This window comes from Enterococcus sp. DIV0724b (genome assembly GCF_050531475.1).
Lineage (GTDB): Bacteria > Bacillota > Bacilli > Lactobacillales > Enterococcaceae > Enterococcus_L > Enterococcus_L haemoperoxidus.
This window is the reverse complement of sequence record NZ_CP172890.1, coordinates 2,998,909-3,114,251: the sequence shown is the minus strand read 5'-3', so window position 1 is coordinate 3,114,251 and position 115,343 is coordinate 2,998,909. Positions and strand designations below refer to the sequence as shown.

Sequence of the window (115,343 nt, the reverse complement as noted above, 5' to 3'; positions counted from 1 at the left end):
GTCACTAGTCCTGCTGATAACGTAATCGATGGAAAAAGTGGGTTGTTGATTCCAGGTCTGATCAATACGCATACACATGCAGGGATGATCCCGTTTCGTTCTTTAGGAGATGATGTTCCAGATCGACTGCGTCGCTTTTTATTTCCTTTAGAGCAACATATGACAAAAGAGTTGGTAAGAGCCAGTACTGATTATGCGATTGCAGAGATGTTATTGAGTGGTGTGACGGCGTTTTGTGATATGTACTATTTTGAAGATGAGGTAGCTAAAAGTTGTAAAGAAATGGGAATCCGAGCATTAGTTGGCGAAACTATTATTGATATGCCAACTTGTGATAGTTCTAAACCGTCTGGTGGCTATGAATATTGCGAAACATTTTTAGAAAAATGGCAGAACGATTCGTTAGTAACACCGATCATTGCACCACATGCGCCTAATACAAATGATCTAGAAACGCTAAAGAAAATCGTGGCGCTTAGCGAAAAATACAATGCCCCGATTACGATGCACGTATCTGAAATGACTTATGAAGTGGAAGAGTTTCAAAAAAAATATAACCAAACACCAATAGAATTTTTACAAACATTAGGGTACTTTGAACGTGACTTTATTTTAGCTCATTGCATTTTAACAACCGAAAATGATTTAGACATCATTGCGTCCTCAAAAGGAAAAGCTCGCGTCGCTCATTGCATTGGTGCGAATACCAAATCAGCAAAAGGGGTAGCATCTGTCAAACAAATGCTCGAAAAAAATATCGTGGTAGGTTTAGGAACAGATGGACCAAGTAGTGGGAATACTCTAGACTTATTTAGTCAAATGCGTCTGTTTGCTAATTTTCATAAAACCCATAATCAGGATCGCGCTCTTTTTCCTGCAAAAGAGATTGTCCGTCTCGCAACAATAGGTGGTGCAGAAACGTTAGGTCTAGCAGATCAGGTTGGCTCGATTGAAATCGGAAAAAAAGCAGATTTAACTTTAATCGAAACGGAGTCTGTTAATATGTTCCCCATTTTCGATCCGTACTCAGCCATTGTCTACTCAGCTAACGCCAGTAACGTAGATTCGGTTTGGGTCAATGGTCGCCAATTAATTAGTGAGAAAAAAATGATTGAACAAGGGTTGGAAAAAATCAAAGAAACGCTGTATCGTGAAATGGAAAACTTCGTTATAGAAGCAAAAAAATTATAATAAAAAACAAGCAGGAATAAAACCTATTACGTTTTATTCCTGCTTGTTTTTATTTTGATACGTAAGTTTCAATCGGTTTTTGATAGTTCTCCCAATCGTTTTTCCCTTCATTGAAATACTTCGCTAAGAGAAAGCCGATATAAGGTCCGGTTGTCAGCCCAGAAGACCCTAAACCACTAGCCACAACGGCTGTGGGATTATCAGGTAAATAATTGAAAAAAGGAGCAAAATCGGATGTATAGGCGCGTGTCCCGACACGATAATTCGCAGGATTGGTTTCGAAAAAAGCCGCCTCATTCAGAAAAGGAACTGTTTTTTGTTGTAGTAAAGAAAACGCCTCTTTCGTTGGTGTTAAATCAAAGCCACCATCATTTTCATGTGTTGCACCGACTAAGATTTGTCCATCTTCAAACGGAATCAAATCACTTTCGCCATCTAACATCGCGACTGGCCAACTGCCGCTGTTTTTGAAGGATGTTTCAAAAGCTAATAGCTGCCCTTTTTGTGCTCTAATATCCGTGGAATATCCAAGCGGATTTAACAATGAAGGCAATCCTGGTCCAGCACATAGTGCAATTGCATCATATTGTTCTGTTTCGTTAGGTGTCTGAACAAGCCAATGTTCCTGTGTTCGACTAAGTTTGGCTGTGTCAGTCTTTATGGTGATCATTTTGGTTAGCGCACGTTGTCTTAATGTTTCCAAGTAGCTAGCACCGTCTAATTTTCCACCGCCTGTGATAAATAAGGCTGGCTGTGCTTTTAATAAAGGTAGTTTTTCTGTGACTTGCTCTGCTGACAATAAGTGAATGTCTCCGATTTCAGGTGCATCCTGTTTTCTTTCTTTTGCTAGTTGCATAAGTGATCCAAGTTCACCGTCTTTTCGAAGAATCAGGGTACCGGTTTGCTGATAAACAGTATGTGGTAGAGAAAAGTCCTGTACTAATTTCGGATAAAATGCAGCCCCGTCTTTAGCTAGTTGATACCATTTTTTATTGCGGCGTTTTGAAAGCCAAGGGGAGATGATGCCAGCACTAGCTTTAGTAGCTTGTCCAACAGGATTGTCATACACGGTTACGCTATATTTTGTTAAATCAATGTAGTTGGCTAAGGTCAAACCAATGATTCCGCCGCCTATGATCGCTAATTTTTTCATGAGTAACTCCTTTTATATCTTTATGAAATCAAGTAATTCATTTTCACATAAGTTTGTAGAGGATGCAAGGAATTTTGAAGGCTAATGCGCTGGATATTATGTCTATAAAAATAAAATTCGGTAAAAGAATAACTTGAAAATAATGAGAAAACGCTAATTTTTTATGGTATGATAATGAGTGTTATATTTTTTTAAATAAATGTCGATCATATAGGAGGTTACTAAATGAGAAATACAAGATTAGGGTATTTACTAGCTGCGACAAGCTGCATCATTTTGCTTGGCGGATGTGGTTCTGGTAAAGAAAAGACTGGCGAAATGAGTCAAAAATCAACAAACAACGGACAAACATTTTCAGTTGTTGCAAAACAAGAAATTCCATCGATCGATGCATCTGTCACAAATGATGTTGTCGGTTGGGGTGTACTGAAAAATACAGGTGAAGGATTGTTCCGTGCAGATAAAAAAGGGAAATTGATTCCAGCAGGTGCTGTGGAAATGCCAAAAGTCAGTGAAGATGGGTTGACTTATACGTTTAAATTACGCGAAGATGCCGTTTGGTCAAATGGCGATCCTGTTATTGCAAAAGATTATGTATATGGATGGCAACGGACAGTCGAGCCAAAGACTGCTTCAGAAGTGGCTTACCTATTTGAATCAATCAAAAATTATCAAGCAATCATGGATGGGAAGACACCAGCAGAAGAATTAGCCGTAAAAGCATTGAGTGATCATGAATTAGAAGTGACGCTTGAATCACCTGTACCCTATATGGAATCCTTATTGTCATTACCACCATTTTTCCCACAAAATGAAAAAATCATCAACGAAAGCGGCGAAAAATATGCCAGTTCAAGTGAGCATATGGTTTATAATGGACCGTTTGTTTTAAGTGACTTTGAAGGGGCAGGGACTGATACAAAATGGGCGTATGTAAAAAATGATACCTATTGGGATCAAGCCAATGTGACGATGGAAAAAATCAATTTTGATGTAGTAAAAGAAGATGCGACGGCATTAAATCTATTTCAAGATGGGCAAACTGATGACATCGTTGTGACGGGTGAGTTGGCACAACAAATGGTAGATGATCAAGCATTTTTCTCGCAAGATATGTCAAATGCGACATATGTAGAATATAATCAAACAAAAAAAGAATTCCAAAATGAAAATCTCAGAAAAGCAATTTCCTACGCGTTAGATCGTCAAACTCTAGTAGATCAAGTCTTAGGAGATGGATCAATTGCAGCAACAGGTTTAGTACCGAAAAATATGTCATTCAACCCTGAAACGGAAGCTGATTTTGTAAAAAATTCAGGTAATCATTTGAAATATAATCCAGAAAAAGCCAAAGAATATTGGGGTAAAGCAAAAACTGAATTAGGAATCGACACTTTAAAAATCAATTTGCTTTCATCCGATGCTGATTCTGCAAAAAAAGTGGTAGAATACATGCAAGGAGCAATTCAAGGAACCTTGACAGGCGTGACAGTCGAAGTCTCATCAGTCCCCCTTTCTGTTCGTTTAGAACGTGGGAATAAAGGTGATTTTGATATGATTCTAGTTGGTTGGGGTGCAGAATACAACGATCCAAGCGTGTTCTTGGAATTATTTGCATCAGATAATATCAATAACAGCGGTAAATATACCAACAAAGAATTTGATAAATACTTGAAAGCTTCTGCTACAACAAATGCAGGTGATCCAAAAGCTCGTTGGAATGATTTGATTGAAGCGGAAAATATTTTAATGGATACGATGGGTGTTTGCCCAGTGTATCAAAAAGCAGAAGCGCATTTACGTAATCCAAAGGTCAAAGGGATAGTGCCGTCTGGCCCAGAATATGATTATAAATGGACATCCATTGAAAAGTAAGTGAACATAGAAAAGGTGGAGATTAAATGATTCATCGCTATATAGAAGTAACAGGCTCAGCATTTGAACGTGGGGTCAAAATCGGCGAAGTGCTAAAAATGCAGATCGAAACAAACTTATCTAGTCAAAAATTATTTTATAAAGATTCAACTGAAATCATTACCAAATGGTTGGAAAAAGCGCAGGTATATCTTGACTATACAGAAAAATTTGCACCAGATGTGGCTGCTGAAATGCGGGGTGTTGCGAAAGGAAGCGGTGTGGATTTTCAAGAAATTTTGTATTTGTATACTGTTTATGAACGATCATTTTTTGACGAATTGATCAGTGACAAATGTACCTCATTTGCAGCGAAAGGAAATGCTACTTTTGACGGGTCCGTGATATGTGGTCAAACGAATGATGAACGTCTTGATGAATACCGTTCTGAGGTCGATTGTGTTGTACATCATCACGATAGTGAATCTGATTTTGAATCATTGATTTATAGTCATCCAGGTATTCCCGCTTATATGGGCATGAATAATTATGGCTTAGCTGTGATGTGGACGTATATCGATAATGGTCAGCGCAAAGAGGGCGTTCCTACAGCTGGAATTATTAGAGAGCTACTTAATAAAAAAAGCTTAAAAGAAGCACGCGAGTATCTTTACAGTGTTCCTCATGCAGTGCCAAATCAGTTTAGTTTATCTCATACAACTGAAGGAATCGCAAGTTTTGAATGTTTTCCAAATAAGATTTATGAGCATGAGCCAGCAGATGTGATGATCCATGCGAATCATAATAGTATTGCGTTAGAGGAACCAGAAGAAGGTGGTTCTAAAACATCTCATTCTCGTTTTGAAGCGATGGAAGCGATCGTTAGTGAAAATTATGGTATTATCGATGCGGAGCTAGGGAAACAGTTTTTAGCAAATCATCGTAATTTTCCAAAAAGCGTCTGTAATCATCCATCACCAGAACACCCACTATCAAAATCATTGGCATCGATGGTCTTTGATTTAGGCAAAGGTGAGATGCATTTAGCTTTTGGGAATGCTTGTGAGCAGCCGTTTTATACGTATCGATTCAAGCAAAGGTTTGGATAAATAAAAAACATACTAAGATTAGAGGGTAAACTTAGTATGTTTTTTTAGTCTTCTTCTTCCTAAAATTCATTTGAAATCGTGTTGTATGGCCCGGTCCTTTTTTGACACCATCATACAAAGTAAGAATTTTTCAAGATAGTCAATTGAATCAATCAGATTGAAATCTCTCCATATTTTACAAGACGAATTAATTTCAATCTTACAAGAATGGGTTCATACTGATTATTAAAGAGGGGATGGGAGGAAGAATATATGAATGAAAACAAACAAATGAAAGCAGTCGGTTTTTTTGAAGGTTTACCAATTAAAAATGAAGCAAGTTTTATGGACGAGTACAAAACGATTCCACTACCAGGTCCTCAAGATATTCTTGTGAAAGTCAAAGCTGTTTCCGTAAATCCCGTCGATACGAAATTAAGACAAGTGCCAAAAAAACAAACACAATTAACGGTCTTGGGATTTGATGGTGTTGGAGAAGTCGTCTCTGTAGGTGAAAATGTTAGTAAATTTAGTACTGGTGATCGTGTTTTTTATGCAGGAACAACAAAACGTGCGGGCAGTAATCAAGAATTTCAACTAGTCAACGAAGGAATTGCCGCCTTAGCTCCTAAAAATTTAAGTGATGAAGAAGCGGCGGCCTTGCCATTAACATCATTGACAGCATACGAGTTATTGTTTGATAAATTCGGACTGATTCCAAAAGAGAATGCGAATCAAGGGAAAACGATTTTAGTGATCAATGGAGCAGGTGGTGTTGGATCGATTTTAAATCAGCTTGCTCATTGGGCCGGGCTAACGGTGTACGCTACAGCGAGTCCCGCAAATTTTGACTGGTTAAAAAAACTTGGTGTAGATTACCCAATCGATTATCATCAAGATCTCAAACAAAGCTTAGAAAAATTAGGGATTCACACAGTCGATTATGCGGCGGTTTTATTCAATATCCTTCCATATTTTAACGATATCTCTGAACTGATCGCCCCTTTTGGACATATTGGAACGATCGTTGGTTTAGATGGGAATTTAGATATCAGTCAACTGAAAAATAGGTCTGTCAGCTTTGACTGGGAGTATATGTTTGCTAAAACAGATTTTAATGATCAAATTGAAACACAAGGAGCAGCACTATCCTTGATCGCTCAACTTGCAGAAGCTGGAAAGCTAGTAGCAACGGTGGGTAAGGCTTATACCGATGGAATTAATGCAGCGAATTTGAAAAAAGCGACAGAAGATGTTGAATCAGGTCATATGAGAGGGAAAGTCATAGTAAGTGGACTATTTAATGGACAGCCGGAATAAGCAGCTGATCATGTTATATAGAGTGAAAAGTGATTTGTTTAGGTAGCTATTTTACGGTGAGTAGCTTGCTTGTGATTCCTAAATGCCACACTAGTGCTTCAAATTCAACTCGGTAATGAAAAAGGCAAGAGCCAACAAAAGTATTTGTACACTTTTGTTGGCTCTTGCCTTTTTTGATTATGAAACGTTTATTTTTCTTGTCTTACTTTTTTTAGCACAAACTGATAATTTACGAATCCGATAAGACCAAGACCAAGGAATAACCAAATATAGTTGGAATGTTCGCCAGTAACAGGAAGTCTCTTTTTAGCCGAAGCATTAAAATTAGTATTTGTTTTTGGTGAGTGGCTGTTTTGAGACGCATTGGCTACTTGCTCTGTTGAATTTTTTGTTTCGGAAGAATCCGTTGATGTAGTAGGGTCTGTTTTATCATCTTTAGTATAAACATAAGTTACAATCTGATCTTCTTGGGTAAATGTACCTGTAGTGTCGCCTTTGACTTCTTTCAAAGTGTACCCTTTGAATGTAAGTTGTTGTGTTGTGAAAGTTTCTCCAACTTCACCAGTTTGCTCCAAAGCTGGTTCATGAAGTGGTTTATTATCTGTATCCACATAATGAACAGTCACTTTGCCTAATAATTCAATGATTGGTTTGTATTGTTTATACACAAACGTCACTGTTTGTTCTTGATCAGAAAAACTGCCGGTGGCATTAGCAGGTATTTCAGTTAGCTCATAATTAGGAATGAGTGGAGCTGGGATCTCAAACGTTTGACCAACTAAGCCTGAGCGTGTTTCACTAGGCAGTAATAATTTCCCGTCAGTATCCTGATATTGAATCGTTACAGGTTTACCATCATCAAGAACGTTGAATTGATGTAAATAAGTTCCTGATGATATCGCATAAAAAGTAAAGCCAGGTGGTTGAGCGTAAGAGCCTGCTGGATTGTTTAAACGAGCATTGTATTCAAAGCTGGAAAGGTTTGCAAATTCATCTTCTGTGACGCCAGAAATCTTGATCCCTTCATCAGTGATTTGTAAACGATTTGCAGGTAATTGTGTACCGTTAAAATCAAGATAAGTATTGCTGGCAGAATTTGATGTGGTGAATGGTGGAACATGGCCATCAAAATTTGTCAGTCTGTTTGGCATCATAGAAAAGGGTATGAATAAAGTTTGTTGTTCAAAATCATAATCTAATGTAGAACGACCAATTGTAGTTGGTAGATCATTTCGACCTGTATTTTGTCCGAATGCTGCTAGATCGTTAAGAGCAGGAAACTCGTTGATTACCGTGAAATCTGTGATACCACAAAACTGAACCGAAAGTGACTTTAGATTAGGAAGTACTTTAAATGGAGCAATCGTCGTAATGTTCATATTGGAATCCATGTAAATCCGTGTTAATGATGTTAACTGAGCAATTTTAGGCAAGATATCGTCATCAATACTTGTAGAGCCTAAACTAAGATTTGTCAGTCCAGTATTGTTGCTTAAGTCAGGGAAGTTAGCACTAGTTAAACTCTTCGTTTGAAGCGTGACAAAGGTTAAAGAAGATAGTTGTTCTAACGGGCTAAAATCAGTTATATTATTCGTTGTATTCATATAAATAGAACTTAAATTTGTTGCATGTTCTAATCCAGAAAGCGTACTTATTTCAGCTGAATTAAGGGAAAGATTCGTTAGACGTTCCATGTCTGCTTGAGTCAATTCACTGTCGCTAGGTAACCCTAGAGTCGATAAAATCGCTTGTTTCAAAATTGGATCAGCAATCGTGATAGTATCAGCTTTAGGAGTAATAAAGGCAACGGCTGGTTCTTCAGTAGTTGTAGAATCTGACGTTGAAACTGTGGTATCGCTCTCAACTGAAGTCGTTGATACAGTTGGCTCTTCAAAAGCAGAATTTTCTGAAGTTGTAGAAGATTTTAGCGTTGTTTCTGTCGTTTCTAAGTCTTTTTTTGTTTGAGATGGAGTTGTTTGTTCATTTGCGGGTGTGCTATCTTCCGCAAAAACAAAAGACGATGTTAGAAATAACGGTACCAATAAAGCAAAAATCATGGCTGTCCGGATCGTCTTTCTCTTATGTATTAGTGTTCTGTGCCTGTTTTTCATATGTTTTTCCTCCATGGTTCATAATAGGTGTGTGTTGATAATAAAAGAATATTATCACAAATCATTTTATCATAAAAATATGAATAAAATTCATTAATTATTTAAAAAAGTATATAATTATGTTAGAAAAATCTTTTAATACTTATTTTCATGGGTTTTTGAAGTTTTTTATAATTAAATTTAAATTAAAAAATGTTCAGTTGTGGCTCGGATTAAAAAGATGACAAGATTTTGACGAGTAGCTTATAATAAAGTGAATTGATATGGAAAAGTGCACGGTCGGTGGAGTAGAACGTTATTGTTATACGCTCTCATTTAGTTTTTAGAATAAGGAGTACAAAAAATGACATTAAAACAAAAAATAATAGAGGAAAGTAAACGTTTAGGGATCGATAAAATCGGTTTTGCTTCAGCGGAACCTTTTTATGAATTAGAAGATTCGTTGAAAGAACAAAAAGAACTCGGGTTTAATTCAGGATTTGAGCATCAAGTGATCGAAGAACGGATCTATCCAGAAAAAACATTTGAAAATCCGAAAACAATTATTTCCATTGCCTTGGCTTATCCAACAAAAATTGAAGGGAAAGTACCGAGAGATGAAAAAAGAGGAATGTTCGCTCGGGCTTCTTGGGGAATTGATTATCACGATGTTTTGCGCGACCGATTAGGAAAGTTGATTGAGTTTATTCACTCGCAAGCCCAAAACTTAGAAGAAACGGAAAGTTGGCGTTTTGCCCCCCAAGTAGATACAGGAGAATTAGTGGATGTGGCGGTTGCTCAACGTGCTGGCTTAGGGTTTATTGGAAGAAATGGGTTGTTGATCACAGAAGAATTTGGTTCTTTTGTTTATTTAGGAGAAATTGTAACGAATATTGATTTTGAAGTAGATAAACCAGTCCCCTTTGGCTGTGGTGATTGTACGCGTTGTGTAACGGCATGTCCTACACAAGCACTGTTAGGCAACGGCAGTATGAACGCAAAAAAATGTTTATCTTATCAAACACAAACAAAAGAGATGATGCCAGAAGAATATCGGAAAAAAATGCATAATGTTATCTATGGCTGCGATATTTGTCAGCTGGTTTGTCCTTATAATAGAGGGAAAGACTTTCACTTTCATAAAGAAATGGAACCAGAAGTTGAAACTGTTTACCCTAAGTTAAAACCAATGTTAAGTATGTCGAATAAAGAATTTAAAACTCAGTTTGGACATCTATCAGGTTCTTGGCGAGGGAAAAAGCCACTCCAGAGAAATGCGTTGATTGCCCTAGCAAATTTAGGAGATCGAAGTGCATTGCCGGAAATTTTAGTTTGTGCAAAAGAAGATGTTCGACCTGTGATTAGGGGAACAGCGGCTTGGGCAATTGGAAAATTAGGGAACAAAGAAGCAGAAAAATGGCTCAATGTTTTAAATGAGTTGTTGGAGATAGAGCCAGAAGAAGAAGTACTAGTAGAAATAAAGAATGCAATTAAACAGCTAGAAAAGTAGGTTTTTAGTATATAGAAAAAGAGGCCGAGACAAACACTCATGAGGGTTACCGCCCTCACCAAACAGAATGAAAATAAAGTGATCGACCTACAGGCTATTTCCTGTCATACTAGAGATGACAGAAGTGGCTTGTAGGTCGATCGCTTATTGAGGTTCTTCTCCAAGTAACCTTGAGGGACAAACTAGATCATTCTACTTATTTGTACCAATCATTAGGTCATAGAACCTGCGTATAAAAATAAATTTGTTTCTATAAGTAGAATAGCCTCTTCTGTACTTTTTTTCAAGGAGGAATGTTGAAAATGGAAGATGTACTTCGTTCTTGTTGTGCTGGATTAGACATCCATCAAAAAGTAATTGTTGCGTGTATTATTCGTTCTGCTGAAGGAAAAAAACGCCCAGAAAAATTCTTTGGTAGTTTTGATACGACAACTCGTGGTCTTTTTGACTTATCTGATTGGTTGACTTCTTACGAAGTCACACACATAAGCATGGAAAGCACGGGTGTTTATTGGAAATGTGTCTGGCGAATTTTACAAAATCATTTTGATTTACAGTTGGCGAATCCTCGCCACATCAAAAATATTCCAGGAAAAAAAACGGATATGAAAGATGCGGAATGGATTGCTCGTCTCACTCGATTAGGAGTCGTTCCTACAAGTTTTGTTCCACCAGAACCTATTCAGGAATTGAGAGACTTAACACGTTATCGCAAGCACTTAGTAGAAGATTTGAATCGAGAAAAAAATCGGGGGCACATGGTCCTGCAGAATGCTGGAATCAAATTAACCTCAGTGATTAAAGATATCTATGGAAAATCTGGCAGAGCCTTACTCTATGCCTTAATTGAAAATAAACCAATCACAGAGTCACTCATTCTCGAGTGTGTGTACACTACCTTACGCAGAAAAGTGCCTCAATTGCTTGAATCCCTAGAAGGATTTATGACACCTCATTATCGTAAAATGTTAGCTCTTCATCTCACTCAAATTGAGTGCTTAGAAAAACAACTAGTAGAAGTCGAAGAAACAATCAACGACTATCTCGTTCCTTATGAAGAATACGTAGAACGTTTGGAGGAAATCCCAGGAATCAATCGAAGAACAGCGGCAGTTGTACTCGCAGAAGTGGGGATAGATATGTCTGTTTTCCCGACATCTGGACATTTGGCTTCATGGGCAGGAGCGAGTCCAGGAAACAATCAAAGTGCTGGAAAGAATCGAAGTAAACGGGTAGGAAAAGGAAATTCTTATCTAAAGAAGGTCTTAGCGCAAGGAGCACTAGCGGTTTCCCAAGGGAAACCCAATCGAATCCAAGCATTTTTCTTTCGGGTAAGAAGAAATGCTGGACATAAAAAATCGGTTGTTGCGACCGTTCATTTATTAATACGTATCATTTATCGGATGTTTTCCGATCAGTCCCGCTATAATGAACTTGGAGGAAGTTATTTACAAAATAGAAAGAACACTCTAACAAATAACTGTTGAAGCGTTCTAGACCAATTTTAGCTAACTACGGTTTCAGTAGGAGGTAGCTTTTTTTTGTTTTTTTACAGTATTAGTTTTCGTATAAAAAGCTTATTTCCGAAGGAGCTGCTTTTTTCTCGCCGTTTATTTGGATTTAGAGCGCGAAACAAAACTGTTTCTTAGTTTTGTTTCGCGCTCTTTTTGATAGTCAAAGAATAATATTAAGCTTTTGCAGCTTCTTTTGGTTCGCGGCCTAAAATAGCTTGTAAAACTGTTAACACACCATATGAAGCTAAAATAGTGTAAATCAAGCTTGAATAAGTTAAGATATCGAAATCCCACGTTTTGTAAATGACTAAAACAATTGCTAAAACAATACCTGCAAGAACGTTGAAGAATGCAAACGCCCATAGATTTCCATTTTCTTTACGTGAAAGATAGTAAATTGAAAACCATAAACTCAAGACACCCCAAGCAATGCAGACTAAAATAGCTGCCCAATAAATAATAAATGCTACCACGAAGTTTCACCTCACTTTTATACATTAGTATTCTATCACGTTCTCTTTTGTTTGTCATGAAAAGACAGTGAAAAACCTAACATTCTTAACAGCTTCTCACTTGTTTTTAGTCCGTATATTCGTGTTTATAAATAGTGTTTCAACGCTGAAGAATAATCTATTTTTTTTCATTTTATTTTCTCTCTACTCCTTATTTACGTTATAATACACTTAGTAGGAGATGAAATGATGCAAACAATTGATAAAGAGAAAGCTGTATCCATGATCGAGCAAGCTGAAAAGATCACATTCTTGACAGGTGCCGGTGTTTCCACTGCTTCTGGAGTGCCTGATTATCGCTCGTTGTCCGGAATTTATACTGGAATCGAACGACCTGAATATTTGCTAAGTCAAACATGTTTACTTGAAGAACCAAAGAAATTTTATTCATTTGTGCAAACAATGTATCATCCGAACGCCAAACCAAATACCATTCACAAAAAAATGGCAGAATTGGAAAAATCTAAAAACATATGGGTTATTTCACAAAATATAGACGGACTTCATAAGGCGGCAGGCACACAACATTTAGTTGATTTTCATGGAGATTTATATGATTGTTACTGCACAAGATGTGGACAAAAAGTTTCCGCAAAAACATATTTATTCTCTGATAGACATGATCAATGCGGTGGCCAGATTCGTCCTAATATCGTATTGTATGAAGAAGGTTTAAAAGAACAAGCAATTGCTACATCGATTGAGGCTGTTTCTAAAGCTGAATTGATCGTAATTGTAGGAACTAGTTTTCAAGTACATCCGTTTTGTGATTTGATCCATTATGCATCAGATACTTCGGAGATTTTAGTGATCAACGAATCCGCAGTTCAATTAAATAGAGAAGCTTATTTTTTAAAAGAAGATGCCGTAAAGGTTTTCGAAAATATAGTATAGAGGAGTTTTAACATGGAAGAAATAAAATCAGAACGACAAAAAATGATTGATGGCGAACTTTATTTTGCTGGTGATCCAGAGTTAGCAACCGCTCGCAAGTTTGCTAGGGAACAAATGAAGTTGATTAACAAAGAAGAAGACAGTCAAATTCGTCGTCAATTAGTGGAAGAAACATTTGGAACTACTGGTACTGGCAGTTACATTGAACCGTCGATCAGTTTTGATTATGGGTTTAATATCCATGTTGGTAAAAACTTTTATGCGAATTTTAACAGTATCTTTCTAGATATATGTCCGATTACGATTGGGGATAACTGTATGTTTGGACCAAATGTTCAATTGTATGCAGCAACGCATCCTTTGCATCCAGTCAAAAGAAATAGCGGATTGGAATACGGAAAGCCGATTACAATGGGGGATAACGTTTGGCTTGGAGGCGGCGTTGTAATCACTCCAGGTGTGACTTTAGGCGATAACGTTGTAGTAGCAGCCGGTTCAGTCGTAACAAAATCATTTCCAGATAATTGTGTGATCGGCGGCAATCCAGCGAAAATCCTCAAAGAAATCGAATTGGATGAAAAAAAACAATCTCCCTTAACCGTTCAACGAAGTAAAATCGATACGTTGGACAAAAAAATTGTCGCATTATTAGAAGAACGTATGGATGCAATAGAAGCAATCGTCACAATCAAAAAAACGGCTGATAAGCAAATCCTAGACGCATCAAGAGAGCAAGAAGTATTGGGAAAAATCGCTACTTATATTAAAAATGATGCGTATAGAGATGTGATCAAAGAAACGTATCAAGGAATTATGGATGCGTCAAAGAAGTTTCAGCAAAAGCAAATGGATTAAGAGGACAGGAGGAATCTGAATGGATGGCGTAAAAAGGCGAGAAGCGATTTTACTTGAATTAGAATCAGCAGAAAAGCCCATCAGTGCCAGTCGTTTTGCCCAAAAATTTAAAGTCAGCCGCCAAATCGTGGTTGGGGATGTTGCACTCTTAAGAGCAGCGGGATATGAAATTATCGCAACTGCTAGAGGCTATTTACTTGAATTTGAAAAGGATAAAGAGGGGATTATTCGAAAAATCGCTTGCCAACATATGCCGAATCAAACAGAAGATGAACTAATGACGATAGTATCATTAGGTGGGGAAATAATCGATGTAGTGGTGGAACATCCAATTTATGGTGAATTAACTGGAGGACTGCACATTCGTACTGAAAAAGAAGTGAAAGAGTTTGTTGTATCTTATAAAAAAAGCACTGCTTCACTATTGTCTGAGCTAACTGGAGGTATTCATTTGCATACGATACGTTGTGAAAATGAAGAAATATTTAGACAGATCAAAGAAGTTTTGGCACAAAAAGGTATTTTGTACAATGGTTAATAAAAAAATGAGAGAGTTGGAACTAAATATGAAAAAGTACGTTATGATTAGCTTGGGAATGTTGTTATTATTAGCGGGGTGCTCAAGTGGCGAAAACAATAGTAGTACAAGTAGTACCAGCAGTTCGGTTAGTCAAATGACAGAAAAAAGTACAAGTAATTTAGCTGTATCTGCAACAAGTGAGTCATCAAAAAATTCAAACTCTAAAGAATCGTCAACAACTGATATGAGCAACGAATACCCTTACGATGTGTCACTAGATGCGGTAAAAGCAGCAACGTTTTATAACAATGGGATGAATATTCCTCAGGAAATCGCATTGACAGTTGAGCAAGGGAGTCAGGGAACAGCCTCATTTACTATTAAAAGTCCAGATGGAGATTTTATGACGAGCTATGCAATTTCTTATCAACAAAATCCTACAAAAACAATCCGTATTTTTTCGGCTGATACACATGAAATACGGACAGTTAAGGTGAATACTGAATTAGTATTAGGAGATCGATTGTTTAGTGATCAAGATCGTGTGATGGCTGGCAATCTGTATGTTTTTGTGAATAAAAGTGGTGGCTTGTCGTTAGCAACGCCTAATTATGCTGGAAACGTTGATGAACAGGACTCAGATGTGATGTTAGAATATTTGCAAAACAAGTAATTTATTAACGATTCCATAAAAAAATCTCTACCAGAATGAATAATCTTTGCTGGTAGAGATTTTTATAATTAATTTTGATGGGATGTTTTATTGTTTAATTATTTTCAGCTTCAAACTTTTCAAACGCTGACTTGATTACTTCTTTCAACGCATTAGCGGAAGCATTCATCCGATCCATTTCAGAATCTGTCAACGGAATTTCAATAACTTGCTTGATACCTTGACGGTTGATTACGGCAGGTGCACCGATGTAGATATCATTTTGTCCATATTCACCATCTAGGTAAACAGAAAGCGGAAAGACAGAATCTTCATCATCTAAAATCGCTTTTGTGATTCTAGCCAAGGCTGCTGCGATACCGTAGAATGTCGCACCTTTTTTCTCAATGATTGAATACGCTGCATCTCTTACATTGAAAAACAGGTTAACCATTGCTTCTTCATCGACATCTGGATTATTCTTAACCCATTCATAAATTTGTAAGCCGGCAACATTGGCATGAGACCAGACAGGAAACTCAGTATCGCCATGTTCGCCTAAAATATACGCATGGACATTACGAGCATCTACATCAACTAATTCAGCGATTGCTTGACGGAAACGAGCTGAATCAAGTGAAGTTCCAGAGCCGATAACGCGTTCCTTTGGAAATCCTGAGAATTTCCATGTAGAATAAGTTAAAATATCAACTGGATTGGCCGCAACTAAGAAAATCCCGCTAAATCCAGAATCAACGATAGCGGTAACGATTTGTTTGTTGATCTTTAAGTTTTTATGAACTAAATCGATTCTTGTTTCACCAGGTTTTTGCGCAGCGCCTGCCGTTAACACGACAAGATCAGCATCATGACAATCGTCATAAGTAGCTGCATAAATCTTTTTAGGAGAAGTAAATGCTAAAGCATGAGATAAATCAGCGGCATCTCCTTCTGTTTTCTTTGTATCTATATCAATAATACCAACTTCTTGAGCAATATTTTGAGTGACTAAGGCAAAAGCATAACTAGATCCGACAGCGCCATCTCCAACTAAAATTACCTTTTGGTGGTCTTTGTTTCCAACTGCTGCAGTCATGTGTATCATTCCTTTCAGATAATTGTTTTATCACAATGATAATACCATCGTTTGTGAGGTTTGTCACGTTTTTTGTTTATATAAATTGATACAGTTTTCAGAGGTGTTTCATAAGAAAAATCTTTTATGTGCGATTATTCACTATTTCTGGTTTTTATGATTTTTTTCTTTTTTAATGGAATAAATGAAGCTTACGGCTTTTTTAAGAATTTAAATGAGTCGGAAATCGCTTGTTTTATGGTATAATTATAAAAAAACTGGGCAAGGGATACTCCTGCCCAGATATTTTGTGTTGGAGAATGAATAAAGGGTGGTAAAATAGCACCTCTTATTAAGGAGAATATAAATAGATGAAAATGATTGTCGGATTAGGTAATCCAGGAAGTAAATACCAAGAAACAAAACACAATATCGGTTTTATTACTGTGGATGAAATCGCTCACCGATACAATGCAACCTTTAATAAAAGCCAATTTGAAGCAGATATTGCTGAATTTTTTATAGGAACAGAAAAAATCATGTTGGTCAAGCCCCTTACATTTATGAATGAGTCCGGCCGTTCTGTTGGTCCTTTGATGACCTATTATGGTGTAGAAGATGAAGACTTGATCGTTATTTATGATGATTTAGATCTAGAAATCGGTAAGATCCGTTTACGTGGAAAAGGCAGTGCTGGAGGGCATAATGGCATAAAAAGTTTGATAGCACATTTAGGAACAAATGTGTTTCCGAGAATCAAGATTGGTATTGGTCGCCCGATTGGCAGTAACACGGTCGTTCATCATGTATTGACAGGTTTTCCTAAAGAAAAACATGAAGAGATTTTATTAGCAGTGAAAATTGCAGCAGATGCCGCAATCTATGCTTGTGAAGGACATACGTTTGTTGATACGATGAATCAATTTAATGGCAAATAAGCAAAATAGAAAGTATAGAAGGAGGAGCCTGTTTTGAATATCATTGAACGTATTGGCGCAAGTGAATTAGCAAGAGATTGGCAAAAGCAACTAACAGGAAATACTCGCCAATTGATCACAGGTTTAGCTGGCTCTGCTAAAACACTGGTCATGACTAGTGGCTACAAAGAAAAAAATAAAAAAATCGTCGTTGCTGTCCCAAATCTTTATTATGGCAATCAGCTAGTGGAAGATTTTCGGAATATTTTATCAGATGAAGAGGTTTATCTATTTCCTGTTGATGAAGTGTTGTCTGCAGAAATGGCCTTTTCTTCACCAGAAGCTAGAGCAGAAAGAGTAGCGGCACTTAATTTTCTTTTAACAGATCAAGCAGGGATCATCGTTGTCCCTGTGGCTGGTCTAAGAAAATATTTACCAAGTAAACAAACGTGGGAACAAGCCCAACTTTACTGGGAAATTGGTGGAGAAATCGATCTAGATACTGTAGCACAGCAACTAGTTTTGATGGGGTATGAGCGCCAATCATTAGTTGGCAAGCCCGGTGATTTTAGTATTCGAGGGAGTATCGTTGATGTCTATCCATTAAATTCTGAATATCCAGTCAGAGCAGAACTATTCGATATCGAAATCGATTCTCTACGTTATTTTGAAGCAGATACCCAACGTTCTGTAAGTGCAATTGAATCGGTGACACTTTCACCAATGACAGATCTTGTATTTTCAAATGAAGACCTCGCCTATGGAGAAAAACAGCTAACCAAAGCTTTAGAAAAAAGAGTAGCGATCGCTAAGGATACCGCCGAAAAAGACTTCCTTCAGGATTACTTTGGTCAATTGGCAACATCTTGGAGTCAAGGAATACCTACCGATACGGCTCACTATTACACAGATTTTTTATATGAAACAAAGACAACATTATTGGATTATATTTCTGAAGATAGTTTAGTTTTTGTAGATGATTATGCTCGGATTTTAGAAGCGGAACGCGAAATAATTCGTGAAGAAAATGAATGGCAAGTGCTTAAATTAGAAGAAATGCGTGTTTTTCCAGAGCAGACATTCGGCTTGGAGTTTCATGAGCAAGTACGGAAAATGACTTTTGCGACAACGTTCTTTTCCTTATTTCAAAAAGGAATGGGCAATTTACGTTTTCAAGCGGTTCATAATTTCCAGTATCGTTCGATGCAGCAGTTCTTTGGTCAAATGCCATTATTAAAAACAGAAATGGATCGCTGGCAAAAACAAGATCAGACCGTTGTTGTTTTTGTCCCAACGAAAGAACGCAGTCAAAAAGTCGAAGAGCTGTTTCGTGATTTTGATATTTCAAGTGTAACAGCATCTTCTGATAAATTAATAGAAGGAAAAATCCAAATTGTTGAAGGTTCTTTGCAATCAGGTTTTGAATTACCTGTAGAAAAAATCGTTGCTATCACGGAAAAAGAAATTTTTCATACAACAACGAAAAAAAGAGCACGTCGTCAAACTGTTTCTAACGCAGAACGATTAAAAAGCTATAGTGATTTAAAAAATGGAGACTATGTCGTACATGCTAATCACGGTATCGGTAAATATATTGGGATGCAAACGCTAGAAGTTGATGGCGTTCACCAAGATTACATCACGATTTTATATCAAAATGATGATAAGCTATTTATTCCAGTTACTCAGCTTAATCTGATTCAAAAATTCGTAGCTTCTGAAGCAAAATCACCAAAAGTCAACAAACTAGGCGGCAGTGAATGGAGCAAAACAAAGCGTAAAGTATCTTCTAAAATTGAAGACATTGCAGACGATTTGATCCAGCTTTATGCTTCAAGAGAATCTGAAAAAGGGTATGCTTTTCCACCAGATGATGCCTATCAAAAGGAATTTGAAGATGCCTTTCCTTATAGTGAAACAGACGATCAGTTGCGTAGTACAGCTGAAATCAAACACGATATGGAAAAAACACGACCAATGGATCGATTATTGGTCGGTGATGTGGGCTACGGCAAAACAGAAGTAGCATTGCGGGCTGCATTCAAGGCTATCAACAATAATAAACAAGTGGCTTTTTTAGTCCCGACAACGATTTTAGCCCAGCAACATTACGAGACTATGTTAGATCGTTTCGAAGGTTTTCCTGTAGAAGTAGGCTTGTTGAGCCGTTTTAGAACAAAAAAGCAACAAAGTGAAACTATCGAAAAAATCAAACATGGACAAGTAGATATTGTTGTAGGAACGCATCGTTTACTTTCGCAAGATGTGAATTTTAGCGACCTTGGATTGTTGGTGATCGATGAAGAGCAACGTTTTGGCGTAAAACACAAAGAGCGTTTGAAACAATTAAGAGCGCAAGTCGATGTTTTAACACTGACCGCAACACCGATTCCTAGAACACTGCATATGTCGATGCTAGGTGTTCGTGATCTTTCAGTTATTGAAACGCCGCCGGAAAATCGTTATCCTATCCAAACGTATGTTATGGAAAACAATCCTGGTGCGATCAGAGAAGCAATCGAAAGGGAAATGGCACGTGATGGACAAGTTTTCTATCTTTATAATCGAGTCGATACGATCGAACAAAAAGTTGAAGAAATCCAAGCGTTGGTGCCTGATGCTAGAATTGCATATGCGCATGGTCAGATGACAGAAGTTCAACTAGAAAATACCTTATTTGATTTTATTGAACGGCAATACGATGTTTTAGTTACGACAACGATCATTGAAACAGGCGTAGACATTCCCAATGCCAACACACTATTTGTAGAAAATGCCGATTATATGGGCTTATCTACGCTATATCAATTACGTGGCCGTGTTGGTCGAAGTAACCGTGTCGCATATGCCTATTTTATGTATGAACAACAGAAAATTTTAAATGAAGTCAGCGAAAAACGTTTAGAAGCAATCAAAGATTTCACTGAACTAGGTTCTGGATTTAAAATTGCGATGCGGGATTTATCGATTCGTGGGGCAGGGAATCTATTAGGCGCGCAACAACATGGCTTTATTGACTCTGTTGGTTTTGACATGTACTCACAAATGCTTTCAGAAGCAGTTGCTCGTAAACAAGGGAAGAGTGTCCAAGATCAAAAAACTTCTGTTGAAATTGACTTGGGCATTGATGCGTATCTACCAACAAGTTATATTTCAGATGAGCGCCAAAAAATTGAAATATATAAACGAATTCGTCAGTTAGAAAATATGGATATGTATGATGAACTTGAAGCAGATCTACTCGATCGTTTCGGTGAATATCCAGATGAAGTGGCTCATCTATTAACGACAGGTCAAATCAAAATGGATGGCGATCGTGCCTTGGTTGAAACGATCCGTAAGAGACAGCAGGAAATTACCTTTACTTTAAGTAAAATTGGGACAAAAACCTATAACGTAGAACAAATATTTGAGGCGCTATCTCAGACTCAGTTAAAAGCAGATCTTGCTGTAGATAACGAAAAGATGTCTGTTCGTTTAAAAGTGCCTAAAGATATGAAAGAAGCTGCTTGGCTGCAGGAAGTAGCACTGTTTACCACAGCGTTACGACAAGAAAAGTATAAGACAACGGCTGTTGAGTCAGAGTAAAAATTACTGGAAGCGATTCTTCCTATTTTCCAGTCTAGACTAAACGAGCCTGTTACGCTTTAAAATAGGAGGTCAATTAATGGCGCATAAAGAAATGCGGTCAATGATGCAAGGAGCAGCTATTTTAACTATTGCATCATTTATTGCCAAAGTATTGAGTGCAGTTTACCGAGTACCTTTTCAAAACTTAGTTGGTGATGAAGGGTTTTATGTCTATCAACAAGTTTACCCAATATATGGTATTGCGATGACCTTAGCGTTGTCGGGACTGCCGCAGTTTATTTCAAAAATTGTAGCAGAACAACCAGATATCAGTGGGCAGAAAAAAATTTTACAACAACTCTTTCCGTTTGTCTTTATGATTGCAGGTTTATGTTGGGCGTTTTTCTTCTTAGGAAGTCATGAAATTGCCTTTATGATGGGTGATTATCGATTAGCGTCTTTGATTCAAGTTGTTTCGTTTACGTTTTTATTGGTTCCTGTATTATCATTTTATCGTGGAAATTTTCAAGGACATTTAATGATGATTCCGAGTGCCGTTTCCCAAGTGATGGAACAACTTGTCCGGGTAGGGGTGATCTTGGTTGCAGCATACTCTTTTAGTCGATTCGGTTGGTCTGTTTATCAGACCGGAACGATCGCTATGGGCGGTGCTTTGTTTGGTGGTGTTGTTGCTGCTGGAATTCTTTGGTATTATGATCAAAAAATCCGTGTAGGTAGCTCAGCCTATCTTACGCAGTGGAAAGTTGAAAAGGGTTCAGGAAAATTATTTGGACGCTTATTAGTAGAAGGTGGAATTGTCTCTTTATACAGCGCATTTTTGATTTTCTTTCAATTGATCGATTCTTTTTTTGTTAAGAACTCTTTAGTAGCATCAGGTATTAGTGACTCAGCAGCAAAAATCGATAAAGGGGTCTATGACCGTGGGCAGCCTCTAGTTCAGTTAGGTTTAGTTGTTGCCTTAGCATTAAGCTCAAGTTTCCTACCTACATTGACAAAATATTTCACGAGCAAAGAAAAAGATCGATTCTTACAGGCAGCTAAAATCTTTTTACGGTTAACAACAGCAATTGCTGCCGCAGCCTCGATAGGTTTAACATTGTTATTGCCATATATAAACTTTGCATTATTTAAAGATTATAAAGGGAATGGTGTGCTAGGAGTATATGTTTGTTCGATTGCATTTATGGCAGTCATTCAAGCCTACCAAAGTATTTTACAAAGCCGGAATCAATTTTTCATCTCGCTATTTTCAGCTGGGATTGGTTTACTGGTCAAGCTTTTCTTAACAAGCTCTTTGACCTATACTTTTGGAACGCTTGGGGCAAGTGTTTCAACGATTGTTGGATTAGTAGTTACTTTATTTTTACTCATTCTCTTTTCGAAAAAGGAAATCAATCGCTATATTATAGAAAATCATTTCTTTAAAAAATTATCGATTAGTTTAGGAACAATGGGAATTGTGTTACTCTGTTACCAAGGGGTTATTGGGATAGTATTAGGAGCTGTCGAACATCGTGGGCAGGCTTTAATTATTGCAATAGTGGGTGTTTTAATTGGCGGCACAACGTTTATTTCTATTGTTATTAAAATACAGTTATTTACAATTCGGGAATGGCTGACATTACCGTTTGGAGCTAAAATATTAAGAATGAAGAGGTAAGATACATGCGTTTAGATAAATTTTTGAAAGTTTCGCGTATTATTAAAAGAAGACCTGTAGCCAAAGAAGTGGCGGATAAAGGCCGGATCCAAATCAATGGAATCTTGGCAAAATCTTCAAGTAACGTAAAAATTGGTGACCAAGTTAAGATCCAATTCGGCAATAAAATCTTAGAAATCGAAGTACTTGAACTTCGTGATTCGACGAAAAAAGAAGATGCAGAAAAGATGTATCAGGTTGTTTCAGAGAAAAGAGTCGAAAATAGTGATAATTTAGATTAGACAAGCTTCTTAGATGTTGGTATAATAAGACAGACAAACCAAAAAACGAGTGGAGCGGAAAACATGGGCAAAAAGAAAAAAGACATGGATAAAGTTGCTGCATTAGATAATGAGTATACAAAAGAACAGTATGCTGAATTTCAAAAACAGCAAAAGCAGTTGATTTTCAGGCGCCGACGTCTGGCTGTTGTTTTTCTCGTGGCGTTTGTGATTTTTATCGTTTCAGGTATCCAGCTGATGAAAGATTATCAGCAACTGAGCGCCTTCAAAACTCAGCAAGCTGAAGCAGTGGCTGAGTCGGCAGAAGCAGATAAGAAGTTAAGTCGTTTAGAACAAGATGTTGCTCTTTTAAGGGATGACGATTATGTGGCGAAGTTGGCCCGCAGCCGTTATTATGTCTCTAAAGAAGGCGAACAAATCTACAACATTCCTGAGTTAGGCGGAACGACTAGCTCCAGTAATGAACAAAAATCATCAGACAGTCAATCACAGTCTCATTCATCTGAAAAACAATCAGGCGAATAACTGCAGATATAATAGGGTAAATAATAGGAGGAACATTTTTTTTATGTCAATTGAAGTAGGAGCGAAGTTGCCAGGAAAAGTGTCTGGTATCACTAATTTTGGTGCCTTCATCGATCTAGGTGAAGGAAAAACAGGGTTGGTTCACATTAGTGAAGTATCAAATGGGTTTGTAAAAGATATCCATGACGTATTGACCGTAGGGGATGAAGTAACGGTAAAAGTTACCTCAGTCGGTGATGACGGTAAAGTAGGCTTGTCTATTCGTAAAGCACAAGAACAAGCAGCAGAACCAAAACGTGAATATCAACGTCGTGATAACAATGAGCATCAAGGTAATCGTGATCGCGGAGCACGTCCAGCACCTAAAAAACAATTTACAAGAGCGCAACCAATGAATTCAAAACAAGACTTTGATTCATTAATGAGCTCATTTTTGAAAGATAGCGATGATCGTTTAACTTCATTGAAACGCAACACAGAAGGTAAACGTGGTGGACGCGGCGGACGTCGTAACTAACGAATAAATAATTGAAGCTGAGCGAAAGCTCGGCTTTTATGTTTTGGGCATTTTTTGAGGAGTCTATAAACTATGAAACAAAGAGGTGAGTAGATGTTTCAAGAATTTTACGATCATTGTAAAAGAAATGAATACTGGCTGCCAAACCAAAAAATCTTATTAGCAGTTTCAGGTGGCGTCGATTCAATGGTTTTATTGGAGCTGATGCAAACTGCTGCTCAAAAAGACCACTTAGAATTGGCAGTAGCCCATATTGATCACCAGTTGCGGGTAGAGTCAAAAACGGAAGCTGCCTATTTAAAAAGCTATTGCCAAAAAAAAGAAATTTCTTACTATAGTAAAGTATGGGAACAACTAGACAAGACAAAAAATACAGAAGCTCGTGCTCGTAAGTTTCGCTATGATTTTTTTTCTGAACTCATGGCGCAAGAAGAAATCCCTACACTTTTGACGGCACACCACAGTGATGATCAAGCTGAAACGATTTTAATGAAGCTGACAAGAGGAAGTGCTCTACCGAATTTAGTAGGAATTAGAGCAAGACAATCGTTTGGAAATGGTACGTTGATTCGCCCTTTCTTAATTTTTTCCAAAGAACGATTAGAGCAGTTCGCTAAAGAATCGGAAATCGTGTATTTTGAAGATAGCTCAAATCAGAGCGATACATATATGCGCAATCGTTTAAGGCATCAAGTTGTGCCAGTTTTAAAAAAAGAAAACGCAAAGTTTTTGCAGCATGTAGCTGATTTTAGTGAACAAATCACGTTAGCTGATGAAATTATTCAGTTGGTTATAGAACCAAAGTATGACAAATGGGTGAAAAAAACAACAAAAGGCTGGTTAGTTCAGCTATCGGAGCTAAAACAAGAAAAAAGAAGTGTACAGACTTTTTTCTTGATGAGCCTGTTTCAACGTACAATAGTACCAGAAGGCGTGGCGGTTAGTCGGATGCAGATTGAACAACTTCTGTTATTGCTCAACCAACCAGCCCCTCAGTTATCCATGGATTTTGAGCAAGGATGGCAAGTTATGAAAGAGTATAACACCTTCTATCTGAAAAAAAATGAATTAACTCAGAGAGAAAATCTCTTTCAGTTGAATGGAAACGATCACGTCTTTCTTTCCGAAAAGGAATGGCTGGGGATGGAAACGGCAGGAAAAAAGATTGAACCACCTGAATCAGTAAAAGACTGGACAGAGATTTCTTTGCTTATAACTGAGCAGACGCCTTTGCCATTAACGGTTCGTCATCGGCAAGACGGAGACAGGATTTCGCTAACGCCAAGTTTAACCAAACGATTAAACCGTCTTTTCATTGACCAAAAAATCCCTAATTTAATCAGAGATCAGGCTTGGGTCATTCTTTCAGCTGAGGATAAGATTATTTGGGTTCCAAAATTTGCAAATTCATATTTGAGTATTCCTAAAGAAACTGATAAAATACTCTACAGGCTCCTTTATAAAATAAAAGAGTAAAGTCTAAAAATTACTTTTATTCAAAGAAGCAAATAGCATAAAATAATAACTAAAGATCTCAAAGGAAAAAGAGTACCGTTACTTTTACGAATTTATTCATTTAGAAGTAAGAGGTACTAAACTAGCGTTTCGATCACATCTAATTCTAAATGTTCAATCATAAAGAGTTAAAGGTCGGACCTAAAAGGAAAGGGAGAGCAATATGTTAGAGAACGATATTAAACAAGTCTTGATCACGAAAGAACAAATTCTTGAAAAATCAACTGAACTTGGTAAACAACTAACAGAAGATTACAAGGACAAAAATCCTTTAGTAATCGGTATTTTGAAAGGTGCCATACCGTTTATGGCTGATATCACACGCTGTATTGATACTCATTTGGAAATGGATTTTATGGCCGTATCAAGTTACGGAAATGCCACAGTGTCTTCAGGTGAAGTAAAAATCATCAAGGATTTGGATACAAATGTTGAAGGTCGTGACATCTTGATTGTAGAAGACATAATCGATAGTGGGCGTACATTGGCTTATCTAGTGGATCTTTTTAAATACAGAAAAGCAGCATCTGTGAAGATCGTCACGCTGTTAGATAAACCAGAAGGACGTGTCGTTGATATCATTGCAGATTATGTTGGGTTTGATGTACCAAATGAATTTGTTGTAGGTTATGGTTTGGATTATGCAGAAGCGTACCGTAATCTTCCTTATGTAGGCGTATTGAAACCTGAAATATACGAATCAAATTAATATCTCTCTTAGATTTAGTTATGTTACAATGTAAAGGTCAGAATTGATAAAAAATAAAACGTAAAATTGAATTACGCGCAGTAGTCAAAGGAGGACAGGCATGAATAAAAAGAATAGTGGCATGAAAAATGGCCTTTATTATGTATTGCTGATTTTGGCGATGGTCATGGTTGTTTATTTCATTTTTGGAAATAACAATCCTCAGTCACCAGATATCGAATACTCAACCTTCAGCACTCAGTTAGAAGAAGGTAAAGTGAAAGAACTGACGATCCAACCAACTAATGGTGTATACAAGATCACAGGTCAGTACAAAGCAAAACAAGAAATCAAAAACACTGGCGGTCTTTCTTTATGGGGATCAACAGAAGTTTCTACAAAAGCATTTACGACGATTGTCTTACCAAGTGATATCACATTATCTGGTATCCAAGATATGGCTAAGGACAACAATGTGAAACTTACAGTGAAAGAACAATCATCAAGCGGTGCTTGGCTTTCTATCTTATTTAGTTTCTTACCGATCGTATTGTTCATCTTCTTATTCTATATGATGATGGGACAACAAGGCGGCGGTGGCGGTGGTGGCGGCCGTGTCATGAACTTTGGTAAATCAAAAGCCAAAGAAGCAGACAAAAAAGCGAACCGTGTACGCTTCTCTGATGTAGCAGGAGCGGAAGAAGAAAAGCAAGAATTAGTCGAAGTGGTCGAATTCTTAAAAGATCCTCGCCGTTTCGTTGAATTAGGTGCCCGCATTCCAGCAGGTGTTCTATTAGAAGGACCTCCAGGGACTGGTAAAACATTACTTGCTAAAGCCGTTGCCGGTGAAGCAGGCGTGCCGTTCTATTCTATCTCAGGTTCAGACTTCGTTGAAATGTTTGTCGGTGTCGGTGCAAGCCGTGTTCGCGATCTATTTGAAACAGCGAAGAAAAATGCACCCGCAATTATCTTCATCGATGAAATCGATGCAGTTGGTCGTCAACGTGGTGCTGGTATGGGCGGCGGACACGATGAACGTGAACAGACCCTAAACCAATTACTTGTTGAAATGGATGGATTTGATGGCAACGAGGGCGTAATCGTCGTAGCTGCAACAAACCGTTCAGACGTGTTAGACCCAGCGTTATTGCGCCCAGGTCGTTTTGACCGCCAAATTTTAGTTGGCCGTCCGGATGTGAAAGGCCGTGAAGCAATCCTTAAAGTTCATGCCCGTAACAAACCATTAGCAGACGACGTTGATTTGAAAGTCGTGGCACAACAAACACCAGGTTTTGCTGGTGCTGATTTAGAAAACGTATTGAATGAAGCTGCATTAGTTGCTGCTCGTCGCAACAAGAAGAAAATCGATGCATCCGATGTGGATGAAGCAGAAGATCGCGTTATTGCAGGACCTGCGAAAAAAGATCGTGTTATCAATAAAAAAGAACGCGAAATGGTTGCTTACCACGAAGCTGGACATACAATTGTTGGTTTAGTATTAAGCCGTGCTCGTATCGTTCATAAAGTAACGATCATTCCTCGTGGACGTGCTGGCGGTTACATGATCGCTTTACCAAAAGAGGATCAATTCTTGATGACTAAAGAAGATATGTTTGAACAAATCGTTGGATTACTTGGTGGACGTACAGCAGAAGAAATTATTTTCAATGTACAATCAACAGGCGCGTCTAATGACTTTGAACAAGCAACAGGCATTGCCCGTAGTATGGTAACGGAATATGGAATGAGCGACAAATTAGGTCCAGTTCAATATGAAGGAAACCACCAAGTCTTTGTTGGTCGTGACTATGGTCAAACAAAAGCTTATTCAGAACAAGTTGCTTTTGAGATCGACCAAGAAGTTCGTCGTATCTTGATGGAAGCACACGATAAAGCGCGTGAAATCATTGAGTCACATCGTGCACAACACAAACTGATTGCTGAAAAACTATTAGAGTATGAAACATTAGATGCTCGCAGTATCAAATCATTGTTTGAAGAAGGTGTTATGCCTCAAGACGTTATCGATAGCCAATTCCCTAGTGAAAAAGCACAAACGTTTGAAGAAGCAAAACGTGCATTAGAAGAAAAAGATGCGCAAAGACAAGCCGAAGAAAAACAAGATTTTGAAGAAGCAAAACAAGAATTACATGACGAAGCTGAAGAAGTAAAAGCGGACAGTGAAAAAACAGAAGAAAAAGTTCAATCAGAAGTTAAATCTGATGATGAGCATAAAAATGATTCTGAATATGACCGTAATAATTTTGATGATCGTTACAAATAGAACGAAAAGAGCATCCCTCCTTTGGGGGTGCTCTTTTCTTGAAGTTGAAATTATTTAGTTGAAAAAATAGGTAAATCCTAGTATTATCTGATAATGAGTCAGAATTAGTACCAAGTGAGAAGAGGGAAATGAAAATGGAAGATTACTTAGTAAAAGCACTATGTTATGAAGGATCAATTCGCGCATACGCTGTCTGCGCAACTAATACAATCTCAGAAGCACAAAAACGTCATGATACATGGAGCTCGTCAACCGCAGCGCTAGGGAGAACGATGGTGGGGGCATTATTGCTCGGTGCAACTTTAAAAGGTGAAGATAAATTAACAGTTAAGGTTCAAGGGAACGGACCAGCCGGTAGCATTATTGTTGATAGTGATGGTAGTGGAAACACGAAAGGCTACATAAAAAATCCTCACGTAAGTTTAACGCTAAATGAAAGTGGTAAAATCGATGTCCGTGGAGCTGTTGGAACAGAAGGTATTTTCACTGTTATCAAAGATTTAGGCTTGAAAGAAACATTTTCAGGGCAAACGCCAATCGTTTCTGGTGAAATCGGTGAAGATTTCACATATTTCATGGCTGTTTCCGAGCAAATACCATCAGCAATCGGCTTAAGTGTTTTAGTTGATACAGACGAAAGTGTCAAAGCAGCGGGTGGATTTATGATCCAAGTGATGCCAGGAGCAGATGAAAAAACGATTGATTTTATTGAACAACGTTTGCAAGAAGTACCAATGATTTCCCGTTTGATCGATGAAGGCGAATCACCTGAAGGAATATTAGAACGCCTACTTGGGAAAGATCAAATCGATATCTTAGAAAAAATGCCAGTTCAATTCGAATGTAACTGCTCAAAAGAAAAATTTGGCACAGCAATCATTGCCGTTGGTTTAGATGAAATCAATGCAATGATTGAAGAAGATCATGGGGCAGAAGCTGTTTGTCAATTCTGTGGTAACAAATATCATTATAGTGAAGAAGATTTAATTGGACTACGCGATGAAGCAATCCAAAATACTCGTGAAAAGTAGGAGAGAAGCGCTATGTGGAAAATAGGAAATATTGAAATTCCGAATCGCGTTGTAGTGGCACCAATGGCTGGTATTAGTAACGCTGCTTTTCGTGTGACAGTGAAAGAGTTTGGTGCAGGTCTTGTTGTCTGTGAAATGATCAGTGATAAAGGAATCCAGCAAAGAAATAAAAAAACGTTGGACATGCTTTATATAGATGAGCGAGAATATCCGCTGAGCGTGCAGATTTTCGGTGGAGATAAAGAAAATTTAGTTGAAGCTGCAAAATTTGTAGAAGAAAACACCGAAGCTGCAATTATCGATATCAATATGGGGTGTCCTGTAAACAAAGTGATCAAAGCCGAAGCAGGAGCGAAATGGCTGTTAGATCCGAATAAAGTATATGAAATGGTAGATGCTGTTTCTTCTGCCATAGATTTGCCAGTCACTGTTAAAATGAGAACTGGCTGGGATGAAGACCACTTATTCGCAGTTGAAAATGCATTGGCAGCTGAAAAAGCAGGGGCATCTGCTATCGCAATGCATGGTCGTACGAGAGTTCAAATGTATGAGGGTCAAGCGAACTGGGATGTTTTAAAAGAAGTGAAACAACATCTAACGATTCCTTTCATGGGAAATGGCGATGTTCGTACACCAGAAGATGCCAAACGTATGTTGGACTATGTAGGGGCAGATGGTGTCATGATTGGCAGAGCTGCTTTGGGAAATCCTTGGATGATTCAACGTACCAAACAGTATCTGGAAACAGGGGAACTGATACCTGAACCAACCCCGCACGAAAAAATCGAAACAGCTAAAATCCATCTACAACGTTTAGTCGATTTAAAAGGCGAAAAAATCGCGACTAGAGAATTTCGTCAACATGCTTCATACTACCTAAAAGGAATTCCACGTGCTGCTAAGGTAAAAGTGGCAATCAATCAAGCAGAGACCCAACAAGCCATGGTGGATTTGATGAATGCATTTGAAGAAAAGGCAGAAAAACACGCAGAAAAAGAAAAAATCGAAACAATCTAATAAAAAAAGCAGGCTGAAACAGAAATTCGGCTTGCTTTTTTTTGTTTCAATGTGGCATTATAGGGGTATGTGATTTCAGAATGGAGGAAATACAGTGGCAGATGAACAACAAGCGCACCCAGAAGATCTAAACGATCAAATGCTTGTGCGTCGTGAAAAAATGGAAAACTTACGTGAAGAAGGGATCGATCCTTTCGGGAAGCGTTTTGACCGAACACATAATTCTAAAGAATTACATGAACAATTTGACCAACACTCAAAAGAAGAGTTAAATGAAATGGATTTATCTGCAAGCGTTGCTGGTCGTATGATGACAAAACGCGGCAAAGGTAAAGCTGGATTTGCCCATTTACAAGACCGTGAAGGACAACTTCAAATTTATGTGCGAAAAGATCAAGTCGGTGATGAAGCATACGAACTATTTAAACATGCTGATCTAGGCGATTTTTTTGGCGTAACTGGACAAATCATGAAAACAGATACAGGTGAAGTGACTGTTAAAGCGAAAACAATCGTACTATTAACTAAAGCATTGCGCCCATTACCAGATAAATACCATGGCTTAACAAATATTGAACAACGTTACCGTCAACGCTATTTAGACTTGATTAGTAACAAAGATAGTTTTGATCGTTTTATGAAACGCAGTCAAATCATTAGTGAAATTCGTCGTTATCTTGATAGTAATGGCTATGTAGAAGTAGAAACACCTGTCTTGCACAATGACGCTGGTGGTGCTGCAGCACGTCCATTTATCACGCATCATAATGCATTGGATATGGATTTATATTTACGAATCGCTTTAGAGCTACATTTGAAAAGATTGATTGTCGGCGGCATGGAGAAAGTCTATGAAATCGGTCGAGTATTCCGTAATGAAGGAATCGATACAACGCATAACCCTGAATTTACTATGTTAGAAGCGTATACCGCATATACAGATTATAAAGATGTAATGGACTTGACTGAAGGAATTATCCGTAACGCCGCTGAAAAAGTCTTGGGAACAACGACTATCACATATGATGGTAACGAAGTTGACCTAGGATCTGAATTTAAACGTGTGCATATGGTTGATGCAATTAAAGAACAGACTGGTGTGGACTTCTGGCAAGAAATGACTGTCGAAGAGGCACGGGCTTTAGCGAAAGAACATAATGTGGAAATCAATAATAATATGGCAGTTGGGCATATTTTAAATGAGTTCTTTGAAACGTTTGTCGAAGAAACACTGCAACAACCAACATTTGTCTATGGACATCCAGTAGAAGTATCTCCTTTAGCGAAGAAAAATCCAGAAGATGATCGCTTTACAGATCGTTTTGAACTATTTATAGTAGGAAAAGAATTTGCTAACGCATTTACTGAGTTAAATGACCCAATTGATCAACGTGAACGATTTGAAGATCAAGAAAAAGAGCGTGAACAAGGAAATGATGAAGCTCATGGTGTAGATGAAGATTTTATTGAAGCTTTAGAATATGGATTGCCGCCAACTGGTGGTTTAGGAATCGGAATCGATCGCTTAGTTATGCTTTTAACAGATGCTCAATCAATTCGCGATGTCCTATTATTCCCAACAATGAGATAAAAAGTGAAAGAGTAGATTATTTGTTGATAATCTACTCTTTTTATTTTTTTGAAAAATGACATAAAAACTCATGGGAATATACAGATTAAAGAGGAAAAAACGAACAATGAAGAACAAAAGTAATAAAACAATCGGTAACGAAAAAAAGTTTAAAAAAAGTGCAAATTTTAGTTGACCTGAGCCCGTAAACTTGGTATATTATATCTTGTCGCAAGGCACTGATGTAACACGCCAAACGATCACATAACATAACAAACCAAGTTTGAAAAAAACTTTGGGAATCAGCGAGAAAGTTGTTGACAAACGACGAATGACCTGATAAACTAGTGAAGTTGTCGCAGAAATGAGTGACAATCAACTAAAATAGAATAACAATTCAAGTTTGAAAAAACTTGAAAAATCAGCGAGAAAGTTGTTGACAAACAACGAGTAACCTGATAAACTAATGAAGTTGTCACGAAACATTCGATAACATCAAGCAGAAAAAAACTTTGAAACTTTTTTAAAAAAGTGTTGACATCGAATCGGAGATTTGATATGATATAAAAGTTGCTGCGAGGTAACACAGTAGACCTTTGAAAACTGAACAAAGTAAGACGAACCAAATGTGTAGGTTGTTTTTACAACGGTAAAAACAAACAAAAATTTTTAACAAAGCGAAGCAATATGCTAGCAAACAAATGAGCTTAACAATCTTCGGATTGTGTTCAACTTTTATTATGAGAGTTTGATCCTGGCTCAGGACGAACGCTGGCGGCGTGCCTAATACATGCAAGTCGAACGCTTCTTTTCTACCGAGTGCTTGCACTCATTTGAAAAGAGGAGTGGCGGACGGGTGAGTAACACGTGGGTAACCTACCCATCAGAGGGGGATAACACTTGGAAACAGGTGCTAATACCGCATAATAGTCGACACCGCATGGTGTTGATTTGAAAGACGCTTTCGGGTGTCACTGATGGATGGACCCGCGGTGCATTAGCTAGTTGGTGAGGTAACGGCTCACCAAGGCCATGATGCATAGCCGACCTGAGAGGGTGATCGGCCACACTGGGACTGAGACACGGCCCAGACTCCTACGGGAGGCAGCAGTAGGGAATCTTCGGCAATGGACGAAAGTCTGACCGAGCAACGCCGCGTGAGTGAAGAAGGTTTTCGGATCGTAAAACTCTGTTGTTAGAGAAGAACAAGTAGGAGAGTAACTGCTCTTACCTTGACGGTATCTAACCAGAAAGCCACGGCTAACTACGTGCCAGCAGCCGCGGTAATACGTAGGTGGCAAGCGTTGTCCGGATTTATTGGGCGTAAAGCGAGCGCAGGCGGTTTCTTAAGTCTGATGTGAAAGCCCCCGGCTCAACCGGGGAGGGTCATTGGAAACTGGGAGACTTGAGTGCAGAAGAGGAGAGTGGAATTCCATGTGTAGCGGTGAAATGCGTAGATATATGGAGGAACACCAGTGGCGAAGGCGACTCTCTGGTCTGTAACTGACGCTGAGGCTCGAAAGCGTGGGGAGCAAACAGGATTAGATACCCTGGTAGTCCACGCCGTAAACGATGAGTGCTAAGTGTTGGAGGGTTTCCGCCCTTCAGTGCTGCAGCTAACGCATTAAGCACTCCGCCTGGGGAGTACGACCGCAAGGTTGAAACTCAAAGGAATTGACGGGGGCCCGCACAAGCGGTGGAGCATGTGGTTTAATTCGAAGCAACGCGAAGAACCTTACCAGGTCTTGACATCCTTTGACCACTCTAGAGATAGAGCTTTCCCTTCGGGGACAAAGTGACAGGTGGTGCATGGTTGTCGTCAGCTCGTGTCGTGAGATGTTGGGTTAAGTCCCGCAACGAGCGCAACCCTTATTGTTAGTTGCCATCATTCAGTTGGGCACTCTAGCGAGACTGCCGGTGACAAACCGGAGGAAGGTGGGGATGACGTCAAATCATCATGCCCCTTATGACCTGGGCTACACACGTGCTACAATGGGAAGTACAACGAGTCGCTAGGCCGCGAGGTCATGCAAATCTCTTAAAGCTTCTCTCAGTTCGGATTGTAGGCTGCAACTCGCCTACATGAAGCCGGAATCGCTAGTAATCGCGGATCAGCACGCCGCGGTGAATACGTTCCCGGGCCTTGTACACACCGCCCGTCACACCACGAAAGTTTGTAACACCCGAAGTCGGTGAGGTAACCCTTGTGGAGCCAGCCGCCTAAGGTGGGATAGATGATTGGGGTGAAGTCGTAACAAGGTAGCCGTATCGGAAGGTGCGGCTGGATCACCTCCTTTCTAAGGAATATTACGGAAACTTACACATTCGTCGACACTTTGTTCAGTTTTGAGAGGTTTACTCTTATAATTGAAAAGTAATCATCTGATTCTCTTTCTTATTTATATGATTCTCTCAAACGAATTGTTCATTGAAAACTGGATATTGAAGTAAAAAAGTAATCAAAACAAACCGAGAACACCGCGTTGAATGAGTTTTTTAATTAAAATAGTTCGAAGCTTATTTTATTGGTCACGCCTCTATCGCTAGAGAAACGAACCAAACAAAACCGATCGTAAGATCGTAAGGTTAAGTGAATAAGGGCGCACGGTGGATGCCTTGGCATTAGGAGCCGATGAAGGACGGGACTAACACCGATATGCTTTGGGGAGCTGTAAGTGAGCTATGATCCAGAGATTTCCGAATGGGGAAACCCAGCATCTTTTATAGGATGTTACTTTCCAGTGAATACATAGCTGGTTAGAGGTAGACGCAGAGAACTGAAACATCTAAGTACCTGCAGGAAGAGAAAGAAAATTCGATTCCCTGAGTAGCGGCGAGCGAAACGGGAAGAGCCCAAACCAACAAGCTTGCTTGTTGGGGTTGTAGGACTCCGTTGTGGTAGTCTGTCAAGATAGTCGAAGAACCTGGAAAGGTTCGCCAAAGTGGGTAATAGCCCCGTAGACGAAATGTTGGCAACACCTAGGAGGATCCTGAGTACGGCGGAACACGAGAAATTCCGTCGGAATCCGCGGGGACCATCCCGCAAGGCTAAATACTCCCTAATGACCGATAGTGAACCAGTACCGTGAGGGAAAGGTGAAAAGCACCCCGGAAGGGGAGTGAAATAGATCCTGAAACCGTGTGCCTACAACAAGTCAAAGCCCGTTAATGGGTAATGGCGTGCCTTTTGTAGAATGAACCGGCGAGTTACGATTGCATGCGAGGTTAAGGTGAAGAGCCGGAGCCGCAGCGAAAGCGAGTCTGAATAGGGCGAATGAGTATGTAGTCGTAGACCCGAAACCATGTGATCTACCCATGGCCAGGTTGAAGGTGTGGTAAAACGCACTGGAGGACCGAACCCACGTACGTTGAAAAGTGCGGGGATGAGCTGTGGGTAGCGGAGAAATTCCAAACGAACTTGGAGATAGCTGGTTCTCTCCGAAATAGCTTTAGGGCTAGCCTCGGAATTAAGAATGATGGAGGTAGAGCACTGTTTGGACTAGGGGCCCATCTCGGGTTACCGAATTCAGATAAACTCCGAATGCCATTCATTTATATCCGGGAGTCAGACTGCGAGTGATAAGATCCGTAGTCGAAAGGGAAACAGCCCAGACCACCAGCTAAGGTCCCAAAATATATGTTAAGTGGAAAAGGATGTGGGGTTGCACAGACAACTAGGATGTTGGCTCAGAAGCAGCCACCATTTAAAGAGTGCGTAATAGCTCACTAGTCGAGTGACCCTGCGCCGAAAATGTACCGGGGCTAAACATATTACCGAAGCTGTGGATTACACCTCTGGTGTAATGGTAGGAGAGCGTTCTAAGGGCGTTGAAGGTCGATCGTGAGGACGGCTGGAGCGCTTAGAAGTGAGAATGCCGGTATGAGTAGCGAAAGACGGGTGAGAATCCCGTCCACCGTATGACTAAGGTTTCCTGGGGAAGGCTCGTCCGCCCAGGGTTAGTCGGGACCTAAGCCGAGGCCGATAGGCGTAGGCGATGGACAACAGGTTGATATTCCTGTACCAGTTGTTTTTGTTTGAGCAATGGAGGGACGCAGGAGGCTAAGGAATGCATGCGACTGGAAGTGCATGTCCAAGCAGTAAGTCTTGAGTAGAGTCAAATGCTTTACTCTATACGGACAAGCTGTGATGGGGAGGGAAATAATAGTACCGAAGTTCCTGATGTCACACTGTCAAGAAAAGCTTCTAGTGAGAAAACAACTGCCCGTACCGTAAACCGACACAGGTAGTCGAGGAGAGTATCCTAAGGTGAGCGAGCGAACTCTCGTTAAGGAACTCGGCAAAATGACCCCGTAACTTCGGGAGAAGGGGTGCTGACTTCGGTCAGCCGCAGTGAATAGGCCCAAGCGACTGTTTATCAAAAACACAGGTCTCTGCAAAATCGAAAGATGAAGTATAGGGGCTGACGCCTGCCCGGTGCTGGAAGGTTAAGAGGATGGGTTAGCTTCGGCGAAGCTCAGAATTGAAGCCCCAGTAAACGGCGGCCGTAACTATAACGGTCCTAAGGTAGCGAAATTCCTTGTCGGGTAAGTTCCGACCCGCACGAAAGGCGTAACGATTTGGGCACTGTCTCAACGAGAGACTCGGTGAAATTTTAGTACCTGTGAAGATGCAGGTTACCCGCGACAGGACGGAAAGACCCCATGGAGCTTTACTGTAGCTTGATATTGAGTGTTTGTACCACATGTACAGGATAGGTAGGAGCCGATGAACCCGGAACGCTAGTTTCGGTGGAGGCGCTGGTGGGATACTACCCTTGTGTTATGAACCCTCTAACCCGCACCACTTATCGTGGTGGGAGACAGTGTCAGGTGGGCAGTTTGACTGGGGCGGTCGCCTCCTAAAGAGTAACGGAGGCGCCCAAAGGTTCCCTCAGAATGGTTGGAAATCATTCGCAGAGTGTAAAGGCAGAAGGGAGCTTGACTGCGAGACTTACAAGTCGAGCAGGGACGAAAGTCGGGCTTAGTGATCCGGTGGTTCCGCATGGAAGGGCCATCGCTCAACGGATAAAAGCTACCCTGGGGATAACAGGCTTATCTCCCCCAAGAGTCCACATCGACGGGGAGGTTTGGCACCTCGATGTCGGCTCGTCGCATCCTGGGGCTGTAGTCGGTCCCAAGGGTTGGGCTGTTCGCCCATTAAAGCGGCACGCGAGCTGGGTTCAGAACGTCGTGAGACAGTTCGGTCCCTATCCGTCGCGGGCGTTGGAAATTTGAGAGGAGCTGTCCTTAGTACGAGAGGACCGGGATGGACTTACCGCTGGTGTACCAGTTGTTCTGCCAAGGGCATTGCTGGGTAGCTATGTAGGGAAGGGATAAACGCTGAAAGCATCTAAGTGTGAAGCCCACCTCAAGATGAGATTTCCCATTTCTTTAAGAAAGTAAGACCCCTGAGAGATGATCAGGTAGATAGGTTGGAAGTGGAAGTGCAGTGATGTACGGAGCGGACCAATACTAATCGGTCGAGGACTTAACCAAAGAAACGAAATAAAAAAGTTTTTCGGACTGTTTGATTACATTACTTCAATCCAGTTTTGAGTGAATAATCACTCAATTGAATAGCAACAACACCCAGTGTGGTGGCGATAGCGAGAAGGATACACCTGTTCCCATGCCGAACACAGAAGTTAAGCTTCTTAGCGCCGATTGTAGTGAAGGGTTTCCCTTTGTGAGAGTAGGACGTCGCCACGCTAAAGTGTTGTCTTGGAGGTTTAGCTCAGCTGGGAGAGCACCTGCCTTACAAGCAGGGGGTCGGCGGTTCGATCCCGTCAACCTCCATTTTTTGAGCCGTTAGCTCAGTTGGTAGAGCATCTGACTTTTAATCAGAGGGTCGCAGGTTCGAGCCCTGCACGGCTCATAGGAATATTTTGCGGGTGTGGCGGAATTGGCAGACGCACTAGATTTAGGATCTAGCGCCTTACGGCGTGGGGGTTCAAGTCCCTTCACCCGCATTTTTAGTCTCGTTTTATTACTAGGCGATTATAACGCCGGCTTAGCTCAGTTGGTAGAGCATCTGATTTGTAATCAGAGGGTCGAGGGTTCAAATCCTTTAGCCGGCATCCAGACTGCGGAAATAGCTCAGTGGTAGAGCACCACCTTGCCAAGGTGGGGGTCGCGGGTTCGAACCCCGTTTTCCGCTTAGCTTGTTCTTTCGCCGGGGTGGCGGAACTGGCAGACGCACAGGACTTAAAATCCTGCGGTGAGTGATCACCGTACCGGTTCGATTCCGGTCCTCGGCATAGAAATGTAGCACCCATAGCTCAACTGGATAGAGTGCTTGACTACGAATCAAGAGGTTAGGGGTTCGACTCCCTTTGGGTGCATTTGTAAATACGGGAAGTAGCTCAGCTTGGTAGAGCACTTGGTTTGGGACCAAGGGGTCGCAGGTTCGAATCCTGTCTTCCCGATTTATTTTGTGGGGCCTTAGCTCAGATGGGAGAGCGCCTGCTTTGCACGCAGGAGGTCAGCGGTTCGATCCCGCTAGGCTCCATTAGTACTTTATTATTTTCGCGGTGTAGCTCAGCTGGCTAGAGCGTCCGGTTCATACCCGGGAGGTCGGGGGTTCGATCCCCTTCGCCGCGATTACTTTTTAAGAGCCAAGGACCTTTAGCTCAGTTGGTTAGAGCAGACGGCTCATAACCGTCCGGTCGTAGGTTCGAGTCCTACAAGGTCCATTGTAGTGACAATTTATTTTATTCCGGAGGATTACCCAAGTCCGGCTGAAGGGAACGGTCTTGAAAACCGTCAGGCGGGTAAAACCGTGCAAGGGTTCGAATCCCTTATCCTCCTTTGTTGATAACCACAGTGTTTTAGCACTGATGCTTATCAATACTTGGCGAACATAGTGAGAGAAGTAACCTTACTAGGGATCACCAAGAATCATCACCTTTCTATAGTCAATAGACTATAATTATCGCGGGGTGGAGCAGTCAGGTAGCTCGTCGGGCTCATAACCCGAAGGTCGTAGGTTCAAATCCTGCCCCCGCAATTGCTTTTTAAAAGCATATGTAATATAGTGATGCAATACATTTATTTTGGTTTGGTAGTTCAGCTGGTTAGAATGCCTGCCTGTCACGCAGGAGGTCGCGGGTTCGAGTCCCGTCCAGACCGTTTTAAAGTATTGCGGGTGTAGTTTAGTGGTAAAACCACAGCCTTCCAAGCTGTTGTCGCGAGTTCGATTCTCGTCACCCGCTTTATGGGCCTATAGCTCAGTTGGTTAGAGCGCACGCCTGATAAGCGTGAGGTCGATGGTTCGAGTCCATTTAGGCCCATTTTTAAATATTTTTCTTGGGGAAGTACTCAAGTGGCTGAAGAGGCGCCCCTGCTAAGGGTGTAGGTCGGGAAACCGGCGCGAGGGTTCAAATCCCTCCTTCTCCGTTTCATAGCGGCCCGTTGGTCAAGCGGTTAAGACACCGCCCTTTCACGGCGGTATCACGGGTTCGATTCCCGTACGGGTCATGTTTTAATATTTATTCCGGAGGATTACCCAAGTCCGGCTGAAGGGAACGGTCTTGAAAACCGTCAGGCGGGTAAAACCGTGCAAGGGTTCGAATCCCTTATCCTCCTTTGTTGATAACCACAGTGTTTTAGCACTGATGCTTATCAATACTTGGCGAACATAGTGAGAGAAGTAACCTTACTAGGGATCACCAAGAATCATCACCTTTCTATAGTCAATAGACTATAATTATCGCGGGGTGGAGCAGTCAGGTAGCTCGTCGGGCTCATAACCCGAAGGTCGTAGGTTCAAATCCTGCCCCCGCAATTGCTTTTTAAAAGCATATGTAATATAGTGATGCAATACATTTATTTTGGTTTGGTAGTTCAGCTGGTTAGAATGCCTGCCTGTCACGCAGGAGGTCGCGGGTTCGAGTCCCGTCCAGACCGTTTTATTAGTTTTTGGCGCAGTAGCTCAGTTGGTAGAGCAACGGATTGAAGCTCCGTGTGTCGGCAGTTCGATTCTGTCTTGCGCCATTTGAAAGAAGAAACATGCGGGTGTAGTTTAGTGGTAAAACCACAGCCTTCCAAGCTGTTGTCGCGAGTTCGATTCTCGTCACCCGCTTTTTTTCTTTAAGGGCCTATAGCTCAGCTGGTTAGAGCGCACGCCTGATAAGCGTGAGGTCGATGGTTCGAGTCCATTTAGGCCCATAATTTTTAAAAGGCCCGTTGGTCAAGCGGTTAAGACACCGCCCTTTCACGGCGGTATCACGGGTTCGATTCCCGTACGGGTCATGCTTTGAAAACATTTAGCTATGTGCTGAATGTTTTTTTATTATTTTTAAAATAAATTTAATGAAAACGTTGACAATGCTATTATAATAGGGTATTCTATGCTTGTACACAACAAGTAAATAGATGGATAGTGATTGTTTAAATACAAGCTAAACCTAATTTTTCCAATGAGGAAGATATTCTTCTTTTTTGGAAAGGTTGGGTTTTTCTTTTTTACAATTAAAGGGGATAAGCGTGAAGAAGGGAGCGAAAAAATGGTTATTCAAAAAATTTTGAATAATAATGTTGTGATTACGTTGGATACAAATGAGCAGGAACAAATCGTGATGGGACGTGGTATTGCTTTTAAAAGAAAAATAGGTGATTTTATTCCAGAAGAACAAGTTGATCAAGTATTTCGATTAGCAAACCAGGATACTTCTTTGAAATTCCAAGAGTTATTGGAAGAATTACCCTTAGAAGTAATGCAATTATCAGATGAAATTATAACATATGCTAAGACCAAACTGGGTAGACGACTAAATGATACAATCTTTATTTCTCTAACAGATCACCTTCATACGGCTTTAGAGCGTATGAGACAAGGAATTGAAGTGAAGAACTTTCTATTATGGGATATTAAGCGTTTTTTTTCAGATGAATACATCATTGGGAATAAGGCTGTCGAGATGGTTAAAGAGAAGTTTGATGTGCAACTACCAGAAGATGAGGCAGGATTTATTGCTTTACATATAGTCAATGCCGAAATGGATGAAGAAGTTGGAAATGTTTATGAACTAACAAAAATTATGCAAGAAATTACGAATATTGTGAAATATCATTTTAAAATTACTTTTAATGAAGACTCGGTCTATTTTTATCGTTTTAGTACTCATTTAAAATTTTTTGCTTATCGTTTATTAAATCATAAAGAATTACATGATGAAGATGATGGGGAACTATATGAAGTAATTAAAAAAAAGTATCGTAATGCCTACAATTGTGTGAATAAAATTTCTAAATTCTTAACTGAAGGCTATGACTATACTATTTCTAAAGAAGAGAAAATGTATCTGATTATTCACATTGCAAGAGTTATACAGACAAATGGTTAACAAGATTATCAAATCTAAGTATAGATTAGTAATGGAACGAAAGGTGGGGAGAAGAGTAGGAACCGCAAAGCAAGACCCCTTGGATAGTGACATTAAGTTGGCTAAACCTTCAAAAGTAATGGATTGAAAAAAACTAAACTTTGGAGGAACAAAAAATGGGAAAATATCATGATTTAGCAGAGAAAATTGTTAACAATGTAGGCGGAAAGGAAAATATCAATAGCTTGACACACTGTATTACACGCTTACGTTTTAAATTGAAAGACGAATCAAAAGCAAATGACGATGTTTTAAAAAACATGGATGGTGTCGTTACTGTAATGAAAAGCGGTGGACAATATCAAGTAGTAATTGGGAATCATGTCCCAGCTGTGTATGAAGATGTTGTAAGTATTGCTGGAATTTCAGCAGATGCAGAACAGGAATCATCTGGTGGGAATTTATTCAATCGTTTGATCGATATTTTAAGTGGCTGTTTCCAACCGTTCTTGGGAGCATTAGCTGCAGCTGGTATGGTAAAAGGTCTAAATGCTTTACTAGTTTTCTTGAAATTATATTCCGCTACTTCTGGGACATATACAATGTTAAATGGTATTGGCGATGCAATCTTCTATTTCATGCCAGTTATTTTAGGCTATACAGCAGCTAGAAAATTCAATTTAAACCCAATGGTGGGAATTGTTATCGGAGCAGCGCTTTGTTACCCAACAGTTCAAGGGTCTGCTTTACAAGCTGCTTTTGAAGCAACAGCAGGTGCAGGTGCTCCAGCGCCATATAGTCTATTAGGATTACCTGCTTATGACACATTTTTAGGTATTCCATGGGTTGGTGCTGGCTATACAAGTAGTGTTGTACCGATCATATTCATTGTTGCTTTTGCAGCCCAAATTCAAAAACTCTTCAAGAAACTTATTCCTGAAGTTGTTCAAACATTCTTGGTACCTTTCTTTGTACTATTGATTGCTTTACCAGTAGGTTTCTTAGTGATTGGTCCAATCATTAGTATGTTAACAGACTTACTAAGCGCTGGCTTCCAAGCTTTAATGGGCTTCTCACCAGCATTGTATGGTGTTATTCTTGGTTTCTTCTGGCAAGTATTGGTTATTTTCGGTTTGCACTGGAGTGTTGTGCCACTTGCAATCATGCAAATTACTCAAGAAGGAGCAAGCCAAGTATTAGTGGGGTCTTTTGCAGCAAGTTTTGCTCAAACAGCAGTAGTTATGGCAATGTTCTTTAAATTAAAAGATGCAAAAATGAAAGCTCTATGTCCTCCAGCAATCATTTCTGGGATTTTTGGAGTCACTGAACCTGCAATTTATGGTATTACTTTACCAAGAAAAACACCGTTTATTTTTTCAATGATCGGAGCTGCAGTCGGTGGATTGTACTTAATGATCAATGGCGTAACCTCTTATACAATGGGCGGATTGGGAATTTTCGGAGTATTAAACTTTATTAATGGTGACGATGCAAGTGGAATGATTCATTCTTTTGTCGCAATCTTGATTGCTGTCGTTATCGGATTTACATTAACATTCTTTTTCTGGAAAGATGATACAGTATTAGAAGAAATCACTGAAAATAAAAAAGCTCAAAAAGCATTAAAAGAAGCCGTTTTAAGTCCAGTTAAAGGACGTGTTTTACCTTTAAGCAAAGCAAGTGATCAAGCTTTCGCACAAGGTGCTTTAGGTAAAGGTGTTTTGATTGAACCGACAGAAGGCGTAGTTAGAGCACCGTTTGATGGCACAGTTATGACACTATTCCCAACGTTACATGCGATTGGTTTGATATCAGATCAAGGTATGGAATTGCTGATCCATATTGGTATGGACACTGTTCAGCTAGAAGGAAACGGATTTGAAGGAAAAGTGTCCCAAGGTGACAAAGTGAAAAAAGGGCAAGTTTTAGTTACATTTGATATAGAAGCGATTAAAGCAGCTGGCTATAGTGTAGAAACGCCGGTTATTGTTACAAATACTGGTGACTATCTAGATATCGTGGAAACGCAAGAACGCGAAGTAACTTCAAATGATACATTAATTACTGGATTAACTTAAAAATAATAGATAAGAATTGAGCTTGCAGTGAAGCAGGATAGGCTTTGCTGTAAGCTTTTCAAAGAAAGGAATTTTGATATGGCATTTAGAAAAGATTTTTTATGGGGCGGCGCAACAGCTGCCAATCAATGTGAAGGCGGTTATAACGAAGGAGGACGAGGTTTAGCGAACGTGGACTTAGCCCCAGTTGGACCAGATCGTTTCCCAGTAATCACTGGAGAGAAAAAAATGTTTGCGTTTGATGATGAACATTTTTACCCTGCTCAAAATGCGATCGACATGTATCACCGTTATAAAGAAGATATCGCATTATTCGGCGAAATGGGCTTTAAGACTTACCGCCTATCAATTGCCTGGAGTCGTATTTTCCCTCTAGGAGACGAAACAGAGCCGAATGAAGAAGGCCTGAAGTTCTATGAAGATTTGTTCAAAGAATGCCGTAAACACAATATAGAGCCCCTTGTAACGATCACTCACTTTGATTGTCCAATGCACTTAGTGGAAAAATATGGTGCGTGGCGTAGTCGCGAGCTTGTTGGTTTTTATGAAAATCTATGTAATGTGATCTTCAACCGTTATAAAGGCTTGGTAAAATATTGGTTGACGTTCAACGAAATCAATATGATCTTACATGCACCATTTATGGGCGCGGGTCTTTACTTTGAAGAAGGCGAAAACAAAGAACAAGTCAAATATCAAGCAGCGCATCACGAATTATTGGCAAGTGCGATCGCAACGAAAATCGCTCATGAAGTCGACCCAGAAAACAAAGTCGGTTGTATGTTAGCAGCTGGTACAAACTATGCATATACATGTAAACCAGAAGATGTCTGGGCAGCACGTAAAGCCGATCGTGAGAATTTCTTCTTTATCGACGTTCAATCACGTGGCGAATACCCAGCGTATGCTCTTAAAGAATTAGAGCGTGAAGGTATCGAATTGCCAATTGAAGACGGTGATTTAGAATTATTGAAAGCACACACAGTAGACTTTATTTCATTCTCATACTACTCATCACGTGTTCAATCAACAGACCCAGCGGTTAATGAACAAACAGCTGGAAATATCTTTGCTTCAGTGAAAAATCCCTATTTAGAAGCAAGTGAATGGGGCTGGCAAATCGATCCATTAGGATTACGTACAACAATGAATGATCTATATGATCGTTACCAAAAACCATTGTTTATCGTTGAAAATGGATTAGGTGCCGTCGATACACCAGACGAAAATGGCAACGTGATCGATGATTATCGTATTGACTACCTAGCTGCACACATTCAAGCAATGAAAGATGCGGTAGAGCTTGATGGCGTAGATTTACTCGGTTACACAACATGGGGCTGTATCGATTTAGTGTCAGCTGGAACAGGTGAAATGAAAAAACGTTACGGTTTCATTTATGTAGACCGTGACAATGAAGGGAATGGAACCTTAAAACGTTCGAAGAAAAAATCATTTGACTGGTATAAAAAAGTCATTGCGACTAATGGAGAAGATTTAACGAACGAATAAAATAGGGGGCTATCAAATGAAAAAAGTAGTAAAACTGTTAGGGGTTTTAATGTTAGGGTTATTAGTAGTTTCAGGATGTGGTAATGGTAACGTCAAAAAAGATGATGCATCAACAGCAAAAAAAGCACCGGAAGAATTGACATTGTACATTGTGCGTCATGGTAAAACAATGTTAAATACAACCGATCGAGTTCAAGGTTGGTCAGACGCAGTCTTAACGAAAGCTGGCGAAGACGTTGTAACAGCTGCAGGAGTTGGTTTAAAAGATATCGAATTCCAAAATGCTTATAGTAGTGATAGTGGTCGTGCAATTCAGACAGCAAATTTGATTGTAAAAGAAAACGAAAAATCATCTGATCTAAAAGTCATCACAGATGAGCGTTTAAGAGAATTTAATTTTGGAACTTACGAAGGCGATTTAAATCATACCATGTGGCAAGATATTGCGGATGATCAAGGCGTTACATTAGAAGAGTTTATGAAAAATATGACACCAGAATCATTTGCGAATAGCGTTGCTAAGTTAGATGCTAAAAATGTAGAAGAAGCTAAAGTCAATTGGCCAGCTGAAGATTACAAGACAATCACGACTCGACTTAAAGCAGGTCTTGATGATATCGTTGAAAAAGAAATGAAAAACGAAGGTTCTGGCAATGTCTTGATTGCTTCACACGGATTGAGCATTTCTGCTTTACTCGCTACATTATTTGATGACTATAAGATTCCAGAAGGCGGTTTAAAAAACGCCAGTGTTTGTACTGTAAATTATAAAGATGGGAAATACACGTTAGATAAGATCAATGATCTAAGTTATGTTGAAGCAGGGCAAAAAAAATAAACCAGAAACAGACAACTTCAACTTCATTTAAGCAAAAATTCGATCAAAGAAACATTTTTGATCGAATTTTGTGTATAATAAGAACAAAAAGAAGGAAAAGGGATAAAAATTATGGTGACTATTACAAATTTTCGTGATATCGGTGGTATTAAAAATAAAGCTGGCAAGGAAATTAAAAAAGATGTTTTTTTAAGATCAGGAGAGCTATCTAATTTAACAAAAGATGACGAACAGCGATTAGAAACAATCTATCGTTTAGGCAAAATCATTGATTTAAGAAGTGAAGCTGAAGTTGGAGAAAGGCCAGATATGTCTGTTCCTAAAGCAGAATACATCCATATTGATATTTTGGAAGATATCAAAGATGAAGGCGCGTCAATCGAAGATTTTGTTAAAATCGGATCTCCTGAGAAATCAGCCGCTTATATGGAAAAACTTTATGCTGATATTGCTTTAAATACGACATCTCAAAAAGGCTATAATAAGTTTTTTGAAGAAATTTTAGCGTTACCACAAGAAGAAAGTATATTATTCCACTGCTTTGCAGGCAAAGATCGTACAGGAATTGCTGCATTATTAGTTTTAGAAACATTGGATGTACCAAGAGAAGCTATTTATACAGATTATCTGTTAACAAATAATTTAAGAAAAAAAGAAAATGCACAGATTTTAGAACAAGCTAAAAAAGCCCAGTTAGAAGAAGCAAATTTAGAAGCGTTACATGTTGCTTTAAATGTAGATAGTAGCTATCTAGATAATTTTTATCGGACCGTTGAAAAGCAGTATGGAGACGTCTCTGCTTATTTAAAACAAGCAATTGGCATCGATAAAGGAACAAAAGAAGTATTGAACCATCGCTTTGTTTTAGATTAAAACGTATGAGAGGTGAGGAATCAGTTATGACGAAAAATCAACATATTAAACTATTGAATCGCTGTATTGAAATTTCGCAAAAAGCTCGTGAACATGGCAATACGCCTTTTGGGGCTTTATTGGCCGATAAGGAAGGGAATATTCTTTTAGAGCAGGAAAATATCGAAATGACAGAAAATATCTGTACAGGACATGCGGAGACGACCTTAGCGGCAAGAGCTTCACAAAAATATAGCAAAGAATTTTTATGGGAGTGCTCGTTGTATACTACAGCAGAGCCATGTGCGATGTGTACTGGAACGATATACTGGGGAAATATTGGAACCATCGTATATGCAATGACTGAAAAACGTTTACTAGAACTAACTGGTGATAACGAACAAAATCCAACTTTTGACCTCCCTTCAAAAGAAATATTGCGTCATGGTCAAAAAAATATTCAAGTAATTGGACCGTTTCCTGAAATTGAGCAAGCGGCAGCCGCTGTTCATGAAGGCTATTGGGATTAATAAAAAAACTCCATTGTGAAAATAGTTATAGGGTGTGGGTCAAAACTGAATATCAGTATTGATCCGCACCTCTACTTTAAATAATTCTATTTTAACTTAAATTAAAATGTCAGAATTTTCAAAAATGTTATTGACTTATTGAAAACTTAAGGCAATAATAGATAAAATCACCTACAAAAAAGGAGAGGTTATTAAAGTATGATTATCAAACCATCGCTGCCGCAAGAAATGACGATTTTTTTCGATGCAGAGAATCAACCAAATGAAAACGTCCAGATGGGTGTAGTTATTCTACAACCAGGAGAAAAAAGACCATTAGATGGTTTTGCTAGACATGATCAAGATGAATATTCTTATGTAGTTGCTGGTGAAGCTCATACAATTTTAGAAGATGGACAAGATTTAGTTGGAAAACCTGGTGATGCTCAGCTGATCGAAGCAGGTGAAGGACATATCAACTATAACGATGGGGACCAAGCGGCGGTTGTTGTTTGGATGTTAGTTGAACGCACGTAAAACAAACATAAGGGAGAAACGTATGAAAAAAGGAATTAAAGCAATTATCGGTCTAACACTTATGCTGACCATCATTTCGGGATGTTCTGGTGGAAAAGAAGCAACAAAATCACAAGAGACAAAACCATTAAATCTAATGTCACCTTCGGAATTAACCACGTTGGATACATCTGTTATGCTAGATTTTCCAGATGCAATTGTCCAAACCGCAGCGTTTGAAGGTTTATATGCACTAGATGACAAAGATCAACTAATTCCAGCAGCAGCAAAAGGAATGCCAGAAATTTCAGAAGACGGTAAAACCTATAAGATCAAGCTAAGAGAAGAGGCTAAATGGAGTAACGATGATCCAGTGACAGCAGCAGACTTTGAATATGCCTGGAAAAAAATGATTGATCCTAAAAATGGCTTTGTGTATAGTTTCCTAGTAGCAGATACAATTTTAAATGCTGAGGAAATTTCAAAAGGAGAAAAACCAGTTGATGAACTTGGGGTAAAAGCAATAGATGATCAAACACTAGAAATAAAATTAAAAGAAGCGAAACCTTATTTCACATCCGTTCTTGCTTTTCCAACCTTTTTCCCGCAAAATCAAAAATTTGTTGAAAAAATGGGAACGGATTACGGAACAACAAGCGAAAATGTTATTTACAATGGACCATTTACTGTGGCTAACTGGAAGCAAACAGATTTAAGCTGGGATTTAAAGAAAAATGAAAAATACTGGGATCAAGCAAATGTAAAATCAGATAAAATACATTATGAAGTAGTCAAAGAAGCTTCGACAGCATTGAACCTTTTTGAAGATGGGCAGTTGGATGTCGCGACAGTCACTGGTGAATTAGCGAAACAAAACCAAAGTAATCCAAACTATCATTCCTATCCAACAGCAACTATGAATTATATTCGCTTAAACCAAAAACGTAAAGATAAAGAGACACCTTTGAAAAATGAAAACTTAAGAAAAGCCTTAGCACTAGGTATCGATAAAGAGAATTTAGTGAATAATATTATTGCAGATGGATCAAAACCCTTGTATGGAGCGGTTACAGAAGGTTTTGTAAGTAATCCTGAAACAGGTGTAGATTTTAGAGAAGAAGCTGGCGATTTAATGACGTACAACAAAGATGAAGCTTTGAAATATTGGACACTAGCTAAAAAAGAATTAGGCGATAATATTACACTCGATTTGATGGTGACGGATGATGGCTCGTATAAAAAAATGGGAGAAAGTCTTCAAGGGAGCCTAGAAAAACTATTTGAAGGTCTCACAATCAACGTAACAGCATTGCCAACTGAAACAGCATTGAATCTTAGCCGTGAGAGTGATTACGATATGTTCTTGATTTACTGGACACCAGATTATCAAGATCCAATTTCAACACTGAACATGTTACGTACAGGAAATGATCGCAATTACTCAAATGCCAAGTATGATGCGTTGTTGGATGATGCTTCACAAAAATATGCGACTGATTTAGAAAAACGCTGGGAGACTTTGATCACTGCTGAAAAAGTAGGTATTGAAGATACAGCTGGAATGATTATTATTAGCCAAAATCAGCAATCAGTTTTACAAAATGAACAGGTTAAAGGGGTTAATTACCACACTTTTGCAGCACCTTTAACGTTAAAAAACATCTATAAAGAAGCTGAATAATGATAGAGCTAAAAAAGTCTTTCAAATGAAAGGCTTTTTTAGTCATATTAATATCAGAAATTATGTTCCGGTTGTATGATAGTAGTATGCAAAATAAGATAAAATAGAAAGAGCAACGATAAAAAGGAGTGAAGTGTCGTGGTTAAGCAAGAACATAAAAAGCATACGACTAGTAATGAAATGCCATTAAAGAATATAGAAGAAGAAATTCGACAATTTATTTTGAAACAGCGTCCAGATTTAACAGAAGATTCCGCTATTTTATTTCCAGAGCTTTTAAATTATCGTTTAGACTATATAAAGACAATGATTAAAAGTGATTCACAAACAATGGAAAAATTGAATGAGACAATTGTTGAAAATATCAAAAATAATGAAACAATCTCAAATAATTTAAATACGACTGTCGAAAAAAATTTAACATTAGGACAAAAAACTGCTGATAACATCGCTAAATTTGGTGGAAGTTGGCCATTCATTTTCTTATTTATTGCGGTATTAATTATTTGGATCGTCGTTAACTCAACGCAATTGCTAGGAAAACCATTTGATAGTTATCCGTTCATTCTGTTAAATTTAGCCTTATCTTGCTTAGCTGCAATTCAAGCACCAGTCATCATGATGAGTCAAAATCGTCAAGAAACAAGAGATCGAGAACAGGCAAACAATGATTATAAAGTGAATTTGAAAGCCGAAATAGAAGTCAACCTGTTACATGAAAAAATGGATTATTTAATCAATAGCCAATGGCAACACTTAGTTCAGATGCAGCATATGCAAATTGAACTGTTAAGTGAACTGCAAGAACAACTCAATGAATTGAGTGAAAAGAAAAGAGTTGATGCAGAGCGTTAGGGAAAAAGAACAAGTATGATAGGAGGATAACATGAATCAGCACCAAGCAACTGAAAATGAATACAGTAAACTAGTAGATATCTGGGCAAGATCTGTAAGACAAACTCATGATTTTTTGAAAGATGACGATTTTAAAACAATAAAATCTGAATTAGCGACTTATTTTCCTCATTTAGATGTAAGAGTGTGGACGGATGATGAAAAGATTATTGGTTTTTCTGGAGTGGATGGCACTAAATTAGAAATGCTGTTTCTAGATCCTGTATACATTGGAAAAGGATACGGAAAACAGGTAGTGACAAGTCTAGTAAAAGAAAATAATATTCAATTTATCGACGTCAATGAACAAAATTACTCTGCAAAAGCTTTTTATTTCGCAATGGGGTTTGAAGAATATTCACGAAGTGAAGTGGATGATGCTGGAAGAGTGTATCCAATTTTACATTTTAAAAAAAGTACTAAGGAAAAGTAACGAATTCCTTAGTACTTTTTTCTTTCATACTAAAAATCAAATAGTCAATTTAGAACTTTGTTCGAACATCTTTTCAAGAAAAATTTTCCTTTGTTTGTCATTTAGATTTTTCAGGGAAGATAGTGAAAAATGTTTAACTTTTTTGATACCGGACATTTTTAATACTTGCTTTTTCAGAACAGTACCATAATCTTGTTGAAATAACGTTTTATACCATTTAGGTGCATCTTCTGTTGTGATCATCCAGGCTGATTTATTTTTTAAAAGACCTACGGGGAGATTCCCTTTATAAGTATAAGCAAATCCTTTACTAAACACTTTATCAATAAAACCTTTTAAAATGGCAGGCATGCCGCCCCACCAAATTGGAAATATAAAGATGATATGGTCAGCCCATAAAATCTGTTCTCGATAAATAGCTGTTTCCTCGTCGAACTGCATATTTCTTCGTTTCTTTGTTTCGTTGAAAACTAATACAGGATCGAAATTTTCTTTATAAAGATCGATAATTTTGACAGTGTTTTTTTGTTCAGCTCCTTGCTGGACGTGATTCATGATAGAGTGGGTATAGCCTGTTGCATTAGGATAAGCATAGAGAATCAGTATATTCATTTGTAACGCCTCCGGATAATAAATTTAAGGATGCAGGTCTTCAAAGATTGTATCTGAAAATTCTGCTAGTTCTTTTTTCATTTGTTCGTAGTTTGTTTCGCATTCTTCATAGGTTTCAGGAATTGGCAATGACTTTATTGAGTCAATGATCAATTGGTAATGTTTGATCGTTGTTTCTAGATCAGTGATCTTGTTCGCCATAAGTTCACGACTACGGTTGTTGCATTCTAAAGAGACGGGCTGATCAAATAATTGCAGTAATTCTTTCATCTCTTTTAAAGAAAAATGAGCATACTTCATAACCGAGATATACTTTAGACGCGCGAATTCATCTTGGCCATAAAGCCGATAATTATTTTCCCCACGTTGCGGTTGGATCAATTGTTCTTTCTCATAATATCTGATCGTATCTTCGCTCAAATGGACTTGCTGAGAAATTTCTTTGATGGTTCGTCTTTTTTCCATTGCAATCACCTCAAAACTATCTTAACATTGGAGCATGCTCCAATGTCAATAACCCAAATTAGTTTTTTTGCTCAGTGAGCGTTATGGTTTTATAGATTCCTGATAATGTGTATAATTCTTATAAATAGATCAATATTTTTTTATCTTTATAATGAATAAAATCCTTAAATATGTAAAAATACGAGATAAATAGGTAATAAACCAAATAGAAAAATAATTGCATTTAGATAGTGTCAAAAAAAATAAAAAATGCTTAATTTCCTTATAAACACTGGGGAATGGGCTTTTTTTTTGTTTTAAAGTAGAAAAAAAATAGACATAGGAATGAAAAAAATGACAAATAAAATTCATTTTAATAGCATATTACTTGATATAAGAGATTGAGAGATACTATAATGAACTTAAGTCAGCGTTTTTAGCTGCTTAGATATGGGAGGAGAGAGCATTATGTTTAGTTACACGGATATGATTTTGTCAGTAATGCAACGAGTTGAAGTCTACAATGAGATTTTTAATGCCATTTCTAAGGAAGTACAAGAGAACAGCTGTAGCCAAGCCATTAACAGAAGAGGGAAAGATACGTATTTATTTTGCCGCAGTAATGTTAATCGGTTCTTTGTAGAAGAAGAAAGTTTTAGAAAAAACTTAGTATTTTATGGCGAAAAAGAAGCAACAAAAATCTTGTTAGAAGGTTTAGATGCCTATAAAGAAGGAATCTATTTTTGGTTGGAAGCATTAAACGACAAGTGTGAAGTGATTGATGAAATCAAGTACAAACGTGGTTTGAATAGTACAGAGAGTTCATTTGAATTAATTAATCAAGCATGTAAAGAAGCTTGTGGTGGTATTCAAAGTGCACATAGTGTACATAAAATGTAAATTAGATAGACATCCTATAAATTAGTAGAAAACATCGTTCAGTTGCCCTAATAAGTATCGAAAATTGATATCATCTGGTTTTAATTCCATTCATTTTGTAGTTTTTTTAATTATTTATTTCAAAATAAATAAAATACCAAGGCAAGTATTCTGTTGGCTTTGGTATTTTTTTCTATATTTTTGTTAAGAATTTTTCTGTCAGTGAATCTAGTGCTTGGTCGATTACTTGAGCGTTCTTAGGATCTCGTTGTAAGAAAATTTGCGAGAAATATTACATACCAATCACTGTTAATGTGATCGCTTGCCCGTCGGCTATTGAAATTATAATTTGAGGTGTAACAACACTTTTACCACGGAGACCTAAACCGATATAAGCCAATTCTATCGTCTGTTTAATGATTGTTCTAATTCGATAATAACCATCTGTTATAGATTTTTTATCCTCATTAAAGCACTTCAATAAAGTATCAAGTTTCTTTTTTCTGTTCATTTTATCCTTCCTTTCTAATTATTGTAGCATTTCTCATAAATATGGATCAAGCATCGAGAGAATGTTATAAATCGCTATTATCTCCAATAAATATTTAAGAAAAACACTAGGAAAAACAATAGGAAACGATATAATACTCACATAATTCTCAAATATTTGTGTTATTTATCAAAAATATGATAAATAAAAGATTATAATTGTATAGACTTGGCAAATAAAATAGATTAAACTTATTTTAGTTTGGTAAGTATATTAATTTTATATTGAATTTATAACTTTTCTGACATTTATGTGGTACGAATATGCGTAATATCGATACAAATGGCTAATCTAATAACGAAATCATAAAGGGGAACTACTATATGTACAACATAGGTTTTGTCTTGCTTGACAACGAAGATGAACAAAAATACATAGATTCACTAAAAAGCACTCAATTAAATGTGTATCCAATCAATAAAAATGAAATTACTGAAAAAATTGGGCATTATGACGGTATTATACTTAACGAACAGAATGCACAAAATATTGGTGTGATTTGCGAACTGCTTCTTCTGTTAAAGAAAAAACAAGATCCTTTTATCTGGGTGATCTCACAACAGAGCAATAAAATGAATCATATTGTTTATTTACAACTGGGTGCTGACGGTATAATCGATCAAGAATGTGACCCAGAAGAGTGTAAGCTTTTGATGTTCAATGCATTCGATAGATATAATCGAGCATATCCGATTGCCGAAGAACCCACAGACAAGATGCTTGATACTCAAAAAATCCAATTACGTCCTTGTAATTATAGTGTCCTTTTAAATGGTGAAGAGATCAATTTAACAAAGTTAGAATTTAAAACGATTGAATTTCTAGAAACAAAAAAGGGTGTGGCAGTTTCTTATGAAGAGATTTACAAAAAAGTTTGGGAGAATGAAGGAAATGATAAGCAATATCGCGTATCAAATTTAATTTTCCATTTAAGACAAAAAATTGAAGAAGATGCTGCGCATCCAAAATATATTAAAACAGTTCGTTCAAAAGGCTATAAGTTAACTGTATAGTTTAATCCCTGTTTATAGAATAATCTAATTAGAAAAGTAAGTAGCAATGTCATGGCGGTTGATCTAAAAAAACAAGACAATGACGGTGACAAAAAACAAAATATGTTTTCTTTTTTTCAAACCAACTGTTGATCATAACAAAATAGAGAAAATCAGTGCTCTTTTACTAACGTCTATATAGAGAACAGCCATTCTCCATAGACTAGTAAAAAAATGAGCGCTAATTTTCCCCTGCATTGTGAATGTATCAAAAATTTAAACAATTGGCAAGAAAAATAGAAATAGATTGTACGTTCTTTTAAGACAGACGTACCAAAAATGTTAGGGGAGGAGTTGAGAATATATGAAAATCGGAAAAAAGTCTTATATTGTTTTTGGATTGGTTTTATTGGTGGGAATTCTCTGTACGGTTGTATGGCATAATACTACACTTACGAAAGCTTCAGAAGAAAAATTTTCCATTAAAACTGAATCAATAAATGAATCTGGGGAAATACCAGTAACATTAACGATTTCTGAACCGAAAAATGAACAGCTAAAGCTTTCGTTTGAAGGAGTTTATGAAGTAAAAGCCGATGAATTATTAGCTGGTCTTTCTGATAACTATGATGGGACAGTATCAATAGAAGCTGTGGATGAAACGAGTGTTAAACTTACAACCAAAAGTTATGAGGAGTCTTTAAAAATCAGTTTTATAGTTAGGCCATTAAATCAGGCTGAAACAGGCAAGCTCGTACTGTCTAATTCAGCAGGGGAAGAGTTGGCAACTAGTAAACTAAGTTTTTCTGAAAAAAAGACTAAGCTAGATGAAAATATTTTAGCGGATAACCTATCTTTGCTTAAAACCACAAGAACTGGAATAACCAGAGATGAGATTAGCGGACCAATTCCAGCTACACCGGAAGAAAAGGCTGCAGCAAATGAAGCGGCTAATACTAGATTTGGTTTTGACCCATCACAAAATTCAGTAACAGTTGATACTTGGGCAGATTTTAAACTTGCTTATCAGAATAATGCTGTTACAAAAATTACGATGATAAATAATATCTCAAACAGAGCCGTGAGCGGAGCTGCTGGAAACCTGGGTGAAAGATCCAAGTCCATTGAAATTGATGGTGGTGGTTTTTTACTTGATTTAAATGATCAAACACTTCGTTTAGCAGGTACACCAACAGATGGAATTGGTTTTGTCCATGTGCATAACATGTCTATCAAGCAAAATGTAACTGATGCTGGTTACAATGGTGGAACTTATAGTTGGGCATTTATCATGGGAAATAATGGGACTGCTTCTGCAAGAAACTGGTACTTTAGAGTTGGAGATATTCGTAGTTTTGAAGAGGTCAATGGTGAAAAAATTGCCCGTTTGATTCGTGGTACACGTAGTGAAATCACAGTTTACGGGAAAATGACCCTATACACAACGTCTGAAAACTTTTATGCGGGAAGCGTCATTATTGAAGATGGGACAGAATGGTATGGCGTAAATACAACATCGCCTTGGTCTTTGGTCTGGTATGAGCAAAATTCCTCAGGAACAGATACGGGTGCGGCTCAGAAATATATTGTAGGAAAGCATAGTTATATTTACCTACAAAATAGAGGGAACAACCCGACTTATCCATCTGTATTCAGTTACTATAAAGAATTAGAGGTTGGAGAAAACTCGATTTATAATGCCAATATGGCTGGAAATTCTGTAAGATTTGATAATCCGGGAGTTATGACTGTAAAAGCAAATGCAGTAGTCAATTTGCTGAGTCGCGGAACAGGTGAAGTTCTTCAGTATTCTTCAAATGATGCTTCAGTAGTTGTTGAACCAACAGGAAGTTTATATGTTGTTGGGAATACGACTGGAGGAGTTGTTGGTTTAAATGGTGGAAACAATCGCTCACTAACGTTAAATTCACCTAAAGGATATGATATTCGAAACCGAAACAACAGTGGAAGAGCGATTGCAATGACAGCTGTTGCAACACAAACATTCAATATAAATGATTCTGATATTGACTTATGGACTGTTGGTAAGGATATGTCTGGACCTTCGCAAGAAACCTATGCTTTAGTTACAAACTTCACTTCTACTGGTACGAATGTGATTACTACTTCTGAACCAGGGTTACAAACGTTTAGATACGCAAACTATCGAAGAATTACAGGGATGAATTCTAAGCCTACGATGGAATGGACACCAGTGACTGATGCAGATAAAACATATCAAGCAAAGGTCAAAATTGGGATGACTCCGTCAGACGACTTTGATGAAAATGGTAACGTTGTTTTAGTTCCAGTGTATGCTTCTAAAGGTCAAGCATCTGTCACATATACAGATACTTTCAATGATGCACACACCGCATCAACTTTAGATGATGGTTTAGCACCATTTACTGATACAAAATTCAATATTGCTGGTAAACAAATCAGTGCTCATGCAATTAGAGGTCCGTGGCTATCGGAACCTGATGAAGTAACAACAGTTATTGATGTTACACCTCCAGAACCGGCAGTTGTAACGGGTGGTAAGGTAACAAATGCAATGAAACAGCTAAGTGGTAAAGAGGCTGAACCAAAAGCAAAAATTTACCTTGATATCAACGGTGTTCGTCAGAGTGCGGTAGGCACTGTTAATGACGATGGAACATGGACATACAATCTACCTCATTATTTAGAAAAAGGCGATACAATCCAAATTTTCTTAGAAGATAATGCTGGGAGAGTTACTGAAACACTAACTCCAGCAGCACCATCAACTAATAGTGATACTGGTAATATCAATCCAGCAGCAAATATGACCTATCGTGATGCAACGTTTAAAGCTGCAACAAAGTATACAGTAGAAGATGTTCTTCCCGATAAACCACTGATGGAAAAAACAGTTACTTCTTCAGGAGGCGCTACAACGCAAGTTGGTGATAACTTGACGTACACGTTAACAGCTAAAAACAATAAAGAAGAGTCCTATACTACATTATGGGCGAATACTGTTGTGACAGATACGATTCCTTCAGGCTTAGATTTTGATCCAGCAACGGCTGAAATCAAAATTGACGGAGTTGCTGCTGAAACGCCAAAAGATTATTCCTATGATTCTAACTCACGAGTATTAACAGTTAAATTGGGAAATCTAGCATCTGGGGAATCATCAGTTATCACCTTTAAAGCCCAAGTTGCTTCTTCTGCTGTAGGGACTGTAATTAGTAATATAGCAGATATAGTTGGTGATTCACCAAGAGAAATGCCATTTGTTGAAGGTCCGATTGATCCAGATGCTAAACATGAAACTTACAATGCCACCTCTCAGGAAGCTAAAAACCCTGGTGGCACAGTCTTTGGTGTTCTAGAAGTAGCTTCTGCACCAACAGAGATTGACTTTGGCAGCGTGAAGTATCAAGGGAAGAAGACTCGTATCAATTCTGCTGAACATCGTGGAGCAGATTTAGTGATCAAAGACAGCCGAGCCAATAAAAAAGGATGGTCATTGACTGCCAAACTTACAACGCCGATGACAAACCAGAATCCTGATGTACCAGAATACACATTGGATGGTGCGCTCAAATATGTTTACAAAAATAAGGAGATCACCTTGAATGGCGGTGCTCAGGATATTATGATACAAAATGCTAATGCTTCAACAGCAGAAACAACCTATAACATTAGTGATACGTGGTCTGAATCTGGAGATGGCTTCAAATTTGAAACCTCAGCTCAAGATGTAAAAGCATTAGGTACTTACCAAGGTGAGATCCTCTGGGAATTGGGCGATACTCCATAAGAGTAAAGGAGATTTTTAATTTATGAAAAAAATAATCAAATCTACAATCATCTCCTTTACTTTTGCGTTAACGTTGGCACTCACCTATCCACTGAATGCTGCGGCTAAAGCAAATGGAGGAGAAGTTCAAACTAATGGTGTCATCAGCTTTTATGAAGAGAGTTCTTCAACTGAAATCTCCAGTACAACAGAATCTTCTTCTATATTAGAACCATCAACAAGTGAACCAAAAGTGGTGAAACCTGTTGGTCGTTATCCAAGTACAGGTGAGATGGTAAAGACAAGTCTTGTCTTTACAGGGATTGCTTTAGTAGTGATTGGTTTACTTCTGTTTTTCTGGAAACGTAAGAAAGAGCATGAAGGGCGGGATGAATGATGGAAAAAAAATCTAAACTAATTTCGTCACTTATTTTATCGCTCGCAGTATTATCTTCATTATCATGGGGACACACTCAGGTTTATGCTGAAACGGGATCAATCAATGGTTCTGGCACCATTAAATTTGAGGGAGAATATCCTCAAAATATTGTTGACCCTGAAAAACCGGGTGAAATTGTTGATCCTGGTGAATCTCCTAAATTAGAGGGAGATTTAAGAATCGATTTTGTGCCAAGATTCGATTTTTACCAGAATAAAATTTCTAATAAAGATGAAGTCTATTACGCGAATGCCCAAAATTTCTTTGGTGCAACGAAGCCTAGAGGGAATTTTGTTCAGGTTACTGACTTGAGACAAAAGCCGACAGGTTGGACTTTACAGCTTCGTCAAGAAATGCAATTCACCAACAATGATACAAAAAATAAAGAAATCAAAGGCGCAATGCTTTCACTAGATAAATCTTGGGTGAATTCTACCAAAAACCTTAGTGAGGCTCCACAGTTGTCAAAAGAAATTATTAACATAGACAATGTGGGCGCTTCATACAATTTAGCTCAAGCTAGTTCAGGACAGGGCAGTGGAACTTGGACAATTTCCTTTGGTGCATCAGAAGAAAATAATAGTAACCAAAAGAACACCTTAGAGCCAAGACTGGATAAGGAAGGGCAAGCAGTGCTTGATCCAATCTTTGATCAAAAACCTGTCTATCAAAATAGAGCAGTTTCATTATCGATACCGGGAACAGCTATAGTTGAGCCGGTACCGTACACTACGGTGTTAACTTGGATATTAGCCGAGTTGCCATAAATAACACACACACAAACACACACAATACTAGGAGGAAACACACATGAAAACAAAAACATTATGTTCAGTAGCTTTATTAGCAGTAGTAGGAGCAAGCTTATCTTTACCAGCAGCAGCAAACGCTGAAGCAAAATCACAAGCAGCAGAGGGTACAATGACTTTTACAGAAGATAACGATCCTAAAGATATAGTTGACCCGGAAGATCCAGAGAAACCAATCGTAGAACCAAAAGAACCAATCATCATTAACCCAGATCGCGGTTCATTCAGTATCGATGCTGTAACAAAATTGGATTTTGGTACTGATAAAGTTAAAGCTTTTGCAGAAAACCCTGAATATTATGCAGCAGCAATTCCAGCAAAAAATGCTGATGGCGATATCACTCGTGGAAACTTTGTTCAATTCACAGACGTACGTGGTACAGCAAACCATAAATATACAGTAAGTGCACAATTAACAAAACAATTTGAAGCGGGCGCAAATGCCGGTACTTTCTTGAAAGGTGCTACAATTGACTATTCAAATGCAGTAATCACTTCTAAAGATCCAGCGGCTCAATGGCCAGCGACTACAGTTGCAGGATTTCAATTAGCACCTGATGCAGCAGGAACAGGTACTGGAGATTCAGTTCCAGTATTAGAAAACAAAGATGCCTCAAAAGGTATCGGAACTTATACAATTGAATTTGGTCAATATGGTGACGGAACTGCTGATACAACAGCTGACTCTGTTAAATTAACTGTACCAAATACAAATATTTTATTAGCTGATACTTACACAGCTGAAATCACTTGGTCAATTGCTGAAGTATTATAATTTAAACTAAATAATAGGTTGGATTATAAATGATGCTTTAAGTAGTCATGTTTCAAATGAATGGCGAGACAGAAATTAAAAAGTATTTCTGTCTCTGCCTTTTTAAAGAGAGGGATATCGATGAATAAAAAGAATCTATTATTTTTATTAACAACAGTTATTATAGCAGTATTTCTGCCAGTCACAACCTATGCAGAAGACAGCAGTAGCGGCAACGCAACTGGCTTTACATATGAATCAATTAAACCGGACAATCAAAGAGATACAGGGGCAGGTTACTTTGATTTAAGGATGACGCCTGGTCAAAAACAAACGGTCAAAATCAAAATCAAAAATTTAGCTGCAGAAGAAATCGAAGTCTCTGTAAAACTCAATAGTACAAAAACAAATGCGAACGGAGTTGTAGAATACGGTCCAACGACAATAAAAAATGATAAGTCGCTAAAATATGATTTTGAAAAAATAGTTAAAGCACCTGAGACAGTTAAAGTACCAGCAAAAGGTGAACAGGATATTGACATAGAAATAAATATGCCAGAAGCCTCATTCGATGGAATGATTGCAGGTGGGATTCAACTTCAAAAAGTTGAAAAAGAACAGAAAAATGAACCGAAAAAAACAGGAGTTATCAACAAATATGCTTATGTTATTGGGATGATCCTTACAGAAACAGATAAAGAAATACTACCAAATTTAGAATTAAACAAAGTGTATGTTGATTTAAATAACTTTAGAAATACCTTTTTCGTCAACTTTTCTAATGTTGAAGCAGCTTATTTAGAAAACATGACAACACAAGTTCAGATCATGAAAGAGGATAGTGACGAAGTATTATATGAAACTAAACGTTCAGGTATGCGAATGGCACCCAATACATTGATCAATTTTCCAGTTAGTATGGAAGGAGATCGGATGGTAGCGGGAAATTACCGTGCGAAGATCCTTGTAACAGCTGGGGACAAAAAATGGAACTGGGATGAAAACTTTAAAATCACAGATGAGGAAGCAGATAAGTTCAATAATCAGGATGCTGGTTTAGAAGATGTTCAAACGTTCAACTGGAAATTAATCGCAGGGATTATCGGTGGGGTCGTTGTTTTAGCAGTAATTATTTTTCTAGTAATCAGAACGATCGTCAAAAAGAAACAAGCAAAAAAAAAGCTAGCAAGAAAAAAGAAGTCAAGAAAATAACTAAAACGGAGACAGTGAGGAGGTAAAGAAATGACAATATTAGATTGGTTTTTTATTATTTCTTTGTCTCTAGCCAGTATCGGTTTAGTATTCTCAGGTATTTCTTTTTATCTGATGACTCAAACGAAAAAGGCTTTGAAGAAAGTAAAAAGAACAAAAGTAAGTAAGAAAAAACGTAAACAAAAGAAATATAAAGTCAGAAAGTTGTTACAGAAAAGTAAAAAGCAGCGTAACTGGGGCACGGCCTTAATCATACTCTTTTTACTCTCTGGATTTACAGCAGGTTATTCTTTGTATTACCAAGCAATGCATTTAAGTCAGAAAGATTCTAAGGCGGTAGTTCAAGGGTACTACTTAATGGATAATCTAGAAAATGAACTGAAAACAGCAAAGGCGACAGAGAATGACGTGAAATCAGGGAAAAATATCAAGTTGCTAGCAGGACAGCTATCTAGTTATGGTATCTACAAAGCAACAATTAGAAACAGCGAGGCTGGACAAAAGAAATTGAACAAGTACTACAAATCAATGAAAGAGTTAGGGATTAATTTGTCCTCTCAACCAAACGATTTCTTTAAAAATGAGACTCTTTTGAATGAATTTGAAATGGATTTAGCCACAGTTAAGAAAAATCATGAAGAAGTTGTTCACTACTTTAATATTAATAAAAATGCGTTGGTAAATAAAAAATAGCCTGGTGATTTTATGAAAAAAACAACTCATAAAAAAGAGAATAGAGATGTTAAGAAGAAGTCAGGGCAAAAAAAATCAGTCAAAGTACCCCAAAGAATTTCTAAAAAAGCACAGAAGAACCAAAGGAACACTAGACCGAATAACCATAGGAAAAAGAAAGTAACGAAACGAAAAAAAAGATTTAAAAAATTAACTATTCTTTTTTTTGAAATAGTATTAACTCTGATTGTGACACTGAGCATTTTATATATTACTTCTCTTTTTACATTCACTTTTGCAAGGGTAGAAGGTTATTCGATGAGTGAGACGTTAGAAGATGGCGATGTTGTTATAGTCAATAAAATGGCCCAAATAAAGCGGTTTGATCTTGTTTATATCAAGGTGCCAAATTCAAAGGATAAATCTGTCCGTCGAATTATCGGGTGTCCAGGTGATAGTTTATACTATAAAAATGGACAGCTCTTTATTGATGAACAAGAAAAAGACGAAAGCTTTATTGCAGATTATAAAAGACAATTTGAACAAGATGGAATGATTTATACAGAAGATTTTACATTAAAAGCATTGACTGGTAATCCAACTATTCCTAAAGGAAAGTACCTTGTTTTAGGAGACAACCGTCCTTATGCCACCGACAGTCGCTATTACAAATTAGTGGATGAAAAAGAGCTTATCGGAAAAGTGGAAATGAGGGTTTTACCGTTGCATAAAATTCAGAAAGTTAAATAACTTATAAGGAAACAAGGACCTGAAATACGTCTTGTAGTATGCATCATCGAATCACTTCGTTCTTCGTAAGATATGAAAATCTGATTGGAGTTTAATAGGGTTGCTTTTTTTTACCATCGTTTATTTGGATTTTAAGGGGCTGGGATCTAACTCGAAGAGTTTTGTCCCAGCCTTATGTTTTTTAGTAAAAAAATAAAGTCAGTTAAAAAACGAGTTTTTTATAGTGATATCTGTTATAATTGAAACGTTGCAAGTTCCCGAAAGGATTTGTTTAGAGCTGTATAAAAGTATATGTAATGCTTTGATTGCTTGACAAAGATGCCTTGTAACCGAATACAACTAGGGGGAATACATTATGACAGAGAGACATTTATTTACATCAGAATCTGTTTCTGAAGGACATCCGGATAAGGTTGCTGACCAAGTGAGTGATGCAATACTAGATGCGATTTTAGAACAAGATCCTAAAGCCCGTGTGGCATGCGAAACAAGCGTTACAACTGGGTTAGTTTTAGTTTTTGGAGAGATTTCTACTACAGCTTATGTAGATATTCAAAAAGTCGTTCGTCAAACACTGAAAGATATTGGCTATACTCGAGCTAAATATGGTTTTGATGGAGACACTGTTGCAGTTCTGGTTGCAATTGATGAGCAATCGCCAGATATTGCACAAGGTGTAGATGATGCGCTAGAAACACGTGGTGACAAAGATACTAAAGATGATATTGGTGCTGGAGATCAAGGATTGATGTTTGGTTTTGCAGTAGATGAGACACCAGAACTAATGCCTTTACCGATTTCGTTAAGTCACAAACTTGTGCGCCGTTTAGCACAATTGCGTAAAGAAGAAAAACTTCCTTATTTACGCCCAGATGCAAAATCGCAAGTCACAGTGGAATACGATGAAAATGGTAAACCACAACGTGTAGATACCGTCGTAATCAGTACACAACATGATGAAGAAGCTACGCTGGAGCAGATTCAAGCAGACGTAAAAAAATTCGTTATTGAAGAAGTGATCCCAGCAGATTTATTAGATGAAGAAACAAAATACTTTATTAATCCGACAGGTCGCTTTGTTATTGGTGGACCACAAGGTGATGCTGGTTTGACCGGACGTAAAATAATTGTCGATACTTACGGAGGTTATGCTCGCCACGGTGGCGGTGCTTTTTCAGGTAAAGACGCGACAAAAGTCGATCGTTCTGCAAGCTATGCCGCTCGATACATTGCTAAAAATATCGTTGCAGCTGGTTTAGCTGGAAAAGTTGAAGTACAATTGGCTTATGCGATTGGTGTAGCACACCCCGTATCGATTTCAATCAATACTTTCGGGACAAGTAATGTACCAGAAAGCAAATTGATTAAAGCCGTTAGAGAAAACTTTGACCTGCGTCCAGCAGGAATAATTGAAATGCTTGATCTACGCCGTCCAATCTACAAACAAACGGCAGCATATGGTCATTTTGGTCGTACAGACATTGAACTACCTTGGGAGCAGACGGATAAAGTCGATGCAATCAAGAAAAGCTTGATGGAGTAAACGAGGCGGCGCTACTAATGAAAATTAGTGGCGCCGTTTTGCTGCAAATCACTGCGACTGCTGCGCAGTGCAGAGCAGATGATGAGCAGTACTAGGCGATCAAAGGGAGCGTAGTCACCTTACTAGTGAATCACCAAACGCTGTAATCCCGAATAACCAATAGCAGTCAGCAACAGAAGTGCTTGTAACCACCAAACGCCATAAACAAAAAAACAAATAGAAGTCAACTAGCCATAAAACCATGAAGTAAGTAGCAACAAATCTAAAAACGCTAATAATAATGTAAAGCCTCACAATCGTACTAACAAAACTCTGTAAATGAATTCATAAGTAACTTTATTAAACAAAAAATATCAAAAAGGATGGAGATACATGGAAAGAAAAACAAACGTCAAACTTGTAACAATCAGCGTTTTCGTTGCAACGTTTATGACAGCAATCGAAGGAACGATCGTTTCAACAGCGATGCCAACGATCGTAGGATCACTGCACGGCATGGAAATTATGAACTGGGTCTTTTCTATTTACTTATTAACCAATGCAATGTTAACACCGATTTACGGAAAGCTAGCAGATAAAATTGGGCGTAAACCGATATTCATGATTGGAATTATTATTTTTATTATCGGTTCGTCACTTTGCGGCTTAGCACAAAATATGATTACCTTGATTATTGCTCGAGCAATTCAAGGAATCGGGGCAGGGGCAATAATGCCAGTTGCTTTGACGATTTTGGCTGATATCTATTCAATTGACAAGCGTGCAAAAATGTTAGGTCTGAATAGTGCAGCTTGGGGAATTGCCAGTATTTTTGGTCCGCTTGCAGGTGGATTTATTGTAGATACAGTTGGTTGGCATTGGATTTTCTTCATTAATGTACCGATAGGACTTGTCTTGATGGGCTTGATTGCTTATTTTTTAGTGGAGCCGAAAAGAGAGAAATCTAAAGTACCAATGGATATTTTAGGTAGTGTTCAGCTGATGTTCGTTTTATTAACGCTATTATTAGGATTCCAATTAATTGGTGATGGCGGTTTTAGTTTAAAAGTATTCCTGTGTTTGGGGGCGTCTGTTTTATTCTTCATTGGATTTATCTTTGTGGAAAAAAGAGCCAAAGATCCTGTTATCGATTTGATGCTATTTAAAAATTCCACGTTTGTGATCGTTAATATCGTAGCAGCTTTGATCAGCGGTTTTTTGATGGGTGTGGAAGTATATATTCCAATGTGGATGCAAGGCGTTTTAGGTAAAAGCGCAGGAATTGGTGGCTTGGTATTAGCACCAATGTCGATTTTATGGATGGTAGGATCGTTTATTGCCAGTAATTTAATGGAGAAACATACAACCAAAAGAGTGCTGACTATTGGCTTGAGTATTACTTTGTTAGGTGGTATTTTCTTAGTGTTGGTTCCAGCGACCATTTCATTTGTCTGGTTCTTCGCAATTTCTTCTGTTTTAGGAGTTGGCTTTGGGATTACGATCACAACAACAACTGTGACTGCTCAAAGTAGTGTGGATCCGTCTGAGATGGGTGTTGCAACGTCATTTAACACATTGGCTAGAACCATCGGACAAACGTTGATGGTGTCGATTTTTGGGGTTATTATTAATGCAGTGACAACTTCAGAACTGGCGAAAAGTTCGTTAAAAGTCGATCCTGATGTGATGAATCAACTTGTTAATCCACATACGGCGAACACGATTTCAGCAGATTTATTAAAACCTTTGCGTGGTATGCTGTATGCAGGTCTTCATAATGTGTATGTAGTTGGAATTGGATTGATCATTGCTGCGATTATTTTAAATGTAAGTGTTAAAAAGAAAATAGCTAAGTAGAGGAGTTACTTTTTCTTTAGAAAAAAAGACCATATAATGCGTAATTTTGACATAAAAAGTTCATAGTTACTTTGTATGATTTAGCTATACCAAAAGCAAACAACTTTTAGCACAATTATTTTTCATTTTTAACTCCTCCTCTGCTCGTTCTTCTAAGAAGAACGAGTTTTTTTTTAGTCAAAAAATACTCAAATTAATGCTACAATAAAAGAAAACAAAAAATGAGGGATGTTGAATGGCTTTTCTACAAGCAAATATTTATTCAAACGTATTAGAAATGGAAGTATCAATGAATGTTATCTTGCCTCAAAAAACGGAGAAAAAAATCGGTTCAGCGACAAAAGGAAATTCTACTGATGTCCCTGTTATGTATCTACTTCATGGGATGGGTGGAAATCATAGTGTGTGGGAACGCCGGACATCAATAGAACGTTATGTTTCAGATTTAGGTTTGGCTGTGATCATGCCATCTACAGATCTTGGTTGGTACACGGATACAACTTATGAAATGAATTACTGGACGTTTATTTCGGAAGAACTGCCGGCTATCTGTCAGGAATTATTTCCCCAAATAACAACGAAAAGAGAAAAAACGTTTGCTGTAGGACTCTCAATGGGCGGATATGGTGCTCTAAAATTGGGACTAACTAAACCTGAAAACTTTGGTGCTATGGCTTCCTTATCAGGTGCTGTGAATCTTGCTGACAGAATAGAAGATTTGTTAGCGGTCAAAGGGAGAAAGTTTTGGGAAGGAATTTTTGGTCCGTTAGAAAAGGTTCAAGGATCGATTAATGATCCCATGTTTTTACTAGATCAGTTAGCTGCAAGTGGTAAAAAAGCACCGAATATTTTTCTTTGCTGCGGTGAAGAGGATCTACTTTTACATGGAAATAAAAAAATGGCGGAAGCTCTGACAGCTCATAATATCGAGTATACATTTGAAACAGGTCCTGGTAACCATGATTGGATTTTTTGGGATGCTTGGATTCAACGGGTGCTAGAGTGGCTACCTTTAGGGAAATAAATAAAAAATAGGCCGAGACAAAAGCGTTTAGCTCCGAGAAATAAGAGGGAATTCACGAAAATTGCTTTTCAAATTTTTGTGAATTTCAGCTTATTTCCGAAGGAGCTGCTTTTTTCTCGCCGTTTATTCGGATTTAGAGCGCGAAACAAAACTGTTTTTTAGTTTTGATGTGCGCTCTTTTTTGCGTACTTACTATTAGATGAATGTATCTAACCCATTCAAAAACACCCGCAATGTTTTCATAAAAAAATCTTTTTGCTTTTCTTTTTGCCGATATTGAATACTTTCGCTGATATTATTCAGCTCATGTTCTTGAACATATTGTTTCATCAAGATAATTTGCTTTTTCAAATAGTCGTCGCCAGCCATGACTTTATTATATAATTTCTTCTCCTCGGCAGAATCCATCAGCATGCCAAATAGTAAATGCTGTAAAGAGGTGATTGTCATATAACTTAATTCGATGGAAAATCCAGCTTTATTAAGAATACCTAGAATGGCATCGAGATTTCTTAAACGAGAGGGGTATGAAGGAATTGTTTGAATTTCGATTTCAATAGCGCATGGATATTGTTGATACAATTCATAGTAATTTTCCATATAAGCATATAGGGTTTCTTTCCAGTTTTTTTTCGGTTTTGGTGGTATAAAATGATTTTCTATCTCTTCGGCCATACTTTGAAGTAGCGCCTGTTTATTTTCTACATGCCAATAAATCGCAGGAGCTTGAATCCCAAGTTTTTGAGCGACTTTACGCATGGATAATTTTTCTAATTCAGGATTTTCACTTAATAATTGAAATGCTGCATGAACGATTTTTTCTTTTGATAATTTTTCTTCCAAATTTCTCATCCTTTTATCTAAAAATATAAGCTAACTTCTTGAATTTCATTTCTAAAAATGGTAAATTGTTATGCGGCCTAATTTTACAGTGTTAAGTTTGTGAAGTCAATGATGACAGCGCATCTAACATTACCACATAATAACATTAAATGATCGTTGAAAGTTGCACAACGAATCGGACAAGGCTAGTTTTACAAAGAAAGTTGGGATACAAGTGAGTATTATTATGGAACATGTAAAAAAGTACAAGCTGGAAGTTACCATAGCATTGATTACCGTTATTGTCATGGTCATGTCAGCGTTATGGCAGCCTAAACTATTACAAAAAGTGTTAGAAGCAATTATTAAAGATGATAAGAGTCAAATGAAAGAGCTTGGGTTATATTTAATTGGAATCGCAGGTCTAGGCTTGATTGCTGGTGTTTTCAATACGATTTATTCTGCAAAAGTTGCACAAGGTGTAAGTGCAGATATTCGTGAAGCAACATTTCGTAAGATCCAGACATTCTCATTTGGAAATATCGAAGAGTTTTCAGCGGGGAATTTAGTTGTTCGTTTAACAAATGATGTGACTCAAATTCAAAACGTGATCATGATCGCACTACAGTCATTATTTAGAATCCCGATTCTGTTTATCGGTAGTTTTATTCTAGCAATGATGACACTACCGCAATTATGGTGGGTGATTGTTTTACTAGTCATTGCAGTGTTCATTATCACAGCATTATCATTTTCTCAAATGGGCAAACATTTTATGATCATTCAAACATTGATCGATAAAGTAAATGGCTTAGCAAAAGAAAATCTTTTAGGGATTCGTGTAGTTAAATCTTTTGTACAAGAGAAAAATGAGTTAAATCGCTTCACCAAAGTCAGTGAAGAATTGACGAAACATAATTTAATCGTGGGTACGCTTTTTTCAGTAATGATTCCATCTTTTATGTTGGCAGCTAATCTAGCGGTCGTAGGATCGATTTTCCTAGTTAGTAACTTAGTCAAAGACGATCCAACCGTTATTGGCAGTATAGCGTCATTTATGAGTTACTTAATGCAAATCATGATGGCAATCATTATCGGTGGAATGATGATGATGATGACTTCTCGTGCAGCTGTTTCAATCAAACGGATCAAAGAAGTCATGGATACAGTACCAGCACTTACGTATAAAGATGTACCAGAACAAAATTTAGATGGCAGTGTAGTTTTTGAACATGTTAGTTTCCGTTATCCAGGAGATGATTCAGATACATTGAAAGATATTTCATTTTCTATAAAACCTGGTGAGATGGTCGGAATCGTAGGCGCTACTGGTGCAGGTAAATCAACCTTAGCTCAGTTGATTCCTAGATTATTTGATCCTTCTGAGGGGAAAGTAGAAGTCGGTGGTATCGATTTGAAAGAAGTCAATGAACACAGTTTACGTAAAGCTGTATCTTTCGTGTTACAAAAAGCGATTCTTTTCTCTGGCACGATTTCACAAAATCTGCGCCAAGGAAAAAGAGATGCCAGTGAATCTGATATGTCGCGGGCAACTGAGATTGCACAAGCAAAAGAATTCATCGAGAAGTTATCGTTACAATATGAAGCGCCAGTTGCTGAACGAAGTAATAACTTTTCGGGAGGACAAAAACAACGTTTATCTATTTCACGAGGTGTGATCGGAGATCCTAAGATCTTGATTTTAGACGACAGTACAAGTGCGTTAGATGCTCGTTCAGAACGGTTAGTTAGAGAAGCATTGGATAAAGATTTAAAAGAAACAACGACGATCGTGATTGCACAGAAGATTTCTTCAGTTGTTCACGCAGATCGTATTTTGGTTTTAGATAAAGGCCAATTAGTGGGTGAGGGAACGCATGAAGAATTAGCGAAAACAAACCCAATCTATCAAGAAATCTACGAAACACAAAAAGGAAAGGATGAAAATAATGACTGATTTAATAAGAGCTAGTAAATTCTTTTTTCATTATTTAAAGCGGTATAAACTTTCCTTCTTGTTTATCTTTGTGACAATTGTTATTGCAACCTATTTACAAGTTAAAGCACCTCAATTTGTTGGGGAAGCGATTCAAGAATTAGCCAATTATGTGGGTGCTTTGATGCAAGGAACAGATGATAAAAGCAAATTTATTGATATTATCTGGAAGTTATTGATTTTTTATGTGCTGACAAGTGCAGCAAATTTTATTTACAGCATACTATTTACTCAAGTTGTTGGAAAATCAACAAACCGGATGCGTATTGGATTATTCAATAAATTAGAAAAATTAACGATTCGTTTCTTTGACTCTCATCAAGATGGAGAAATTTTAAGTCGTTTTACTAGTGATTTGGATAATATTCAAAATAGTTTGAATCAAGCATTGCTTCAAGTTTTGACGAATGCTGCATTGTTTGTAGGAATTTTGATTGTGATGTTCCGTCAAAATGTTCAATTAGCCTGGGCGACGATTGCTTCTACACCTGTAGCGATCTTGATTGCTGTAGTTGTGATCAGCAAGGCACGAAAATATGTTGATATCCAACAAGATGAAGTCGGTAAATTAAACGGCTATATGGATGAAAAGATTAGTGGACAACGTGTGATCATCACAAATGGTTTACAAGAAGAAACAATCGATGGATTTTTAGAACATAATGAAACAGTGCGTAAGGCAACCTTTAAAGGTCAAGTATATTCTGGTCTACTATTCCCAATGATGCAGGGGATGTCCCTTGTAAATACCGCTATTGTGATTTTCTTTGGTGGTTGGTTAGCGCTAAATGGTGACTTGGAAAAAACAGTTGCTTTAGGTTTAGTAGTAACATTTGTTCAGTATTCACAACAATATTATCAACCGTTGATGCAAATTTCTTCTGGATACAGCATGATCCAGTTAGCAATCACAGGAGCTCGTCGTTTGAATGAAATGTTTGATGAGCCGGATGAAATTAATCCAAAAGATGGAAAAGAAATCGATGGCGTCAATGAATCAGTTTCCTTGAACCATGTTGATTTTGGTTATGATCCAGAAGTGCCGATCTTAAAAGATGTTACAATTAACGTTAAAAAAGGTGAAATGGTCGCTTTAGTTGGACCAACTGGCTCAGGTAAAACAACGATCATGAATTTATTGAATCGTTTTTATGATGTAAATAACGGTTCAGTTACCTTTGACGGAACAGATATTCGTGAGATCGATTTAAGTAGTTTACGCTCTCATGTGGGGATTGTATTGCAAGATTCAGTCTTATTTTCTGGAACGATTCGAGCAAATATTGCGTTTGGTAATCCGGATGCTTCAAATGAGGAAATCATAAATGCAGCTAGACAAGCGAATATCCATGAGTTTATCATGGAGTTAGAAAACGGCTATGATACAGAAATCACTGAAGAAAATAATGTTTTTAGTACAGGTCAAAAACAATTGATCAGTATTGCTAGAACCATCATTACGAATCCTTCATTATTGATTTTGGATGAGGCAACTAGTAACGTAGATACGGTGACAGAAGCCAAAATCCAAAAAGCAATGGATGAAGCAATCAAAGGCAGAACGAGCTTTGTGATTGCGCATCGCTTAAAAACAATTTTAAATGCAGATCGTATCGTCGTTCTAAGAAATGGTGAAGTGATCGAAGAAGGAAGCCATCATGAATTATTGAAACAAGAAGGTTTTTATTCGGAATTGTATCATAATCAATTTGTGTTTGAATAAAATAGTTAAGTAGTTTATTTTCTTTAAGAAAGCTTGAAAAAACAAGGTGATTCTTTTTTTGTAGGAGAATCACCTTGTTTTTCTATTTAGGTTGTTAAGATAGATTTATTTTTTCTCAATACAAAATAAAATTGGTGGGTTATTTTTCTGATTGATAAACTGATAAGTCAATACGCTATAGGTTTCTTGCGGTAGCTCTTGGCAATAATTTTGTACAAGGGTTAATTCCATTTCACCACCAAGATGCCCATAATAAACGACTATAATAATTCGACCTTTGGGTGCTAAACGAGGAAGCAAGGCATCTAGAGCCTTTTTTGTTGTATCTGGTTTTGTGATAATTTGCTTATCACTTTTAGGAAGATAGCCTAAATTAAAAATAGCAGCAGTTAGTTGTGTTTTTTCTGGAATGGTTCGATTAATCGTTTCATGCCCTTTATGAACTAAAGACACGTGATCCGTTAAGCCTAGTTCTGTGAGTTTTTTTTCAGTATTTATCAGAGCTTGTTCTTGAATATCAAAAGCATAAACCAAACCAGTTGATCCAACAAGATCAGCTAGAAAAGCTGTATCGTTACCATTTCCCATCGTAGCATCAACAACAGTATCTCCTTTTTGAATAACTTCTTTTAAAAGAGTGTGACTAAAACGAAGTGCGGTCTGTAACATTAATGAAGGACCTCCTTAGCCATACGAACATTCTGGCATCCTTGGAAACTATTCCGACGTTTCATTTCATCATCGATCGCATTTAATACTTCCCATTTTTTTAAACTCCACATAGGACCAACCAAAGTATCTGTTGGAGCATCACCAGTTAGGCGATGGATTACGATTTCTGGTGGAATCATTTCCAGTTGGTCACAAATAACATGGACATAGTTTTCACGTGTCATCAATTGCAAGCGTCCTTCGTGATAATCTCTTAACATCCGTGTATTTGTCATTAAGTGAAGTAGATGCAATTTGATTCCTTGAATATCTGAATCAAGAATCGTTCGGCGAACATTTTCTCTCATCATCTCTAAACTTTCACCAGGCAAGCCATTGATCAGATGCGTACAAACGCGAATATTGTGTTTTCGTAATTTTGCTACACCATCCAGATAAGTTTGGTAATCATGTGCTCTGTTGATTGTATTGCTGGTATTCTCATAGGTAGTCTGTAAGCCTAATTCTACCCATAAATAATAGCGCTGGTTCAGTTCTGCTAAATACTCAACAACATCATCAGGCAGACAATCTGGGCGAGTACCAATCGAAATGCCGACAACGCCTTTTTCATTGACCACTTGCTCAAAACGATGTCGAATCACTTCAACAGGCGCGTGAGTATTTGTGAAATTTTGAAAATAGACGATATATTGGTCGACATTCGGCCACTTTTTGTGCATCATCTGAACTTCTTTTTGAAATTGAATGGGTAAAGGATCTTTAGGCGCTACGATCATATCGCCTGATCCTGAAACACTACAAAAAGTACAACCGCCCTTAGCTACCGTTCCATCTCGATTAGGACAATCAAAGCCACCATCTAAAGGGACTTTAAAAATTTTACCGCCAAATTGTTCGCGTAAGGCATAATTCCATGTATGATAACGTTTATTAGGATCTTCCGTATATAAAAATTTAGACATCGTTCTTCTTCTTTCTATTGTTGTTTACTTTTAAAGCGCCAGACAAAGCGTTTTTCTAAATAAATCGGGTAGGTCATCAATAACCAAGCTAAACCAAAACAAAAACCACCTAAAACATCACTAGGGAAATGAACACCAACGTAAATCCGGCTGATACCGATCAGAAAAATGCCTAAACCTAAGATAATTTGTAAAAATAAACAAAGGTTTTTTTGCTTAATAAATTGTGGTAGCAATAAAATGATCGTTCCATATAACAGAACGCTTCCAGTTGAATGTCCACTAGGAAAACTATAGCTATGCTCAGTTACTAAATGATTTAGGGCCGGACGCGGGCGCATAAATAATAGCTTGATCAATGGGTTTGCGATGCCAGCGATCAATGCTGTATTGATTAAAAGCCAGAGAGTTTCAGCATAATATTTTCCTCTAAATAGTATAAACGCAGTGGCTAAAGTCAAAAGCCCAATGGTCAATGGATCAGCAAACTTTGTATACCAAATAAAAAATTGGTTCGCTGAAGGATATGGTGTTCGTACAATTGTTGTGATTGTTTGATCGAAACCTTTTAACCAACCAGAATAAAAACGCACTACATAGCCTAAAAACATAAAGACAACTAAAAAGCAGCTACCAGCAAATTGATAATATAATTTATTTTTCATGAAATATCCTTTCCAGATTAGATAAAGTTTATTATAACATCAAATAATTAAGAACACATCTGAGAATCACAAAAAAAGAAGCCTATACGAAAACTTTAAAAGTTCAAGTATAGGCTTTGAATTCAATAGAATGTTACTCCTCATCTCCATCTTGATAATCAGATGGACCTTCAACTGAAATATCTCCAGAATTTGTTTCCAAAGTGAGTGCTTTTGTACCTTTTCCTCGTTTGTAGGAAGTTCGCTCTTTTCCGAAAATCGTACTATCGCCCAACTTAGTTTTTGTTTTGATCATTACATCATATAAGATTTCTTCTGTGTGTAGATCAATACTTCCTTGTTGGGATTCAACGAGTAATTTTTGGGGAATTTCTGTTCCATATAACGAAAAATCACCATTGGTACTTTTAACTTTGACTTCGCCTTTAAGATCAGTTGCCTGGATCTCACCATTTGTTGTCTCGATTGTAGCAATTCCTTTGACACTATTTATATAAATATCTCCAGAAGTACTGGCAGCAGACCAAGTAGACGCAGCAAAATCATTTAGTTGAATTTCGCCGTTTGTAGTTTTGAATGAAGCATCATCTGTTCGGACATCGGTATGAACATTAAGATTACCATTCGTTGTTTCGATTGTTAATTTTTCTGAATTACTATCACTAAGGTTGATATCCCCATTACTCATTGAGATGGATAAATCCTTTGTTCGAGTGTTTGAAAGATAGATTGATCCGTTGGCTTTTCCGTCGATGACTATGCGTTCAGTATCATCAGGAATCGTTAAGGTTACAGCAGAACCACGATCGAAAATATCAAATTTTAATCCGTTTGACTCTTTCTTTTTTTTGCTACTATTTGCTGAAACAGTCAGTTGATTATTTTTTTCTTTAACGTCTAAGGAACTGTTAAGTGAAACAGGTACAGAACTTCGAGTGTTCATTGTGATTTTATTTGAATTTTCAGTGAGAATATAAAAATCTGCGTTGCCTGAAAGATCAAGATGAATTTCTTTTGTATTTTGTTTGTTTTTTATCTCATATGTTTGCGTTTTTGTGTCGGTCATAGAATTTTCAGCGCGTCTGAAATAGACAGCACTGCCGATTCCGCCGATGATCATGGCTAAAACCCCAATGGTTAGAAAAAAAGCAGTTGTCTTTTTCATGCTAAATCTCCCCTCTCAAAACGCGAATATTCCATTGTAAATAACGTTTGAATACTTTTCCAAAAAATTTTGTTAGCGGCGTTAGAATCAGCAAGCCAATAACACCCGCACCGGAAAGAAAAATACTGAGGAACAACTGGAACATCGTCCCGTCATTAAAGCCAGCAGAGACTGAAATTCCGCCTAAAACCGGTGAAAGTAAGAAAACAACCGCCACTAGCCAACAAGAAAATAAAACCATAACAAATGCAAAAATAAGCCAAAACATCAAAAGAAAATTAAAAGAAAGAACACCAGCAATCTGACAAAATCGTGTAAATCCATTGTGTTGAGGACGTTCGTAAGAATGGTAAGTCTGCTCATAAGGGTGCTCAGGTACTTCTTCGTAGTAATAGTCTTTGTTTGCAACAGGCTCAATTTCTTGCCAACCATCACGCTCAAGTTTTTTTTCAGGGACAGTGATGTCAAATTCTTGTAAGATTTCTTCGGCGATGCCTCTTGGTTTTCCTAAACTTTTAGCGATCTCCTCTTCGGTTTCACCGACAGCTAAACGTTCTTCAAAGATTGCCTCATATTTATTCAAGATAAACACTTGCTGTTGGGCAGTTAAAGGTTTTAAATAGATCTTTAATTCGATTAAAAAGTGTTCCTTATTCATCTTGTTCCCCCATCTCATTTTCAAATCCGTTACTTCTTCTCAACTATAATTTTTTTTGGGTGTAATAACAAGCCTTTAATTAAAAAATCAGCCTAAGGTAAAGAGAGTAATCAGTCTTGAGACCTAGTCTCGTTGAAAATGAGGTATGATGATTGTGATAAAATCAAAAAGAAAGAAAAAAATTACATTTTTGTTTTAATAACTAATGAAGAAAAATCGAAAAATATTTCTATTTTCTTTAAAAAAGGGTATACTATAAATCAAAGAATACTTTTTTAGAAAATTCGGAGGATATATTATGGAGAAGTACAAAATATCAAGAAAAGAGCGGAGAAAAGCTGAACAGAATAAGATGACTTCTGATCAGCTAAAAAAAGGAACCACTATGCTTAGCTCTGCGATTGTTGTCTCATCAATTGCTGCACCTATTGTCGCGCCAAAAATTGCTGAAGCGTCTGAAGATAAAATTCCAAGTGAACAAGTAAGTTACTCAGATACCAACACACATACAGAAGTCGTTCAAACACAAACAACGACGACTGATTCAAACAATTCGATGACACAAGACACTCAGTCAACAGCACCTGAGACATCTTCAAGCGAAGAAACGTCTGAAACACAAGAATCATCAGAATTAAATACATCAGAAACAGCACAAAGTACTGAGTTAACCGAATCTACAGAAGAATCAACTGAAGCGACTGATTCATCCTCCACTGAAACGGAAGAACCAAAAACTCCAGACCTTTCGATGCGTGCAGCTTTTTCTGCGCAATCTAGAAGTGTCAGCCCAAGTACCTTTATCGCTGAAATAGCCGGACACGCTCAATCTGTGGCTGCAGCGAACGATCTTTATGCTTCTGTAATGATGGCTCAAGCAATCCTTGAAAGTGACTGGGGGAAAAGCACATTAGCAGCAGCTCCAAACCATAATTTATTTGGAATTAAAGGAAGTTATCAAGGGCAATCTGTTACGATGAAGACGTGGGAAGTTATTAATGGTCAGTGGATTCAAGTAAACGCTGCTTTTAGAAAATACCCATCTTTTTCAGAGTCATTTGGGGACAATGCCTATGTTTTAAGAAATACTTCATTTCAAGCAGGAGTATATTATTATTCAGGCGCATGGAAGAGCAATACAAACTCTTACAGAGATGCAACAGCTTGGTTAACAGGTCGTTACGCGACAGATCCTAGTTATAATACTAAATTGAATAATATTATTACAACATACAATCTAACTCAATATGACACACCTTCATCTGGAGGCGGTAATACAGGCGGTAATACCGGAGAAGGAAACACTGGTGGTAATACAGGGGGAAATAACGGTGGGAACACAGGAGGCGAAACAAGTGGTCAAGATGTGATTCACACCGTAAAAGCTGGCGATAGCTTATGGGCGTTATCTGCAAAATATGGCACCTCGATCGCTAACATCAAAAATTGGAATAAGCTTTCTGGTGATGTTATCTATGTAGGTCAAAAATTGATTGTGAAAAAAGGATCTGGCAATACTGGTGGAGGCAACACTGGAGGAAATACTGGTGGCTCAACAGGAAATACCGGCGGTTCTGGTAATGCAGGAACAACAAATTCTTATTACATAGTAAAATCGGGTGATTCGCTATGGGCAATAGCCAATGCAAATGGCATAAGTATTGCGAATTTACGTCAATGGAATAATTTAAATGGCGATATCATTTATCCAGGCCAAAAATTAATCGTGAAAAAAGGATCTGGCAATACTGGTGGAGGCAGCGCTGGAGGAAATACTGGCGGCTCAACAGGAAATACCGGCGGTTCTGGTAATGCAGGAACAACAAATTCTTATTACACAGTAAAATCAGGTGATTCACTATGGGCAATAGCCAATGCAAATGGCATAAGTATTGCGAATTTACGTCAATGGAATAATCTAAATGGCGATATCATTTATCCAGGTCAAAAACTGATCGTGAAAAAAGGATCTGGGACTACTGGTGGAGGCAACACAGGAGGTAATACCGGCGGCTCAACAGGAAATACCGGTGGTTCAAATACTGGATCAACCAGTAGTTCTTACACAGTAAAATCAGGTGACTCATTATGGGCGATTGCCAATGCAAATGGTATAAGCGTTGCAAATCTACGTCAATGGAACAATTTAAGTGGAGATATTATTTATCCAGGTCAAAAATTGATTGTGAAAAAAGGCCAAGGCGGCTCGACAGGTTCTACTAGTTCAACTGGTAATCAAGGTGGCAGTCAAACCGCGGGCTCACATACTGTGAAAAGCGGAGATACACTATGGGGACTTTCTCAAAAATATGGATCAAGCGTTCAAAAAATCAAACAAATGAACGGTTTATCTGGCGATATCATCTATATTGGTCAAAAGTTGAAAGTTAAATAAAACAATTGAAATTGACTGAAATATTTGGTAGTATGATAGCACATGACAGATATCTAAACAGTGAAGAGGAATAGTAGAAAGAACCATGTTTTAGAGAGCGTATGGTTGGTGAAAATACGCACAGAAGCTTTCGAACTCGCCTTTGAGTTATTTTACTGAATGAGTGCAGAATTGCTCTTTGAGCTTTTTCTGATACAGATGGATGACGAATAGTAATTCGATGATTCTCTAAACTTTACTAAGTAAGATCGGTGACGACCGTTAGCGCGTTGAGGCTTGTAATAATACAAGTAAATTTAGGTGGTACCACGTTGTAGATCACACGTCCTATAGGAATATTTTCCTGTAGGACTTTTTGTTGTTCATCACTACACTTCATTTTGATCTAATCAATTTCTAAGAGCTAATGCTCTAAAAATTGAGGATTTGCGACGGGCTATGCCAGCACAGATGAAGAACGACACAAGGTATAAAAAGGTATCAAACGAGTGAATCAATACCAAGTAAACATTCAGAAAAGCGATTCTAAGAGAATGCAGAACCAGCGTCATCAAACATTATTAATAAAAATGCTACTTAAAATAGGAGGAAACAAACGTGAGTTACGATCATAAAGTAATTGAGAAAAAATGGCAAAAATATTGGGCTAAGCATAATAGTTTCACTACCCACGATGATGTTAGTAAAGAAAAATTTTATGCCCTAGATATGTTCCCTTATCCATCTGGGCAAGGTCTTCATGTTGGACATCCTGAAGGTTATACAGCAACAGATATTTTGTCTCGAATGAAAAGAAGCCAGGGATATAGTGTTTTACATCCAATGGGATGGGATGCTTTTGGTTTGCCAGCAGAACAATATGCTCTAGATACTGGTAATGATCCAGCTGAATTTACGAAAAAAAATATTGAAACATTTAAACGTCAAATCAATTCATTAGGATTCAGTTATGATTGGAATCGTGAAATTAATACGACAGATCCTGACTACTATAAATGGACCCAATGGATTTTCACAAAACTGTATGAACATGGTTTGGCTTATGAAGCAGAAGTAGCAGTCAACTGGGTGCCAGAGCTTGGAACAGTAATTTCAAATGAAGAAGTTATCGATGGAAAAAGTGAACGAGGCGGTTATGATGTTGTCAGAAAACCAATGCGTCAATGGATGCTGAAAATCACAGCGTATGCAGATCGCTTATTAGATGATTTAGATTTAGTTGATTGGCCAGAAAGTATTAAAGACATGCAGCGCAATTGGATTGGGCGTTCTGAAGGTGCCAATGTCACGTTTAAAGTAGCGGGGACAAAAGAGGAATTTACAGTATTTACGACTCGTCCAGATACATTATTTGGTGCAACTTATACCGTTTTAGCACCTGAATTAGAATTGGTGAAAAAAATTACTACACCTGAACAAAAAGAAGCTGTAGAAGCTTATATAGATGCTGCTTCTAAAAAATCTGATTTAAATCGGACAGATTTAGCTAAAGAAAAAACTGGTGTCTTCACAGGTGCTTATGCAATCAATCCAGTTAATGGGGCTGAAATTCCAATCTGGATCGCAGATTATGTTTTAGCCTCTTATGGAACTGGCGCAATTATGGCTGTTCCTGCTCATGATGAGCGTGATTATGAATTCGCAAAAGCATTCAATATCGATATCATTCCAGTATTAGCAGGAGGGAATATCGAAGAAGCACCATTCACAGGCGATGGAGCACACATCAATTCTGAGTTTTTAGATGGTATGAATAAAGAAGAAGCAATAGCTAAAATAAATGAATGGCTAGAAGAAAATAAAGTAGGGAAAAAAGAAGTTAGCTATCGCTTACGTGATTGGTTGTTTTCTCGTCAACGATACTGGGGTGAGCCAATTCCTGTAATCCATTGGGAAGATGGGACAACAACAACTGTTCCAGAATCTGAATTACCTTTAAGATTGCCAAAAACAGATGATATCAAACCAAGTGGAACAGGAGAATCACCACTTGCGAATATTACTGAGTGGATCAATGTAGTCGATCCTGAAACAGGTAAAAAAGGCAAACGCGAAACCAACACGATGCCGCAATGGGCGGGAAGCTCATGGTATCATTTACGTTATATCGATCCACATAACAAAAATGAAATTGCTAATTATGAAAAACTAGAACGCTGGTTGCCAGTAGATATTTATATTGGTGGAGCGGAACATGCCGTACTTCACTTGTTATATGCACGTTTCTGGCATAAATTCTTATATGATATTGGTGTTGTACCAACAAAAGAACCATATCAAAAACTCTATAACCAAGGCATGATCTTAGGTCAAAGTTTCCGTGATAGTCGAGGAGTACTAGTCCCTACGAATATGGTTGAGAAACGTGATGGCGTTTGGGTGAATAGTGAAACAGGTGAAGAGCTAGAAGAAGCACCAGCTAAAATGAGTAAGTCATTGAAAAATGTTGTAAATCCTGATGATGTTGTCGAAAAATATGGTGCGGATACCCTGAGAATGTATGAAATGTTCATGGGTCCCCTTGACGCATCGATTGCTTGGAGTGAAAATGGGCTTGAAGGCAGCCGTAAATTCTTGGATCGTGTATGGCGTTTGATTGTAGATGAAAATAATAAAATGCGTGACCGCATCACGACTATCAACGACGGACGTCTAACTAAGGTTTATAATCAAACAGTGAAAAAAGTGACAGAAGATATGGAAAATCTCCATTTCAATACTGCAATTTCTCAATTGATGGTCTTTGTAAATGAAGCGAATAAAGTGGATGTTTTACCGTATGAATACATTGAAGGCTTTGTTCAATTACTAGCGCCAATCGCACCACATATCGGTGAAGAGCTATGGGCAATCCTTGGAAATGAAGAGAGCTTGACGAATGCACCTTGGCCAACATATGATGAAGCTGCATTGATCGAAGATGAGGTCGAAGTCGTTTTCCAAGTTAACGGAAAAGTTCGTACAAAATTAAATATCGCTCGAGGGTTGAGTAAGGAAGAGTTAGAAGAGAAAGCATTAGCAGCAGAAGAAATCCAATCGTTTATTGAAGGGAAAACAGTACGTAAAGTCATTGTTGTTCCAGATAAATTGGTGAATATTGTAGCGAATTAAATCTATTAGAAACAGAGGTGCTGAATAAAATCAGTATCTCTGTTTCACTATAAATAGGAATGTGAGGGGAAAAATGATCAGTCATATGACATTTATCGTTCGAGATTTAGAAAAAGCTACCCTTTTTTTTGAAACAATATTTTCTGCAAAAGAGATTTATTCAAGTGGAACAGCGATGTTTTCTGTAGCGCAAGAAAAATTTTTCTTGATCGATAATCTTTGGATAGCGATTATGCAAGGGGATTCTTTACCAACAAGGACATATGATCACATTGCATTTAAGATAGAAGAAAGTGAGTATGACAATTACTTAGCGAAAATCAACACTCTCGGATTAGAAATAAAAGCTGGCCGTTCACGAATTGAAGGCGAAGCAAGCTCTATTTATTTCTACGATTTTGATAATCACTTATTCGAACTGCACACAGGAACTCTGGAAGAACGATTAAAACGTTATCGACAAGGGGCTAAATAAACACATTTTGCACAAATAACAGCATCATGCTACAATATACTTAAGAAATGACGAAGGTGGTGAATAAGTACAATGGTCAACATGCCAAAAATAACAACAGGTTTTTCATATATAATAGCGTACCTAGCTTTTTGTCATGTTATTATTTCCATTTTTTTATCTCAAGGGACAAGTGTGTCTAAAAAGGGATAAAAAATTAAATAAAACAGACCATTCAGACTTATTTACTTGAAACGAATCAGTCATAAAATAACAGAAGTATAGTGATTTTTTCGCTCATTTTAAACAGAAGTGTAGTGGAGAATCTCTCGCTAACAGTAAATAATGAAGGTTGAACGGAGAATTTTGTTCAGCTTTTTTGTGTACGCTAAAATTTAGTATAAAAGACGATAACGTTTATTGTCGTTGATCTGTCTGAATGGCAGAAAGAGGAAGAAATGTTAGTACAATTACAAAAAATAACTAAAAATTATGGAACGGAACCACTGTTTGAAGAATTGAATTTACAATTAAACAAGGGTGAAAAAATCGGATTGGTTGGTACAAATGGCTCGGGAAAATCAACAATTTTAAAAATCATCACAGGAATCGAAAACGTTGATTCAGGAACAGTCAGTTGCAAGAAAAACGCACGTATTGGCTATTTAGCTCAAATGCCAGATGTTTGCGAACAGAAAGTCAAAGACTACTTGCTAGAAACGTTCACATTACTAAATACGATTCAAAAGCAATTAACACATTTGGAAGAGCAAATGGCGACTACAGAATGTGACGTAGAAAAAATACTAGCACATTACGGTCAAAAACAAGAAGAATTTCAACAAGCTGGCGGTTACGAGATGGAAAATAAATTGGAGATGATTGCTAATGGTCTAATGATCAATTATTTGTTACCAAAAAAACTTTCGGAATTAAGCGGTGGGGAGCAAACGATTGTTTCATTGGCAAGAATTCTATTACAGGAAAATGATCTTGTACTGTTAGACGAACCAACGAATCACTTGGATGCCAAAAGAATTACCTGGCTGGAAGGCTATTTGGCTCATGAGAAAACGGCTTATTTGATTGTTTCTCATGATCGATTATTTTTAGATCATACAGCTGAAAAAATTGTAGAACTAGAAGATGGCAGATTACTGGAATACAAAGGGAATTACACAGCTTATAAACGACAAAAAGAAGAGCAACTTGAGAAGCTTAGAAAAGATTTTGCCGAGCAGCAAAAGGAAATTCAGAAAATAAAGCTGGCCATACGTCGCTTTCGACAGTGGGGACACGAAGGCGATAATGAAAAATTCTTCAAAAAAGCCAAGCAACTTGAAAAAAGGTTAGAAAAAATTCAAAAAATCCCAAAACCTAAAGATGAAACAGACAAAATAGGTAAAAAATTTAAAGATGTAAATCGTTCAGGTAAAGAAGTTCTTCAATTTAAGGAAGTCAGCAAAAGCTACGCTGATCGAATAGTGTTTGATAAGGTTGAGTTTTCACTATTTTGGAAAGACCATTCGGCGATTATAGGGGAAAATGGTGTAGGCAAAAGCACCTTGCTAAAACTTGCACTAGCATTAGAACCCTTCGATAGCGGCGAAATCAAGCAAGGAACAAACCTTCAGGTAGGCTATTTGCCTCAAGTTATTCAATATGAAAATCCTAAACAAACAGTGCTGCAATCCTTCAGTGAAGGTTGTTCTTTAACAGAACAAGAAAGCCGTCGCGCACTTGCTAAGTACTCCTTTTATAGTGAGGATGTGATGAAACAGGTACGATTTTTAAGTGGCGGTGAAAAAATTCGTTTAGAATTAGCCAAATTGATGCATAATGAGGTCAATTTTTTAGTATTAGATGAACCAACGAACCATTTAGACATTGAGACGAGAGAAGAGATAGAAGAAATACTGGAAGAGTTTAAAGGAACAATGCTAGTAGTTTCACATGATCGCTTCTTTCTACAAAAAATGTTTGATTCGTTTTTAATTGTCGACCAACAGAAAATCAGAAAAGAAACGGGGACATACTTAGATGTACTTGCTTCTAAATAGATAAAGAAAAATATGGAAGAGTAGGCTAAAGGTTGGGACAGAAGAGTTTAACTCCGAGAACCAAGTAAGTATTGTGCAACAGCAGTTTACTATATTTACTGTGTTTTACAATAATTTCAGCATATTTCTCAAGGAGTTACTTCTGCTCCCACCTTTTATTCAGTCTTTTCTTTTTAGCATAGATGTCTAAAGAAAAAGTTAAGAGCTTTGAAAAAACTTAATAATTGTGAAGTATTAAACAAAAGTACTTGAAACAGCGATGTAATATAAATATAGTTTGAAAGGAAAAGTTATAAACTGTGGAATAAATATATAATATTTTAAAAATATAAATATTAAATTGATATTTATATAGAATTGCAATACAATGTTATAAGTAATGTATATTATTGTTGTGTTTTATATAAAATAGTAAGGGAGGACTGTCATGAAAAAAAATATACACTTGATATTTACCTGTTTTATTATAGTAATAATTTTTCCGATTGATTGGTCCTACGCCATAGAAATTGAAAAACCTGCTATAGAGACATCGTCAACAACTGAAGTGATTGAAGAGGATGTAACGTCAGATTCGTCAGAAATGCCAGTCAGTGATTCTTTATCTAGTCAGGAATCAACAATGGAAGAAGTTATAGAAAATGAAAAAATAACGGATAGTAATGATATAAATGACGATAATTCTGAAATAAACAGTAAAAATATGGTGAAAGCAGTTGCTACACAAGATGCAGATGGCTTCTGGTTAGTTGATTCAGCTGCTACTTTGACTGAATATTTAAAGGATAGTCAGAAGCTGAAATTTCGTTTAACCAATAATATCGACTTAGGCTCCACTGGTTATCAGCTTAAAGATGGTGTGATTATCGATGGGGCAAATCATATTATTACATATAATAAAGGGGCTTCAGCTACTAGTGGTTTTTATGCAAATCAAGCAAATGCCGTAATTGAGATTCGTAATACACAGTTTGGAAATCTTGATGGTTCAGGCGCAGTGGGGTATTATGGCTTTTTATCTGGTGGAGCCGCGGCTAATATGACATTTATCTTTGATGGTGTCGATTATTATTCAACAAATGGTCAAATGATCTATAACATAAACGGATCGGTCATTATGCGAGGGCAAAATACGATCGACCAAAGAGGAACAAGTACATATTCCCAAGAATGGGCAGAAATCAATTACGTAGAAATTCAAAGCGGTCATACTTCGATCAAACATTCTTCCAATCAAACAAGTGCATTTATTTGGTCAACTAGTAACTCTTCAGCTAATCCTTATGCAGGTAAATCCCAAATCATAGTTAGAGAAAATGCACAACTTGATATCCAAACAAACAGTAATATGACGTATGGCACGTTGTCGCCAAATTATATCGTTGAAAAAAATGCTGTTTTCAATTTGGACAAGGTGACACTTGCTACAGGAGGTGCAAGAAATCAATTTTTTGCATCGGCTCAAACACAACCAGTAACATTTGATTTCCAAGAAAATGCTCAAGTCGATTTTAAACTCCCTTCACCAATCAATCTCTATACGGCTAAAGGTGGAATGACAGTCGCTGAAAATGCAGATGTCTCACTAGATGTTGTTAGTGGCACTATCTTTTCAACTGCTTCGTCTAGTACATTTGCACTTAACATGAACAAAGCAAAAAAAGTGTCGCTTGCAGGAACGAGTCTGGGAACTTTGGGGCTAAATGGGGCAAATGGTGTAAAGAATTTATCTTTTACAAGTAACTTTTTACAAAAAATAGAAACCTTTTCAAGTAAAACAAGCAGTACACCGACACAAGAAATATTTAAAAAAGCTTCAGATTTGAGTGTTCAAGGAACGAACTTTACAAATATACAAGGTTCGAGTAATCCATTTAGTGCATCAGAAATACTTGCTTTAAAAAATGCACAGAAAATGGTGTTTAGCGAGTTTGTTGATGTTCCAGATCAATTAGGGCTATTTGCATATGATGCATCCGATACATCAATTTCATTACATGGAAGCTCGGTGAATAATGGAAGTCAAGCAACAGAAGTAAAATTCTTTATTTTTTCTGCTGAAGAAGAGGCAAATGATCTAAGAAATGCAAGGCAAATCGTTACGTTAAGATCGTTTGATGATCAAGAAAACACAGCGCTTAATTCATATTATAATGTCACCGTAGATGGCTTAAATCCAAACACCGTTTATTGGGTTCAAATGATTGTTGTTAACCGAGCAGGGGAAAGTGAATTTTCTGATACTGAACTATTTGCTACCAAGCCACAACTAAGTACCCTTACAGCGAACGTCACAAACACTACCGCAATAATCAATGGTGAGCTAGCTAGTGATACAGGGAAGTGGACTGATTATTCAAATGGAGAAGCAGCAGCAATACCTGATCAACAGGCTTATTTTGGCGGTATGTATCGAAAAGTCACAATAGAGTATAGTAAAAATAAGGACTTTCCAGAAAATGAAACAAAAGCTCAAGTCGCTGATCTTTCTGGCAATAAGAATCAAAAATTTAGTACGAAATTAAAAGGACTCGAAGGCGAGGTCACTTATTATGTTCGTGCTAGAGTTGCAGGAGTTTATGGAGAAGAAGTTGTTTTGGCGATGAACCCTTTAACTGAATTTCAAACAGTGACAGAGATAATCAACGTTGAAGTTCCTATCGAAATGGCTTTTCAAACCCAAAATAAAGATTTAGGAACCTTAAATGAAGGCAATGTATCTTCAGCTGAATATCCTGTTATAAACAAAGGGAATACACCAACAAAAATATCCATAACCAATCTAACAAAAGAAAATACAGCAGCTAATCAACTGTTGCTATTAGATAGTCTTTCTGGAAATCCAGGCAAAGATGAACTAGCGCTGCAAATGCTAGTAAACAACAAGCAGGAAGCACCACTTTTTTTAACGAGTGAATTATCTAAGAATCCTTTATCGATTGGCGTTTTAAACGTGAATGAAGAAAAAAAATTGAGCTTGCAAGGCAAGTACTTTAATCCAACGAAACAAGCAGTATTTCCAGACTACAAAGTGACTTTTAAAGTTGAAAAAAATGAAGAATGAGAGGAATTCTATGGATAAGACAAATCAAACAAACGAAGAGAAGAAGAAAAAGAAACGACTGCTGATTTTATTGCTGTTATTCTTGTTAGCTGTATCAGTAGGCGGGTTATATTATTATTTTTCAACTAAAACAGAACCTGTTCAAGTCGTTTCGGGAGAGTATTTGCCAGATACTAAAGGTGCTAAAAAAATGAGTGACAAAGAAGTTAAAGCAGCTGAACAAAAAGCTGTGGACGAAAGTAAATTCAATATGGTCATTAAATCAGAGGCTGTGTTTGAAACTAGTGACAGTGAAGGTAGCTTGTACATTCAAAATCCAGTCGAAAACGGTTATCCGATCAATGTGGTGATTCGTTTAGACAGCAATAATGAACAGGTTTATTCCTCTGGTGCAATTCAACCAGGTTATGAAATAAATGGAGCAAAACTAGAAAAAAAACTTGCTCAAGGAGATCATCCAGCAACCGCCACATTTGATATTTATGATTCAAAAACAAACAAGAAACGTGGACAAGTTCAAGCTGGAATTACAATTCGCATCAACAACTAATCTCGTTATTTAACAGATTTTCTGTTAAAAATAAATCATCTTACACATAGAAGGAGAAACAATATGAAAAAAACTAACTTTTTACTTGCTGCAATGATGCTAGGTCTAAGCGTATCAGGACTAACACAACTAGCTTCAGCAGAAACCATCGATGGAGAAAATTCAGCTGATGTTATCATCAACGGAACAATTGGTAAACTAGACAATACTGATCCAGATGCGACTATTCCAGAAGGTTCTGATGAATGGATCAACGTTACGGTCGATACAGCGACAGCATTTCATACAACGACTGCAAGTGCACACAAGAATATTCAGTCTGCTGATTATAGTATCGTGAATAATTCAGGTCGTGGTGTTGCTGTTACATTGAATAAAATGGAGGGAACACCTAAGTATGTCGATACGTTAACAATCAATGCAAAGGGGAGTGGTTTAGTTGCGACTCCTACTGCGACTAAGTTGGTTGAAAACAATGCTTTAGTTGATTTGACAAGTGCGCCAGTTTGGATGCGTTTAGCTAATAAGGATGGGCGTTTAAATATCGCTAGTGACGCTGCTTCAGCATATGCAAATTCTGCAAAATTTAATTATACTGGGACAACAACCGCTAACTTGCCAATTGACGTCAATGAAAATGCAGCAAAAGAAAACTACACATTAACATTGAAATTCACATCGATCCAAAAAGACGGTACAACAATTGGTGTAACGCCATAATCAAACAAAGGTTGTGATATACAATGAAGCGATTTAGTTGTCACATCATTATATTCATTCTTTTGGCGGGCTGTGGTATCTTGTTTCAAGATTTTGCTTATGCTACTACTGATGTAGAGATCCATGGGCAAATCGGTGGAAATGAAAGGCACACACAGCCATCAAAGGAACCAGAATCAAAAACAGATACAAAATTAGCCCAACCAAAACAAACACATATAGAACTAACGAAATTTCCTAATACTGGCAGTATCATCGAACAGCTAACGCCCATAGGTTTATTGCTGTTGTTGATTTATTTATTGCTTAATCGATGGAAAGCACATAGACATAAACGTTTGGGATAGAGCTGTTGGATTCCAAACTATACTTAATGGGAAACCGGATAATGTAGAAAACGCATTATTCGGTTTTTGCATGATCAAAATAGATAATGCGTCATCGAGTTTTTTTCAATAGGATCTATTTTTATAGGGTGGTTGATTAAAAATCGAATTGACAGCGCTTTCTGTTGTGTTATAATTATATATAACGGAATGTAACTGAATTTTCAGGCATAACCATAATATAGTAAAGATGACAATTGATTTGTTGTGTTTATTCTATTATGGTTTTTCTATTTTCTAGTAAAAAATAGAGATATACAGTACTGATTATACGTTCTTTTATATGACTAAAATATGTTTCTTAAAAATTTATAGTAAGGAGAAATGACCAATGAGTAAATCAATATTTCCAGAAAATTTTTTATGGGGCGGCGCAACAGCAGCCAACCAATATGAAGGCGGCTATCTTTCAGGAGGCAAAGAATTAAGCACTTTAGATGCAATTACTGGAGGTAGCCATACAACGCCAAGAATGATCACCTATAAAACTAAAGAAGGTAAAGTTGAAACGTGTACTAGAGGAGAAGCTTTGCCAGAAGGTGCAGTGGGATATGTCGATCCTAACCAATATTACCCAAGTCATGTGGCAACGGATTTTTACCATCATTATAAGGAAGATATTGCTTTGTTTGCAGAGATGGGCTTTAAATGTTTTAGACTTTCAATTGCTTGGTCTAGAATTTGTCCAAAAGGAACGATGGAAATCAACGAAGAAGGTTTGGCATTTTATGATAAAGTTTTTGATGAATTGTTAAGTTACGGGATTGAACCGATCGTGACAATCAATCATTTTGATATTCCGATGTATTTAGCAGATGAATTAGACGGCTGGTCAAGTCGAAAAGTGATCGATTACTTCTTGTTTTTCTGTGAAACATTATTTAAGCGCTATAAAGATAAAGTCAAATACTGGATGACCTTTAATGAAATTAATTTCTTACGTAGCTGGACGCAAATCGGCATTCATCAAAATGGTCCACAAGAAAAATACCAAGCAGCACATCATTTATTTGTAGCGAGTGCAAAAGCTGTTAAATTAGGACATGAAATCAATCCGGACTTTAATATAGGAATGATGGTAGCGTATATACCAAGTTATCCAATGAGTTGTAATCCGGAAGATGTAATGGAAGCAATCAAATTTAATCGTGAGCAAGAATTTTATATTGATGTTCAAGTTAAAGGATATTATCCAGCACACAAAATAAAAGAATTTGAACGAGAAAATGTTGTGATCAAAAAAGAAGTGGGAGATGATGAGCTTCTTAAAGAAGGAACCGTCGACTATATTGGCTTTAGCTATTATATGTCAACTGTTTCTGCGTCTAATCCGGATGAAGTGAAGTATGTAGGTGGTAATCAAATGCCAGCAGTCAAAAATCCATATTTACAAGAATCTGATTGGGGTTGGGCTGTCGATCCTCTAGGACTGCGTATTTCTTTATGTAAATTGTATGACCGCTACAATGTCCCATTATTTGTTGTAGAAAATGGTTTTGGAGCTGTTGATAAAATTGAAGCAGACGGTACGATTCAAGATGATTACCGCATTGATTATTTCAGTAAGCACGTAGCTGCGATGAAAGATGCAATTGAATTAGATGGTGTTGATTTAATTGGTTATACACCTTGGGGCTGTATTGATTTAGTGTCCGCTGGAACAGGAGAAATGAAAAAACGTTACGGGTTTATTTATGTCGACATGGACGATGAAGGAAATGGCACCTTGAACCGATCTAGAAAACAATCCTTCTATTGGTACAAAAATGTAATAGCAGCAAATGGTATACAAGAATAATAAAAAAGGGACGAGCGTGAGACGAAACTAAAAATCAGTTTTGTTTCACGCTCTTAAATTTGAATAAATGGTGAAAAAAAGCAGATTATACTCCATTCCGATCGCATCAACTTCTAAGAACTAAAGGATTAAGTGTTGTAGGACTTCGGAAATAAGGTAAATGCTTTAGGTTCGCCTTTCTTTTTTTTTTAATAAAATTCACAAAAAAGACGTAAAATCTATGAATAGTGGTATACTGCTAATGAGGCAAATTTGCTGATTACGGAATTAAGCAATAGTAGTCAGATGTTTGAAAAAGCCGCAGGGGGAATAGTAATAAGATGAAAAGAGTATCGATCAAGGAATTAAAAGAATTAATTGAATTAACCGTCAATGAGCCAGTTTCGATCATTGATGTTCGAGAAGTGGAGGAATTTGCGGCAGGGCACATTCTCAATGCAAAGAATTATCCTTTGTCTACCTTACCAGAAGCAATGGCTCAGATCGATCATGAACAACCGCATTATGTTATTTGTCAGCATGGTGTGCGTTCTGAGCATGCGTGCTCTTTTCTTGAAAATTATGGATACAATGTGGTTTCTGTTTCAGAAGGTATGTCAGTTTGGGATGGAAAAGAAAATAATTACTAAAAAAAGTCGTAATGAGCCTGGTACTCATTACGACTTTTTTTGAAAAAACTGAGGGAAGAGTAAAGTTTGAAAATAAACTTACTTTTAATAAGTGAAAACTCTTGTAAATTCACTTACTTTTTGTTAGTATATAAATGTAGATAAGAAAACAACAGTTATTGGAGGAAAAAATCATGACAACAAAATTATTAATTGCTTATTACAGTTCAACAGGAACAGGTACACAAATGGTAAAATGGGCCAAAGAAGCAGCGGAAGCAAATGGTGCAGAAGTTCGTTTGAGAAAAGTTCATGAGTTAGCACCAGATGTGGCAATCGATTCAAATCCAGCTTGGCGTAAAAACGTTGAAGCAAGTAAAGAAATCCCAGAAGTGACAAGTGACGATTTATTATGGGCAGATGCCTACATCTTCTCTTCACCTTCACGCTTTGGTGTAATGGCTAGCCAATTAAAACAATTCTTTGATTTACAAGGTGGACTTTGGGCACAAGGAAAATTAGCGAATAAATTTGTCACAGCATTCTCTTCTGCACAAAATCCAAATGGTGGACAAGAGCAAGTAATCCAAGGTATTTACACAGTAATGCAACACTGGGGCGCAATCATAGTCCCTGCAGGCTACGTAAATCCATCAACTTTCGCAGCTGGCGGTAATCCTTATGGAACAAGTGCTTCAATCGATGGAGAAGGAAATATGTTAAAAGCGGATGAAGTAAAAGCAGCTATTCAAGATCAAACAAAACGTTTGGTTGATGTGACTAGTAAATATCTAGGTTAATAAAAAAAGAATAATTCTAAAAAATACAGTACTTTTTAATAGGTTTACTAAAAAGCGGTATAAGCAACTCACAGATAAATGTTAACCCCCAAGAGAAGTGGTTTCTCTTGGGGGTTTTTATTGTTTATACCACCTAATATGATTCTATTTCTTATATTTGGTAGTGAACCAATACTAAAAAAGGGAAATGGAATCTCGACAAGAATTGGATAGATACATGGGTATAGCAGGGAGATAAGCAAAATAAGAGATAATTCATCATAAAGAAATAGGTTTATTTCGTCACATCTTCTCCAAACCATTCCTTAGAAATTTCAGCCAGTTTTCCAGATTTTCTTAACTGCTCAAAGCCGTTGTTGATTTTTTCAGCCAGTTTTTTATCAGATTTACGTAAGCCAACCGCAAAAGCCTCGCTTTCAAAGTCTCCGCTAATAATTGAATAGTCAGCCAAATTATCCTCGTGAGAAAGATAATAATTCGCGTAAACACGATCAATCAATAAGCCATCGATTCGTCCTGATTTTAAATCCATAAAAGCTTCATTGAAACCATCATATAAAATAGCGGTCTGATCTTTAACAAAATTTTTCAAGATTTCAGGTTGCTGTTCAAAGCTGTTGTAGCCAGAAGATCCATTTTGAGCACCGAGGATTTTTCCTTTCATATCAGTGAAACTAGTGATATTATTTTTCTTCAAGGACACAACGACTTGTTCATTTTTCATATATTCATCGCTGAAAAGAACTTTTTCTTCCCGTTCAGCACTTTTAGAGTAACCATTCCAAATCAAATCGATGGTTTGATTCTGTAACTCATTTTCTTTCATCGACCAATCAATTGGTTGAAAGTCCACGCTGATTCCATACAAATCAAACACTGCTCGAGCTAGATCAACATCAAACCCGATGATCTCCCCAGATTTATTTTGAAAGCCCATAGGGACAAAGGAATCATCAAGACCAACAATGATACGTTTTTCAGAATTGATTCGGGACCATTGATCGATGTCTGTTTTTTTTCTACCGCAAGCGGCTATAGATAGGACAGCAATTAATGCAGTTATGGTAAGAATTAGATAGTTTTTTTTCTTCATATAAAGTGTCCTTTCTACTGAACAGGTTTTACTGTTAGCAAGTTATCGGCAATATTTTCAGCAAAATTCATATCATGAGTGACGACGATTTGAGTCATGCCTTGAGCTTTTAGGGTTAAAATCACTTCTTCGACTTGTTGGCGAAGTTCAGGATCAAGCGCACTAGTTGGTTCGTCATAACCTAATACTCTAGGTTTCATAGAAAGAGCACGTGCGAGAGCAACTCGTTGCTTTTGACCCCCAGATAATTGATAAGGATACAAGCGCTCTTTACCACTGAGACCGAATTTTGTCAGTAAATCAATTGCTTCAGATTCACTTTCTTCTTTTGATTGTTTCAATGAAAGAATCGGTGCTAGTGTTATATTGTCTAAAACTGAAAGGTGAGGGAATAATTGGAAATCTTGAAACACGATTCCAACAACTTGATCTGCATTATCCATTTCAACAGGATTAAAAGGCACACCATCCATCGTCAGTTCACCAGAATCGATTGTTTCTAGACCAGCTAAACAACGTAATAAAGTTGTCTTTCCACCGCCAGAAGGTCCGACAATTGTCAATATTTCTCCATTTTTGATTTCTAAATTCAATTGATCGATGATACGACGACCATCGAAACTTTTAGTTAAATTTTTTATTCGTAACATGATTTTCCTCCTAAATTTAAAGGCGTAGCGGGCTCGTTTAGCTCTGATAGGAAAATAGGCCGCAAAGCCAAATAATATACGGTAATGATAATTCACTAATGAATGGAAGTAACGTTCTTTTTATTTGTAATATTGATAGTGTTTTTCCAATTTTTTTGAAGCTAAAGTCAACACGGCCGTTAATAGCAGATAAATAATACCAACTAAAACCAATGGTAATAAACTAACATCACGACTCATCGCAATTTTCCCAGCGCGTAATAAATCGCCTAAACCAAGTACATAAATCAATGAAGTATCCTTAACCAAATTAATCACTTCATTACCAATAGAAGGTAATACAACTTTGATTACTTGAGGTAAAATAATCCTTGAGACTGTTTGAAATCGTGTTAAGCGTAAAACTTTAGCCGCTTCATATTGCCCTTCTGGAATCGATTGAATCCCGCCGCGAAAAATTTCTGCAAAATAAGCTGCATAATTTAAAATAAAAGCGAACAAGGCTGCATCATATCGCTCGAAGACGATCCCGATTAATGGTAATCCGTAAAAAACAAAAATAAGTTGCAATAATAAAGGCGTTCCTCGCATTAACCAAATATAAATATTGATCAAAAAATTCAAGGGTTTAAAATTTGTCTGCAAGGCAAAGGCAACTAAAATCCCTAGCGGAATCGAGCCTAGTAGTGTAAAAATAAATACTTTCAATGTCATGAGTGCGCCGTCCAGTAAAGCCGGCATGATTTCTAAAACGTAGTTCATAATTTTTCCTCCATTTTTTCCAATTTTTTTCTAAGAATAAATAAAAAGTCCTCTTGGCTGATTTGCCAAGAGGACGAAAGAATCGTGGTTCCACCTCAATTTGCTAATACCTCACAGTATTAACCTCATAGAATCTTTTGTAAGCTAAAGATTCTTTTCTGATAACGGAGAATGCCGCATCTTCTTACTTGATTCAGAAGATGACTGAAACAGATGTGTTCATCAAAGGTTTCCAGCTTTTTTTCTCAGCCAATAAAAAAGTCTCTGTCAGGAAATGGTCTGTGATTACTTGTTCTGTTTATACGTTTTGGTTTAGTTGATCATTTTATTTTGTATTAAGGTTAATGCCTAAATTTATGAGTAAACAAAAAGTCCTTTGGCAATTAAGCCAAAGGACGTAAAATTCGTGGTTCCACCTTTTTTTATTATCGCTTCACAACGATAACCTCATGAAGTCATAGACTTCTAATGCTATAACGGGCATGCCCGAACTTTCCTACTAATCTGTTCAAAAAGTTAACTCCCAGATGTGGTTCGCTTTATCTTTTTGTCTTTTTACACCAGCCAAAGACTCTCTTCAATAAAAAATAAAGGTACTCTTCTGTTCTTTGTTTTTTATAACTTTACCACCAGTTTTTCCACTTGTCAACAATTCTTTGTTTAGAAAATTCAGAAAATAAGATAGTTTAAGCATAAAAGTAACCAATCAAGGAAAGTTGGGGTAAAATAGAAATAGTTGTTTCCTATTAAAAAGTAAGTAAACAGCGATAGCGAAAAACTATCGCACCTTTTCTATTTATACTATCCTTTCATATATATATCTGATAAACTATGTACAATTATTGTCGGAAAGTAAAAAGGAGTGGTGTCGTTTGAGACGTCCTATTATTGGGATTGCAGCAAATGAAATTGAAGATGCAGGAGGGCGATTGTATCACCTACCAATCAGTTACACTCCTTGTGGTTATGTTAAAGCAGTTCAAAACGTGGGCGGCTTACCTATGATTTTGCCGGTTGGGGCTCCTGATTTGGCTAAAGAGTATATTAATCAGATCGATAAGTTGATTTTGGCTGGTGGACAGAATGTTTCACCAGCGTTGTATGGTGAATCAATTCAAGTTGAAGAAGCATCTTTATTTGAAGAAAGAGATCGATTTGAGTTGGCTTTGATTGAAGAAGCAATTATACAAAAGAAACCTATTTTTGCCGTTTGTCGTGGGTTGCAACTGGTTAATGTGGCACTTGGTGGTAGTTTATATCAAGATATCAGTCATTTGAATGATACGAAGATTGCTCATATGCAAGTACCAATATCCAGAGAAATTCCTACCCATCAGATTCGCACAGAAGATACGAGTATTTTACGTGAAATCTATGGTGAAAAAACAACGGTTAACTCGTTTCATTTTCAAGCGGTGAAAAAATTAGCAGAAAAACTAAGGGTTACAGCGCTTAGCGAAGATGGCATCATTGAAGGTGTGGAAAGTGATGATTCAAGTTTAGCATTTTTAGGAGTGCAGTGGCATCCTGATTTTGCTTATGATCATGTAGAACAAGAAATGGCCGTTTTTCGTTATGTCGTGGAAGAATTATAGATTTTCTAGATTGCTCAGGAACGAATTGTTCTGTTTAGCTTTAAGAAAGAGGAGGAATTAGATAATGAAGAAAAAGTTTGGTGTTTTTGTATTGGCGGCCAGTTTGTTATTGACTGCTTGTAGTGGGGAAAAAGGAACAAATACATCTGGTGAAAAAACAGATAGTGGTAAAACGGATCAAACACAAGTGATCAAAGTCGCTTCAGGTGGAGAATTATCAACATTGGATAGCGCTCACTATACAGATGTTTACAGTTCAGATATGATCGGTCAAGTTGTTGAAGGGCTATATCGTATGGATAAAAACCATGACCCTGAATTAGCAGTTGCTGCTAGTGAACCGACTGTTAGTGATGATGGATTAGTTTATACCTTCAAATTAAAAGAGATAAAATGGAGTAATGGGGATCCTGTTGTAGCGGGTGATTTTGTTTCTTCATTTAGAAATGTTGTGGATCCAAGCTTTGGTTCAAGTAGTAGTAACCAAATGGATATTTTCAAAAATGGACGAAAAATTCGTGAAGGACAAGCTAAATTGGATGAACTTGGTGTGAAAGCAATTGACGATCAGACCTTAGAAATGACGTTAGAATATCCAATCCCTTATTTAGCGCAAGTCTTAGTAGGAACACCCTTTATGCCTAAAAATGAAAAATTCGTCAAAGAAAAGGGCGAAGCGTATGGCACTTCAGCAGATAATTTTGTTGGCAATGGCCCATTTGTGATTTCTGGTTGGGATGGCAATACAGAAAATTGGAAATTATCGAAAAATAAAGACTACTGGGATCAAAAAAATGTCAAGTTAGATACGATCGATGTTCAAGTAGTCAAAGAGCTCGGTACAGGAACAAATCTGTTTGATGCAGGTGATTTAGATTACACTGTTTTAGCAGATACGTATGCGTTGCAATATAAAGATTCACCTCAAGCACATTTTACACCAAAAGCCATGGTTGGTTATTTAAGCCCTAACCATAAACGAGAAGTAACTGGGAATGTTAATGCTCGTAAAGCGATTTTACAAGCAATCGATAAAGAGACTTTCGCCAAAGATATTTTAGGGGATGGCTCAACTGCAATCAATGGTTTTGTACCAAAAGATTTTGCCAAAGATCCTGGAAGTGGTGAAGACTTCCGGAAGGAAAATGGTGATTTTCTTCCGTTTGATTTAAAAGCAGCTCAAAAAAGCTGGGAAACCGCTAAGAAAGAATTAGGCAAGGATGAAATTGAATTAGAATTACTTTCAGCCGATTCAGCACTTGCAAAAAAGACGATCGAATATGTTCAAGGACAGTTACAACAAAATCTACCCGGGTTAAAAATCACCTTAAAATCAATTCCATTACAAAACCGATTGGATTTACAAACAGCTGGTAATTTTGACTTAGTTTTTGGTACATGGACACCAGATTATGCTGATCCGATCAACTTCTTAGAATTTTATGATTCTAAGAGCGGTTTGAATACAGCGGGCTATAACAATCCTGAATACGATAAGGGATTGAATGATGCCAGGATCACGTTAGCCAACGATCCAGAAAAACGTTGGGATAAATTGAAAGAATTAGAAGAAACACTGATCGAAAAAGATGCTGCTGTTTTACCGCTTTACCAAGGAGCAATCGGTTATCTAAAAGCGGATCAATTAAAAGAACTGCAAGTTTTTCCTTTTGGGAGAACAGTATCTTATCGTTTAGCCTATGTTGAATAATAGTTAACCAATTAAAAAGTAAGTTGATGTTTAAGATATTTATCTTATAGCTCAACTTACTTTTTTTATTCGTTAAAATGAAGTGCTAAATATGTTGATACCAGTATTTATAGCGTATAGAATGTGAGAAAATAATAGGAAAATCCAATAAAGAGTATGCGTATCTTTTGTAATTGTTGGATAATGCGTTTAACATTAAATATGTAGACAGGAAAACTTTTGCAAAAGAACAAACAACGTTGGAGGGAAAAACGATGCGAGTGATCAAAGGATTTATCTCTTTATTATTAATAGCTGGTATTTTTGGGATCGTCGGTTTATATTCTCAAATGGTGGATTTAGGCGTTGTGTCTACGTTTTTCAATAATTTACTATTTCAATATGACTGGTTGTTTTACTTTTATCAGGTTGTACTTTTTGTTTTACTAGCAGTCTTGTTGTTGACTTTTTTGATGATTCTATTCAAACCAATCGCCAAAAAACAAATCCACATAAAAAAAGACACAGGACAGGTTAATTTGCCGTTGAACACACTGGAATCAATTGCTAAATCTTCATTACATGGCATTGTAAATGTTGATGATGCACAGGTGAAAGTAAGATTGACAAAGAAACAAACTGCCGATGTAGAAGTCACCATAGCAGATGAAAAACAGCAGCAGTTCTTAAGTCGTGGGAAACAAATTCAAGAATTGATTCCACAAGCGTTGCAAAACATGGCAATGATCAAGACGAATAAGATAAAAGTTATTTTCAAAAAGAAAAAAGCAGAATCGTCCTTGTTGCCACTGTCAAGCAGTAAAAAAGAGTCACGTGTGGTTTAAAGGAGGAAGTATAATGAAAAAACAACTACCATTAGCTCCTTACCGCAATCAGATTGTCTTCACCACTTTAGCCGTCTTAGTTGCCATACTTTTTATGACAATCGGCTTTTGGAAAACCGTTTTGCTTGTCGCTTTAACAGGAATCGGCTATCTTATTGGCAAAACGAAAGATGAAAAACGCTCTATCTCTTCAATTTTAGCTTCTATACAAGCTTTTTTTGAAAGGTAAAATAAATTGAATCAAAATCAGAAAGGTTGAGAAGAAAATGGATAACAAAGCAAATGGAAACACAACTGAGGCAACAAATGCAAATGGGATCAAAACAAAATTAACATTTGACGATCAAGTCGTGAAAAAAATTGCTGGTATCGCCGTATCAGAAATCCCAGGTATTTTGGGATTAAGCGGAAATGCAATTACAAACTTGACCGATAAATTTACGAATGGAAACAACCCAACTAAAGGAATCAGTGCAGAAGTTGGAACAAAACAAGTAGCAATCGATTTAGACGTAATTGGGGAATATGGTAAAAATATTGCTCAAGTATTTGATACAGCAACTAAAAAAGTTGCAGATGAAGTAAAAAATATGACGGGTTTGGATGTTATTGAATTTAACATGAATGTTGATGATGTCATGTCAAAAGAACAATACGAAGAAAAATTTGAAAACAAGAAAAAAGATGATAACGAAAATGAGAAAAAACAAGAAAATAATACACGTGGATTACAATAATATTTCGCTGTATTTGAATTAGAGGAGGACATTTAATATGTTTAGTTTTATTTGGTCATTGATTGTAGGTGGTGTGCTAGGAGCCATCGCTGGAGCAATTTTAGGTAGAGATGTACCGGGTGGTGTGATTGGTAATATCATCGTTGGATTTATTGGTAGCTGGGTAGGTACAATGCTTTTAGGAAACTTTGGTCCGATTATCGGCGGTTTCCCAATTATTTCCGCACTGATCGGTGCAGTGATTTGTATTGCGATTTATTCATTTATTGCAAAACGAATGGCATAATCGAAAAAAAGAGGACGAGACAAAAGTGTTTATTTCCGAAGCCATCAAATCTTAGTGCTTTAGCACTTAGATTTTGATGTGATCAAAGCTAATCATAGTAGCTGCTTTTTTCTCGCCGTTTATACGAATTTAGAGCGTGGATAAAACTAATCTTTAGTTTTATCCACGCTCTTTTTTGTTGAGTTGAAGTTGTTATTCCAGCATTTCTGCCGGAAGTAAAATTGTTTCTTTATTGCCATCATCAAAAGCAAAGACTTGAGATGGATATTCTTCATAATAAGGGAAAGGCAAGTCAACGGCCATTTGAACGTCGCTGATTTCTTGTGAAAAATGAACGGTCACGTTTCCGCCATTATCGATCAAATCAAAATACAGCATATTCGTGAGCGGAATAACGCCTTTCAAATCTAAATCAATGATTAGCCAGATACTGTCGATCAAAGCCGCAGGTAAGCTTTCAACTACACCTAAAGAAGCATACCGACTACGTTCACTATCAAAACTTTCAACCATTTATATGACCTCCTTTATCTATCTGATATCACCAGTATACCTTATTTAGTAAAAACTCGCTTCTGTCATGTTTCATAAAAAAAGCAAATATAAAGCTTGCGATTGGCTGTAGTAAAAAAGAGACAAGGTCAAAAGACCTCATCTCCCTAAATCTATTTTAAGCAATTATTTATTCTGGTTTTTCACCAATTACTGTAGGTTCAGCAGCTTCTCCAGAGCTTTCTTCTTCTGTTGCAGCTTTGGCTTCTGTAACGGCTAAGATTTGCTCTTCACCATCGGTAATAATATCGTAATCTTTGCTTTTTGGTAAGTCAGCGACTGTAATTGCATCGCCGATTGCTAGTTTAGTAATATCGACTTCTACACGTTCTGGTAACTTATCTGGCGTAGCTGAAACTAAAACATTATATAAGTTTTGTGTTAGTTCGCCACCGGATTTAACTCCTTCTGATTCACCAACAAGAACGATCTCAGCTTCCACTTCAGTTGTTTCTTTCATGTTTACAGCTAGAAATTCGACATGCTTCATTTGATTTGTGAAAGTGTCCAATTGTGCTTTAAACAGCAATGTATTGATTTTTTTACCACCAATAGTCATTGTAATTACAGCATTGGCACCATTATCTCGTAAAATTTTTGTTAATTCTTTTTGATCAACTGAAATAGGTGTACTTTCAATTTCAAATCCATAAACGACGGCGGGAACTTGACCTGTGTGACGTAGTTGATTTCTTAGTGAACGTGGACGGACAGCTCTTTCTTTAACTTCTAATGATACTGACATAACCTAAATTCCTCCTTGATTTAAAAGCCGAACGAGCGCATTTAGTCTCCACTAATTTCCGAGAGACTAGCTCGTGAAGCTAGATAAATAAAATGAATTTATATTTGGTTATCTGCAAAACGCAACATGATGGAAAAAAGGAGTTTTGTTGACGCAGATTGTAAACATGTAAAAGCATAAACTTAGCTAAGGTTTTCCTGTTCAAATTTGAAACGAACAAGCAGCTTCTACAAACGAACAACAAAAACAAAAAATCCCGAATAATTGTGCACAATTATCCAGGGGAAAATTCCATATGATACCTTATTCTCTCCCAGGTCATTACGCTGTTTTTGAGAAACCTTATTCACTTTCTATATCAACCATAACGCGAATCCAAAGTTAAGTCAAGGGAAGTGAAAGAAGAATAGACGTCTTTTAAACAGTACTTAAAGTTTTGTTTAGGTGGAAATGAACCGTTTTCTTAACCTGTTTGCTTTTCATTCTCTCACTTTTATACTAGAATGTTAGTTGAAATGAGGAAAGTAAATGCGTTTAGATAAATTATTAGAACAAGAAAAAATCGGATCGAAAAGAAAAGTCAAAGCCTTGATACGTAGTAAACAGGTCACGGTCGATGGACAGGTCATGATGGATGAGAGCTTAAATGTAGATGCAGCTTTACAAGAAATTTTTGTTGGAGATAAAAAAATCCAGCAACAAACCCATGTTTATTATATGCTGAATAAACCTCAAGGTGTTGTGACAGCTGTTAAAGACGCTCAGTATCAAACGGTTATTGATTTAATCAAGACAAGTGATCAAAGAGCAGGACTTTATCCTATCGGCCGCTTAGATCGTGATACAGAAGGGTTACTGTTGATTACGGATAATGGTCAGTTAGGCTATCAGCTATTGTTGCCTCATAAAAAAGTCTCAAAGCGTTATGAAGTTATCGTTAATGAACAGTTAACATCGCGTGATTGTGAAGCCTTTGCTGAGGGAATCGTGTTTTCTGATGGTAAGCGCTGTAAGCCGGCAGAACTCATTATTTTGTCTTCGACAGAAAATAAAAGTAATGCTTATTTAGATATCACAGAAGGGAAATTCCATCAGGTCAAAAAAATGTTTTTATCTGTAGGCAAAAAAGTGATTTATTTAAAACGGTTATCGATGGGACCAATCCAGCTAGATCAGACACTTGATTTAGGTGAATACCGTTCTTTAAACAAAGAAGAATTACAGGCATTACTCCCTTATTTTACGATTCATAAAAAAGAAAAGAGTGTGGAACATGAAATTTAAAACATTATTATTTGATGTTGATGATACATTACTAGACTTTCAACTAACAGAAAAAAAATCACTGCAGGCGCTTTTTCAACAAGAAGAACTGACCTTAACAGATGAAATAGAAGCAACATATAAAAAGATCAACAGTCAATTGTGGCGGGACTTTGAGCAAGGGAAGACAGATAAAAAGACGGTTACAGATACTCGTTTCAGTTTATTATTTGCTGAGTTGAATAAAAAAGTGGACGGTAAAAAGATGGGAGATCAGTATCGCTATCATTTAAGTCAAGGACACGATTTACTGGGAAATAGTAAAGAAATTATTGAACGACTTAAACCAGATTATGAGTTGTATATTGTGACAAATGGTGTGGCTAAAACACAGTATCAGCGATTGAACGATTCTAATATGACAGCTTTTTTCAACGATATTTTTGTATCAGAAGAAGTGGGGTATCAAAAACCGATGAAGGAATATTTTGATTTTGTTTTTGAACGAATTCCTAGTTTTGATCGGGAAAAAACATTGATTATTGGTGATTCACTAGCTTCAGATATTCAGGGAGGTAATTTGGCTAAGATTCAGACTCTTTGGTTAAATCCATCAAAACAACCAGCAACGAAAGAGATTCAACCAACTTATGAAATTAGTCGTTTAGACGATATATTTAATGTTTTAGAATAATATCAAAACAGTGATCAAGAGGATTCTCAGAACCACTTGATCACTGTTTTTACTAGTTATACATCAATGCTCAATCGCACCATATCTTTCAAAACTAACTTATTTTCAATAATTTCTTCTTCATAATGACGTAGAAAAAAATCACGATCAATACTTGTCATACGAAAGCCACATTTTTGATACAGATACAATTGCCCAAAGCTAGTACTGCCAGTGCCAATTTCAACTGTTTGATAGTGATGATTTTTAGCATGAGCTAATGCAAACTGGATCAATGTTTTTCCTATTCCTTGACCTTGAGATGTTTCAGAGACAGCAATGTTGACGATCTCCAATGTTTTAGGACGTGTGGGAAGCAAGACTAAAACACCTACGATTACTCCGTTGGAAAGAGCTTCAAAACATAAGCCGCGTTTTACATAACCGTCAACTAAATGTTCATCTGGATCAGCTAATAATAATAAATCATAGTGAGCTGCTTGAAGTACTTGAATTTTTCTAATCGTCATACTATTATTTCCTTTCCGATTAAACTGTCAAAAAATCCACAGATTTCAAAAAATAAATAGATAAAACTGTAGCTTTCTTTCTAGTTTCTATTATAATAGAAAAAGGTTATTATGACTATTACACATAAGAGAGAGGTTTCGTTGAATGAAAAATACTCAACCAATCGTGATTGGTGTTACTGGCGGTTCCGGCAGTGGGAAAACCAGTGTCAGTCGGGCGATTTTCAATCATTTTCCCAATCATTCTATCATGATGTTGGAACAAGATTCTTATTATAAAGATCAAAGCCATCTAAGTTTTGAAGAAAGATTAACCACTAATTATGATCATCCGTTTGCTTTTGATACGGATTTGCTGATCGAGCATTTACAACAACTGATAAACTATCAAACAATTGAAAAACCAGTGTATGATTATGTTGCGCATACACGTAGTTCTGACATTATCATTCAAGAACCAAAAGAAGTTATTATTTTAGAAGGTATTTTGATTTTGGAGGATATCCGTTTAAGAGAGTTAATGGATATTAAACTTTATGTTGACACAGATGATGATATCCGCATCATCCGCAGAATCAAACGTGATATGGAAGAGCGTGGAAGAACCTTAGATTCTGTTATTGAACAATATCTAACAGTAGTAAAACCCATGTATCATCAATTTATTGAACCAACGAAACGTTACGCAGATGTGATCGTTCCAGAAGGTGGAGAAAATCATGTGGCGATTGATTTAATCACAACAAAAGTAGCAAGTATTTTAAATGAATTATAAATAGATCGTTATTTTATAAAAACAACAATTGTATTTGATCATATCGAATACGATTGTTTTTTTTGTTATTTTATTCTAGTTTAGTAAAAGGAAACATGGACAAATCATTCTTAGATATAGTATCTTATGAGATAACTATTGACTCGGACATCAGTTAGCTCAGAGAGGAACGTGTTAGATGAGAATTTTAATTATTGAGGACAATCGTGAACTGGCATTGTCAGTGCAAAAAGGATTAGAACGGGAAAAATTCTTAGTAGATCTGGCTTTTTCTGGATTAGAAGGAGAAGAAAAAGCCTACGTGAATAACTATGATGCTATATTATTAGATTTGAATTTACCTGATAAAGATGGGTTATCGATTTTAAATTTTTTAAGAGATTCAACTATAGATACGCCAATCATTATCATTACAGCGAGAGATGAAATTGAAGAAAGAGCAAAAGGACTTGATTTTGGAGCGGATGATTATTTAGTAAAACCATTTGAATTATTGGAATTAGTTGCGCGCATCCGTGCGGTTATTAGGCGTTTTCATGGACGATCATCGCCTAATATCAAGATCGATCAATTGATGATCGATCCTGTAAAGCGTTTTGTTTTGTATGGGGAGACAGAAGTTGTGTTAAAGCCAAAAGAGTTTGATATTTTATTATGTATTGCTCAACAGCATCCAGCAGTAGTATCCACAGAGGTGATTGCCGAACATGTCTATGATGAAAATTTTGATCCATTTTCTTCTGTCTTGCGTGTCCATCTTGCCAGGTTAAAAAAACAACTTGCCTTAGCATCTGGAAAAGAATTACTTAAAACCATTCGTGCGAAAGGATATCAATTATGCGAGTAAATTTTAAAATCAGTTTAACTGTGTTGACCTTTGCTTTTTTTGTTATTTTGATTATCACTGGTGGCTTTTTTGCAGTAAAAAGTAACTGGAGTTCACTGAATATCGGTCAATCGATCGGTTCAGCAATTTATATTGTAAACGATGCAAATGAAACTATTGCCCAAACACAACCGGCAGCCTCGATTGAACTTAAAGCGTCTGAATTAGTCAGCACACAAGCGCTGGATGATATTTATTTGAATAGTTTATTAAAATATTTGCCAATGATTGTTCTAGCGGTGTGCTCAGCTATTTTAGTGTTGACTATGACATTATGGTTTGTTTTGCGACGAATCTATACGAAGCAAATGGTTACGATCATTCATGATCTACAGTTTTTAGAAAAATTTTCAGAAGATAAAGTTGAAGATAAATCTGTTGCTAAAGCATTCAAACAGTTAAAAGATAAATTTGATGGGAACTTAGAAGATTATAAGAGACTCAGTAGTTATCTTACTCATGAACAGAAAAATGCCATTGCGATTTTAAGAGCTAATTTGGAATTAGAACACAATGAAACGGGCAATCTACATATTCTCGATCGTCTGACGGATAGTATCGATGATATCTTAACTCTTTCAAACAGTACGGAAGAAGTAATGAGTGAACAGGTCGATGTTTCATTGATCTGTGCTGAAGTTTGTGATACGTATCGTAAAAGTTATCCTGAGCTTACATTTTCTTTTGATGAAATCGAATCGACCTTGATCATTGGCAAAAATCGTTGGATCTATCGGGCAGTATCAAATTTAGTAGATAATGCAATCAAGTATGGTAACGGCAAACCTATAGAAGTTTCTGTCAATAACCAAAAAGGTAGTGTTATTGTTGAGATCAAAGATCATGGAAAAGGAATTGATCCAGAAGTCCATGCAACTATTTTTAATCATAATTATCGAATCAACGGACTAAAACAAGATGGTTATGGTATCGGATTATCAGTCGTGTCCCATGTATGTGATTTATGCCAAGGCTTTGTTTACGTCGAAAGTAAACAAAATCAAGGCTCTACTTTTTATCTATCATTTCCACAAATTATCGAAAGTTAACATTCAGTTAACAATTGGTTTGGTATTGTAGTATCAAGAAAGGGGGAGAGCAAGAACATGTTCGTCTTTAAACATGCTTTCTTAAATCTTAGAAGACATATTTGGAATTATTTACTAGTCGGTGTCATGTTATTTCTTTTGATTTTTGGGACAATGGTTACAAACACCATCTATTCTTCTGCTAAACTATTTACAAAAAATTACAGTAAGCAGTTTAAGACCATAGTAACAATTCTAGAACCAGATTTAAGTAATTTAACGCATGAAAAAAAACTAACAAAAGAACAATATATCAAATTTGGAGAGTCTAAGTATATAAATGGAATGAAAATGATTGGTACAACGCCTATTTCATTTGACACGTTAAAAGCAATCCCAAGCTCATTCCCGTTTCAAAATGTGAAGGGGATTGAAAGCGAAGAGCATTACGATCAAGCCACTGCTAATTGGATTGGTGCTGAATCGGCTGATCTTGTAAAAGAGCTCACCGAAAGTGGGATGGAAATCAGTGCAGGAAGCAATGTCCTAAAACACAATGAGTGTTTGGTCAATAGTGAATTTGCTCAGTTGAATCAACTTAAAATAGGAGATTCGATTCAAGTATTTTTAACAGGAAATGAAAAGAAGGAGAAACAAACACTGGTAATTGCCGGAATGTATCAACCGAATAAACAAGTCCAAGCATCTGGAACAAGTCAGTTGGCGAGGGCTAAGGGAAATGATATTTTTACGAATTGGGAAACGTTAGATGCTATGAAAGAGTTTGATTACTCAGGTTATAACAGCGTATCGTATGAATTAAAAAGCGCGGATATGTTGGATGAATTTTTAAAAGAAATGAAAGCCAACGGTTTGCCTAGTGAGTACCAAGTGATGACCAATGAAGCGAACATGAAACTATTTTTAAATCCTATTAATGGATTAGGGACACTGGCAGGAACAATTCTGCTGGGATTCTTAATTTTCGGTAACTTTGGGTTAGCATTATTTTCCATTCGGAAGTTTAAACAACGGCAAACAGAAATTTATGTGTTCCGTAGTATTGGAATAACCAATCAACAAATAATCAAAAGTCGAGCAATTGAATTAGTGATAGTTACGTGCGTTAGTTTTAGTTTAGCGTTTGTGGCTGTAAAAGAATTCGTACAACCAATTGCTGATTGGCAATTAGGAAATCAAAGACGATTGACGGGGAATATTGACCAGCTATTTAGTTTAGTGGCTAGTGAAAAAAAAGAATCCATAACGTCTATTCCTATGGTGATCGATGCTAATTCTTTCATCACTATTTTTGGAATTACCAGCTTATTTTTGATTACGATCATGTCTATTGACTGCTATAAAGTATTTAAATTTGAATCAATTGAATTTTTGTTAGAAAGGAAATTAGACGAGTGATGATTCTCTCTCTTAAAAATATAGTATATACGTATAAGAAAAACAACATGACTGTACTGAATGGTACAATGATCGGTTTTTCATCTGGAAAGGTTTATGGCATTTTAGGGAAAAGCGGCGCAGGAAAAACTACCTTGCTTGCATTGCTTGCAGGCCTTGATAAAGTCAATTCAGGTGGCATTTTTTTTAAAAACCAAAATCTTGAGAACATTGATCGAGACAATTATCGTCGGCATGAAATTGGCACAGTTTTTCAACAGTACAATGTACTTTCAAATGAAACAGCTTTGACAGCACTTAAATTATGCGCGTCAAGCTCTGTTACACAAGGAAACGATTATTTCTATGATGCCTTAAAAAAAGTAGGAATCGATGAGAAGGTGGCCAATCAAAAAATCAAAAAAATATCTGTTTCCAACCAGCAAAGGGTTTATTTGGCCAAAGCAATAGTTAATGATCCAGAAATCGTCTTGATTGACGAACCCGCTGAGTCATTAAGTGAACTTTCATTAGATATGGTCATGGAGTACATACGTATATACGCAAAAAATGAAAATAAGTGCATCATCATCAGCTCTCAATCAAAAGCGATTGCTGGATATGTTGACGAATTATGGGGATTGAATGGTGGGAAACTATCATTTATCAAAGACAATGTAGAACAAGATAAGCTTTAGCATTTATCAAAGAGTGTTGTTGACTCAACTGAATAGTGTGATGGTATCTGCCGAAGTTAATTCTTCATTGTTTTAAGTAGGAAGGAAGAATATATGAACTATTGGAATCGAGCGCTGTGCAGTGTTGCAAGAAGAAAAGGGAAATCAGTTATTTTATTTGCAGTTATTTTTATATTAGGAAATGTTATTGCAGGATCAATCGCAATTCAGCAATCTACTGCAAATGTCGAAAAGAAAATCAAACATGACCTAGGTGCAACCGTGAGTGTCGAGATGGATTATCAAAAGATAATGGATGAAGGTCAATCATCTTCACCCTCAGCTTTAAAGGTTGAGGACATTAAAAAAATGGGTGAATCGACCTACGTAAAAGAATTTGACTATAACGTGCAGACAAATCTTTTTGTGAAAAAAATCAAAACTTATGAAATGGAAAATGCGTCGACTATGGGCGGTATGCCCCAGACGCTGAGCCTTAAAGGAACTAACTTACTAGAACCATTGGATTTTAAAGATAAAAAGGTAAATCTTGTTGAAGGTCGAATGTTTAAGCAAGATGAAATCAACAGTGGTAAAGATGTTGCGGTCGTCTCAAAGAAATTTGCGGAAGCAAATGGTTTCAACGTAGGGGACAAAGTAGTATTAGATAGCTCAGTCATGGATTTTAAACAAGATGGATCGACGGAAGAGTTAGCATCTCAAGACCACCCTGTAGAGATTATTGGTATATTTGAACCTACGAGTGTTGAAAAGAAAAAATCAGATGGAAAAGATCAAAAAGGCGGTATCCAAGAGCAGTTCATGGAAACAGCGCAATTTAATACATTATACATGCCAAATGATGCTGTAATGAATATCAACAAAATAGAATTTGAAAAAGGGAAAGAACTAGTACCAGATCGCTATAAAAAAGCAGATGGTACAGATATGTCAGTTGAAGATATGAATCAAATCACGCCTGTATACGTACTAAAAGCGCCAGAGGATATTGAAGCCTTTAAAGAAGAAGTAAAATCAATGATTCCAGACGGATATAAGTTAACAGCTTCAAGTGATCAATATGATCAAGTAGGCGGAACATTTAAAAAAATGTCTCAAATCTCTGGCTACGTAGTGCTTTTAGCCATCGGTGCCACTTTGTTGATCATTTCGTTAGTGGTCATCCTCTTCTTACGTGACCGTAAACATGAATTAGGAATTTATCTATCATTGGGCGAAACAAGAGCGAAAGTGATGCAACAAATTCTGATTGAATTATTACTCATTAGTCTAGTTGCTATGTGTTTGTCCTTAGTTACAGGGAATATTCTTGGAAAACTAGTTTCAGAATCTTTGATTGCCAGTGATGCATTTTCACAAACTAGCGATGCAGCAAGCCAAGGTGGTGCGATGGTGGTTGGTGGTGGAATGAATATGCCAACATTAACAACGGAAGATGTATCGAGTGCTTATGAAGTGAAATTCTCAATTAGTTATATCGTGACGTTCTTGATTGCAGGATTAAGTACAGTTTTATTATCTGCGATTTTACCTTTAACGTATGTTTTGCGGTTAAATCCAAAGAAAATCATGATGTAGGAGGAAACGATTATGACTATTTTACAAACAAAAAACGTAAGCTACTTTTATCAAGATGGAGACAAGCGGCGAATGATTTTACAAGATACATCGATCAATTTTGAACAAGGGCAATTTTATACGATTCTAGGCCAATCTGGTTCAGGAAAAACAACATTCCTTTCGTTGATCAGTGCATTGGATGAACCCAAATCTGGCGAAGTTTTATACAAGGGACAAAATATCAATAAAATTGGACTTGAAAAATATCGCCGAGACTATATCAGTATTATTTTTCAAAGTTACAATTTAGTTCCGTATCTAACAGCATTAGAAAATGTTTTAGTGGCGATGTCGATCACAGACAATGATATGCCAAAAGATAATCGTGAAGTAGCATATAATTTATTGGATTATATCGGAATCAATAAAGCGAAAGCTGATCGCTTGGTGGGACAACTATCAGGTGGTGAACAGCAACGTGTGGCAATCGCTAGAGCTTTAGCAACGAATGTCGATATTATTCTTGCTGATGAGCCGACAGGGAATTTAGATGAAGGAATGGAACAAGAAATCGTGGATATCTTTAAAGATTTGGCTGAAACTCATAATAAATGTGTGGTTGTTGTAACCCACTCGAATGAAATAGCAAAACAGTCAGATAAAACCTATTTTCTTAAGCAAGGTGAGTTGATGCTGAATGAGTGATTTTTTATCTAATTTCAATAAATCGAATTACGATAATACCAAAGAAAAAAAGATACAGGAAGACACTGATAAAGAAGAGCTAACAAATCAGAGAGCAACAGGATCTTCACTCAATGAACCGATTGATAAAAGAACGAGTGAGCCGCCAAACAAAATAGGACCAGTCAATGTAGCTGAACCTAAAGGAGATACTCCTAATACGGAACAACAAACAACTTCTCAAACACGTAGAAGTCAGTCAGCAGATGAAACAGAAATAGACCCGACCTATCATAAGAAAAGGAAACGAAAGTTTTTACTGATTGGAATTGGGAGCTTTTTAGTCCTGTGTATCTTGTATTTTGGTTATTATCAAATGACACATGTTGCTCTTCCGGATTTTACTGGAAAAGAGTTGGCCGAAGCACGAACTTGGGCAACTGAAAATAAAGTGAAATTAAAAGTGGATCAAACTTATAGTAAAGAAGTAGAAGCGAATAAAGTAATCTCACAAAAAGTAAAAAAAGGCAGCAAAATCAAAAAAGGTGCTGAATTAACGATCAACGTAAGTACAGGTGCTGACCCAGAAGAAAAATTGAAGTTGCCTGATTTTATGACGATGAAAAAATCAGAAGTTGAAAAATGGATTAAAGATAATAAAGCAGAAAATATTTCTTTAATCGATGAATACAGTGATTCCTTGGAAAAAGGCAAAGCTGCGCGCTTTGAAATCGTCAATAAAGAAGTGACAAAAGAAAATTATAAGCGCAAAGATAAAGCCAATATGTATTATTCTAAAGGTAAAGAAACCTTTGAAAAAAATATCTCAGTTCCTGATTTTACGAAAAAAATGAAGACCGAAGTTGAAAGTTGGGCCAAAACAAATGACATAAAAGTGACGTATGAAGAAGCAAGCTCAGCCGAAATTCCAGCAGAAAGTATCATTTCTCAGAGTATTGCTAAAGATCAAAAAGTTGCTAAAAAAGACAGTTTGACCGTGACAGTATCTTTAGGCAAAGGCTACACTGTTCCGAACTTTGCAGACTATACCCAAGAAGAAGCTGGGACAGCAATAGAAGGACTGACAGTTCAAGCGAAAAGTGTCTTTACGAATAATGTTCCGTATGGGCAATTGATTTCTCAAAGTGTTGAAGCAGGAACCCAGTTAACAAGCAAAGATGATTTGAAAGTAAAAGTTTACTATTCAGCTGGACAACCTTATCTTAAAGATTTAAGAGGGAGTACAGTGGAAGGCGATTTGCAAAAGCAATTTTATGACGAATTCCAATCAAAAGGCGCTAATATTCAATACACTGTCAGATATGTTGACTCTGCAGAACCTAAAGGCACAGTGGTGGGCATGAGTGCTTATAATTTATATGTACCATTGGAATACACTGTATCGTTGGATGTCAGCTTAGGAAATTTAGCAGGTGCGTCAAACTACACGCCTAAATCTTCTGAAAAAGGTCCTGAAAGTGGGACTTCCCCCAAAAATGAGGCTAAATAAAGTAAAATAAGACTAAAGAAAGAAACTAGGATAAATTATTTCCTAGTTTCTTTCTTTTTGTCAGGCAAAGAGTGGCAAAAAACAAATAAAAGTTTGGTGAGAATTGTTTTTTTTGAACAATTGATTAATAAATCAAATTTATTTTTTTAAATGGGTATATTTAGATCTAAATCATATTTTTTGTATAATTAGAAAAAAGTACGGTTTATTTGATTCTTTTGATTTTGTTATTTTTTAGTTTTATTAGGTTGCTATATAACATTTCCGTGGAAGGTTATTAATATTTTTATGATTTTTATTTGTATTTATGCGGTTTAATCTATAATGTTTGTTATTTAAAAATAAAAAATAGAGATTACTATTCTATTTTTTTTAAAGGAGAAAGGCTCGTTTTTTTTCTCATGGAATCCTCTTTTTTATAGAGTTTATCAAAGTTTTTATGAGTTGCGACAAAATATGGAAACATTCTACTGAAAAAGCATGATATAATTTACACGAAAACAGTTTTGTTAGTTAGGGGTGATAAAGTATTATGATGCGAAGGGGAGAAATCTTTTATGCAAATCTCTCGCCTGTTGTTGGTTCAGAGCAAGGAGGAATTAGACCAGTATTGATTATTCAAAATAATAAGGGAAACTTATTTAGTCCAACGTTGATTGTTGCACCTATAACTAGGAATGTGAATAAGAAAATGCAGCCAACACAGGTTAAGGTGGATATACCGCATGACGAAAGAATGACACCGTCATTGATATTATTAGAGCAAATCCGAACATTGGATAAAGAACGAATCCTTCATAAAATTTGTCAACTTCATGAAGACGATATGTTAAAGGTTAACCAGGCACTGAAAATAAGTATTGGTATTCGTTAATGGGAGTAGTACATAGGTAAAGATATACATAAATATTCGTAAATAAAGAAGTAAAAAATTAGGTCGAATGTTTTGCGAATATGTTTTTTTGGATTATGAAAAAATAAGAGGCCGAGACGAAAGATCTGCTTTTTTCTCGCCGTTTATTCGGATTTAGAGCGCGAAACAAAACTGTTTTTTAGTTTTGTTTCACGCTCTTATTTTTATTCAAAATCATCGAATGTAAATAAATAGAGAAGAAATCTCTTTGAAATTTTTAGGATTTATAGCTATAGTAGGTTCAAAGGAGTCGATAAGAATGGAAAAAATCCGCTATGGAATTTTAAGCACAGCTCAAATCGTTCCGCGTTTTGTTGAAGGAATCAATAAAAGTAGCGTAGGAGAAGCTGTCGCAATTGCTTCAAGAAGTTTGGATAAAGCCGAACAAATGGCAAAACAATTGAATATTCCAAGAGCTTATGGTAGTTACGAGGAATTATGTAAGAATGAAGAAATTGATATTGTTTATGTCGCTACATATAACAAAGGACATTATGAAGCAGCCAAATTGGCGTTGACATATCATAAGCATGTCTTACTTGAAAAGCCATTTACCTTAAAACTAGCGCAAGCAAAAGAACTTTTTGACTTAGCCGAAAAAAATGGCTGTTTCTTAATGGAAGCCCAAAAAGCTGTTTTTTTACCGATTAGCGTACAAGTAAAAAAAGCAATTCAGCAAAATAAAATTGGGAAAGTCCAATGGCTACAATCTGTAACGACATATCCCAACGTTGACCACATCTCTTGGTTCCATTCACTAGAGGCAGGTGGTGGAACGCTACATGGGTCAGGAAGTTACCCTATCCAATATATGCAGTTTATATTAGATCAAGGGATTGAAGAGTGCCATGGTAGTTCTACAAGAAGAAAAGGTGCAACAGATGATCAGGTAAATTTGGCTCTGAAGTTTGATGAACAAGCTTTGGCTACTATTTTTATTTCAGTAAAAATTGATATTCCAAGTAAAATGATCATTTATGGAGAAACAGGGCGTATAGAAATTCCGTATTTTTGGAAAACGAAACAAGCAATCATCTACTATGAAGATGGAAATCAAGAAAAATTGATTGGTGAGTTTGATAGTGAATTTGTTTTTGAAGTCGAACATGTTAATGAATGCCTTCAAAATAAGTGGCTAGAAAGTCCTATTATGACTAAAAAAATGACTTTAGGCACAGTAGAGCTAGTAGAACAACTTTATAGAGAATGGCTAAAAACGGATGAGTTGATATAGAAGAAGTTGCAATTGATGCTTATCTGTGTTAAAATAATCCTCATGCGACGAGTTGACTCAATCAGATAGCTTCGGCTGTTCCGTTTTGACGGCTAGTGATTGACAAAACAGCAGAGGCACATATGTTAGATCATACCTACCGGATGTAGGCGTGTCGGATAAATATTTTTGTGGAGAAGATGTTATCTATTTATTTTTATAAATACTGCGTCAAAAAAGAAGACTTCGGTCTTCTTTTTTGTTGTGAAATATATCGTATTTTCTTGTTATCTATCTCCATGGCAAAAATGGTTGCACTAGTTGGTGCAAAAAGTATTCAATAATGGATAATTTATATTGCACTAAGTAAAAATGGCGTCAAACCGTACTATTTCGCTTGAAATATAAGAAGGATGTCATATAAAATAACGTTTCGAGCAATACAAATATTCCAAATATAATAGTATACTAAGAAAGTTGCACTTGTGTAAGTGCAACTTTTTTGTGTTGTTATGCAATAAAAATCAAGCTATAGTTCAAGTGTAAGGGAAAGAAAGTTGGTGAGTATATGTCACTGCACTTATCAAAACGAGAAATAAAAATCTTGTTATTGCTTTTAGATTTAGAAGACAGTGTTACAACAAAAGAATTGGCAGAAACCTTCCATGTCAGTGTGCGGACAATCAAATATGATTTAGAAAATGTCCGCGATTGGTTCAAAGAACAAAATGTTTTACTCAAAACGCGGCGTAATAAAGGAATTTGGCTAGAGATACCCGATTCAGAAAGATTGACTTTGAAAAATGAAATTATTGAAGTAGAGCGATTTGAAACGTATCCTGATCAAGAGTTGAGAGTCAATCAGTTGATTTTTCGCTTGTTATTAGCCTCTAACTATTTAACTTCACAAGAATTGGCCGATGATCTTCAAGTGAGTCGTAATACGATCATTAGTGATTTAGATCGTGTGGAAGAATTGATCCACAATTATGAACTTGCACTTAATCGCCAAAGTCGCCAGGGATTTTCTATTGTTGGGGAAGAGAGCAAAATTCGTTTGTTGATGGAATATATCACGCAAAAAGAAATAACTGAATATGATATTTACCAGATTATGAGTTATTTTGTTCAATCAGGACAACAAAAGAAAATGCAGGAAGTTCACGTTGGGGTCAATACGATTTTTCAGAAAATCTATCAAGTTGCGTTAAAAGAAATGACAGGTCTGTTAGATCCTTCTTTGTTTGATCAATTTAATTACGCTGAAATACTCTCGATTACATTACGTGTGGCAATTGCGGCATCCAGAATGCAGCTGCATCACACGGTTGGTGGCTATAAAATGCTCACGAATCAAAAAGTATTACAGCAAAAGCAAGAATTACCGTTTTTATTGATGAAGAAAGTTTTCAATCATTATGAATTACCACTTTTAGCAGATGAATATTTCTATATCTATAGTGATGTGTTCGTTGCAAATAATCAAAAGGACATTGTTGGCCTGACGGAAGAGTTGATCAAAGATGTGTCTGAAGAAATCAACTTTCCTTTCTATCGTGATCGTCAACTATTTACAAATCTTTTCGCACATTTATCCTTACGACTAACAAAGAAACATCTTTTTATAAATGAGTATAATCCCTTTGTTGATGATATCAAGGCTAAGTATCCACAATTGTTTTCAGCGATTCAGCTTGCCAGCCAAAGTGATATCGAAGGTTCAGTCTTGTTGATCAATGATTCATTTATTGCCTATATTGCTTTGCACTTTTTGGTTGCGTATGAAAAAAATCTACATGAAGTCAATGTGGTCAGGATCGTGTATGTATGTTCAACTGGTCTAGGTGTGACGAGTTTGATTGAACAAAAAATCATGGAAGACGTTTCAAATGTTGAA

The 115,343-nt window shown here is 37.1% G+C and carries 95 protein-coding genes, 25 tRNA genes, 3 rRNA genes, 1 riboswitch and 3 other annotated features (2 of these 127 only partly in view); of the genes, 104 read left to right on the top strand and 19 right to left on the bottom strand.

Annotation, left to right across the window (positions count from 1 at the left end; all coding sequences use genetic code 11):
- A protein-coding gene (locus IGJ02_RS14515; protein ID WP_430602485.1) for an amidohydrolase crosses the window boundary here: on the top strand, positions 1-1,191 show its 3' portion. Its footprint begins 129 nt before the window's first position; 1,191 of the gene's 1,320 nt are visible here — the last part of the coding sequence; its start codon lies beyond the left edge, outside the window; its stop codon occupies positions 1,189-1,191.
- A 49-nt stretch (positions 1,192-1,240) separates the two neighbouring features.
- Here IGJ02_RS14515 and IGJ02_RS14510 read toward each other — a convergent pair whose 3' ends face one another.
- Positions 1,241-2,344, bottom strand: coding sequence for an NAD(P)/FAD-dependent oxidoreductase (locus tag IGJ02_RS14510; protein ID WP_010762479.1), 1,104 nt, complete (start codon positions 2,342-2,344; stop codon positions 1,241-1,243).
- A 225-nt stretch (positions 2,345-2,569) separates the two neighbouring features.
- Here IGJ02_RS14510 and IGJ02_RS14505 point away from each other — a divergent pair, with 225 nt between their 5' ends.
- The 3 genes from IGJ02_RS14505 (at position 2,570) to IGJ02_RS14495 (ending at position 6,606) form a co-directional block, all read left to right on the top strand.
- The gene (locus IGJ02_RS14505) at positions 2,570-4,219 is read left to right on the top strand and encodes a peptide ABC transporter substrate-binding protein (RefSeq protein ID WP_430602484.1); all 1,650 of its coding nucleotides are present in this window, start codon (positions 2,570-2,572) and stop codon (positions 4,217-4,219) included.
- Between the two features lie 26 nt (positions 4,220-4,245).
- Complete coding sequence (locus IGJ02_RS14500; RefSeq protein ID WP_430602483.1) at positions 4,246-5,307, top strand: C45 family autoproteolytic acyltransferase/hydolase; 1,062 nt, start codon at positions 4,246-4,248, stop codon at positions 5,305-5,307.
- Between the two features lie 252 nt (positions 5,308-5,559).
- Positions 5,560-6,606 carry a zinc-binding alcohol dehydrogenase family protein gene (locus IGJ02_RS14495; protein WP_430602481.1) on the top strand — a complete coding sequence of 349 codons (1,047 nt, stop codon included), beginning with the start codon at positions 5,560-5,562 and terminating at the stop codon, positions 6,604-6,606.
- Positions 6,607-6,794: 188 nt separating this feature from the next.
- Here the strand turns inward: IGJ02_RS14495 and IGJ02_RS14490 are convergent, their stop codons facing one another.
- Positions 6,795-8,717, bottom strand: a complete 1,923-nt coding sequence (locus tag IGJ02_RS14490) for a MucBP domain-containing protein (RefSeq protein WP_430602480.1) — start codon at positions 8,715-8,717, stop codon at positions 6,795-6,797.
- 343 nt (positions 8,718-9,060) lie between these two features.
- Here IGJ02_RS14490 and queG point away from each other — a divergent pair, with 343 nt between their 5' ends.
- Together queG and IGJ02_RS14480 are read left to right on the top strand one after the other, a co-directional pair.
- Positions 9,061-10,206, top strand: a complete 1,146-nt coding sequence (gene queG / locus IGJ02_RS14485) for a tRNA epoxyqueuosine(34) reductase QueG (protein WP_010762484.1) — start codon at positions 9,061-9,063, stop codon at positions 10,204-10,206.
- 302 nt (positions 10,207-10,508) lie between these two features.
- On the top strand, positions 10,509-11,693 hold the full coding sequence (locus tag IGJ02_RS14480; RefSeq protein ID WP_430601783.1) for an IS110 family transposase: 1,185 nt from the start codon (positions 10,509-10,511) through the stop codon (positions 11,691-11,693).
- 200 nt (positions 11,694-11,893) lie between these two features.
- On the opposite strand, the gene IGJ02_RS14475 is transcribed toward IGJ02_RS14480, so the two are convergent.
- Positions 11,894-12,193 (bottom strand): hypothetical protein, encoded by a 300-nt coding sequence (locus IGJ02_RS14475; RefSeq protein ID WP_010762485.1) that lies wholly within the window; start codon positions 12,191-12,193, stop codon positions 11,894-11,896.
- A 228-nt stretch (positions 12,194-12,421) separates the two neighbouring features.
- Here IGJ02_RS14475 and IGJ02_RS14470 point away from each other — a divergent pair, with 228 nt between their 5' ends.
- Genes IGJ02_RS14470 through IGJ02_RS14455 form a run of 4 tightly spaced genes read left to right on the top strand, consistent with a single transcriptional unit; the run spans position 12,422 to position 15,174 of the window.
- The gene (locus tag IGJ02_RS14470; RefSeq protein ID WP_430604121.1) at positions 12,422-13,126 is read left to right on the top strand and encodes an NAD-dependent protein deacylase; all 705 of its coding nucleotides are present in this window, start codon (positions 12,422-12,424) and stop codon (positions 13,124-13,126) included.
- Positions 13,127-13,138: 12 nt separating this feature from the next.
- Positions 13,139-13,981 (top strand): chorismate mutase, encoded by an 843-nt coding sequence (locus IGJ02_RS14465; protein ID WP_430602478.1) that lies wholly within the window; start codon positions 13,139-13,141, stop codon positions 13,979-13,981.
- A gap of 19 nt (positions 13,982-14,000) precedes the next feature.
- Positions 14,001-14,519: a transcription repressor NadR gene (locus IGJ02_RS14460; protein WP_430602476.1), complete on the top strand. Its 519-nt coding sequence runs from the start codon at positions 14,001-14,003 to the stop codon at positions 14,517-14,519.
- Between the two features lie 28 nt (positions 14,520-14,547).
- Positions 14,548-15,174 (top strand): hypothetical protein, encoded by a 627-nt coding sequence (locus tag IGJ02_RS14455; protein ID WP_430602475.1) that lies wholly within the window; start codon positions 14,548-14,550, stop codon positions 15,172-15,174.
- A gap of 94 nt (positions 15,175-15,268) precedes the next feature.
- Here IGJ02_RS14455 and IGJ02_RS14450 read toward each other — a convergent pair whose 3' ends face one another.
- A complete protein-coding gene (locus tag IGJ02_RS14450) occupies positions 15,269-16,249 on the bottom strand; it encodes an L-lactate dehydrogenase (RefSeq protein ID WP_430602473.1) in 981 nt (326 codons plus the stop codon).
- A 350-nt stretch (positions 16,250-16,599) separates the two neighbouring features.
- Here IGJ02_RS14450 and pth point away from each other — a divergent pair, with 350 nt between their 5' ends.
- From pth to IGJ02_RS14200, 50 genes are all read left to right on the top strand, one after another.
- Positions 16,600-17,166 carry an aminoacyl-tRNA hydrolase gene (pth, locus tag IGJ02_RS14445; protein WP_430602472.1) on the top strand — a complete coding sequence of 189 codons (567 nt, stop codon included), beginning with the start codon at positions 16,600-16,602 and terminating at the stop codon, positions 17,164-17,166.
- 33 nt (positions 17,167-17,199) lie between these two features.
- Complete coding sequence (gene mfd / locus IGJ02_RS14440) at positions 17,200-20,733, top strand: transcription-repair coupling factor (RefSeq protein WP_430602471.1); 3,534 nt, start codon at positions 17,200-17,202, stop codon at positions 20,731-20,733.
- A 79-nt stretch (positions 20,734-20,812) separates the two neighbouring features.
- Positions 20,813-22,396 (top strand): putative polysaccharide biosynthesis protein, encoded by a 1,584-nt coding sequence (locus IGJ02_RS14435; RefSeq protein WP_010762493.1) that lies wholly within the window; start codon positions 20,813-20,815, stop codon positions 22,394-22,396.
- Between the two features lie 5 nt (positions 22,397-22,401).
- Positions 22,402-22,677 (top strand): RNA-binding S4 domain-containing protein, encoded by a 276-nt coding sequence (locus IGJ02_RS14430; protein ID WP_010762494.1) that lies wholly within the window; start codon positions 22,402-22,404, stop codon positions 22,675-22,677.
- A 63-nt stretch (positions 22,678-22,740) separates the two neighbouring features.
- Positions 22,741-23,202 carry an FtsB family cell division protein gene (locus tag IGJ02_RS14425; protein ID WP_430602469.1) on the top strand — a complete coding sequence of 154 codons (462 nt, stop codon included), beginning with the start codon at positions 22,741-22,743 and terminating at the stop codon, positions 23,200-23,202.
- 43 nt (positions 23,203-23,245) lie between these two features.
- Positions 23,246-23,719: a S1 domain-containing RNA-binding protein gene (locus tag IGJ02_RS14420; RefSeq protein WP_010762496.1), complete on the top strand. Its 474-nt coding sequence runs from the start codon at positions 23,246-23,248 to the stop codon at positions 23,717-23,719.
- A 93-nt stretch (positions 23,720-23,812) separates the two neighbouring features.
- Positions 23,813-25,195 (top strand): tRNA lysidine(34) synthetase TilS, encoded by a 1,383-nt coding sequence (tilS, locus tag IGJ02_RS14415; protein WP_430602467.1) that lies wholly within the window; start codon positions 23,813-23,815, stop codon positions 25,193-25,195.
- A 202-nt stretch (positions 25,196-25,397) separates the two neighbouring features.
- Positions 25,398-25,943 (top strand): hypoxanthine phosphoribosyltransferase, encoded by a 546-nt coding sequence (hpt, locus tag IGJ02_RS14410; protein ID WP_010762498.1) that lies wholly within the window; start codon positions 25,398-25,400, stop codon positions 25,941-25,943.
- A gap of 100 nt (positions 25,944-26,043) precedes the next feature.
- Complete coding sequence (gene ftsH / locus IGJ02_RS14405) at positions 26,044-28,206, top strand: ATP-dependent zinc metalloprotease FtsH (RefSeq protein WP_010762499.1); 2,163 nt, start codon at positions 26,044-26,046, stop codon at positions 28,204-28,206.
- A 134-nt stretch (positions 28,207-28,340) separates the two neighbouring features.
- Positions 28,341-29,237 (top strand): Hsp33 family molecular chaperone HslO, encoded by an 897-nt coding sequence (gene hslO, locus IGJ02_RS14400; RefSeq protein WP_010762500.1) that lies wholly within the window; start codon positions 28,341-28,343, stop codon positions 29,235-29,237.
- Positions 29,238-29,249: 12 nt separating this feature from the next.
- The gene (gene dusB, locus IGJ02_RS14395) at positions 29,250-30,254 is read left to right on the top strand and encodes a tRNA dihydrouridine synthase DusB (RefSeq protein WP_010762501.1); all 1,005 of its coding nucleotides are present in this window, start codon (positions 29,250-29,252) and stop codon (positions 30,252-30,254) included.
- A gap of 94 nt (positions 30,255-30,348) precedes the next feature.
- A complete protein-coding gene (lysS, locus tag IGJ02_RS14390) occupies positions 30,349-31,845 on the top strand; it encodes a lysine--tRNA ligase (RefSeq protein WP_010762502.1) in 1,497 nt (498 codons plus the stop codon).
- A 715-nt stretch (positions 31,846-32,560) separates the two neighbouring features.
- Positions 32,561-34,121, top strand: a 16S ribosomal RNA gene (locus IGJ02_RS14385).
- A 287-nt stretch (positions 34,122-34,408) separates the two neighbouring features.
- Positions 34,409-37,320, top strand: a 23S ribosomal RNA gene (locus IGJ02_RS14380).
- Positions 37,321-37,417: 97 nt separating this feature from the next.
- A 5S ribosomal RNA gene (gene rrf, locus IGJ02_RS14375) occupies positions 37,418-37,533 on the top strand.
- The 16S, 23S and 5S rRNA genes sit together here with 25 tRNA genes alongside, the layout of an rRNA operon.
- 14 nt (positions 37,534-37,547) lie before the next feature.
- Positions 37,548-37,620 (top strand) — tRNA-Val (locus IGJ02_RS14370).
- Between the two features lie 6 nt (positions 37,621-37,626).
- A tRNA-Lys gene (locus tag IGJ02_RS14365) sits at positions 37,627-37,699 on the top strand.
- A 12-nt stretch (positions 37,700-37,711) separates the two neighbouring features.
- A tRNA-Leu gene (locus IGJ02_RS14360) sits at positions 37,712-37,793 on the top strand.
- 35 nt (positions 37,794-37,828) lie between these two features.
- A tRNA-Thr gene (locus tag IGJ02_RS14355) sits at positions 37,829-37,901 on the top strand.
- Positions 37,902-37,909: 8 nt separating this feature from the next.
- Positions 37,910-37,981: transfer RNA gene (locus tag IGJ02_RS14350), tRNA-Gly, on the top strand.
- Between the two features lie 14 nt (positions 37,982-37,995).
- Positions 37,996-38,081, top strand: a tRNA-Leu gene (locus IGJ02_RS14345).
- Positions 38,082-38,091: 10 nt separating this feature from the next.
- Positions 38,092-38,165, top strand: a tRNA-Arg gene (locus IGJ02_RS14340).
- A 10-nt stretch (positions 38,166-38,175) separates the two neighbouring features.
- Positions 38,176-38,249 (top strand) — tRNA-Pro (locus tag IGJ02_RS14335).
- Between the two features lie 10 nt (positions 38,250-38,259).
- Positions 38,260-38,332: transfer RNA gene (locus tag IGJ02_RS14330), tRNA-Ala, on the top strand.
- A gap of 18 nt (positions 38,333-38,350) precedes the next feature.
- A tRNA-Met gene (locus tag IGJ02_RS14325) sits at positions 38,351-38,424 on the top strand.
- A gap of 18 nt (positions 38,425-38,442) precedes the next feature.
- Positions 38,443-38,516 (top strand) — tRNA-Ile (locus IGJ02_RS14320).
- 25 nt (positions 38,517-38,541) lie between these two features.
- Positions 38,542-38,631, top strand: a tRNA-Ser gene (locus tag IGJ02_RS14315).
- Positions 38,632-38,756: 125 nt separating this feature from the next.
- A tRNA-Met gene (locus tag IGJ02_RS14310) sits at positions 38,757-38,830 on the top strand.
- A 48-nt stretch (positions 38,831-38,878) separates the two neighbouring features.
- Positions 38,879-38,952 (top strand) — tRNA-Asp (locus tag IGJ02_RS14305).
- Positions 38,953-38,964: 12 nt separating this feature from the next.
- A tRNA-Gly gene (locus IGJ02_RS14300) sits at positions 38,965-39,035 on the top strand.
- A gap of 4 nt (positions 39,036-39,039) precedes the next feature.
- Positions 39,040-39,113 (top strand) — tRNA-Ile (locus IGJ02_RS14295).
- Between the two features lie 18 nt (positions 39,114-39,131).
- Positions 39,132-39,219 (top strand) — tRNA-Ser (locus IGJ02_RS14290).
- A gap of 9 nt (positions 39,220-39,228) precedes the next feature.
- Positions 39,229-39,300: transfer RNA gene (locus IGJ02_RS14285), tRNA-Glu, on the top strand.
- A gap of 18 nt (positions 39,301-39,318) precedes the next feature.
- Positions 39,319-39,408 (top strand) — tRNA-Ser (locus IGJ02_RS14280).
- 125 nt (positions 39,409-39,533) lie between these two features.
- A tRNA-Met gene (locus tag IGJ02_RS14275) sits at positions 39,534-39,607 on the top strand.
- 48 nt (positions 39,608-39,655) lie between these two features.
- A tRNA-Asp gene (locus tag IGJ02_RS14270) sits at positions 39,656-39,729 on the top strand.
- Between the two features lie 14 nt (positions 39,730-39,743).
- Positions 39,744-39,816: transfer RNA gene (locus IGJ02_RS14265), tRNA-Phe, on the top strand.
- A gap of 17 nt (positions 39,817-39,833) precedes the next feature.
- A tRNA-Gly gene (locus IGJ02_RS14260) sits at positions 39,834-39,904 on the top strand.
- 12 nt (positions 39,905-39,916) lie between these two features.
- A tRNA-Ile gene (locus tag IGJ02_RS14255) sits at positions 39,917-39,990 on the top strand.
- A 12-nt stretch (positions 39,991-40,002) separates the two neighbouring features.
- Positions 40,003-40,074: transfer RNA gene (locus tag IGJ02_RS14250), tRNA-Glu, on the top strand.
- Between the two features lie 254 nt (positions 40,075-40,328).
- On the top strand, positions 40,329-41,168 hold the full coding sequence (licT, locus tag IGJ02_RS14245; RefSeq protein WP_010762503.1) for a BglG family transcription antiterminator LicT: 840 nt from the start codon (positions 40,329-40,331) through the stop codon (positions 41,166-41,168).
- A 155-nt stretch (positions 41,169-41,323) separates the two neighbouring features.
- Positions 41,324-43,225: a beta-glucoside-specific PTS transporter subunit IIABC gene (locus IGJ02_RS14240; protein ID WP_430602465.1), complete on the top strand. Its 1,902-nt coding sequence runs from the start codon at positions 41,324-41,326 to the stop codon at positions 43,223-43,225.
- 78 nt (positions 43,226-43,303) lie between these two features.
- Positions 43,304-44,737, top strand: a complete 1,434-nt coding sequence (locus tag IGJ02_RS14235) for a 6-phospho-beta-glucosidase (protein ID WP_010762505.1) — start codon at positions 43,304-43,306, stop codon at positions 44,735-44,737.
- 16 nt (positions 44,738-44,753) lie between these two features.
- Complete coding sequence (locus IGJ02_RS14230) at positions 44,754-45,575, top strand: histidine phosphatase family protein (protein WP_430602464.1); 822 nt, start codon at positions 44,754-44,756, stop codon at positions 45,573-45,575.
- A 111-nt stretch (positions 45,576-45,686) separates the two neighbouring features.
- Entirely contained in the window at positions 45,687-46,448 is a 762-nt protein-coding gene (locus tag IGJ02_RS14225; RefSeq protein ID WP_430602463.1) for a tyrosine-protein phosphatase, read from the top strand.
- Between the two features lie 26 nt (positions 46,449-46,474).
- Positions 46,475-46,957, top strand: coding sequence for a nucleoside deaminase (locus tag IGJ02_RS14220; RefSeq protein ID WP_430602461.1), 483 nt, complete (start codon positions 46,475-46,477; stop codon positions 46,955-46,957).
- Between the two features lie 198 nt (positions 46,958-47,155).
- Positions 47,156-47,473: a cupin domain-containing protein gene (locus tag IGJ02_RS14215; protein WP_010762509.1), complete on the top strand. Its 318-nt coding sequence runs from the start codon at positions 47,156-47,158 to the stop codon at positions 47,471-47,473.
- Positions 47,474-47,495: 22 nt separating this feature from the next.
- The gene (locus IGJ02_RS14210) at positions 47,496-49,133 is read left to right on the top strand and encodes a peptide ABC transporter substrate-binding protein (RefSeq protein WP_430602460.1); all 1,638 of its coding nucleotides are present in this window, start codon (positions 47,496-47,498) and stop codon (positions 49,131-49,133) included.
- A 180-nt stretch (positions 49,134-49,313) separates the two neighbouring features.
- Positions 49,314-49,988, top strand: a complete 675-nt coding sequence (locus IGJ02_RS14205; RefSeq protein WP_051094843.1) for a DUF1003 domain-containing protein — start codon at positions 49,314-49,316, stop codon at positions 49,986-49,988.
- A gap of 31 nt (positions 49,989-50,019) precedes the next feature.
- The gene (locus IGJ02_RS14200) at positions 50,020-50,460 is read left to right on the top strand and encodes a GNAT family N-acetyltransferase (protein ID WP_430602459.1); all 441 of its coding nucleotides are present in this window, start codon (positions 50,020-50,022) and stop codon (positions 50,458-50,460) included.
- Between the two features lie 36 nt (positions 50,461-50,496).
- On the opposite strand, the gene IGJ02_RS14195 is transcribed toward IGJ02_RS14200, so the two are convergent.
- Positions 50,497-51,072, bottom strand: coding sequence for an NAD(P)H-dependent oxidoreductase (locus IGJ02_RS14195; RefSeq protein ID WP_430602458.1), 576 nt, complete (start codon positions 51,070-51,072; stop codon positions 50,497-50,499).
- A 24-nt stretch (positions 51,073-51,096) separates the two neighbouring features.
- Positions 51,097-51,537 carry a MerR family transcriptional regulator gene (locus IGJ02_RS14190; RefSeq protein ID WP_010762514.1) on the bottom strand — a complete coding sequence of 147 codons (441 nt, stop codon included), beginning with the start codon at positions 51,535-51,537 and terminating at the stop codon, positions 51,097-51,099.
- A 447-nt stretch (positions 51,538-51,984) separates the two neighbouring features.
- Between IGJ02_RS14190 and IGJ02_RS14185 the strand changes: the two genes are divergently transcribed.
- Positions 51,985-52,416: a hypothetical protein gene (locus tag IGJ02_RS14185; protein ID WP_010762515.1), complete on the top strand. Its 432-nt coding sequence runs from the start codon at positions 51,985-51,987 to the stop codon at positions 52,414-52,416.
- A 271-nt stretch (positions 52,417-52,687) separates the two neighbouring features.
- On the opposite strand, the gene IGJ02_RS14180 is transcribed toward IGJ02_RS14185, so the two are convergent.
- Complete coding sequence (locus IGJ02_RS14180; protein ID WP_430602457.1) at positions 52,688-52,906, bottom strand: hypothetical protein; 219 nt, start codon at positions 52,904-52,906, stop codon at positions 52,688-52,690.
- 362 nt (positions 52,907-53,268) lie between these two features.
- On the opposite strand from IGJ02_RS14180, the gene IGJ02_RS14175 reads away from it, so the two are divergent.
- The 11 genes from IGJ02_RS14175 (at position 53,269) to IGJ02_RS14125 (ending at position 66,748) form a co-directional block, all read left to right on the top strand.
- Complete coding sequence (locus IGJ02_RS14175; protein ID WP_430602456.1) at positions 53,269-53,958, top strand: winged helix-turn-helix domain-containing protein; 690 nt, start codon at positions 53,269-53,271, stop codon at positions 53,956-53,958.
- 343 nt (positions 53,959-54,301) lie between these two features.
- Positions 54,302-57,730, top strand: a complete 3,429-nt coding sequence (locus tag IGJ02_RS14170) for an isopeptide-forming domain-containing fimbrial protein (RefSeq protein WP_430602455.1) — start codon at positions 54,302-54,304, stop codon at positions 57,728-57,730.
- A gap of 22 nt (positions 57,731-57,752) precedes the next feature.
- Positions 57,753-58,106, top strand: coding sequence for an LPXTG cell wall anchor domain-containing protein (locus IGJ02_RS14165; RefSeq protein ID WP_010762519.1), 354 nt, complete (start codon positions 57,753-57,755; stop codon positions 58,104-58,106).
- Entirely contained in the window at positions 58,106-58,915 is an 810-nt protein-coding gene (locus IGJ02_RS14160; protein ID WP_430604120.1) for a WxL domain-containing protein, read from the top strand. Before IGJ02_RS14165 ends, IGJ02_RS14160 begins: the two co-directional genes overlap by 1 nt.
- Positions 58,916-58,958: 43 nt before the next feature.
- Positions 58,959-59,732 (top strand): WxL domain-containing protein, encoded by a 774-nt coding sequence (locus IGJ02_RS14155; protein WP_010762521.1) that lies wholly within the window; start codon positions 58,959-58,961, stop codon positions 59,730-59,732.
- A 120-nt stretch (positions 59,733-59,852) separates the two neighbouring features.
- Positions 59,853-60,923, top strand: coding sequence for a DUF916 and DUF3324 domain-containing protein (locus IGJ02_RS14150; protein WP_010762522.1), 1,071 nt, complete (start codon positions 59,853-59,855; stop codon positions 60,921-60,923).
- Positions 60,924-60,953: 30 nt separating this feature from the next.
- The gene (locus tag IGJ02_RS14145) at positions 60,954-61,616 is read left to right on the top strand and encodes a hypothetical protein (RefSeq protein WP_010762523.1); all 663 of its coding nucleotides are present in this window, start codon (positions 60,954-60,956) and stop codon (positions 61,614-61,616) included.
- A gap of 12 nt (positions 61,617-61,628) precedes the next feature.
- Complete coding sequence (gene lepB / locus IGJ02_RS14140; RefSeq protein ID WP_430602454.1) at positions 61,629-62,345, top strand: signal peptidase I; 717 nt, start codon at positions 61,629-61,631, stop codon at positions 62,343-62,345.
- 242 nt (positions 62,346-62,587) lie between these two features.
- Positions 62,588-62,703: riboswitch (SMK box riboswitch) on the top strand.
- Positions 62,701-63,888, top strand: a complete 1,188-nt coding sequence (metK, locus tag IGJ02_RS14135) for a methionine adenosyltransferase (protein WP_010762525.1) — start codon at positions 62,701-62,703, stop codon at positions 63,886-63,888. It overlaps the preceding riboswitch by 3 nt.
- A gap of 372 nt (positions 63,889-64,260) precedes the next feature.
- Positions 64,261-65,724: an MDR family MFS transporter gene (locus tag IGJ02_RS14130; protein WP_010762526.1), complete on the top strand. Its 1,464-nt coding sequence runs from the start codon at positions 64,261-64,263 to the stop codon at positions 65,722-65,724.
- A gap of 235 nt (positions 65,725-65,959) precedes the next feature.
- Positions 65,960-66,748, top strand: coding sequence for an alpha/beta hydrolase (locus IGJ02_RS14125; protein ID WP_430602453.1), 789 nt, complete (start codon positions 65,960-65,962; stop codon positions 66,746-66,748).
- Between the two features lie 195 nt (positions 66,749-66,943).
- Here IGJ02_RS14125 and IGJ02_RS14120 read toward each other — a convergent pair whose 3' ends face one another.
- Complete coding sequence (locus IGJ02_RS14120; protein ID WP_430602452.1) at positions 66,944-67,591, bottom strand: TetR/AcrR family transcriptional regulator C-terminal domain-containing protein; 648 nt, start codon at positions 67,589-67,591, stop codon at positions 66,944-66,946.
- Positions 67,592-67,817: 226 nt separating this feature from the next.
- On the opposite strand from IGJ02_RS14120, the gene IGJ02_RS14115 reads away from it, so the two are divergent.
- Together IGJ02_RS14115 and IGJ02_RS14110 are read left to right on the top strand one after the other, a co-directional pair.
- Positions 67,818-69,527 (top strand): ABC transporter ATP-binding protein, encoded by a 1,710-nt coding sequence (locus IGJ02_RS14115; protein WP_430602451.1) that lies wholly within the window; start codon positions 67,818-67,820, stop codon positions 69,525-69,527.
- Positions 69,520-71,289, top strand: coding sequence for an ABC transporter ATP-binding protein (locus IGJ02_RS14110; RefSeq protein ID WP_430602450.1), 1,770 nt, complete (start codon positions 69,520-69,522; stop codon positions 71,287-71,289). The genes IGJ02_RS14115 and IGJ02_RS14110 overlap by 8 nt, the downstream gene beginning before the upstream one ends.
- A gap of 105 nt (positions 71,290-71,394) precedes the next feature.
- On the opposite strand, the gene IGJ02_RS14105 is transcribed toward IGJ02_RS14110, so the two are convergent.
- The 5 genes from IGJ02_RS14105 to IGJ02_RS14085 form a co-directional block, all read right to left on the bottom strand.
- Positions 71,395-71,958: a class I SAM-dependent methyltransferase gene (locus tag IGJ02_RS14105; RefSeq protein ID WP_010762531.1), complete on the bottom strand. Its 564-nt coding sequence runs from the start codon at positions 71,956-71,958 to the stop codon at positions 71,395-71,397.
- A complete protein-coding gene (locus IGJ02_RS14100; protein ID WP_010762532.1) occupies positions 71,958-72,926 on the bottom strand; it encodes a TIGR01212 family radical SAM protein in 969 nt (322 codons plus the stop codon). Before IGJ02_RS14100 ends, IGJ02_RS14105 begins: the two co-directional genes overlap by 1 nt.
- Positions 72,927-72,940: 14 nt before the next feature.
- Positions 72,941-73,591 (bottom strand): phosphatase PAP2 family protein, encoded by a 651-nt coding sequence (locus IGJ02_RS14095; RefSeq protein WP_430602448.1) that lies wholly within the window; start codon positions 73,589-73,591, stop codon positions 72,941-72,943.
- Between the two features lie 133 nt (positions 73,592-73,724).
- Entirely contained in the window at positions 73,725-74,756 is a 1,032-nt protein-coding gene (locus IGJ02_RS14090) for a DUF4097 family beta strand repeat-containing protein (protein WP_430602446.1), read from the bottom strand.
- Position 74,757: 1 nt separating this feature from the next.
- The gene (locus IGJ02_RS14085; RefSeq protein WP_010762535.1) at positions 74,758-75,414 is read right to left on the bottom strand and encodes a DUF1700 domain-containing protein; all 657 of its coding nucleotides are present in this window, start codon (positions 75,412-75,414) and stop codon (positions 74,758-74,760) included.
- A gap of 298 nt (positions 75,415-75,712) precedes the next feature.
- On the opposite strand from IGJ02_RS14085, the gene IGJ02_RS14080 reads away from it, so the two are divergent.
- The 11 genes from IGJ02_RS14080 to wrbA all read left to right on the top strand — a co-directional run bounded on the left by IGJ02_RS14080 (position 75,713) and on the right by wrbA (position 91,360).
- Complete coding sequence (locus tag IGJ02_RS14080) at positions 75,713-77,809, top strand: LysM peptidoglycan-binding domain-containing protein (RefSeq protein ID WP_430602444.1); 2,097 nt, start codon at positions 75,713-75,715, stop codon at positions 77,807-77,809.
- Positions 77,810-77,860: 51 nt separating this feature from the next.
- Positions 77,861-78,142, top strand: a binding site (T-box leader).
- Positions 78,143-78,406: 264 nt separating this feature from the next.
- Positions 78,407-80,920 carry a leucine--tRNA ligase gene (gene leuS / locus IGJ02_RS14075; protein WP_430602442.1) on the top strand — a complete coding sequence of 838 codons (2,514 nt, stop codon included), beginning with the start codon at positions 78,407-78,409 and terminating at the stop codon, positions 80,918-80,920.
- 73 nt (positions 80,921-80,993) lie between these two features.
- The gene (gene fosX, locus IGJ02_RS14070) at positions 80,994-81,395 is read left to right on the top strand and encodes a FosX/FosE/FosI family fosfomycin resistance hydrolase (RefSeq protein ID WP_010762539.1); all 402 of its coding nucleotides are present in this window, start codon (positions 80,994-80,996) and stop codon (positions 81,393-81,395) included.
- A gap of 437 nt (positions 81,396-81,832) precedes the next feature.
- Positions 81,833-83,434 carry a ribosomal protection-like ABC-F family protein gene (gene abc-f / locus IGJ02_RS14065; protein ID WP_430602441.1) on the top strand — a complete coding sequence of 534 codons (1,602 nt, stop codon included), beginning with the start codon at positions 81,833-81,835 and terminating at the stop codon, positions 83,432-83,434.
- A 427-nt stretch (positions 83,435-83,861) separates the two neighbouring features.
- The gene (locus IGJ02_RS14060; protein WP_430602439.1) at positions 83,862-86,498 is read left to right on the top strand and encodes a fibronectin type III domain-containing protein; all 2,637 of its coding nucleotides are present in this window, start codon (positions 83,862-83,864) and stop codon (positions 86,496-86,498) included.
- A 10-nt stretch (positions 86,499-86,508) separates the two neighbouring features.
- Positions 86,509-87,048, top strand: coding sequence for a hypothetical protein (locus IGJ02_RS14055; RefSeq protein ID WP_010762543.1), 540 nt, complete (start codon positions 86,509-86,511; stop codon positions 87,046-87,048).
- Between the two features lie 63 nt (positions 87,049-87,111).
- Positions 87,112-87,768, top strand: a complete 657-nt coding sequence (locus tag IGJ02_RS14050; protein WP_430602438.1) for a hypothetical protein — start codon at positions 87,112-87,114, stop codon at positions 87,766-87,768.
- 23 nt (positions 87,769-87,791) lie between these two features.
- Positions 87,792-88,115, top strand: coding sequence for a hypothetical protein (locus tag IGJ02_RS14045; RefSeq protein ID WP_430602437.1), 324 nt, complete (start codon positions 87,792-87,794; stop codon positions 88,113-88,115).
- Positions 88,116-88,485: 370 nt separating this feature from the next.
- Complete coding sequence (locus IGJ02_RS14040; RefSeq protein WP_430602436.1) at positions 88,486-89,952, top strand: glycoside hydrolase family 1 protein; 1,467 nt, start codon at positions 88,486-88,488, stop codon at positions 89,950-89,952.
- 320 nt (positions 89,953-90,272) lie between these two features.
- The gene (locus IGJ02_RS14035; RefSeq protein WP_010762547.1) at positions 90,273-90,581 is read left to right on the top strand and encodes a rhodanese-like domain-containing protein; all 309 of its coding nucleotides are present in this window, start codon (positions 90,273-90,275) and stop codon (positions 90,579-90,581) included.
- Positions 90,582-90,754: 173 nt separating this feature from the next.
- The gene (wrbA, locus tag IGJ02_RS14030) at positions 90,755-91,360 is read left to right on the top strand and encodes an NAD(P)H:quinone oxidoreductase type IV (RefSeq protein WP_010762548.1); all 606 of its coding nucleotides are present in this window, start codon (positions 90,755-90,757) and stop codon (positions 91,358-91,360) included.
- Positions 91,361-91,634: 274 nt separating this feature from the next.
- On the opposite strand, the gene IGJ02_RS14025 is transcribed toward wrbA, so the two are convergent.
- From IGJ02_RS14025 to IGJ02_RS14015, 3 genes are all read right to left on the bottom strand, one after another.
- Positions 91,635-92,453, bottom strand: coding sequence for an amino acid ABC transporter substrate-binding protein (locus tag IGJ02_RS14025; protein ID WP_430602435.1), 819 nt, complete (start codon positions 92,451-92,453; stop codon positions 91,635-91,637).
- A gap of 14 nt (positions 92,454-92,467) precedes the next feature.
- Positions 92,468-93,103, bottom strand: a complete 636-nt coding sequence (locus IGJ02_RS14020) for an amino acid ABC transporter ATP-binding protein (protein WP_430602434.1) — start codon at positions 93,101-93,103, stop codon at positions 92,468-92,470.
- Between the two features lie 120 nt (positions 93,104-93,223).
- Positions 93,224-93,865, bottom strand: a complete 642-nt coding sequence (locus tag IGJ02_RS14015) for an amino acid ABC transporter permease (protein ID WP_010762551.1) — start codon at positions 93,863-93,865, stop codon at positions 93,224-93,226.
- Between the two features lie 66 nt (positions 93,866-93,931).
- Positions 93,932-94,176: a binding site (T-box leader), on the bottom strand.
- A 77-nt stretch (positions 94,177-94,253) separates the two neighbouring features.
- Positions 94,254-94,483 (bottom strand) — a binding site (T-box leader).
- Between the two features lie 254 nt (positions 94,484-94,737).
- On the opposite strand from IGJ02_RS14015, the gene IGJ02_RS14010 reads away from it, so the two are divergent.
- The 6 genes from IGJ02_RS14010 (at position 94,738) to IGJ02_RS13985 (ending at position 99,018) form a co-directional block, all read left to right on the top strand.
- Positions 94,738-95,460, top strand: a complete 723-nt coding sequence (locus IGJ02_RS14010; protein WP_010762552.1) for a gamma-glutamyl-gamma-aminobutyrate hydrolase family protein — start codon at positions 94,738-94,740, stop codon at positions 95,458-95,460.
- 64 nt (positions 95,461-95,524) lie between these two features.
- The gene (locus tag IGJ02_RS14005; protein WP_430602433.1) at positions 95,525-97,171 is read left to right on the top strand and encodes a peptide ABC transporter substrate-binding protein; all 1,647 of its coding nucleotides are present in this window, start codon (positions 95,525-95,527) and stop codon (positions 97,169-97,171) included.
- A gap of 254 nt (positions 97,172-97,425) precedes the next feature.
- Positions 97,426-97,995 carry an alkaline shock response membrane anchor protein AmaP gene (gene amaP / locus IGJ02_RS14000; protein ID WP_430602432.1) on the top strand — a complete coding sequence of 190 codons (570 nt, stop codon included), beginning with the start codon at positions 97,426-97,428 and terminating at the stop codon, positions 97,993-97,995.
- A gap of 13 nt (positions 97,996-98,008) precedes the next feature.
- Positions 98,009-98,224 (top strand): DUF2273 domain-containing protein, encoded by a 216-nt coding sequence (locus IGJ02_RS13995; RefSeq protein ID WP_010762555.1) that lies wholly within the window; start codon positions 98,009-98,011, stop codon positions 98,222-98,224.
- A 37-nt stretch (positions 98,225-98,261) separates the two neighbouring features.
- Positions 98,262-98,732 carry an Asp23/Gls24 family envelope stress response protein gene (locus tag IGJ02_RS13990; protein ID WP_010762556.1) on the top strand — a complete coding sequence of 157 codons (471 nt, stop codon included), beginning with the start codon at positions 98,262-98,264 and terminating at the stop codon, positions 98,730-98,732.
- Between the two features lie 37 nt (positions 98,733-98,769).
- Entirely contained in the window at positions 98,770-99,018 is a 249-nt protein-coding gene (locus IGJ02_RS13985; RefSeq protein ID WP_010762557.1) for a GlsB/YeaQ/YmgE family stress response membrane protein, read from the top strand.
- A 192-nt stretch (positions 99,019-99,210) separates the two neighbouring features.
- Here IGJ02_RS13985 and IGJ02_RS13980 read toward each other — a convergent pair whose 3' ends face one another.
- On the bottom strand, positions 99,211-99,531 hold the full coding sequence (locus IGJ02_RS13980) for a DUF960 domain-containing protein (protein WP_010762558.1): 321 nt from the start codon (positions 99,529-99,531) through the stop codon (positions 99,211-99,213).
- 169 nt (positions 99,532-99,700) lie between these two features.
- A complete protein-coding gene (locus IGJ02_RS13975; protein WP_430602430.1) occupies positions 99,701-100,315 on the bottom strand; it encodes a 50S ribosomal protein L25/general stress protein Ctc in 615 nt (204 codons plus the stop codon).
- 528 nt (positions 100,316-100,843) lie between these two features.
- Here IGJ02_RS13975 and IGJ02_RS13970 point away from each other — a divergent pair.
- Both IGJ02_RS13970 and IGJ02_RS13965 read left to right on the top strand, forming a co-directional pair.
- Entirely contained in the window at positions 100,844-101,599 is a 756-nt protein-coding gene (locus tag IGJ02_RS13970) for a 16S rRNA pseudouridine(516) synthase (protein WP_430602429.1), read from the top strand.
- Complete coding sequence (locus IGJ02_RS13965; RefSeq protein WP_430602428.1) at positions 101,589-102,272, top strand: YjjG family noncanonical pyrimidine nucleotidase; 684 nt, start codon at positions 101,589-101,591, stop codon at positions 102,270-102,272. The genes IGJ02_RS13970 and IGJ02_RS13965 overlap by 11 nt, the downstream gene beginning before the upstream one ends.
- A 56-nt stretch (positions 102,273-102,328) precedes the next feature.
- Here IGJ02_RS13965 and IGJ02_RS13960 read toward each other — a convergent pair whose 3' ends face one another.
- Positions 102,329-102,781, bottom strand: a complete 453-nt coding sequence (locus IGJ02_RS13960) for a GNAT family N-acetyltransferase (protein ID WP_010762562.1) — start codon at positions 102,779-102,781, stop codon at positions 102,329-102,331.
- Positions 102,782-102,926: 145 nt separating this feature from the next.
- Between IGJ02_RS13960 and udk the strand changes: the two genes are divergently transcribed.
- The 11 genes from udk to IGJ02_RS13905 all read left to right on the top strand — a co-directional run.
- A complete protein-coding gene (gene udk / locus IGJ02_RS13955) occupies positions 102,927-103,556 on the top strand; it encodes a uridine kinase (protein ID WP_010762563.1) in 630 nt (209 codons plus the stop codon).
- A 178-nt stretch (positions 103,557-103,734) separates the two neighbouring features.
- On the top strand, positions 103,735-104,403 hold the full coding sequence (locus tag IGJ02_RS13950) for a response regulator transcription factor (protein WP_010762564.1): 669 nt from the start codon (positions 103,735-103,737) through the stop codon (positions 104,401-104,403).
- Positions 104,394-105,491: a sensor histidine kinase gene (locus IGJ02_RS13945; protein WP_010762565.1), complete on the top strand. Its 1,098-nt coding sequence runs from the start codon at positions 104,394-104,396 to the stop codon at positions 105,489-105,491. The genes IGJ02_RS13950 and IGJ02_RS13945 overlap by 10 nt, the downstream gene beginning before the upstream one ends.
- A gap of 57 nt (positions 105,492-105,548) precedes the next feature.
- Complete coding sequence (locus IGJ02_RS13940) at positions 105,549-106,889, top strand: ABC transporter permease (RefSeq protein ID WP_430602427.1); 1,341 nt, start codon at positions 105,549-105,551, stop codon at positions 106,887-106,889.
- 47 nt (positions 106,890-106,936) lie between these two features.
- A complete protein-coding gene (locus tag IGJ02_RS13935) occupies positions 106,937-107,566 on the top strand; it encodes an ATP-binding cassette domain-containing protein (RefSeq protein WP_430602425.1) in 630 nt (209 codons plus the stop codon).
- A 93-nt stretch (positions 107,567-107,659) separates the two neighbouring features.
- Positions 107,660-109,144: an ABC transporter permease gene (locus IGJ02_RS13930; protein WP_010762568.1), complete on the top strand. Its 1,485-nt coding sequence runs from the start codon at positions 107,660-107,662 to the stop codon at positions 109,142-109,144.
- A 12-nt stretch (positions 109,145-109,156) separates the two neighbouring features.
- A complete protein-coding gene (locus IGJ02_RS13925) occupies positions 109,157-109,831 on the top strand; it encodes an ABC transporter ATP-binding protein (RefSeq protein ID WP_010762569.1) in 675 nt (224 codons plus the stop codon).
- On the top strand, positions 109,824-111,320 hold the full coding sequence (locus tag IGJ02_RS13920) for a PASTA domain-containing protein (RefSeq protein ID WP_430602423.1): 1,497 nt from the start codon (positions 109,824-109,826) through the stop codon (positions 111,318-111,320). The genes IGJ02_RS13925 and IGJ02_RS13920 overlap by 8 nt, the downstream gene beginning before the upstream one ends.
- A 532-nt stretch (positions 111,321-111,852) precedes the next feature.
- Positions 111,853-112,194, top strand: a complete 342-nt coding sequence (locus IGJ02_RS13915; RefSeq protein WP_010762571.1) for a type II toxin-antitoxin system PemK/MazF family toxin — start codon at positions 111,853-111,855, stop codon at positions 112,192-112,194.
- 298 nt (positions 112,195-112,492) lie between these two features.
- Positions 112,493-113,467, top strand: a complete 975-nt coding sequence (locus IGJ02_RS13910) for a Gfo/Idh/MocA family protein (RefSeq protein ID WP_430602422.1) — start codon at positions 112,493-112,495, stop codon at positions 113,465-113,467.
- Positions 113,468-114,014: 547 nt separating this feature from the next.
- Positions 114,015-115,343, top strand: partial view of a BglG family transcription antiterminator gene (locus IGJ02_RS13905; RefSeq protein ID WP_430602421.1) — the 5' portion only. It continues 549 nt past the right edge of the window; 1,329 of the gene's 1,878 nt are visible here — the first part of the coding sequence; the start codon lies at positions 114,015-114,017; the stop codon falls past the right edge of the window.

What these genes read in the sequence shown, in the direction of transcription:
- metK (WP_010762525.1), top strand. Translation starts at nt 62,701, where the DNA reads ATGACAGAGAGACATTTATTTACATCAGAATCTGTTTCTGAAGGACAT.
- IGJ02_RS14195 (WP_430602458.1), bottom strand. Translation starts at nt 51,072, where the DNA reads ATGAATATACTGATTCTCTATGCTTATCCTAATGCAACAGGCTATACC.
- IGJ02_RS14045 (WP_430602437.1), top strand. Translation starts at nt 87,792, where the DNA reads ATGAAGCGATTTAGTTGTCACATCATTATATTCATTCTTTTGGCGGGC.
- IGJ02_RS13995 (WP_010762555.1), top strand. Translation starts at nt 98,009, where the DNA reads ATGAAAAAACAACTACCATTAGCTCCTTACCGCAATCAGATTGTCTTC.
- IGJ02_RS14115 (WP_430602451.1), top strand. Translation starts at nt 67,818, where the DNA reads ATGGAACATGTAAAAAAGTACAAGCTGGAAGTTACCATAGCATTGATT.
- IGJ02_RS14100 (WP_010762532.1), bottom strand. Translation starts at nt 72,926, where the DNA reads ATGTCTAAATTTTTATATACGGAAGATCCTAATAAACGTTATCATACA.
- IGJ02_RS13910 (WP_430602422.1), top strand. Translation starts at nt 112,493, where the DNA reads ATGGAAAAAATCCGCTATGGAATTTTAAGCACAGCTCAAATCGTTCCG.
- fosX (WP_010762539.1), top strand. Translation starts at nt 80,994, where the DNA reads ATGATCAGTCATATGACATTTATCGTTCGAGATTTAGAAAAAGCTACC.
- IGJ02_RS13925 (WP_010762569.1), top strand. Translation starts at nt 109,157, where the DNA reads ATGACTATTTTACAAACAAAAAACGTAAGCTACTTTTATCAAGATGGA.
- IGJ02_RS14480 (WP_430601783.1), top strand. Translation starts at nt 10,509, where the DNA reads ATGGAAGATGTACTTCGTTCTTGTTGTGCTGGATTAGACATCCATCAA.
- IGJ02_RS14240 (WP_430602465.1), top strand. Translation starts at nt 41,324, where the DNA reads ATGGGAAAATATCATGATTTAGCAGAGAAAATTGTTAACAATGTAGGC.
- IGJ02_RS14210 (WP_430602460.1), top strand. Translation starts at nt 47,496, where the DNA reads ATGAAAAAAGGAATTAAAGCAATTATCGGTCTAACACTTATGCTGACC.
- IGJ02_RS14085 (WP_010762535.1), bottom strand. Translation starts at nt 75,414, where the DNA reads ATGAATAAGGAACACTTTTTAATCGAATTAAAGATCTATTTAAAACCT.
- abc-f (WP_430602441.1), top strand. Translation starts at nt 81,833, where the DNA reads ATGTTAGTACAATTACAAAAAATAACTAAAAATTATGGAACGGAACCA.
- IGJ02_RS14470 (WP_430604121.1), top strand. Translation starts at nt 12,422, where the DNA reads ATGCAAACAATTGATAAAGAGAAAGCTGTATCCATGATCGAGCAAGCT.
- IGJ02_RS14425 (WP_430602469.1), top strand. Translation starts at nt 22,741, where the DNA reads ATGGGCAAAAAGAAAAAAGACATGGATAAAGTTGCTGCATTAGATAAT.
- IGJ02_RS14040 (WP_430602436.1), top strand. Translation starts at nt 88,486, where the DNA reads ATGAGTAAATCAATATTTCCAGAAAATTTTTTATGGGGCGGCGCAACA.
- IGJ02_RS14005 (WP_430602433.1), top strand. Translation starts at nt 95,525, where the DNA reads ATGAAGAAAAAGTTTGGTGTTTTTGTATTGGCGGCCAGTTTGTTATTG.
- IGJ02_RS14165 (WP_010762519.1), top strand. Translation starts at nt 57,753, where the DNA reads ATGAAAAAAATAATCAAATCTACAATCATCTCCTTTACTTTTGCGTTA.
- IGJ02_RS14225 (WP_430602463.1), top strand. Translation starts at nt 45,687, where the DNA reads ATGGTGACTATTACAAATTTTCGTGATATCGGTGGTATTAAAAATAAA.
- wrbA (WP_010762548.1), top strand. Translation starts at nt 90,755, where the DNA reads ATGACAACAAAATTATTAATTGCTTATTACAGTTCAACAGGAACAGGT.
- IGJ02_RS13915 (WP_010762571.1), top strand. Translation starts at nt 111,853, where the DNA reads ATGATGCGAAGGGGAGAAATCTTTTATGCAAATCTCTCGCCTGTTGTT.
- IGJ02_RS14200 (WP_430602459.1), top strand. Translation starts at nt 50,020, where the DNA reads ATGAATCAGCACCAAGCAACTGAAAATGAATACAGTAAACTAGTAGAT.
- IGJ02_RS14170 (WP_430602455.1), top strand. Translation starts at nt 54,302, where the DNA reads ATGAAAATCGGAAAAAAGTCTTATATTGTTTTTGGATTGGTTTTATTG.
- IGJ02_RS14130 (WP_010762526.1), top strand. Translation starts at nt 64,261, where the DNA reads ATGGAAAGAAAAACAAACGTCAAACTTGTAACAATCAGCGTTTTCGTT.
- IGJ02_RS14205 (WP_051094843.1), top strand. Translation starts at nt 49,314, where the DNA reads ATGCCATTAAAGAATATAGAAGAAGAAATTCGACAATTTATTTTGAAA.
- IGJ02_RS14215 (WP_010762509.1), top strand. Translation starts at nt 47,156, where the DNA reads ATGATTATCAAACCATCGCTGCCGCAAGAAATGACGATTTTTTTCGAT.
- IGJ02_RS14450 (WP_430602473.1), bottom strand. Translation starts at nt 16,249, where the DNA reads ATGACTGCAGCAGTTGGAAACAAAGACCACCAAAAGGTAATTTTAGTT.
- IGJ02_RS14080 (WP_430602444.1), top strand. Translation starts at nt 75,713, where the DNA reads ATGGAGAAGTACAAAATATCAAGAAAAGAGCGGAGAAAAGCTGAACAG.
- IGJ02_RS14505 (WP_430602484.1), top strand. Translation starts at nt 2,570, where the DNA reads ATGAGAAATACAAGATTAGGGTATTTACTAGCTGCGACAAGCTGCATC.
- IGJ02_RS13980 (WP_010762558.1), bottom strand. Translation starts at nt 99,531, where the DNA reads ATGGTTGAAAGTTTTGATAGTGAACGTAGTCGGTATGCTTCTTTAGGT.
- IGJ02_RS14180 (WP_430602457.1), bottom strand. Translation starts at nt 52,906, where the DNA reads ATGAACAGAAAAAAGAAACTTGATACTTTATTGAAGTGCTTTAATGAG.
- amaP (WP_430602432.1), top strand. Translation starts at nt 97,426, where the DNA reads ATGCGAGTGATCAAAGGATTTATCTCTTTATTATTAATAGCTGGTATT.
- IGJ02_RS14060 (WP_430602439.1), top strand. Translation starts at nt 83,862, where the DNA reads ATGAAAAAAAATATACACTTGATATTTACCTGTTTTATTATAGTAATA.
- IGJ02_RS14150 (WP_010762522.1), top strand. Translation starts at nt 59,853, where the DNA reads ATGAATAAAAAGAATCTATTATTTTTATTAACAACAGTTATTATAGCA.
- IGJ02_RS13940 (WP_430602427.1), top strand. Translation starts at nt 105,549, where the DNA reads ATGTTCGTCTTTAAACATGCTTTCTTAAATCTTAGAAGACATATTTGG.
- IGJ02_RS14230 (WP_430602464.1), top strand. Translation starts at nt 44,754, where the DNA reads ATGAAAAAAGTAGTAAAACTGTTAGGGGTTTTAATGTTAGGGTTATTA.
- IGJ02_RS14145 (WP_010762523.1), top strand. Translation starts at nt 60,954, where the DNA reads ATGACAATATTAGATTGGTTTTTTATTATTTCTTTGTCTCTAGCCAGT.
- queG (WP_010762484.1), top strand. Translation starts at nt 9,061, where the DNA reads ATGACATTAAAACAAAAAATAATAGAGGAAAGTAAACGTTTAGGGATC.
- IGJ02_RS14025 (WP_430602435.1), bottom strand. Translation starts at nt 92,453, where the DNA reads ATGAAGAAAAAAAACTATCTAATTCTTACCATAACTGCATTAATTGCT.
- IGJ02_RS13970 (WP_430602429.1), top strand. Translation starts at nt 100,844, where the DNA reads ATGCGTTTAGATAAATTATTAGAACAAGAAAAAATCGGATCGAAAAGA.
- IGJ02_RS14090 (WP_430602446.1), bottom strand. Translation starts at nt 74,756, where the DNA reads ATGAAAAAGACAACTGCTTTTTTTCTAACCATTGGGGTTTTAGCCATG.
- IGJ02_RS14455 (WP_430602475.1), top strand. Translation starts at nt 14,548, where the DNA reads ATGAAAAAGTACGTTATGATTAGCTTGGGAATGTTGTTATTATTAGCG.
- IGJ02_RS14125 (WP_430602453.1), top strand. Translation starts at nt 65,960, where the DNA reads ATGGCTTTTCTACAAGCAAATATTTATTCAAACGTATTAGAAATGGAA.
- IGJ02_RS14020 (WP_430602434.1), bottom strand. Translation starts at nt 93,103, where the DNA reads ATGTTACGAATAAAAAATTTAACTAAAAGTTTCGATGGTCGTCGTATC.
- IGJ02_RS14460 (WP_430602476.1), top strand. Translation starts at nt 14,001, where the DNA reads ATGGATGGCGTAAAAAGGCGAGAAGCGATTTTACTTGAATTAGAATCA.
- IGJ02_RS14435 (WP_010762493.1), top strand. Translation starts at nt 20,813, where the DNA reads ATGGCGCATAAAGAAATGCGGTCAATGATGCAAGGAGCAGCTATTTTA.
- pth (WP_430602472.1), top strand. Translation starts at nt 16,600, where the DNA reads ATGAAAATGATTGTCGGATTAGGTAATCCAGGAAGTAAATACCAAGAA.
- IGJ02_RS14500 (WP_430602483.1), top strand. Translation starts at nt 4,246, where the DNA reads ATGATTCATCGCTATATAGAAGTAACAGGCTCAGCATTTGAACGTGGG.
- licT (WP_010762503.1), top strand. Translation starts at nt 40,329, where the DNA reads ATGGTTATTCAAAAAATTTTGAATAATAATGTTGTGATTACGTTGGAT.
- IGJ02_RS14155 (WP_010762521.1), top strand. Translation starts at nt 58,959, where the DNA reads ATGAAAACAAAAACATTATGTTCAGTAGCTTTATTAGCAGTAGTAGGA.
- IGJ02_RS14490 (WP_430602480.1), bottom strand. Translation starts at nt 8,717, where the DNA reads ATGAAAAACAGGCACAGAACACTAATACATAAGAGAAAGACGATCCGG.
- IGJ02_RS14050 (WP_430602438.1), top strand. Translation starts at nt 87,112, where the DNA reads ATGAAAAAAACTAACTTTTTACTTGCTGCAATGATGCTAGGTCTAAGC.
- IGJ02_RS14420 (WP_010762496.1), top strand. Translation starts at nt 23,246, where the DNA reads ATGTCAATTGAAGTAGGAGCGAAGTTGCCAGGAAAAGTGTCTGGTATC.
- IGJ02_RS13945 (WP_010762565.1), top strand. Translation starts at nt 104,394, where the DNA reads ATGCGAGTAAATTTTAAAATCAGTTTAACTGTGTTGACCTTTGCTTTT.
- IGJ02_RS14495 (WP_430602481.1), top strand. Translation starts at nt 5,560, where the DNA reads ATGAATGAAAACAAACAAATGAAAGCAGTCGGTTTTTTTGAAGGTTTA.
- tilS (WP_430602467.1), top strand. Translation starts at nt 23,813, where the DNA reads ATGTTTCAAGAATTTTACGATCATTGTAAAAGAAATGAATACTGGCTG.
- IGJ02_RS14105 (WP_010762531.1), bottom strand. Translation starts at nt 71,958, where the DNA reads ATGTTACAGACCGCACTTCGTTTTAGTCACACTCTTTTAAAAGAAGTT.
- IGJ02_RS14510 (WP_010762479.1), bottom strand. Translation starts at nt 2,344, where the DNA reads ATGAAAAAATTAGCGATCATAGGCGGCGGAATCATTGGTTTGACCTTA.
- IGJ02_RS14055 (WP_010762543.1), top strand. Translation starts at nt 86,509, where the DNA reads ATGGATAAGACAAATCAAACAAACGAAGAGAAGAAGAAAAAGAAACGA.
- ftsH (WP_010762499.1), top strand. Translation starts at nt 26,044, where the DNA reads ATGAATAAAAAGAATAGTGGCATGAAAAATGGCCTTTATTATGTATTG.
- IGJ02_RS13950 (WP_010762564.1), top strand. Translation starts at nt 103,735, where the DNA reads ATGAGAATTTTAATTATTGAGGACAATCGTGAACTGGCATTGTCAGTG.
- IGJ02_RS13935 (WP_430602425.1), top strand. Translation starts at nt 106,937, where the DNA reads ATGACTGTACTGAATGGTACAATGATCGGTTTTTCATCTGGAAAGGTT.
- lepB (WP_430602454.1), top strand. Translation starts at nt 61,629, where the DNA reads ATGAAAAAAACAACTCATAAAAAAGAGAATAGAGATGTTAAGAAGAAG.
- IGJ02_RS14465 (WP_430602478.1), top strand. Translation starts at nt 13,139, where the DNA reads ATGGAAGAAATAAAATCAGAACGACAAAAAATGATTGATGGCGAACTT.
- IGJ02_RS14235 (WP_010762505.1), top strand. Translation starts at nt 43,304, where the DNA reads ATGGCATTTAGAAAAGATTTTTTATGGGGCGGCGCAACAGCTGCCAAT.
- IGJ02_RS14185 (WP_010762515.1), top strand. Translation starts at nt 51,985, where the DNA reads ATGTTTAGTTACACGGATATGATTTTGTCAGTAATGCAACGAGTTGAA.
- udk (WP_010762563.1), top strand. Translation starts at nt 102,927, where the DNA reads ATGAAAAATACTCAACCAATCGTGATTGGTGTTACTGGCGGTTCCGGC.
- IGJ02_RS13920 (WP_430602423.1), top strand. Translation starts at nt 109,824, where the DNA reads ATGAGTGATTTTTTATCTAATTTCAATAAATCGAATTACGATAATACC.
- IGJ02_RS13960 (WP_010762562.1), bottom strand. Translation starts at nt 102,781, where the DNA reads ATGACGATTAGAAAAATTCAAGTACTTCAAGCAGCTCACTATGATTTA.
- IGJ02_RS14220 (WP_430602461.1), top strand. Translation starts at nt 46,475, where the DNA reads ATGACGAAAAATCAACATATTAAACTATTGAATCGCTGTATTGAAATT.
- IGJ02_RS14160 (WP_430604120.1), top strand. Translation starts at nt 58,106, where the DNA reads ATGGAAAAAAAATCTAAACTAATTTCGTCACTTATTTTATCGCTCGCA.
- IGJ02_RS14175 (WP_430602456.1), top strand. Translation starts at nt 53,269, where the DNA reads ATGTACAACATAGGTTTTGTCTTGCTTGACAACGAAGATGAACAAAAA.
- hpt (WP_010762498.1), top strand. Translation starts at nt 25,398, where the DNA reads ATGTTAGAGAACGATATTAAACAAGTCTTGATCACGAAAGAACAAATT.
- IGJ02_RS14095 (WP_430602448.1), bottom strand. Translation starts at nt 73,591, where the DNA reads ATGAAAAATAAATTATATTATCAATTTGCTGGTAGCTGCTTTTTAGTT.
- IGJ02_RS13930 (WP_010762568.1), top strand. Translation starts at nt 107,660, where the DNA reads ATGAACTATTGGAATCGAGCGCTGTGCAGTGTTGCAAGAAGAAAAGGG.
- IGJ02_RS14035 (WP_010762547.1), top strand. Translation starts at nt 90,273, where the DNA reads ATGAAAAGAGTATCGATCAAGGAATTAAAAGAATTAATTGAATTAACC.
- IGJ02_RS14110 (WP_430602450.1), top strand. Translation starts at nt 69,520, where the DNA reads ATGACTGATTTAATAAGAGCTAGTAAATTCTTTTTTCATTATTTAAAG.
- IGJ02_RS13975 (WP_430602430.1), bottom strand. Translation starts at nt 100,315, where the DNA reads ATGTCAGTATCATTAGAAGTTAAAGAAAGAGCTGTCCGTCCACGTTCA.
- IGJ02_RS14015 (WP_010762551.1), bottom strand. Translation starts at nt 93,865, where the DNA reads ATGAACTACGTTTTAGAAATCATGCCGGCTTTACTGGACGGCGCACTC.
- hslO (WP_010762500.1), top strand. Translation starts at nt 28,341, where the DNA reads ATGGAAGATTACTTAGTAAAAGCACTATGTTATGAAGGATCAATTCGC.
- dusB (WP_010762501.1), top strand. Translation starts at nt 29,250, where the DNA reads ATGTGGAAAATAGGAAATATTGAAATTCCGAATCGCGTTGTAGTGGCA.
- IGJ02_RS13965 (WP_430602428.1), top strand. Translation starts at nt 101,589, where the DNA reads ATGAAATTTAAAACATTATTATTTGATGTTGATGATACATTACTAGAC.
- IGJ02_RS13990 (WP_010762556.1), top strand. Translation starts at nt 98,262, where the DNA reads ATGGATAACAAAGCAAATGGAAACACAACTGAGGCAACAAATGCAAAT.
- IGJ02_RS13985 (WP_010762557.1), top strand. Translation starts at nt 98,770, where the DNA reads ATGTTTAGTTTTATTTGGTCATTGATTGTAGGTGGTGTGCTAGGAGCC.
- IGJ02_RS14190 (WP_010762514.1), bottom strand. Translation starts at nt 51,537, where the DNA reads ATGGAAAAAAGACGAACCATCAAAGAAATTTCTCAGCAAGTCCATTTG.
- IGJ02_RS14430 (WP_010762494.1), top strand. Translation starts at nt 22,402, where the DNA reads ATGCGTTTAGATAAATTTTTGAAAGTTTCGCGTATTATTAAAAGAAGA.